Origin of the sequence: Kordia sp. SMS9 (assembly GCF_003352465.1) — a bacterium.
In the GTDB taxonomy this organism is placed as follows: domain Bacteria; phylum Bacteroidota; class Bacteroidia; order Flavobacteriales; family Flavobacteriaceae; genus Kordia.
Window position 1 is genome coordinate 596030 of sequence record NZ_CP031153.1, and the last position, 115343, is coordinate 711372.

Here is a 115343-nt window from a genome sequence, read left to right on the forward strand (position 1 = left end):
AACATTTACAGGCGACATTCCTAAGTTTTTCGCCATTTCTTCTCCTGAAAATCCTTCGATAAACTGAAAGATCAGCGCTTTTTCAATTTTATTTAATTGCTGCACAGCTTTGTAAAAAATTGCCAGTTGTTCTTCCTTTTCATCCGAATATTCTTCATGCGCCAATTGCACATGTTCAGGCATTTTATAAGTATCTGGCTTGCGCTTTTCTTTCTTAAAAAATACAATTGCTGTATTCAATGCTACGCGATACATCCAGCTTGAAAATTGACTATTTCCATTGAACGATTTGAGCGATTTCCACAGTTGCAAAATAATTTCTTGTACCAAGTCTTCACGATCGTTCGCATCTTCAAAATACATGCGAGAGACCTTGTGCAAAATACCTTTGTGTGTGGTAATTTTAGTAAGAAATTCGTGTTCTGTGAGTTCCAATGGTTGATGCTTTAAAATACAGGTGTCACCGTAAATCCTTGTTTTTGAAGTAATGCAATTACGCCGTTTTCTCCTGGCAAATGTGCTGCGCCCACGGCAAATAAATTGGATTGTTTTTTCATAAGTTCTGGCATCAGTTTCGCCCAATTATTGTTGCGAACGGTCAACATCCAATATTCCGCATTTTTGTTAAAAAAACGTTCGTCTTTCATATCGTTATGGAGCTTGCCAATTTCTTCATTCTTGTACGATGTTACCATGTCTTGCATCATTGTTTTGTATTCAGAGAACAGTTTTACTTGCTGCCATAAAAAGTCTTTTGGATATGCTTTCGCAAAAAAATCCAATTGACCGTCCAAGGTTTCCAATCCGGCTACTTTTTTATTATTTGCTTTTGCAAGACTTGTCAATTCTACTTCATACATTTTTTTAATAGGACAATTATAACTTTGCTGAATCAACAGCGTATACACTGTCATTAAGGTATAACTATTCACCATTTGCAGTGACATGTTTAGTTCTTTTTTCAGTAAATTATCGAGAAATGTTTGCTGCTCTTTTGACAATTCTTCCGTTAATTTTCCGCCAGACATCATCTTTTTTTGAGCTGCCATTAATGCTTTTGTGTCCGACATGTCAACTTCTAACACTAAATTTTCTGTTTCTTTAAACGCATTGGTCACCTTTGCAGGAATGGCAAAATCATCTTTGCACAGAATATGAATCGTTCCCAGCAAATACGAAGGTTTTTCAAGGTCTTTGTGTTCAATTTTCCACAGAACAGAATTTTCAAGTTTTTGATCTTGTGCGTTGATTGTAAAACTGCTTACGATGAAGCAACAGAGTGCAATAATTTTTTTCATGATGTTGTTTTTTATACAAGAAATTTTTCAGCTGAATAGATTTTCTTTCAATTTATATCTATTTGCTCCGTAAGTAGCAACTTTGAAAATATGTTACAAAAAAAATATTTTTATTTTTAATTAACTGATTGCCTGCATTATAAAATATTTTAAAACACTCTTAATCAACTTGAAAATATACCAAGCTGATCTTTCATATCAAAAATCATATCAATAACACTAAAGTGATACGGAATAAACTGTTTCGATTGAATGAGCGTAACTATCTCGTCTTTATAAGCCCATTTTACATTTTGCACTTCAGTTTCTTGCAGTGTTAATTTTGTAAGATCTACCTCAGCTTTTAGAATATAATAATCGTCAAATCCTCTTTGAAAGTTGATGGTGAAATGAGGTCTGATAGTTGTAAAATCAAATGCATACCCTAATTCTTCAAACAATTCTCTTTCTGCGGCTTGTTGAGAAGTTTCACCAGCTTGCGCTGTTCCTCCAACGGTAATATCCCATAAATTTGGCCAGCCTTTTTTAAATGGTTGTCGCTGTTGAATGAGCAATTGATTGTTGGAATTGATAATTGCTACGTGAATCACCAAATGAAATTCATCAGCATTCAACGTATCGCCACGCGTAACAACTTTACCTTTTTTGATTCGATACTTGTCGTAAATATCCCATTCTTCCATGAAAATGACTGCTTTTTAATAAATATTGAAAAGTGATATTATTTCGCCGCAATGACGTCAATTTCAATTTTTGCACCAATAGCGAGTCCGCCAGCCGCAAAAGTTGTCCGTGCAGGTTTGTTTGGAAAGTATTGTACATACACACTATTAAAATCTTTAAAATCGTTGATGTCTGCTAGAATTACCGTGCATTTTACCACACGATCTAACGAAGAATTGTGTTGTGCTAAAACCGCTTTTATGTTTTCAATGGCTTGTTTGGTTTCCGCTTTAATTCCGCCTTCGACCAACATTCCTTTGGTATGATCTTTCCCTATTTGTCCAGCTAAGAAGAGTAAATTTTCCGTTTCTACTGCGGCGCTAAATGGTGTGTTTTGTCGTTGTGGCAAGTGTGATTTGTGGAATTTGACATCCGTTGTTTTGGTTTCGTTTGACGTTTGACAACTGGTGAAGCATAGTAAAAATACTACGCAAAGAGAAAAGATGGTTTTCATGGTGTTTGATTTTCAGACTTTGAGTGTCTCTTTCTTTGACTTTAAAGAATCTTTTTTAACTTGAATGTAATCATTAATCCCTTTAGATTCTAGATGAAGTTTTATTTGCTTTGCCAATTCATAAGCTAGATTAACTGGAACTGCATTTCCTATCATTTTATACCCAGCTGCTACTTTGTTATAAACAAATATGAAATCATCAGGAAAAGTTTGTATTCGAGCACATTCTCGAACACTTAAACGTCTATATAAATGCTCTTTACCAGGCACAAAAATCCTAATATTTTTTTCTATAAATTTCATTTTGGGTGCTTGAGGATGAATAGGAGCATGCCTTCCTCCTGCTTGAATAGTGAAAGATTGTTCATCCCAACTTCTTACTCTATTTCGAGACATAAATATCGTTGAAAAACTTCCAACCATATACTCATTATTAGGTACTAGGCAACTATTTCCATTTGTATAATTCTTTTCCTTGGCGGCTAAAACTGAATCTTTTAAATCACTAATTCTTTCTTTTAATGATATTTTTTGTGAAAATTTTTCAGGAAACTTAAAATTGATTTTTAAATCTTTTCTAAAACCTATAAAAAAAACTCTTTTTCTATCTTGAGGAACTCCATAGTCCGAAGCATTCAATAATTCAAATGATAAATCATATCCAACACCAGCACTTTTGAACATTTCTTTAATATTTTTTAAAGCATCATTATGCCTAGGAAGTAACATTCCTGACACATTTTCAGCTAAAAAAAATAAAGGTTGTTTATCTTCTAAGACTTCAATAAAATTAAAAAAAAGTTGTCCTCTTTTATCTTTAATTCCTCTCAATGCTCCTGCTTCACTCCAACTCTGACAAGGAGGTCCTCCAATAATTCCAATAGGATTATCTGGGATTTCAGAAACCGAAATATTACGCATACTTCTCCTATCTAAAAAAGTGTTTGGATGATTTTTCTCATACGTTTCCCATATCTCTTTGTCGTATTCATTTGCCCATGTCACATTGAATCCAGCTTTTTCAAAACCAAGGTCAAGTCCACCTGCACCTGCAAAAAAAGAAATTATATTCATTATTTAATATTATATTTTATTAGTATGGAATCCAACAATTTTGCTGTATTGTTAGGGTTTTTAATCTTAACCGATTTCATCTTTACTTGCTTTAAAGATTCTAAATTTTCTCGATCTATTTTTGAAAATGAATTAAACTTATCACGAGTCATTAACACCCTTAGTTTAAATGCAGCACCTTCATTGTCATTTATATATTGGAAAACCTTATTTGGATTAGCAATATGCCACATACCTCTTATTCTTAAATCAGTAATTCCCAAAGGATCAACTTTCTTAACTTTACCTAACTCTTTTGTTTCTGTAAATTCAACATCGCTAATTTCAGTTATACCTTCAGTTATTTTATTTTTTATTCTTTGATAAATAGATTTGTCCGCGGCATAACAATCTCCATATACCAACCATAACCAGTTTATCTTATCATCACTAGTATAACCTACTGCATAAATAATATCTTTTACTTTCCAATCTTCACAATCTCTACATGATTTTGTTATCATTGGACTATCTGAATATAATTTAGCTTTAGGGAAAGAACTATTCAATGCCAAAGTACTACCTGGACTCTGAATCTTTTTAACTTCGATAGCATCTCCATTCTTAATCATCAAATCTGGAGGATTATTCTGATTTCCTAAATATGAGAAGTGTTTTTCATACTCTGTGAGACTTTCTCCTTCACTACTATTAATTGTATTTGCAAATATATCTTTAATATAAGTTTCTAAAGCACCCCCAACGCTATTTGCTCTATTTCTTCCTTGATAATAAGATTTTATATCTATTACAGGGTTTTCTACCAAATTTTTTATTGCAATCAAAATATTTGTCATAGTAACAAAAATAAAAATTTCGAACTTACCTTTTTCAACCACTCCAATTAATTATAAACAAATATAAAACGTAAATGAAGATTCAGTATTCAAAAATAGAGATTCCTGCCTGCGCAGAAATGACAGAGTAAACAGGATGAGATTCCTGCCTACGCAGGAATAAAAAAGTAGCTAATTAAAAATACTGCCCAATTCCAAAGACGATTCCGCGACTTGCATTTTTAGTAATTCCGTAGCCGTAATCTATTCGGAAAATAGCGTTGAAGATGCGCTTGTGTATGAATCGTAAACCAACTCCAGGATAGATTCTAAAGTTTTGACTGTCTACGAAATCGCCAAAGTCTCCGCCTGGATTTCGCCACGTTCCTGCATCAATGAATCCGTTTCCTTGTAGAATAAACCAACCTTTTTCATACAGTGTATAACGATATTCAGAGTTTAATACAATACTTCCTGTTCCGCGATCAATGATGTTTCCAACACCTCGAATGTTTAAATTATTATCTACTGAAAATGGTGCAAATGGACTGTCATCATTGGAGGAAAGACCAAAACGAAAACGATTTGCCCAGTTTCCTTTTTCGCCAATGCGTTTAAAATATAAAAAGTCGCTCCAACCAATTAAGAAATTGTCTTGAAAATCATTTTCAGTGGTCACATATTGTAAATATAACGTGTTTTTGATGCCTTCTACATATTGATAATCATAATCTAAATCATCGTATTCATAGACAAATTTGAGCATTTGCTTGTCTAGCGAGAGACTTTGCGGAATGACAGTAGAAGTCAATCCATTTAAGTAACTGTATTCTTCTTTGAATATGTTGATTCCGAATTGCAATAAGTTTTTAAAGTTGATTTGATACAACGCCAATACTTCAAACGACGTGTTGCTGTATTTGTAATTTGCCGAACCGTTGTCAAAAAACAATGGCTCTTCACTCGTCCAGTTTTGGTGATTGATGGCGAGTCCGAAGTTTCGTGTAATTAAATTCGGCGCACGCAAATTGATTCCGTATGAGTCAAATCCGTTGTTCTGATAAAATCCGCCAAAAGCGATGTTTCTTCCCAAAAAATTATAATCATACAAACCTACTTTATAGGCAAATTGCTGATTGGTTGTTGTCCAAATATTGACATTGGGAATGAGCGTGAAGTTTTCTTCAATATTAAAATAGACATTATACAGATTGTCATGCGAATAGAAAATTTGATAGTACGCATGTGAAACTCCCGCCAATCGCTTCAAAAGAATAACATCTTTGTCCAACTGAAGTGAATCTAAAGTATCACCGTTTCGGACACTGACATAGTTTCTTAAAAACCCGACTTTGTTCTTTTTTTGTCCTTGAAATTTTACATCATACACAATCTTATCTTGTGCAATTCCGCTAAAGACCATCAAGAAAAACGTAATAAAAAGAAGTATTTTTTTCATAGCTATTCAGCTATAAATATACTCTGAATTACTGTATTTACCCAATTATCTTCGCTTACGTCCATTAATGTGAATTTATACGGATTGTCAACCGTTAATTCGAGCGGATTTTCCTCAGAAATATTTAAAACTACGTTGGATGTGTTGTAGTATTGAAATTGGTTTTCAAACGTGTACGTTCCGGAAAGTAAACCATCATCAACAGTAGAAACAATTTGAAAATAAATAGCATTATCGCCATTGGCATTGTGTTCCCACAAAAATTTTGGCATTTTAGACACTTCATGATCCACCGTCACTACATCTGTCCAAACAGTTGGTTTTGTTATATTTTTTGTACGAATCGGATTGGAGAGCTTCACTTCACCATCCAACTCAAATGCAATGATAATCCATTGTTCCTGTGCAAAAGGTCGTGTAAATTGATAGATGAATCCTTCAAAAAGTGCTGTTGATGGCAAATCTAACTTTCGATAGTTACTATAATCGTTTGCGTCAACATCTGCGGTATTGGTTTCAAAAAACTGCACATTCGTTGCGCCTTCTTCCAAATAATAAAAAATATTTACAATAGCTGTATTGGAAGTATCACTTGCCGCACAAGCAATGACCGCACCGTTTTCAATAGTTCTATTCGCAATGATATCTGATAGTTTCGCCGTATTTTCTATCCTAATAGCTTCAACTGTATCATCTGATTGACAGGAAAGTATCGTTGAAAATACCGTGAGATATAGAAGTATTTTTAGTTTGTTCATTCGTGTTTTTTATAATTTTCACGGACAATTGCCTCCGCAGGCTTGTTTTGTGGTGTAAATTGATTGTTTTCCAAGCCACCTACTTTTTCATCGTTTATAAACCATTTCCAGATAAATCCGCCCGCAAACCATTCTTCTTTCCAAAATTCATTGTACAACGCTTGCAACGCAATTTCCTGTGCTTTTAAATTGAGTACTTTTCCGCTTCTGCTAGAATCCCAAGGTTCTTTGCCAGTATATTCCATACTGCGATATCCGTATTCAGTGAAGAGTATTTTTCGCTGTAACTTTTCAGACAAGCTTACGATTTTCTGTTTGTGCGATTGCCAACCTTTTTGCAAATTTTCTAACGAAGGAATTTTTTCTTCACTTAACGGAAAATACGCGTCAATTCCTATAAAATCTAAGGCTTCCCAAAACGGTACCTTGTCAAACGAATCCCAATTTTCTGCATAGGTCAATTTTCCTTTGTATACTTTTTTCACTTTCGTGATGAGTTCCTTCCAAAAAGCCGGTCGCGCTGCTACAAACTTGTGCAATTCCGTGCCAATGCAGTACATTTCTGCTTTGAGCTCTTCTGCCAAACTTGCATATTCCAGAATAAAACTTTCATATGATTTTTCAAACGCTTTCCAATCTTCCTCAGATTCCATTTCAATAAAACCTGTAAATTCACCATTCCAAACCCAAATTTGCGGTTTGATCATGATTTTAATGTTGTTCTTTTGCAACAATTCCGAATATTGCTTTGCTCCTTTTCGCGTTTCGCCAAACCATTGTCGGTCTGTGTTATGAATGACATCCGTAGTATTCAATTTTCGCATAAAACCAAAAGGCATAATTGCCGCGTAATTTGCGTTTACACTAATTACAGGATCTACATGCGTTTGATTCGCAGGTTGTGATGCAGCGACAAAACTTACACCATTTATTTTTTTGGTTTGACTAGTACAAGAAAGTTGCAACAGGCCAAAAAATATGCAAAGGAGCCTACATTTCATAGTTGATTGTTTTAGACTCCTAAAATAAGTATATTCTTAAAAAAGTGCTCTTAAACCTATGCTAAAAGTTTGTCCTAGTCCTTGAAAATTACTTCCCCGAACAAACTTGTCAAAAGAAGCTTCTACGTTTAACACACTTGTCAATTGATATTTTGTTCCAATTCCTAACGAAGTAGAATTTTGCGAAAAATCGTTTCCTAAATCTATTAAAAATGCCTGTTTTGTATTTACATAAACAGTAGATTTTGGCGATGGAAAGTAGCTTAAAAATACAGCAAGTGGCATGAATAAACTGTTATTTGCAAAACGTTCGCCTACGTTAGAATCATTTGGATTAGCATCTTCTGCTTTTTCTCCAAAATTGAATCCGAAATCAGCTTGTGTAAATAACTGCCATTTGTCTTGTCCGAACGTTTTGTCATAGAAAAATTTGGTTTCCCAAAACACACTTCGTTTGTCTAAATACGGCGCATTGGCTTTGTCTGCAAAAATTGGTAAGTAGATAGAACTTGTAAATGAAAACGTTGATAAACTCTTAAACGGTTGCACACGAATTGACGGCGCAATGGTTGTAAATCCGCTTCTAGAAGTTGCGTTATCTCTAAAGTTAAATACATCTAACGCGCCAGCACCACCAAAGGTATTAGAACGCACTTGGAAAATAAAACCGATGTTGACACGGCGATTTTCACTAATTCCTGTGTAAATTTCTGTGGTATTTGTAAAAAAGGTTTCTCTCGGAATCGTGACTGAAGTACTTCCTGCGTCGGTTCTTTCCGTTTGTGTATAAATACTGTTGAAAAACTTAATATCCCATTGTCCTTTTTTCAATAATTTTGAAGGTGTAAACTCTTGAATATTCGTTAAATTATCAGTAGTATCCTCATCTTCATCTTGTGCAAATGAGAAGCTTACACATAATACTGCAAGCGCAGTGAGCCATAAATTTTTAGTGTTCATTTTTGATTTAATTTAGTATTGGTTCTTTTAATTTTTTTCTATATTAATGTTCACACTGAGCATCTCAAAGTATCAATGTGTTCACACTGAGCCTGTCGAAGTGTCTAGTTTTCCAAGTACTTCTCGATACAATTTTCTTGGGAAAATCACTCGAAGTGACGATTGAAAACAATTTATAATTCAACATTTAGCATTTAAAATTTTTCAACTATTTCGTTTTATTCAAATTCCAGTTGTAAGGATAATAGCTGATTTTAGATTTTTTGGCAATTTTTTCTTCTCTATATTGATTGATAAAGTCGATTTCAGTTCCGTTTTGGATAAAATCTTCTTTGTACCATTTCATAATTTCAGAAAGTTGTACACGCTTTTTCTTGGTATTTACTTTGATAAAATCATTACTATTTAAGGCAATTCGTGTTTGCTTGTCAAGCTGTTCGTCTAAAGTGTTTGGCAAATATGCTTCCGCGATGATTGGAGGACACCCCAAACCTGCGCACACCAACACAAAGTGAAAACGTGCATCAGCAAACTGTCCGCGTAACAACTTATGTTCTATATCGTTGAGTGTGATTTTTTTTCCGCCAACAGCATGTGTTGTTTTATCGAAAAATCCTTTAATATCCAACGGTGATTTTACAGGATACTTTTCAACAATTCCCTTAATAACCGATAAATTGTAGATATTAATCCAAAATGCTTGATACGCTGCTGCATCACTCTTATCAATCTTAATACTATTGGTCGCTGTTAAAATCTTTTCTAGTTGTGCTGGATTCTTTTGGATCGCTTTATAATTGACACGTCCATTCTTCACATGTGCTTCCAAAAAAGCATTGGTATCTTCAAAAAAGGTATCTATATTTTGTGCAAATCCGAACGTAGTAACACAGAAGACAATAAGTGTGATGATTTTAGATTTCATAGCAATTTTTAATAATTAATTTTTAGTTGTAATGCTGGGTAAGTCCACTAAAGGGTTCAGAACTTACAAACTTTCTGAAAAAAAATTCAAATCGCATCAAATTGACTTTCAAAGACAAAGCGAGTTGTAGTTTTTTAAAAATCCTTACAAAAAGGTTTTAATTTATAATAATTCTAAATTCCTTACCTTGGTTAAGTTCTTAACTTTAACAGCGACAGAACTCACGACATAAGTCAATTCCTAAGCACCAATAGGAATCAATATAACCAATTCACAATTTATGGAACACATTGTCATTATAGGGAACGGAATTTCTGGAGTTACGGCTGCCAGACATATCCGAAAAAACTCCGACAAACGCATTACTATTATTTCTGCGGAGACCGAATATTTCTTCTCGCGTACAGCGCTCATGTACATTTATATGGGACACATGAAGTTTGAACACACACAACCATACGAAAATTGGTTTTGGAAAAAGAATCGTATCGAACTGAAAAAAGGCTTCGTTAAAACCATAAAAGATACTTCAAAAGAATTGGTTTTTGCCAGTGGAGAAACGCTAAAATATGACAAACTCATCATCGCCACAGGTTCTAAACCCAACAAATTTGGTTGGCCTGGACAAGATTTGGATGGCGTTATGGGCATGTATCACAAACAAGATTTGGAAAATTTAGAGAAATTTGCACCCAATAATAAAGTGTGTAAACGCGCGGTCATTGTCGGCGGTGGACTCATCGGAATTGAATTGGCAGAAATGTTACAAAGTCGCGATATTCCTGTAACCTTCTTAGTGCGTGAAAAAAGTTTTTGGAATGGTGTGTTGCCTGCGGGCGAATCGGCAATGATAAACGAACATATAAAAGAACATCATATTGACTTACGCTTAGGCGTGAATTTACAAGAAATCAAAGCAGACGAACACGGAAAAGTAAAGTCGATCGTCATCCAAGAAACGGGCGAAGAAATTGAATGTTCTGTGGTTGGATTGACCGCAGGTGTTTCACCAAATGTAGATTTCTTAAAAGATTCTAACATTGAAATTGGTCGTGGCGTAAAGGTGAATCGCATGTTAAAAACCAACGTAAAAGATGTGTATGCCATTGGCGATTGTGCCGAACAGCATGAAGCCATTGGCAATCGCAGACCCATTGAAGCGGTTTGGTACACAGGTCGCATGATGGGCGAAACGGTTGCGCAAACTATTTGTGGAAATCCGAAAGAATATAATCCTGGACATTGGTTCAATTCTGCTAAGTTTTTAGACATTGAATACCAAACCTACGGATGGGTTTTTGGCGAACGCGGACGACCAGAATACGAACAACATTTTCATTGGAAACATCCAAAAGAACACCTTTGCATTACGATTGCATTTCATAAAGAAACCAATCTTTTCTTAGGAATCAATACGTTTGGCATTCGCATGCGCCATCATGCGTTTGACAAATGGTTAACAGAAAAACGTTCCGTAGAATATGTCTTAGAACATTTAGCCGACGCCAATTTTGATCCTGAATTTTACAAATTGCACGAAAAAGATATAGTAGCACAATTCAATCAAGAACACAACACCAATATTCAATTAAAGAAAAGAAGCTGGAAACGTATTTTTCAATTTTCTTAATCTGTCATAACCACTTACAGCAACAACATGAAAGCAATACAAAATATAGGATTGAGTCTTTTTTTAGCAGGACTTGCCATTTTCACCATACTTCCATTGATTGGTTCGTATAAAATCAGTTCTGAAAAACTGGATGAAATCGTAAGAAATAAAGGAATTAAAAGTGAACTTTTCATCGAAGATTTACAAGCTAATATGGTTGGTAAAGAATTTACAAATCCATTCACATTTTCTTCCACCATTATATCTGCCATTGAAAATGCGAATGAAAAACACAAAGCAAACAGCGAATGGGATAAAGTGATTTGGGATAAAAAACACAGTTTTTCATACAATATTGCCAAAGATGTTGGTTCAGGGCCTGTGCAGGAAAATAAAGGACTGTTTTGGTGGCTCACTTTTGGGTTGGGAATTATTGGTTCGCTACTATTTATCATTCCTGAATTGTATCGAAAACCAATTCCAGGCATTAAAAACAACGGAATTTGGCTAAATCCGTCCACCAATAGAGGTTGGATTGCTTGGTTTGCCTTTGTCTTCCTTGTCGGATTTTACATTCTCCTCTACTTCTATCCAGATTATATTGTGAATTGGACGTATATCGTTGATCCCATCAGTGAAAGTATTAGTGGAAATAGGGCGAGTCAGTGGTTTTTATACGGATTCATGTATTGTACGGTAATGACAGTGATGGCGATTCGGATGTACATCAAATACCGTCACAATAAATACCAAATGTTGCGTACGACTTCAGTATTATTCTTTCAAATTGTATTTGCGTTTTTAATTCCTGAAATCATGGTAAGTTTTGAAATGCCTTGGTACGACTTTAAAAATGCCTTTCCATTGGATTATGATTTTTTCTTTCAGTGGAATATAAAAGATTTGATTAATAGTGGTGGCATTGGCATTTTTATTCTCGTTTGGGGAATTTTACTGACCATCGTCGTCGTTCCTGTGATGGTCTACTTTTTTGGAAAACGCTGGTATTGTTCTTGGGTTTGCGGTTGCGGTGGATTGGCAGAAACGCTGGGTGATCCGTACCGACAATTATCTGACAAATCTTTACGATCGTGGAAGGTAGAACGCTGGTTGATTCATGGAGTTTTGGTATTTGCGGTAGTTATGACAGGAATGACCTTATATGCGTTCTTTACAGGAGCAGATACTGTGCTAGGAATCAAGACGCAAACCATTCAAGATATATATGGATTCTTGATCGGATCTATTTTTGCAGGCGTGATTGGAACTGGATTTTACCCAATTTTCGGAAACCGAGTTTGGTGTCGTTTTGGATGTCCGTTAGCAGCGTATTTGGGAATTGTACAACGTTTCAAATCGAAATTTAGAATTACCACTAACGGCGGACAATGTATTTCATGTGGAAATTGCTCCACCTATTGCGAACAAGGAATTGACGTGCGAGCGTATGCGCAAAAAGGACAAAACATTGTACGTTCATCCTGTGTCGGTTGCGGAATTTGTAGTGCGGTGTGTCCAAGAGGCGTTTTAAAACTAGAAAACGGTACAGACGATGGCGACACACGTCACAAAGTTCCAGAAGTCATCTTAGGAAACGACATGGATTTGTTTGAAATGTTGGAAGAAAATAAGTAGTGAGTTATTAGTATTGAGTATTGAGATTGTATCAAAGAAAATTTTGAGTTTTACATTTTATTTCAATTTTATGTTGAATGTTAAATTTTTCTTAGATAAAAACCTATGATTTGCTAGCAAATCATAGGTCAGAGATAATGTTCTATTGCGGTTCTGAAGTATCGCAAGCATTACAAATATATATCCAACTGGAAGGACATGCTTCACTTTCAGGACAACTTAGGGCAGTTTCACAATGATTGCTACAATGACGCGTACAATCATGGGAACAAGCCATCGGTGTAGTATAATCGGCTGAGCTTCCACCATTAATGGCGTTACCATGCAATTGTGAAATTGACTTTTTATTAAGTTTTAACGATTTAAAATTTTTCTTTTTCATGATTTAATTTTTTAAAGAATTAATAACAATGTAAAGAAAGAATATATTTACAAAATATCCTAAAGGGAAAATTCCCCTTTAACATTTAGACAGTAAAGAATCTTTCATTAAACAAAACATTCGTTAGGTTTTACTGTAAGTTTAAACGATTCATAAAGACCATTAAACTAATCCAAAGTAAAGCGACCAAAAACCCAAGACCTAAACCAAAAAAATGAAAAACTTTCTCATCACCCTTTGCCTCAGTATTACCTTCTGCGGAAGCGCACAAAAAAAGTATCAAAAAGATTATTATGATAACGGACAACTAAAAGCGGAAGGTTGGGTAAAAGATGATGTAAAAATTAAATACTGGAAGTTTTACCATCCAAATGGTGCGTTGCAAAAACAAGGGCGTTACAAGAATGGAAAACCCACAAAATATTGGTACTTTTATCGCGAAAATGGCACAAAAAAAAGTGAAGGTCATTATGTAAAAGGTCTAAAAAGTAAATGGTGGCTTTTTTATGATGAAAACGAAAAAGTGAATCATAAATGCCAATTGAAAAACAATGAGAAAAATGGGTATTGTTTGTTGTATGCAAATGAAGAATTGATTAGCGCTGAGAAATACAAAAACGGACAAAGAATTGGAAAATGGACCGATTTAGAAAGTTTTAAAAAAGAAAATAGTGTTTGGGATTTGCAGTAAATTGGTTGCTTGTTGTTAGTTACTAGTTGCTTGTTTTATCTACTTTTGAATATCGGTTTGAAACGTAAACTTATAAACTCTTAAACCTTTAAACTAAGAATTATAAATGCTAAATGTTGAATGTTGAATGTTGAATGTTGAATATATTTCAAAACGTAATTCAGAAACGCATTCAACATTTACAATTTAAAAAATAACATAAAAGCCAAAGGCTAAAAGCAAGAGAGATTCCCGCCTGCGCAGGAATGAAAAATACAAGTAAGATATATGAACATAACAGTCATCATTCCTGCATATAATGAAGAAGATTCTATTGCGAATGTTATTCAGGAAATCCCCGAAATTGTTACAGAAGTTATTGTGGTAAGCAATAATTCTACCGATCATACGGAAGCAAATGCGGCGGCGGCGGGCGCAACAGTTTTGAAAGAACCCAAAAAAGGCTACGGATACGCATGTTTGAAAGGTATGGAATATATTGCCAATCAAGAAAAAAAGCCTGAGATTCTTGTATTTTTAGACGGCGATTATTCGGATTATCCTGAAGAATTGACTAAAATTGTGGCGCCAATTGTAGAGCAAGATATTGATTTTGTGGTGGGTGCGCGTGTAAAATCGCTTCGTGAACAAGGTTCTATGACACCGCAACAAGTATTTGGAAATTGGTTGGCTACGTTTTTGATGAAACTATTTTTTAGAGCGAAATTTACCGATTTAGGTCCTTTTAGAGCTATTAAATATGATCAGTTGCTACAATTGAATATGGAAGACAAAACCTATGGTTGGACCGTGGAAATGCAGCTCAAAGCGTTGAAGCAAAAACTCTCATACGTAGAAGTTCCTGTAAAATATAAAAAGAGAATTGGTGTCTCAAAAGTTTCAGGAACCGTAAAAGGTACTATATTTGCTGGCATAAAAATTTTAGGTTGGATTTTTAAATATAGTTTTAAATAGATGGTATTTGATGCAGAATTTTTCAAACTAGCACTGTCGTTTGTCGTTATGGCAATCTACGCAATTGCGCTAATTTTGATTTTATTGTACAGCTTGGCTCAGTTAAACTTATTGATCAATTATTTGCGATCAAAAAAGGAAGACGACAACGCGCCACGCTTCGATTTGAACAATCCTGATGAAGTTCCGTATGTAACGATTCAGCTTCCTGTGTACAACGAGTTGTATGTGATGGAGCGTTTGCTTGATAATATTGCACTGATTGACTATCCGAAAGACAAACTTGAAATTCAGGTACTAGACGATTCTACAGACGAATCTGTCATTTCTACCGCAGAAAAAATCAAGGAAATACAACAACTCGGAATCGACATTTCACATATTCGCCGTGAAAATCGTTCTGGTTTTAAAGCTGGTGCATTGAAAGAAGGTTTGGTAGATGCCAAAGGAGAATTTATCGCAATTTTTGATGCAGATTTCCTTCCTAAGAAAGACTGGCTGAAACAAACAATTCCGTTCTTTAAAGATGAAAAAATTGGCGTGGTACAAACACGTTGGGGACATTTGAACCGCGATTATTCTCTTTTAACAAAGATTCAAGCATTCGCGCTCGACGCACATTTTACGTTGGAACAAGTAGGAAGAAACTCCAAAGGACATTTTATCAATTTCAACGGAACTGCCGGAATTTGGCGAAAAACCTGCATTATTGATGCTGGAAATTGGGAAGGCGATACCTTGACGGAAGATTTAGATTTGAGTTACCGCGCACAATTGAAAAACTGGAAATTCAAATATTTGGAAGATGTAGAAACACCTGCCGAATTGCCTGTGGTGATTAGTGCCGCACGTTCGCAACAATTCCGCTGGAATAAAGGTGGCGCAGAGAATTTTCAAAAAATGGTGAAGCGTGTTATTCGATCTAAAAATATATCGTTCAAAACCAAAGTTCACGGTATTTTACATTTACTAAATAGCACGATGTTTTTAAACGTATTGATCGTTGGCGTACTCAGTATTCCGATGTTGTACATTAAAAATACCTACGGCCATTTGGAAATTTATTTTACCATTTCTAGCTTTTTCATCATCAGCACGATTATCTTTTTTATCTGCTTTTGGTTTCCATTTAAGCGTGTACAAGGTGGCGGATTTTTAAAATTTATCGAATACATTCAGATGTTTTTCACCTTCTTTTCCGTGGCGATGGGATTCTCGGTACACAATTCTGTAGCTGTGATGGAAGGACACATGGGAAAACGAAGTGAATTTGTGCGCACGCCAAAATTCAATATTAAAAGCTTGAAAGATTCGTGGAAAAACAACAAATACATTCGCAAAAAAATATCTGCAAATACGATTATTGAAGCCCTGTTGATGATTTATTTCTTGTTTGGAATGTACAGCGCATATCCGTTAAATGATTTTGGATTGTTTCCGTTTCACTTGATGTTATTTTTAGGATTTGCCTTTGTCTTTTTTAACTCCATTCGTTCCAAAGTGTGATCGCTTCCGCAGCGAAATATCGTAGTTTTTCGGTTGTTTTCGTGCTGCTTAGCACGTTTGTGTATTACTACATTGGTTATCCGTTAGTACGAACGGACGTTGCTTTATTAATTTCATTGTACGGAATTGCTTTTGCTTGTTTTTTTGGATTGATTCGACTCGAAAAGACACATTTTTTTACCCTTGCGGGAATTGCCATTGCTTTCCGATTGGTATTCGCAGGAAGCATTCCGAATTTATCACAAGATTTTTACCGCTTTATTTGGGACGGAAGAATGTTGGTGGAAGGTTGGAATCCGTATTTATATGTGCCCAACGATTTGATGGCTTCTGGAACGGCACCAATTGCAGAAGCGCAAGAATTATGGCAAGGAATGGGCGATTTGAGTGCTTCGCATTATACCAATTACCCACCCATAAATCAGTTGTGTTTTGCCATTGCAGGATTGTTTGCTGGGAAAAGTATCTTGGGTTCGGTCATTATACTTCGAATTTTAATCATTCTTGCAGATATTGGAACACTCTATTTTGGAAAAAAACTCTTAACACGTTTGGGTTTGCCGGTGCATCATATTTGGTTGTACATCCTGAATCCGTTTATCATTATGGAATTGACTGGAAATCTACATTTTGAAGGTGTCATGATTTTCTTTTTGGTGTGGAGTTTGTATTTGTTGCACAAAGGTTCGTGGAAACTAGCAGCCGTTGTTTTGGCGTTTTCGGTTTCTGTAAAGTTGATTCCGCTAATTTTTCTCCCACTATTTTTTCAATGGTTTACCAAACACAAAGCTTCACAAATTTCTAAACAAACAGTTCCTATTATTTGGAAAGGCATGTTGAAACTCTTGGCATTTTACGGAATTGTATTGGTGACAATTTTAGTGTTATTTTTACCATTTTTATCAGAAGCATTCTTTGAAAATTATCAAAAAACAGTGAGTTTATGGTTTCAAAACTTTGAATTCAATGCAAGTTTGTACTATATCGCCCGTTGGATTGGTTATGAAACTGTCGGCTGGAATTTGATCAGAGAAATCGGTAGTATCACGCCCATCGTTGTATTGATTTTTGTAGCAGGAATAAGTTTGTACCGAGATAATTCAAGCTTTCAAAAAACCATCACGGCGTGTTTGTTTGGGCTTTCTTTTTACTTTTTTTCTACAACAACTATGCATCCTTGGTATTTGGCTACTTTACTGATTTTAAGCATTTTTACGCACTATAGATTCACCTTGGTTTGGTCGTTTATGATTATTTTCAGTTATACTGCTTATCAAAATGAAAGGTATGCTGAACATCTAGGTTTTGTAGCGTTCGAATACGTTGTTGTGTATGCGTTTTTAGTGTATGAATTGTTCCTTCGCAAAGAGAAAAAAGAAAAAAATCTAACAGTAGCCCAAACAAACTAAGAGAATATTCTTCCAAAAAGAGGGCAATCTTTCCTCTTTTTTCAGTATTTTTATGATTATAACCAATTTATTTACTAATTATGAAATCATTACGTCTGTTACCAATCGCCTTTTTATTTTTAATGAGTTATTCCACAATTGCTCAAGTAAGTGGCTCTCCGAGAGAGTTTGAAACAACTACAGAAATGTACAATCAAATTCGAAAAATTATAAACACAAGAGAAATTGCTGCGTATGAAATTGATTGGGAGAATGTAAAAGGAAGTCCGTATTTGCATGAAGAATACAAGTTGGCAAAATTTTATGTTGCGAACAAATCGTATGGAAATATTATGATGCGTTTTAATACGTACACGGATGAAGTAGAATTGATGCCAGAAGAAATAGATGGAGAAATTGGTGCTTTGATGAAAATTGACGGTTCTAGAGTTGCCTTTGGCAATAAAATGCTGAAATTACTTTCGTATACAGATGAAGATGGCAATGCTGATAAAGGGTATTTTTTAGTGTTAAATTCGGCTGACAACCTCAATTTGTTGTTAAAAAAGAAATGTATCTTTTCTCCGAATGAAAAAGCGTTGACTGCTAATCAAGCAGATAGAAAAGCAAAATTCACACAATACGATTATTATTATATTTTGAAAGATGGAACTCCAATTGCGGTAACTCCAAAAAAGAAATCTATCACAAGTATCTTTCCTGATAAGAAAAATGAAATTAAGGAGTATATAAAATCTGAAAAGCTTAAACTTAAAAAGCAAGAAGATTTTGCAAAGCTCGTGGATTATATTGCGAGTATATCCAATATGTAATCAAATTTAAGGTTTTACTCCACTTAAATCAATCCTAAATCTTTGGCATTGGCGATTAAGTGAATGGCGTTATTTGCTTTGAAATAAATTTTCAACTTACTCAATCGCTTTTCAATGGAACTCAGACTGTTGGGTGAAATGCTACGGCTTTTTAAATCTTTGGCAATTTCATCTTGACTCAATCCTTTGGACAATAATTTGAGCAATCCGATGTCGTAATCGTCGATTTCCATATCATTTTTGGGACTCAATGCACCACCAATTTTTTGAGATAAATACTGCTCTCCGTCAAACACTTTTTTGATGGCATTAGTGAGTTCTTGCAGGCTTTTTCGTCCTTTGCACACATAGGCATCAATGCCGTATTCAGAGACCAAACGGCGAACGCGTTGCAATTTGTCTTCCACAGAATACACAATGACTTTTAAATTGGGCTGATCGGTTTTTAACTTGGCAATCAAGTCTTCGCCAGAGCTCAATTTCTGTTTTCGGTGATCTTTTACGAAAGACAAATCGGTAATCAACAATTCATACGGTTTTTCATCTTTTCGTGCTTTTTTGGCTTTCAAATCTGCATCATCACAATATTGTGCATGATCTATTTTTCCAATTTCTAACTTGGAAAGTACTGTGAGGACACCTGTGTTGATGTCGTCCATATCTTCGGCAATTAAAACTTTAGTAAACATAGGCTATCTATCATACTGGAACATTAATACTAAACTTACAACCTTTGTGAAGTTCTGTATCAAAAGTAAGTTTTCCTTTAATTGCGCGAATACGGTTTTCCGCATTTAACAATCCATTTTTAGAAATTTTCCCTGTAAAGCCTTTCCCATTATCAATATATTGAATGAACAATTGCTTATTTTTTCTTTCGATAGAAACCACTACCAGACCAGCATTGCTGTGCTTTTTCATATTTGTAAGCAACTCTTGCAATACACGATATACGGTAATTTTGATATGTGACGAAATTCCTTTCCAGATTTCGATATCATACCGTTTCAATAGTACATTTACTTCATCTGATTGAAAACTTCGGAACAAATTACTCAACTCGTCTGCAAATCCTTTGTTGGTATCAATGCTTTGAATTTGCTTCGAAATATCGCGTGCTTGATTGTAAATTGTATCTAACTTGTCCAAAACTGTTTCCTTTTCAGGGTTTGTCGTTTCGAGTTGCGTCATGAGTTCATACAAATCATTCGCCAATTCGTCGTGTACTTTCGAGGAAATTCGTGCTTCTGTAACGTGCACTGTTTTTACTTTTTCTATTTTGTGGCGGCGTTTGATGCGGAAGTAAATGATGAAGGTGAGGACAACTAGAATCATTAGAACTAGTAGTGTAATGAATAATTGTAGTGTTCGTTTTGCTTCTTTTTCATCAGAAATTAATTGCTTACGCTCAGCTATATTCTTCTCTCTTTCCGCTTCATCAAAGTCAAATCTTGCATTTGCAAATTGCGTTTGTAGTAAGTCTTCCTCTTGTTCAATTTCTTTTTCTAATTCAATATACTTGTTTATATTGTCACTTGTAGCATCTATTTTTATCAATTGTTGATAAGCTTCATAAAAGGATTTCTTATTGTTTAATTTGTTAGCTTGTTGTAGAACTTGATCTGTGTAAAATAATGCTTTTTTTCTATTTAAGTTGGAGTATATTTCTGCTAATTTCATGTACACACTTATCAATCCAGAAGTATCTTCACTTTTTTTGTAAAATTCCAATGCATTTTTAAGAAGTGAATCAGATTTTTGATTAAAACCATCTCTTAAAAATAATGTATGTGCTAAATTGCTAATTATTGTGACCTCATTTTTCTTTGATGATTTTTCAGAATATCTATTTAATAAATTTTTAAAAATTGTTATTGCAGCTGTGTAATCTTCATTTTCCTTAAATACATTAGCTTTTGCATTATAAAGTATAATTCGCATGTCCTCACTGATTTTTTTACCTGATATTGAATCTTCTGCCAAAGCTATAGCCTCGTTAATTCGCTTATCGGCAGTAATTAAATCTCCTTGTTCTTTTGCAGCCACTGCAATATTATAATATAAACTGCTTATTGTACTATAGTGTTTCGTATTTTGAACATAGTCTAATCCTTCTAAAGCAGATATTTGACTCGCACCAAAGCTTCCAGTTTTTTTCTCCAATGTAGAAATTTCCAAAAGCATTTGAGCGACTTTTGAATGTTTGTTAATTTTTTGATATAAGTTTTTAGCGTCTATGTAATTTTCATAAGACAATTTATAACGCTTTAATTCTTTTAAGGAAAATGCCTTTCTACTCAAAGCCCAAGCTATATACAAAGTGTCTTTTTGTGTAGTTGCTACCTCATATAACTTATCTGCATAAAGCAATGCAGTATCATATTCTTCTTGATTTTTATACGCACTTTGAATACGTAGAAGCGATTTCTTAATATATCTTTTATTGGATTCTTTTTTTGCCGCATTTAACTCCTGATGTCCATAAAATATGGCACTATCATATTCCGCTATACTATTTTTTGCACGTACAATAGAATCCAGTCTTTTTATAGTTGGACTTAAGGTTATTTTTTTTTCAATCTTTTCAGTTTTACATGAAAAAATAGTTGCTAAAAATATCAAACAAAAAAAGAAGGATGACGTTGGTAGTAGTTTCATCCTTCTAAAATAGTAAAAATACGATTACATTAAAAAGTTAATTCCCAATTGTTGTGCTGTCATCATCATCATCGTCGTCATTTGTTGGCATTTCAGGATCTTCACCTTCCGTGGCTTGTTGTTCAAATTGCACTTCTTCTTCGGCAATTGAGTTGGGCGTACAAGAAAATATTGCGCAATTGAGGAAAACCGTAAGTATTATTAAGCTGAATTTTTTCATTTTGTTAGAGTTTAAAAATTGGACATAGGTGTTGCCGTCCGAGGAGTACTCAGCGTAGTCAATGTTCAGCAACACGGTGAAATAGAAATGGCGCCGATTTCTTGTGTTTATGGGAAGTGAAGAGACAATTACAAACAGTTTAGCTACTTCCAGGAGCCGCCCCAATGCTTCTTATCTCAAGAATAAACCGAGCTATGTGCAGGAGATCAAATTGCTTTACTCTCGGTTTTTAGAAATATTTCTGTAACAAAGAAACTGAGGTTTTGAATGAAAAAATGGAAAGTTTCGGGAAGAGTTTTGGAAAGATTACAGAAACTATTTTCCCGCTTTTGAGTACAATTTTTAAACTCTTTTACAATGAAAGATGAAACCTAAAACTAGAAATCATGCATAGAGAGTTAGTATTGAGTGCTTTTAAAAAAGCAAGAGAAGAAGTAAAAGAAGCCACGGGAGTTACAATGTCTACAACAGGACTTTCAAAGAAAATTTCGGATTGTTTAATGGAAGCATATCACTTCCAATATCATGAAAAAAGCCTTCGAAACAAGTATAATTTGGCGAAGAAGGAACAAAGTGTTGAACTAAAAAGCTCCGTAGCAAATTATTTGTGCCGCTATTTGGGCTATGAAAATTATGCCGCGTTTATTGTTGAAAAAGACAAAGAAGCAAATCCGATTGAAACCGCAGAAGCAGAATTGATTGAAACAGGAAAGATTCAAAGAGAACCGTCTATGGGAGAAAAGTTGAAGATTATTATTCAGAAGAATAAAGTGACGTTGATTTTTTCTTCATTGCTGTTTTTAATGTATTTCGGATTGTACACGCTACAGGAACAACGTAGTGTAATTGCCGTAAAGGAAACCTCAGCAAAAATTGATTTTCAGGTAGAAAAAGATAATTCTGTCTGGGATACGCAATTTTCAGTGTAGAATTTTTAACAAATAGATATTCTCAAAAACAAAAAAACCTCCCAAAAATGAGAGGTTCCTTAAAATATGAAGCATGTTTTTTATAAATGCTTTAGATTGATGACTTCTTGAGCGGTTAATTCGCGCCAATGACTTCTTGGTAAGTCTTTCTTGGTCAATCCTGCAAAAACCACACGATCTAAACGTGCTACCGTGTACGATAAATGCTCAAAAATAGCTTTGACCAAACCGTTGCTTCCTGTGCTGACTTTGATACCTACTTCGCGCTTGGAAGCACCTTGAATCCACGAAATTTCATCTACTTGATGTACATCACCTCGAATGTTAATTCCGTCTTTGATTTTGTTGAAATCTGCCTGACTTAGGTTTCTATCCAATTCTACATGATAGATTTTACGCACTTTTTGATGTGGATCGGTTAATTTTCTTGCCAATTCCCCGTCGTTTGTAAATAGTAATAAACCCGTAGTTTGTCGCTCCAAACGTCCCACAGGAACAATTCGCGCTGTCGTTGCAGTTGCGACTAAATCCATCACCGTTCTGCGATTTTTTTCGTCTTTGGTAGTCACCAAAAATCCTTTCGGTTTGTTCAATAAAATATAGGTAGCCTTTTCAGGATTGATCACGCGTCCATCAAAACGAACTTCGTCTGTCAATTGTACTTTGTATCCCATTTCAGTGACCACTTTACCGTTTACAGTGACACTTCCGATAGAAATGTGCATATCAGCTTCTCGTCGTGAACAAATGCCTGAATTGGAAATATACTTATTCAAGCGCATCTCATTCGGATTGCTTGAAGATTTTGGTTTGGGTGCTGCTTTCTTCTTATAATTTGAATTTGGCTTCCTTCTATCCAACGATTTTTTTTCGTCAAACGATTTTTTACCATCCGAAGATTTCTTTTTTTCAAAAGACTTTTTTCCTCTTGGACGCTTATTATCTGCTTTGACTTTACTTTTACCGTGTCGCTCTTTTGCCATTACGTTATGCTCTAAAATTTTTGCAAAGATACTTTTAAATTGTTGATAAACGAATCTGGAATGAATTATTCGTTTTTTATGTTTGAAAAAGATAACTCATTCAAAATCAAAACATACATCAGTCATTTAGTTTGATGGTACTTTGACGTTCTCTATTCACGGTTAATTGTGTGACGTCTGGGCGCGAATAATGTCCAACCGCATCAAAGTTTTGACGTTCTTCCAATACGCGATTAAAATCAAGTGTAGCGATGATTAAACCTTCTTTGTGCAATACAGGCGGAATTAACCATTCGCCATCAGGACTTGCAATACACGATCCGCCATTTGCCAATTCGTCAGGAACATTTTTTAAGATTTCTTCTACATTCGGAATATTGTTTGGAATATCAACTTTTCGCATCAAACTAGATACAGAAATCACATACGAGCGCGATTCACGTGCAATAAAACGCGTAATGTCTTTGGTGTTTTCTTCACTTCCTGGCCACACTGCAATGTGAACATTTTCGCCCATTCCATACAAAGCTGCTCTTGGCAACGGCATCCAATTTTCCCAACAATTGAGTCCACCAACCATAAAATCTTTTAATGGATGTACTTTCAATCCGTTTCCATCTCCGCTCGCCCACGTTAAACGTTCTTCATACGTTGGCATGAGTTTTCTGTGCATGGACGCTATGTTTCCGTCTTGATTTATGTAGGCTAACGAACAGTAAATGCTATGTCCGCCACGATCTGAAGCACGTTCCATCAACCCTAAATAAATAGCGATGTTATGTGTTTTTGCCAACTTGCAAATTTCGTCCAAATCGCCTTTTTCTACTTGAATGGAATTTTGAACATAATGTCGGTGAATTTCTTTTTGCAAGGTCGAATTGAAAGTGGCGCCATTCGTATTGGCAACCCAAAACGGATAACCAGGCAATAACGCTTCGCCAAAAACGATGAGTTCACAATCTTGCTTGCTGGCTTCAAGAATTTGCTGTTGTATTTTTGCTATCGTTTTAGATTTGTCCAACCAAACTGGTGCTATTTGTGCTAAAGCCACTTTTAATTCGTGTGAAGATGACATAGATTTATTTTTTTATGATTTGAGATCTTTCAAAATATCTGTCGATGAAACATTGAAAACCTTATAAATTATGAATGAATCTTTGATGTTTCCAATTACAAAACGCGTGTAATTTTATCCAAAATTGCTTCAATATTTAACAATGGAATGCTAAAAACACCAGAAACGATAATGAATTTTAGAATGTTGTGTAATAACAAATATTGTGGTTTTGTGTTGGATTTGTAGAGAATGATGACGGAGAAAATTAACAATACAATACTTCCGTAGAAATAATAACGCATATAGCCTGTATCGTATTGAGAAAGCAACAAAACTGTTACAGAAACCGCAATCATCGTAGCAAATGTGATCAATCCTTTGGAAACTTTTTCGCCGTACATCACAGGAATGGTTTTGTAATTTTGTACCAAATCACCTTTGATATTTTCTAAATCTTTGATGAATTCACGAATGAGAATTAGTAAAAAGAGAAAGGTTGCGTGTACAAAAATGACGCTGTACAAATTCCCATAATAGATAAATACAGCAAAAAACGGCGTGATTGCTAAGAATGCAGAAGTGAGGTTTCCCAAAAATGGAATTTTTTTCATCTTATGTGAATAAAACCAAATTCCGAAAATATAGGCTGAAAAGAAGATAAACGCTCGAAACGATACCAAACTTGCAATTCCCGCAGAGATAAAGTTGAGAATGAAATATACGGTAATTTTTGTGCGCTGACTTACCAAACGATCCAACATGGATTTTCGTGGTCGATTGATCAAATCTTTTTCTGCATCGTAGAAGTTGTTGATAATATATCCGCCTGCAATGGCAACAGCAGAAGCTATAATTAATGCATGTAAATTCCAATCGAGAATGATCTCCATGAAACTTTCCTTAGGTGCTAAAATAAATTTGGCTGCTAGATATTGCGCAATTACGATAATAAGAATGTTATAGCCTCTTACCACCGAAAATAAGCTGAAAAGTTTGTAGTAAAATAGCTTGCGCTTTCTAGATAACATGAGTGACCAAACTTTAGAAGTTGTATACTACTTCCAATTTGTAGTCTTTGAGCGTTTCTTTTGTTTTTTGAATATTTTGAGTAAATCCAAGAATGTATCCGCCGCCGCCAGATCCACAAAGTTTCAAGTAGTAATCGTTGGTTTCAATTCCTTGTTTCCAAAGCGAATGAAATTGTTGAGGAATCATAGGTTTGAAGTTATTAAATACAACTTTTGATAAGGATTTTAGGTTTCCAAATAAGGATTTTATATCGCCTTTTAAGAAATCTTCCACACAAGAATCCGTGTGTTTTATAAATTGATCTTTTAGCATATTACGGAAACCTTCTTGCTTCATATTTTCCATAAAAATATTCACCATTGGTGCCGTTTCTCCCATAATTCCACTGTCTAATAAAAATACCGCTCCTTGTCCTACTTCGTTCTGCGACGGAATTCCCGTAGGCTCAATATTGTCTTTCGAATTGATTAAAATTGGAATGCTCAAATAACTATTTAACGGATCTAAACCAGAACTTTTTCCGTGAAAGAATGATTCCATCGCGCCGAAAATCTCTTTTAATTTTAAAAGCTTATCTCTTGTTAAGTTTTCTAAAACCGTAATTTTATCATACGCGTATTTATCGTAAATAGAAGCGACCAATGCTCCAGAACTTCCCACACCATAGCCTTGTGGAATGGAAGAATCAAAATACATTCCTTGTTCTAAGTCACTTTTTAAAGTAGCAATATCAAACGTGACTAAGTCAGCATGCAAAGCTTCTAAGTGATTCGCAAAACCTTTCAAACTTTCGTTCGATTCTTTGGCTTCGTCAGATGAATTGTCGTCAATTTTCAACGCTCCTTTGTAAAAGTTATATGGAATAGAGAGTCCTTTAGAATCTTTGATGATTCCGTATTCTCCGAAAAGTAATATTTTTGAATAGAAAAGTGGTCCTTTCATTATTATTTCAATTTGCGGCTATTGTTACTGTAAAATTACAACTTTTTTGCTCCAAAACCTATTTGATCACAAATGTGATGTTCATTTTGGCAAAATTTTAGTAGTTCTTTTTGGATAAATGGATATACGGTATCTTTTTCATTTTCAGGATATAATACATGAACATTTGCTCCAGCATCTAAAGTAAAACACACATGTGTTCCTGAAGTTTCACGAAATTTCCAAATTCGGTTGATGATTTCCAACGTATTAGGCTTCATTAAAATGAAATATGGCGAAGACGTCATCATCATGGCATGAAGCGTTAATGCTTCACTTTCTACAATGGCAATGAATTCTTTGAGATCGCCATCAGCCAAAACAGATTGTATTTTGGTTAAATTTTCATGTGCTTGCACAAAACGTTGTTGCGCAAACGGATGATTGTACATTAAATCGTGTCCCACAGTACTGCTCACCTGCTTTTCTCCTTTGTCTACCAATAAAATTGTGTCGTGATATTTTTTGAAAACTTCATGAACGCCGTAGGGATATTTGATGCCAAATAAATCTGAACTTCCGATGGTGTTTGCATGTTGTCCCCAAACAATTATATCGCCTTCAATACTTCTGCTGGCACTTCCTGAACCCAAACGCGCTAAAAATGACGCTTTTCGGTTGAAATCTTCCTGAGATATTTTTGGATTGAGTTCTTTTTCCAAACTCATCAAACACAACGCCAACGCACTCATTCCAGATGCAGAAGACGCAATTCCACTACTGTGCGGAAAGGAATTTGAGGTTTCTATTGTAAAATGATAGTCTTTTAAAAACGGCAAATATTGTTCAACACGTTTTAAAAATGTATTGATTTTTGGTTTGAAGTCGTCCTTTTGTGTTCCTTCAAAAAATAGGTCAAAAGAAAAATCATTTTGTGGCTGATCGTGCTTTTTATAAGACAATTTTGTGGTGGTTGCACAAGCTTCTAACGTAAAACTGATAGACGGATTTTGCGGAATTTGGTCTTCCTTTTTCCCCCAATATTTGATCAGTGCAATGTTACTTGGCGATTTCCAAGTGACGTTTCCCGATGCAACATTTTTTGTATAGTCGTTGGGCAGAAATGCAGCTACTTTCATAGACGATTTTAAAATTTATGCAAAGATACGACTTTTTAATGTGTCAATTTGAAAATGTAACAATGTGCTAATTGCTTTCAAAAGATACGTTAGACTAGCATCTCAATACTCAATTCTCAATACTATTAGCTATAATATAACTTCCCGTCCAAGCATTTTGAAAGTTAAATCCGCCAGTAATGGCATCAATATTGAGAATTTCACCAGCAAAGTAGAGATTTTTGTGTTTTTTACTTTCGAAGGTTTTAAAGTTGACTTCTTTGAGATCAATTCCGCCTGCCGTGACAAATTCTTCTTTGAAGGTACTTTTGCCTTTTACATTGAAAATAGCTTCTGTGAGTTGACTTGCCAATTGTTCCGTTTGCTGCTTATTCAAATCTGCCCAACGCGTTTGATCTTTGATTCCTGCCGCTTCCACAATTCGTTGCCATAAACGTTTTGGCAAGTGAAACGGATTGTTTTTTTGAACCATTTTTTTCGCCAATTCTATTTTGAAATCTTTGATACTTACCAAGCAATCTTCTTTATCAATATCATCTAACCAATTGACTTCTATTTGAAAATTGTAGTGTTTGTCTGCCAAAATCCGTGCGCCCCAAGCGGAAAGTTTTAAAATTCCTGGTCCGCTCATTCCCCAATGTGTAATGAGCAACGGTCCATTGGATTCGAGTTTTGCACCAACAACTTTTACATTGGCTGGCGTGGCAATTCCGAGTAAATCTTTGATGCGTGCATCTTTGATATTGAATGTAAACAACGATGGAACCGCAGGAACAATGGTATGTCCAAGCGTTTCTAACAGTTTCCACATTTTTGGATTGCTTCCTGTGGTAAATACTACTTTTTTAGCTTCTAAAGTTCCTTGACTGGTTTCTACGTGCCAAACACCATTTCCTTTTGAAATATTTCGTACGGCATGATTCACTCTAAAATCTACTTGGTATTTTTCTGCTTCACTCAGAAAGCAATCAATGATTGTTTGTGATGAATCTGTGACAGGGAAAATTCGACCATCATCTTCAATTTTCAATGCTACGCCGCGTTCTTCAAACCAACCCATCGTATCGCCACAACAAAACTGATGAAATGGTCCTAACAATTCTTTTTCGCCTCTTGGATAGTATTGTACGAGTTCTTTCGGATCAAAACATGCGTGTGTTACATTGCAACGTCCGCCACCAGAAATGCGAACTTTTGTCAAGAATTCTTTGCCTCTTTCCAAAATCACCACAGACAATAAAGGATGTTTTTTTGCAATATTAATTGCTGTAAAAAATCCTGCTGCGCCGCCACCAATGATGAGAATGTCTATGTGTTTAGTCAATTTGTTGTTTTTTGTTGTCTGTTAGTTTATTTACTAAATATTAGTTTAAAAAGGTAAACTCTTAAACTTCATTTTGGTAAAGAACTACTTTTTAATTTAAAATCCAACATGTAGCATTTAAAAAATTAAGAAGTCATAAACTATTCATAATTGATCTGGAAAATTTTATGTTTTATATCGAAAACTTTATTTTTGATTAAATCCCAATTTTATGCGACTTACTTTTTTGAGAAACCTCATCATTTTCATCTTTTTCACCAATTGTTCAGTGAATTACGGGCAGTTGCAGTATGCTGGAAAAATTTCAAAAGATCTTGAAGAAGTTTCGGGTATGGAAGCCATTCCGAATTCGGATAGTTTTTGGATGATTAATGATAGCGGAAACGATCCGAAAGTGTTTGAAGTTAATAACAAAGGAAAGATATACAAAACCTTATATATTCAAGGAAAAAATAGCGATTGGGAAGATTTGACGAAAGATACAGAGGGGAATTTGTATGTAGGCGATTTCGGGAATAATGCAAACGATCGGAAACATCAGAAGATTTATAAATTGTCGGCAAGCGATTTGGCGTCTAAGAAAAGTATTGATCCTGTAAAGATTGAGTTTTCATTTCCTGATCAGAAAAAATTTCCACCCAAAAAGAAAGATCGGCATTTTGACGTAGAATCTTTTTTTCATCACAACGGTAATTTGTATTTGTTCACGAAGAGTCGTACAAAATCTGACTACGGACGCACCAATTTGTATAAAATTCCAGCAACAAAAGGCAAGCACAAAGCAGAATTCATCAGTACATTTACCACCTGTGATGATCTTGATTGCTGGGTAACTTCTGCAGCCATGAGTCCGAATGGAAAAAAAGTAGTGTTGTTATCTCACGATGCCGTTTGGCAATTTACCGATTTTAAAGGTGACGATTTTTTAGGTGGAACGGTCAAAAAATACGAGTTAGGTCATTCTTCACAAAAAGAAAGTATTTGTTTTACAGATAATAAGACCGTGTATATTTCGGATGAAGAATCGCATGGAAGTGGGCGAAATTTATACGTATTTCTACTCGATTAACTGCACTTTTTTTGTCACAGTTTTATTTTTTGGTAACTTGATTTTAATTAAAAATTAACCAACTAAAACTACTGCCATGTCTGACTATATCAAAGGAATTGACATTTCACATGATCAAGGAAATCTCATCGATTCCATCAACACCAATAATACAGATTTATCGTTTGTATTTTGCAAAGCTTCTGGAGGAATTACGATTCAAGATCAAGATTTTGCACACAATTGGGAAATGATTCCACAACAAGGATTTATTAGAGGCGCGTATCATTTTTATTATACAAACGATGCACCACAATCACAAGCCGACAACTTTTTTAATGTGGTTGGAAATGATTTCCCTTCAGATGCATTGCCACCTGTGGTCGATTTTGAAAATGGAAGTATTAAAACGACCGATCATGCACAAATTATCACCGATTTGCTTGATTTTTTAGAGCTGTTAGAACAGAAATACCAACGTACGCCTATTATTTACACCAATAAAAGCACAGGCGACAGCTATTTGAATGATGCTCGATTTGCAAAATATCCACTTTGGGTTTCGAATCCTACGACAGCTTCTGCTCCAAAAATGCCAAGTACATGGGCAGATTGGACGTTTTGGCAATATAGTTTTGATGGAAATATAAATGGAATTCCTGTGGATGAAGATTATTTTAATGGAAGTTTAAACGATTTGAAACAATTTATTAGACAAAGCGCAATTTCAAGTTAAGCATCTTTATTTTCCGTAGCTTTGCACTTTGAATAGGAAATAAAATGAGCGAAGTACAACTAACGAGAATCAACAAGTTTTTAAGTGAAGCTGGCTACTGTTCGCGCAGAGCTGCTGATAAATTGATTGAACAACGACGCGTAACGATTAACGGGAAAGTTCCAGAAATGGGAACGAAAATTGCTCCTGGCGACGAAGTTCGAGTGGATGGCGAGTTGATTTCAAATCCGAAAGAAAAACCTGTGTATTTGGCATTTAACAAACCGATTGGAATTGTGTGTACAACCGATACACGCGTGGAAAAGGATAATATTATTGACTACATTAATTACCCGACGCGAATTTTTCCAATTGGTCGTTTGGACAAACCAAGTGAAGGTTTGATTTTCTTGACAAGCGATGGCGATATTGTGAACAAAATTCTACGCGCACGTAACAATCACGAGAAAGAATATGAAGTGACCGTAAATCATCCGATTACGGCTGATTTTATTCAGAAAATGGGCGATGGAATTCCTATTTTAGGAACATTAACGCGACAATGTAAAGTAGAACAATTGACCAAGTATAGCTTCAGAATTATTTTGACACAGGGTTTGAATCGTCAAATTCGTAGAATGTGTGAGTACTTGGATTATAGAGTGGTGAAGTTGAAACGAACACGAATTATGCATATTGAATTGGATGTTCCTGTGGGACAATGGCGTGATTTGACCGAAGAAGAATTGCAAGGAATTTACGACTCAACGAATCATTCTTCTAAAACACATCTTGATAAGACATAAATTTTATTTCTCTAAATTAAAACCCTAATACATCTTTAAATTTATACGATTGTCGGCGTGAAATTTCTATTTCTTGTTTGGAATTTTTCATGGTGACTTTTAGTTTTCCATTGAACCACGGCGTGACTTTATCCACATGAGTTAGATTGATGATTTGCTGTCGATTGGCTCTGAAAAAGGTTTCTTCAGGCAATTTGGCTTCTATTTGATTGAGCGATTTGTAGATTAATGGTTTTTTATCTTCAAAATACACACGTGTATAGTTTCCGACGATTTCGAACACTGCAATTTCTGAAATGCGAATGAGCCAACAATCTTCGCCATCTTTGATGAAGATTTGTCGATGCAAGTCAAACGGCTTGTCTTCGGTGGCTTCTTTTTCAATGGTGGCAATTACTTTTTCAATTGTTTTGGAAAATCGGTTTTGATTGATGGGTTTTAGTAAGTAATCGAATGCATTGTATTCAAAGGATTTTATGGCATATTCGTCATATGCTGTGGTGAAGATTGTCAACGGAACATTGTCCAACATTTCCAACAATTCAAAACCATTTTTTTCTGGCATATTGATATCCAAGAATAAAACTTGCGGTTGTTTTTGATTGATGAGTTCGTACGCTTTGTCTACATTTTCAGCTTCTCCAAGCAACTCAATGTGTGGATGTTTTTTTAAGAGTTCCTTGAGTTCATTCCGCGCTAAGCGAGAGTCTTCTACTATGATTGCTGTGATGTTTTCCATATTAACTTACAGGTATTTTAATAACAGCTTGCACTTCATTATTCACTTCTTTTAAGGTAAAGTTAGCTTTTTCTCCGTATAATAATTCCAAACGTTTTGAAATATTGTCCACACCTATTTGGGTTGAATCGCTCTCAGTTTTTAGTGTTCCTGTATTGTTGACTTGTAAGATGATTTCTTTTGTATTGTGCGTGATGATGAGTTTTATTTTTCCTCCATTTTTTTGTGTTGCAATTCCGTGTTTGATCGCGTTTTCGACCAACATTTGTAAAATCATTGGTGGAATTTTTACTTGTAATAATGATGCATCAATGTCATGTTCGTAGTGTAAACGATCTTCTAATTGTATTTTGGAAAGCGCAATATAATTCTCTACTGTTTCTAATTCTTGGGAAATTTGAATGGCATCTACTTTGTTCATATTGAGTGAATACCGCAGCATTTCTGATAATCGTGTGAGCATTTCTCTCGATTTGTCTACATCTTCCAGCATCAATCCGCGAATGTTATTGAGGCTGTTGAACATAAAGTGCGGATTGAGTTGTCCTTTGAGTGTATTTAATTGCGATTCTTTCAACGATGCTTCTAATTGTAAGCGATCTATTTTGTTTCGGCGCATGCGCACTATAGATTTTATCGCTACGTAGGCTAATACCCAAAAGAATACATAAATACTCACATTTACAGAGGTTACAAAAACAATTTTTGCAGAAACGCCCAAAGGTTTTCCATGGATAGAGGCAAATATCAAGTTGCTACAACTTATAAGAATTACGACAAATAGAAATGTAACTAAAACATATATACCAAAAACTTTTACGTAGTTTTTACCAGTTTGGTTTTCTACAAAATTGATCCGTTTTAGATATAAACGTATCCACGAGGTGAGTCCGACTCCAAGAATTACAAAGACAACACCTTCAAATAAAAAGTAGACATGCTTAATTCCCCCGTCAGCACCCAAAATGAGTTGTGCTCCAATGTTGATACTGATGAGCATTCCCCAACCTAAAAATTGTAGGATCCAAAAGATGTATGAGTTCGCCTTTTTTGAAGTTGCCATGTGTGTTGAAAATGTTATCTAACGTATAAAAATGCACTTTCTCAGGGTTAGAAAAAGTGCATTTGTTTTGATTGATGATTTAGAATCTTGCGTTGATCCACTCTGAAACAAAGTGTAACGCAACAGGCGCAAATGTTTCTTCAATATCTGCATATTCACTTAATGCGCCTGTTTCTGAGGTTTGAAATAGGTGGTTTAGGTTCTTAAATTCTTTAATAGTTACGTCTTTATTGTGTTGCAATCCTTTTTTAATTGCGTCTAAATTTAATTTTGGCAATACTTGAAAGTCCTTTTCTCCGTTTATTGCCAATACTGGACAGTTTACTTTTACTAATGATACTTGCGGATCGTAGCCTAAAAATGTACGCATCCATGGGGCAGTAAATACTTCTACTTGTTTTTTGATGGTAGCATCGGTTAATTCTGCTTTTCCTTTTTCGGAAGTGATTTTTGTTTTTAAATCTTCCAATATCGCTATCATTTCCTTTTTGGATGCTTCGCCTTGATAATTTGCACTTATTTTATAAATTTTTGCAGAAGCTTCTTGCGAAGCAGCAATATCATTTGCAGGATAGCCTTCCAATTCGGCAGCTCGTTTTCCTTGTGTTAGCAATACTTTTTGTCCGTCTACGCCTGGACCTGCGAGTAATACACAGAATGCTACATTTTTATTTCTTGCGGCAACAATTGGTGCGATTAATCCGCCTTCACTGTGACCAATTAAGCCAATTTTAGTTACGTTTACAACATCTTTTCGTGTTTGTAAATATGCCATGGCTGCTTCTACATCTGAAGCAAAATCAAACGAAGTAGCTGATGAAAAATCACCTTCAGATTTTGCTGTTCCACGATCGTCATAACGCAATACCGCAATTCCTTGTCGTGTTAAATGATCTGCCAATACTAAAAATGGTTTGTGTCCTAACAATTCTTCATCGCGATTTTGTGGTCCTGAACCTGTAATTAAGATGGCTACTGATGGATTTTTCACGTTTGCAGGAATGGTTAAGGTTCCTGAAAATTTGATGTCTCCTGCACTTTCGTTGATAAAAGTTACCTCTTCAACAGCATACGGATAAGGTTTTTTAGGTTCTTGTGGTTTTATTTTTTTTGGTTCTTTTTTTCCTTTTTTTAATTCTAATGGAAATGTTTGTCCATTTTGGTTGAAAGTCCCCTTGAACGCTCCATCTTCATACGTTGCATTGTATTCCATACCAATTTGAGCGTAGGTAATGGTTAGTTTGTTTTCTGCGAATGTGGTTTTGTCTGTAGGCATGTCATAAGCGTTTTGCTTTGGACTGTCTAAGGTTGTGGTATATCCATCATCTGTTTGAGAAATGTTAAACACAATTGGAAGTTCCATTCCTTGAATGCTTAACGCTCCTTTCCAAGTTCCTGAAACATCTTGCGCCGAAGCAACAAGCGTTCCAAGCAAGAAAGCAAGTTTGAATACGAGTTTGATAAATGATTGCATGTCTGTCGTTTTTTGATTACGATGTAAAAGTATGCAACTTTGTGGCTTCTACCATTAAAATTATGATAAACGGAAAATAGAATGTGGTGAACGGTTTTGTTGGGTTTTGGATAAATTGTTTTTTTTGATGGTAACATCAAACTATAAACTCCTACTCTTTTCAACTCCTAAACTTCACACGTCATTCTGCTTCGCTGGTTCGTTTTTGGATTTCTTCTAAGATGCCATTTGCCTGTTTTTTGAAGGTTTTCAGTTCTGGCAAAAATATTTTGTAAGCTAGAAAATAGGTTGTAGCGATTCTGTTTTTGTAATCAGGATCCTTTAAGGCGTATTCAATGAAATCTTTGTTGGGTTTCATGGAAATTATGTCTGACCACCATTCGTAGTTTTTCTTAAAATGCGAATAATTTTCTTTGATATCTTCCGCACGCATGTCATCATCAATTTTTATTTCGCGCAAGCGTTCTATATAAAATTCTATAATTTGTGTGGGTAAACTGTCTTGAAACTTGTCTGTATTGAACGCTGTTAGTTGACTGTATCCACGCTTGTTAAAAGTGATTTCTGGAAATCCGATCATGATATAAGTGTATTGCGGATTGTATACATAATCTAACGCTTTTACAGAATCTTTGAGTATGTTATTGAATAATGGCTGAACATTATCATAAAAGCCTTGTATTTTATCAATTTCCTTGATATCATTTTCCAAATCATCATGAATGATGTTGTATATGTTTAAGAGTTTTGTTTTTTCTTTGTGACTTTCATTCCAATTGTTCAACGAAACCGCTATTAGGATTCCAATCACTACTAAAATGATTTCACCCATAGCATACGCGATATAATTTCCAAATTTTTTCTTTTTCAAAAGCTTGCTTCTTTGATTTCTAAATAATTTCATATAGTATATTCATTAAAACCCAAAACCAATACCAAATGCAAAACGCATTCCGTCATCAGAGTTGAATAATGAAATATTAGCAGAAAGCATATCGGCTGCATTTGCCCAAATTCCGCCTCCGAGCGACGTATTCCATGTATTAGAAGAATCGCCACTAATCCAAACTCTACCATAGTCAAATCCGCCAAAAACACCAATATTTAGCGGTAATAATCCTGTTTTTATTTTGCGAAGATTTAGACGAAGATCCGTAGTTTGTAGAAAAGCACGTTTTCCTGTAAAACGCTCGTGTCTGTATCCGCGTAAACCTTGTCTGGCACCAATACTAGCTCCTTGATAAAATTCAAATCCGTCTCCAAAATTTAAGTGTCCACGAAGTTTTGTGGCTAAGACTAGTTGTCCACTAGCAACTAATTTGTGGTCAATAGCAAATTCTGGAATTACATATCCAAATCCTTTCGAAGTGCTTACATTGTTTTTATATCCTGTTTCCAAGCTCACTTCCATACCCACCGTTGGAAATGCTTCATTGTCTACATTTTTGAAATGGTATTTTACATCCACTCCATAAAAATCTTGCTTGTCAAACACACTCGAATTTGCTGGAAACGCTTGTTCTAAAAAGCGTCCTGCGGTACGTTCCACTTCATTGCTTTCATAGAAAACTCCCGCAGAGAAACTTCCGCCCAATTGTCCACGCCACACCAATGCTGGCGCAACCTTGATGGTTCTTATTTTTACTCGGTTAAAATCTAAATCGACATCTATTCCATCATCTTCATCGGCTTCAAAGTTGGGTGTTTCATTTCCAAAACCAAAGAAGTTAACTGCGTAGTTTGGACTGTTGAACTGTGTATTTACTTGCAGGTTTAAACCTCCAATAACATTGGCAAATTCAGCTGTATAGCGCAAATCAAATCCATTCGTAGCAAAGTAATATGCTGCGGATATGGTATGTTGTGACGTAAACGGATTGCGCTCAAATCCATAGTTTGTATAGGTGTTGGTTGCTCCTATTTGTATACCATCATCTGGGTTGAAACCAATGGTTGGAATTAACTGATTGGTATTATTTTTTAGTTTTTTGTAATCGTATACATTCGTTTCATAATCGTCGGTAAGTCGTTTGCTTCCTTTATGGGTCACAAATTCACTTTCTTTTGATTTGTAATCGTATATTTTTACTTTTTTACCGTTTTCAATGTTATATATATCTTTATTTTGTCCGCCAATCAAACGAACTCTGGTAATGCATTTTCCATCACCGAATACATGAAAACGATCATCATCGTCCAAACCATAGATCCAAATTTCTTTGGTTTCTGAGTTTGTGTAGGTGCGTTCGTGAAATATATCTGCTTTTTTTCCTTTTTTGATGCGATACGCTGTTACTTTTGTTTTTCCATTTGGCAAACGTTCAATTTCAAACCAATCATCTTTGTTGGTTCCTTTAATGACTGCAAATTTGTTGACCAATGTATAATATCTGTCTGATATTTTTTGAAGATTTGCACGTCTTGCTTTTAACTTTTGTTTGATTTCTTCCACGCGTTCGTCACGTACTTCTTTTGGAAATTCTAAAAAGGCTTTTTCAATCACTTCGTCAGTCAATCCTTCCTGAATGCGTTGCACTTGTGCATCCCAAACCGCTTTGTCAGATTGTTGAATGAGTTCCATATCGAGCGGATAAGGTTCTACATTCACACCTTTTACATCCACTAAATCATCATCATATTTGCGAAGCAATCGAGCCGTCGGAATGAGTTTTACAGCAGTTCCTAATAGAAAACCATCAGACATGATAGAAAACGCTTGATCGCGATCACGAGGCATCGGACGATAGACTTTTTTACCGTTTTCTTTAAATTCTATCCAACGCCATTGGTCTTGATGTCGGTCCCAATCGCCAATCAACATGTCAAATAAGCGTGCGCGAATGTATGATGCTTCATCAATGAAAATGTCTTCATCTTTGTGGATTTCGTTCATTAGATCGTCGGTACTGATCAATTCATCTTGATATCCAAAACTTGCTTTGGCGCTGTGTCCTTCAGACGTGTGTTCTTCAATCATGTATAATTCGCCTCCAAATTCATCATTGTATTGCCCGAGCGCGTTTTGCTTCGGTACATAATACAATACAGGATTCGTATGATAGACATCAACGGCATCTGCCAATGTTCCGATCGCAAAAGGTGCATACGGATGTGCGCCTGTGAAGACATCAAGGATTAAGTTTTCAGTACTTGTGTCGTCAAATTGTCCTTTGATGTATTGATCTTTGAATAACACTGCTTGTAAGTATTGCAAGGCTTGTTTACGCAACGCACGCATTACGTATTGCGCGCCATTTTTAGCTTCTAACCGCAAGGATTTGGATTGATTTCCTCCTCCTTTCCGCACAGGTTTCAATCCGCCAAAAAGAGTATCTAAATTTACCGTTGGCGCCATTACTTTTGTGCTGAATTGTTTTCGATAGCGATCGCCCCAAAGAAAGGTGCCAAATCCTGATTTTTGTGTTTCTTCTTCTGTATAGATTGACGCCGACATTTCTTTTGGAAAAGTTGACGGATATGTCATTTTGGTATATTTGATACTTGATGGCACAACTTCCGTTTCAAAAACGACACTGTTGTCTTCTGCCGAGTAGAAACGTACGTGCGAAGAGCCATCTTTAAAGACATCTAAACGCGCAAAACCATACACTCCATAGGAAAATTGTCCGCCACCAACATTTCGTGTTCCTGATTTTTTAGCACCTGAACCACTTATAATTTGACGTAAATTGTCTTCTAAAATATACTGCAAACTGTGTTCGTGTCCCGAAACAAAGATGACTTTTTCATTTTCTTGTGATAGTGTAATGATGCGTTTTCTAAGTTCGTTGTAACGTTTGTTAAATATATCTACATTGGCAACTCCGCTAGTTGTTCGCAAAAGGTTTTTTATGGATCCAATGACTGGAACTGGCGACATGTGACTTTTAAATGTGTATTGTCCGCCATGTGAACCATTGGTGTACATTGGATGATGCAAAGCTACAATCGTTGTTTTTCCACGAGCTTTTTTGATCAAACTACTGTATTCTTCTAAGAATTTTACACGTGTTTTAATTTCGCAATCGTCATTCATCGTTGGATGATTGTCCCAATTGGTAATATACCATTGCGTGTCCACCAAAATTAATTCAATGTCTTTGCTGATGTGAATTTTATCGATTGGGCAACCGTCTTCTGGCAGAAAGGTATTTTTCCCAAGAATGTCTTCTATGTATTTTTCTTGTCGTTTTACTCCTTTTAAACCATCACTATACCAATCGTGATTCCCTGGAATAAAGATCGTTTCACCTTTAAAATCTTTAACAATACTTGTTTGCGCGTTTAGTTGATGTGCTGCAAAAGCTCGGTCTTCACTTGACTTTTTAGGCAATCCTGCTGGATAAATATTGTCACCCAAAAAGATCGCTGTACTGTTTTTAGACGCTTTTTTTAATTCTTTTTCCAGCAGTTGCAAAGCAATTGATTTTTCGCCTAAAGGAGAGTTTCCTGCATCACCTATAAGATAAAAAGAGTGTTTTATTTTTTTATTTGTTGGATATGGATTCACACTTTTTTCTCCTGCGTACTGTGGTTTGAACGTTGCGCAGGCACTAAAACATAGGAAAAGGACTATAATTCCTACGGATTGTAACGATTTTATCATTGGTTGTAGTTTTATCACTTTAAATATAATCATTCATTTTCGAAATGTTAATATACAAGTATGTAGTTTTCTAAAAAGTGAGTGACTTTGGATTTAGGCATCTTTCAAGGTTTTAAGATTTTTTGGTGTAAATTTTATTCAAGCAAAGCTTTTAACCAAAAATCTTATCGTACAATGTTTAACAAAATCGTATGAAAGGTTCTTTAAAATATATGACTAAATGGTACGTTTTATTCATGTTTATAAAACATTAGTTAAAGTTTAGTATTTTTACTCAAATTAAAGAAACCTTTATGGAAACCCTTATTGCCGAAGTTGAAAAGTATGTTGTTCACTTTCTGAATAAAAAAGTAGATAAGTCGTATGTGTACCACAATGTTACGCATACAAAGTCTGTGGTAGATGGTACCAAAGAACTTATTGAAGGACTTGAGATTGAAGAAAAGCAAGCAAATCAGCTTATCATTGCTGCTTGGTTTCACGACACAGGTTATTCGCAAGGCGTTGAAAATCACGAAGAGGAAAGTGTGCAAATTGCTACTGAATTTTTACAGAAACACGCTATTTCAGAAGAAGATTTGAAAGCGATCAATACGCTTATTCTGGCAACAAAAATGGGCAGAAAACCTACAAATTTACTCGAACAAATAATTTGTGATGCCGATTGTAGTCACATAGGAAGCAAGAATTTTCAAGATTTATCCGAGTTGCTTCGCAAAGAAATTGAGCTCACACAAAACAAATCCATTTCGGAAGCTGAATGGTTGGACGAGAATATAAATTTTGTATCAGAAAAGCATACATTTCACACAACATACGCATCAAAGAATTGGCAAAAACGCAAAGGGAAAAATCTAGCAAAGCTGTTACAATCCAAAAATAAGGTGACGAGAGATATCACCAAATTAAAACAAAAGAAAGCCGAATTAAAGTTTAAAAAGGACAAAATTGAATTGCCTGAACGCGGAATTGAAACGATGTTTCGTGTTGCGCTTCGAAACCACATCACATTAAGTGACATTGCTGACACTAAAGCAAATATACTTTTATCGGTAAATGCCATTATTATTTCTATGGTGCTTTCTAATTTGGTATCTAAGCTTGATAATCCTTCCAATGATTATATGATTATCCCAACCATTATTTTTACCGTATTCACCGTAGTTTCGATGGTGCTTTCTATTTTAGCGACGCGACCAAATGTGACAAAAGGAAAATTCAACAAAGAAGATGTTGCCAATAGAAAAGTGAATTTGCTGTTTTTCGGAAATTTTCATCAAATGAAGTTGGACGAATTTGAGTGGGCAATGGGCGAAATGATGCAAGATCGCGATTATTTATACGGTTCACTCACGAAAGATTTATACTTTTTAGGACTCGTTTTAAACAGAAAATACAACTTATTACGAACAACGTACACCGTATTTATGATCGGAATCGTCATCAGTGTATTGTCGTTTGTGGTTGCTTTTTACACACGCGATCCCGAAGCTGGCAGAAGAACTTTAGAAGCTGCTACAACGTTGTTATAAAAATTTAAACGCACATAGCGCCATCTAACAGTAAAGCGATCTAAAAACTTATTTGAATTCTTCCATTAATTGATCAATGGTTAAGGATGATTTTTCGTTAAAGTCATCTTGATATATCACTTCTACACGCAATGCGCGCAAACCTGAAACACTTTGCAAGTCTTCCAATTCGAGATTTTCTAATTTCCCAAAATAGTTTTTCGACTGCATGTATTTGATATATTTTATGTACTCGCGAGCATCTTTGTCTTGTGAGTATACGATGGCAATTTTTCCAGGAACGGTTAAACGTTCTGTTGTACCTTTTATATTGGCTTTGTCAATACGTTTTTTAATGATTTCATAACGAATGTTGTACGCGCCATCTACATCAAATTGCTTTTCGTCCATACGGAATTGAATCGCGAGTGGATTGCTGTGTACTAAAATCAAGGAAGCCACTTGCAAGTCATGAATCATATCTTTTCGTGCGTTGTACGCCACTTGTTCCATTTCATACATGTTCTGCAATTGCCATAAACGCAAATTATAAAGGTATAATTTATGGAATACTTTGTCTTTCACTAACGACTGTCCAATGTACATATTGTACTCTACTCCATCCGTTTTGTAACGCTCAAAATAGTGTGGAAACATGGCTTGTGCTTCTTCCTGTTTTTTGTCGATATAGTTTGCCAATTTCGTATTTAAAATGGTCACACTATGTTCATATTCTTTTCGCTTTTCGTACACCACTTTCAGATTAGAGTCTAAACGATTCATATACGTATCTACCAATTTCGCTACATCGACATCAATCTCTTTTAAGTGTCTAAAAACAGGATAAATATCTTTCTTTAAAAACTCTAAAATCCCAAGTTCATCACCCGCTTTTAGTCCTTCTTGTGTGTGGTCTAAATATTCGCTAATTCTAAACGCCAATTCGTCATAAATCGGAAGATTTGCCTTATCCATCGCACCTTTGAGCACATTGATAGCCAGCTCTAATTGCGTCGTTAAATCTTCTTTTATGGCTTTGTTTCTTGCGGTAGAAGAACCTTTAATGTCACTTTGTCCAAATAACGGATGTACGTTCTCAAAAACAATATTTTGAACTACAGGATTTTCTACATTTTCTACCAATTCTGATTGAAATTTTTCTGCGGCTTCATAAAAACGCCATTTTACAGCAGGATGAATAGACGTATAATGTTCTTGAATGGTGGCTTCTAGTACATTTTGAAATGATTCTGATTCACGATTTACAGCTGCTTCAAATACTGGAATGATGTCTCGAAGCTTCTGCTGATTTACAGAGTTTAATTCGTACGATCTTGGCGATGCAATTTCTAAAACTGCCAAATCTCCTGCTTGTTTTGCTCTGATAGGAATCAAAATAATACTCTGAATTCCTTTGGCTTTTAGTTTTTTATAAAACATGTTATGACCCGATTCTTCACCGTATCTTTCTACATCAGAGATGGCAATGGTTTCATTGTCGCGAAATACTCTCTCTGCAATTCCACCACAAAAAAATGTATCACATGCTATTTCTTGATCTCTTTGAAAAATTAAGCTGTCACACTTTTTAATACGTTTGATGCTTTTTCCATCTTTTGTAGAGCTTACATATACTGAGAAGCCTAATTCTAAATCTTTGATATTGAAAAATTCGCGTAAATTTTGGCGAAGATCTTCTATCAAACTATCATCACTTCTCAATAAATTGGAACGAATAGAAGAAAGTGTTTCATCAAACGTTACATCAAATAGATTCATGATCCCAAATCCTTTGAAAATGTAACTTTCGAGTGGAAATTTTTCTTTCCAAACCTCAATATTGTCGTAATTATCTAATAGTAATTTTACATCATCGTCTGTAATTTTTGGTGCATTTTCTGTTGGTATCACTTGACAAAAATCGCCGTTAAAAGCAACTCTGTAGTGTTTCATGACACCTAAATTTTTATCTGGAATGTCAAAATAGAACGGACGTTTTAGGTCGATCGAATAGCCATAACAAATATTTAAAATTAGCACACAGGCATGCAAATACAACTCTTCTTCTGGTAAATTCCGTGCTGTAAAATCGTAATCATCACCTGCGTTTTTCAGAATATTTTTGAGTCGATTTGAATATTTAAACGACTGAAATGAAAATGGAATCGTAGCCACTTTGATTTCGTTATCCGTTAAAATTTCTGGAAATAATCCGTCTAAAATTAAATCGATTTGATCTCTATATTGTTCTATTTGTGATAAATCGCTAATCCCTTCTTTTAGTGCTGGATAATTATTTAAATACTCAACAATTTCTACGGCAGATTTATTGTAGGGATGATTTACATCTTCTACATATTTATCATAGAAAGAGATCACTTGATCAAAACTGACTAAGAGTTGTAAGGGTAAATTTATATCGTGGTGTGTATGTGTTGTGTCCATAAGCTAGCTTATTTGATATACAAAGATACGAAATCCTTGATTATGTTAGTGTTAAAGCAATTTTATTGCTCTTGAAGTATCTTGTTTTTTGAATTAAACAATACAATATTAGACGTAATTTTTGGTAAAATGTTACATGATTTGGGCAGGTTTTTTTTGACTTTTTTGATTGGTTTAGATTGTAAGACTTTGTAGGTTTTTGTTTGTCTGCGTCACACTGAACTTTTATGTTGAATGAAATTGAAGTGTGATTTAGTGTCTTAGTATTTAATGTCACAATTTGTCAATTTGAATATATATCTTTTTCTAAGAAACGTCCTTTCGAGAAGGAAAGCATTATTTGGGAACGTATTGTGTGCAAAAAGATATGGTAGAATTGGAAGCTTCTGCGTATGTGCATCATTTGTTGGATGTTGTTCAGAGGATTGTTTTGGAGGAGCAATTTTCTAAATAAAATAATTTTCCTACTTTTAAGGAAAGGTTAAGTGTAAATAGAATGGAACTAGATGAATTAAATCGACAGAAGTTAGTTGAGGAATTAAAATCTATTAAAACAACAAGGTTGACAAACATAGTCAAAAGTATTTCCGTTTTAATTGGAAGTATTATTTTGTTTATTGTCATAACAAGACCTGAATATCTTTTGAATAAAAAAGTATCTCAAGAAGATATAAGTAGAGAAAGAGCTAAATTGATTCTAAATCTCATAAATGAAAATAAAAGTTCTGAGAACATGCTTTTGGGACTTTCTATTATAGAAAAAGCCTATCCAATTGAAAATAGTCAATGGATAAATAGCATTAGAGAAATTCTTCTTATTAGGTATCAAAAAAATATGAATGTTAGTCAAATAAATTCTATAGATTCGAATCAACAAAAAGCACTTTATCAAGCCAAACTAAATTTAAATAAGCTTTTGAGCATCAAAGAAGAATTTGAGATAACAAAACTAGCTCAAGACCATTTAGGATATAAAATTAAAATAGATGATTCTTTGATTGCAACTACCTTTTTTAGTCAATACAATACACTAAAAAATAAAGTTGATGCAGATATTTTGGCTACTAAAACTGAAATATGGGATTTACAAGTCAATCCACTTATAAATGAAAACAAATATAAACTTTATCAATAAGAAAATTTAACTCTCCGGCGCCAATTCCACTTCCAAACCTTCCAGTTCTAGCGTCATTTGAATTTGGCAACCCAAACGGCTGTTGTCTTCTACGTAAAACGCTTCTGCAAGCATCATGTCTTCATCCACGCTCATTTCTGGCAATTCATGATCAGAATGTACATAACATTGACAGGAAGCACACATTGCCATGCCGCCGCAAATTCCAATGGTTCCTTCGGGAGCGAGTTCGTATGAACGTACCACTTCCATTAAGTTCATTGCCATATCGGTTGGCGCTACGATTTCGTGTGTAACGCCTTCTCGATCTTTTATTTTTATGTTGATGTCTGCTGACATTGTGATGTACTATTTACGATTGTTGATTGTTGATTTTCATCTCGACTGCGCTCGATGTGACACATTCGAACTGACATATTTATTTTGATACGTCTTTACGAGGAGTTTGCGACGAAGTAATCTGTTACTATAGAAGCAGATTGCCACGATTTTCATCTCGACTGCGCTCAATGTGAAAATCTCGCAATGACGTTATAAAACCCAAACTTAGGTAATTGAATGAAATTCTGAAAGAATTTTGTATTGAAATTAATTTATCGCTTTTACCACCGCTTTTGGTGCTTCTTTACGTGTGCCGTCAAAACCATCAATTCCACTTACGGTGGTGTATTTCATGACATATTTTTTGTTTGGAAAGATACGTTGATACGCACTTTGACACATTAAGGTTGCTTCGTGGAATCCGCACAGAATCAACTTTAATTTCCCTGGATAGGTATTTACATCACCAATGGCATAAATTCCTGGAATATTCGTTTGATAGTCCAACGTATTGTCTACTTTGATGGCGTTTTTCTCAATTTCCAATCCCCAATCGGCAATGGGTCCGAGTTTTGGTGCCAATCCAAATAGTGGAATAAAATGATCTGTGTCAATCGTAACAGGTGCTTCTCCTTTTTTGGTCACCTCAACACCTGACACGTGCTTTTCTCCATGAATTGCCGTAATTTCCGCAGGCGTAATTAGGTTGATTTTCCCGAGATTTTTGAGTTCTTGTACTTTTTCAACGGAATCTAAAGCACCACGGAATTCGTTTCTTCTGTGGACCAACGTTACTTCTGAAGCAACATCTGCTAAAAAGATACTCCAATCCAACGCAGAATCGCCTCCACCAGCAATGACAACTTTTTTGTCGCGATAGAGTTCTGGATCACGAATGATGTATTCGACACCTTTGTCTTCGTATTGCGCTAAGTCTTTTAGCGGTGGTTTTCGTGGTTCAAAACTTCCCAATCCGCCAGCAATGGCAACAATAGGTGCGTGGTGTTTTGTTCCTTTATTTGTAGTGACGACAAACGTTTCATCGTCTAGTTTTTCAATCGTTTCTGCGCGTTCTCCTAGTGTAAATGTAGGTTCAAACGGCTCAATTTGCTTCATTAAATTATCTACCAAATCGCCCGCCAATACTTCTGGATATCCAGGAATATCATAGATGGGTTTTTTAGGGTAAATTTCCGAGCATTGTCCGCCTGGCTGTGGCAACGCGTCGATTAAATGACATTTTAGTTTTAATAATCCTGCTTCAAATACAGCAAAAAGTCCCGTAGGACCTGCTCCAATAATAAGTATATCGGTCTTAATCATTTTCTTTCTCTATAATTCTAATGTAAAAATAATATGTCTGTAAGTGTCATTGTATGACTTTTATCAGTTAGTCTTCTACACTGATTACTTTTTCAATTTGTGGTACGTGTTTTTTGATGGTCATTTCTACACCAGACTTTAAGGTCATTTGGTTGACGCTACAACCAACACATGCGCCTTCTAGTTGAACTTTGACCAAGGTGTCATTTTCAATGTCTACGAGTTTGATATCGCCACCGTCACTTTGTAAAAAAGGACGAATTTCCTCCAGTGCCTTTTCTACGTTGTTTCTTATTTCTTCGGTTGTCATGTATATCTTGTTTACGAGATTATTTTTTGATGGCTGAACATCCTGCCATTGTTGTAATTTTTATAACTTCTGTAGCAGGTAAACTTTCATTACGGTTTACCACTTCTTGCACTACATTTTGCGTCAATTTTTCAAAAGCTGCTTCAATTAATGTAGCGGTTTGCATTGCTGCAGGTCTTCCTACGTCTCCAGCTTCACGAATGCTTTGCACCAATGGAATTTCTCCTAAAAATGGCACGTCGATATCTGTTGCTAGGTTTTTAGCACCTTCTTTTCCGAAGATGTAATATTTATTGTTTGGCAACTCTTCAGGAGTAAAGTACGCCATATTTTCTATAATTCCCAATACAGGAACGTTTATGCTGTCTTGCTGAAACATTGCTACCCCTTTTTTAGCATCTGCCAATGCCACATTTTGCGGTGTACTCACCACAACGGCTCCTGTGATTGGTAAGGATTGCATGATGCTTAAATGAATGTCTCCAGTTCCTGGAGGTAAGTCTAATAGTAAGAAATCCAATTCGCCCCAAGCGGCATCAAAAATCATTTGGTTTAGAGCTTTGCTTGCCATGGGTCCACGCCAAACGACGGCTTGATTTGGCTTTGTGAAGAATCCGATAGAAAGAATTTTAACACCGTAACTTTCTACAGGTTTCATTTTAGAAGCGCCATCTATACGAACCGCCAACGGTTTTTCGCCTTCTACATCAAACATAATTGGCATGGATGGTCCGTAAATATCCGCGTCTAGTACGCCAACTTTAAAGCCCATTCCCGCTAAGGTTACCGCTAAATTTGCCGTTACGGTAGATTTTCCAACGCCTCCTTTTCCAGAAGCAACGGCAATGATATTTTTGATATTTGGTATTTGCTTTCCTTTGATTTGCGGTTTTTCAGGTCGCTCAACTTTAATGTTTACTTTGACTTTCGCGTCTGCGTATACTTTATCTCGCAAAACCGATGTAATGTCTGCTTCTACTTTTTTCTTAGCTTGTAATGCAGGATTTGCGATGACGATATCAATTACGATTTCATCTGCAAACGTCATGATGTTTCGCACGGCACCACTAGCAATCATATTGGCACCTTCACCTGGAACGGTAATGGTACTTAATGCTGCTTGTATTTCTTTCTTTTCTATTTTCACAATATTGTTTTTAGTTTGAATTGTTCAACGTACCTAAGCGTTTTCGCAAAAACACTAATATAAATTGATTCTAAATTGCAAAGATACAGCGAAATGTTTAGAAAGTGAAGTTGTTGTATTGAAATGATTGATGGTATAATTTAGTCTTCTTATAAGATCTTTTTGAGATAAAGCGATGATATACTATGCAAAAAATAAAATTCTTCTATTGGAGGCAATCTCTTTTTGTCAGTCAAAACGTGTTCGTTTTTTTAGTGAGTTTTTTGAAAATTACTCTGCTTTTATAAAAACCGACTATCTACATTAGGGTTGTGCTAGAAATTTTAGTTTTTTTGAAACTGAGTAATAAATACACTAACATTTTAAAGAAGCAAGAGCTAAAAAAAGGAACTCGTGTGAATTAAGTTAGTTTTAAATAAAATTTTAAGATATTTTTACTTTCAAATATATAGCCGAAAATCAATACACTTATGAAAAAAACCTACCTTATCCTACTTTGTACATTTTGTATGCACAGCATTCAAGCACAAATTGTAAATATTGGTGATCCAAGTCTAAAAGCTGAATTAATTGCCGATGGTGTAGACACAAACAATGATGGCGAAATTCAAGTGAGTGAAGCGCTTGCGGTTACCAATTTGAACATCATAAACAATCAAGCAGAAACTTTTCAAGGCATTGAAGAATTTACAAACCTTATAGAGTTACGTATTGGATCTGGAACGAGTATTTATAATACCGATAGCGAAAATTTAGACGTAAGAGCATTGACACAATTAGAAGAATTGTATTTGAATTCTTTTGGTGGATATATTAATCTTTCTGACTTACATTCTTTGAGAATTGTTGATACAAATTTGAGCTTTGGAAATCCTGGTAAATTCAATTTAACTGGATTGGTTAATTTAGAAAAGTTTGCGCATAGCGTTTTCAATTTAAGTAATCATAATTTTTATTTGAATCATTTGAGCAATTTGAAAGAGTTGCAATTGGACGGTCATGGATTGACACATTTGGATGTAGGAAACTTAATTAATTTACAAATGCTGAGTTGTGCCGATAATGAAATTTCGGAGATAGATTTATCTAATTTAATCAATCTTACAAAACTTTTTTGTATTCAAAATCAGTTGACTTCATTAGATCTTAGCCGTAACAATATTACAGAAACTTTACTCTTTGCAGACAATCCATTAGTTTCATTAAATATTAAAGACGGAATTATTAATGATCTCGATCAAAGTTATACCTTTAACAACACAAATATTCAATCTATTTGTTGTGATGCTAACGAACTTTCTAATGTTCAATTAGCTGTTACAAATGCTGGACATTCAGGAGTTACTTATGACACAAATTGTACGCCAACAACAGGAACTCCGTATTATACCATTCAAGGAAAAAATATTTTTGATTCAACTGTAGATGGTTGTGATATCAGTGATGGTTTTTTACCAACGGTTGCATATACAGTTTCAAACGGTACAAACGAAGTGACAATTTACACTGACAAGTTAGGAAATTATGAATTTATAGGAAAAGCAGGAAACTATACCATTACACCTAGCGTTCCTGATTCTAATTATTATACATTTTCTCCTGCAAGTATTACAGTAAACCTTCCGGCAGATGGCACTACGGTAAATCAAGACTTTTGTGTAACGCCAAACGGCGCGCCCATTGTAACATCGCTTCCGTTACGATTAAAAAACGATATTTTGGCACAAACCAACGTAGATACAAATGGTGATGGAGAAATACAAATTACAGAAGCTGAAAGCGTAACGACGTTAACGGTAGTAAGTCCTGTGATAAAAGGATTAGACGATTTTGTAAACCTTGAAACTTTAAATTGTAATTCTTCCATTTTAGGCGATCAATACAATACTGTGCGCGTGCTGTATTTGGATGTGCGTCCGTTGATTAACTTAAAAAAATTGACGGTTAGAGGAAATCGAATTGCAACCTTAGATCTGAGTCAAAATGTAAATTTAGAGAACTTGGACTGTAGAGGAAATTTACTAAATTCTTTATTACTTACTCATAATTCTAATTTAAAATATTTGCGTTGCGGAAATCTTCTGGGAAGTCCAGATGTTCCTTACGGTGTGTATTCTCCTGTAAATAATAATACGTTTAAAACGCTCGATCTAAGCAATAATCCAATTCTAGAACTTGTAGATTGTTCGTATGCCACAATGGATGGAATTATCTTTGGAAATAATACAAATTTACAAAGTATATATGCCATTAATAATGGGCTCACTTCATTAGATATTTCACAACTTCCTAATTTAAGAATTCTGTATTGTTACACCGATGATAGTACCAACAATTATATTCCAGATAGTGAACCGAATCAAATTACAGCACTTGATACTTCTCAAAATACAAACCTACTAACGCTATATTGTTATAAAAACTCAATCACATCTTTAGACATAGCCTTAAACACCAATTTACAATCGTTAAATTGTAGCTATAATTCCTTGACTTCCATTGACATTTCGCAAAATCCCAACTTATTTTACTTTAATTGCGGCAACAATCCATTGACAAACTTTGATGTTTCTCAAAATACAGGATTAAAAACATTAGGTTGTGCAAACATTGGACTCACCACCTTAGATTTGAGTCCATTTCCAGAATTATACAGTGTAAATTGTCGTGAAAATACCTTAACAACACTCGATATTTCTCAAAATCCTGCGCTAACCTATTTGAATTGTGAGAATAATCAAATTACACAATTGTTTGTGAAAAATGGAAATACTTTTACTACGACCGTCACAGACGATTATTATTATACGTATCACTTTAAATATGCTGGAAATCCAATCCAATATATCTGTGCAGATGATTTTGAAATTGAAGAAATTTTAAATTACATGCCGTCCAATTTAAGCATTGCTGTGAATACTTATTGTTCTTTTACACCAGGCGGAAGTTATAATACTGTGCAAGGAACAGTCCGTTTTGATGCTAACGGAAATGGTTGCGACGTCAATGATGATCCGTATCAATATTTGAATCTAACAATTTCAAACAGTAGCAATGAAACCGGAACTTTGGCTTCTCAAAATGATGGTTCGTATGCGTTTCATGTTTCTGATGATGATGTATATACAGTAACGCCTATTTTGGAAAACCCAACGTATTTTACAGTTTCTCCAGCCAGTGTTACCGTAAATTTCCCAACAGATGCAAGTCCATTTACACAAGATTTCTGCATCACACCAAATGGCACGCACAATGATGTTGATGTAACGTTGATTCCTTTAAATCAGGCCAGACCTGGATTTGACAGTAATTACAAATTAGTTTATAAAAACAAAGGAAACACCACTTTATCTGGAACGATCAATTTGACTTTTGAAGATGATTTTATAGAGCTGGTTTCGGCAAATCCGATGGTAGACACGCAAGCTGTAAATTCGTTGCAATGGAATTATTCGAATCTAGTACCATTTGAATCGCGTGAAATTCTATTTACGATGAATTTAAACACGCCAACCGATGCTTCTTTTCCACTAAACGGGGACGATATCCTAGATTTTGAAGCTACGATTACACCTGTTATTGATGATGAAACGATGAACGACAACACTTTCACGCTTTCGCAAACTGTAGTCAATTCTTTTGATCCGAATGATAAAAACTGCTTGCAAGGAACTGAAGTGACTACCGAACTTGTTGGAAAGTATGTCGATTATATGATTCGTTTTGAAAACACAGGAACAGCCAATGCCATAAATGTGGTTGTAAAAGACGAGATTAATACTGCGATGTTTGATCCGAGTTCGCTAATTGTGACAAACACAAGTCACGCAGTTGCCACTAGATTTACCAATGCAAATACGGTAGAGTTCATCTTTGAAAACATCAATCTTCCGTTTGATGATGCTTCGAATGATGGATATGTGACTTTTAAGATTAAAACCTTGCCGACTTTAATGATTGATGATACTTTTGAAAACGAAGCTGAAATTTATTTTGATTACAATTTCCCTATTCAAACCAACAATAGCATTACGTTGATTAAAGATGTGTTGAGCGAACGTACGATTACTATCGAAAGTTTTGAAATGTATCCAAATCCTGTGAAAGATGTGGTCATCATTAGCACAAGAGAAGTTATTGAAACGATTCGCATCTATGATATTTCAGGGAAATTCATTCAAGAAGCATCATTTACTGGAACACAAAACAGCATTGAAATTACAACTTCAAAATTAGCACAAGGAACGTATTTTGTGAAAATTAAAACGGTTTCTGGTGCGGTTTCCGTGAAGAAAATGGTGAAAGGGTAATTTGTAGCGCTCCGCTAATAGTCACGCTGCGCTTTGATATTTTGGTAGTTGAGTTTTTTCAACTGTTTCGACTCAGCTAGATATGACGTGAGGAAATTCTGCGGAAGCGAAAAAAAATTAATTCATCAAAAAAACATTGATACATTAATACATTTACACATTAGTACATTGGCAAACTGGTACATCATAAAAGCTCCTTAGAAGGATCCCAAAAGTATTTGTCGAGATTTTGAATTTGATTGTCTATAACTTCTACGCCTTCGCTTTCGAGCAATTGTTGCATTAAATTCGTGCCTTGAAAATGATGTTTTCCCGTGAGCAAACCTTTTCTGTTCACAACTCTGTGCGCGGCAATATCTTCGTATTTTCCTGCGCCATTCATTGCCCAACCGACCATACGTGCACTTCGCGCAGCTCCTAAATATTTGGCAATAGCTCCGTAACTTGTCACTCTTCCATACGGAATCAACCGAGCGACTTCGTAGACACGTTCAAAGAAATTTTCGTTTTCTGGTTTCATGAAATAGCAGGTTTGTAAAATATACGTACCAAGGTTATAATGACAAGGACCAACATTAATATGCTTAAAATATGATCGGAATTTTTAGAAAAATAACCCGATTTTGACTGCGATTTGTTAAAATAAAACACATACATGTACAACATAGCAAAGGTTCCAAATCCTGTTCCTAATACAAAAGTGATGATATCTGGAATCGTAAACTGCATTAAGTCCGAAGCTCTCCACAATGCGTTCAATCCGATGAAATACGGAATTGGTAATACGTTGAGCATTGCTAAAAAAGTTCCTTTGAAAAAACTTCCTTTTTTACTCACTTTTACCATGCGAATGCGTTTTTCTTTGGTTGTTTTTTTCCGTGCGATGACAAAAAAGTAAATCGCCAACAAACCAAAAATAATAACTGCCGCTTTTTCCAAAGCTTCAATAACTTCTTGATTGTGATATAAATATTTAGAAATAGTAACTGCAATAATCGCCTGAAACAACACGACAATAGAAGCACCAATCGCGAAGATAATTCCGTTCAATTTCCCTTTTTGAGTACTAATTTTTGCCGCCGTAATATTGATTAAACCTGGAGGAACGACACCCAAGAGTGCCGCTGAAAAGGTAATAAAAAAGAGAATAATGAGATCGGTCATTACTTAATTTTGAAGTGAATATAAGTAATTGCTTTGTTTACTTCCAAATATTGCGACTCGTAAAATGTTTGTATCTCGGTAACTTCTGCTGGACTTCCTTCGTTTTTGTACACATCATGATTGGCATATAATACTTCGTGTCCCGCGCCATGCAACAATCCTAAAGTATACCCATGCATAAATTCGCTGTCGGTTTTTAAATGTACGGTTCCTTCTGCATTCAGTACTTTTTTATAGCGTGCCAAAAATGCTTCGTTGGTCATTCGGTGTTTGGTACGTTTGTATTTTATTTGCGGATCTGGGAATGTAATCCAAATTTCAGAAACTTCATTTTCAGCAAATAAACCTTCTATCAATTCTATTTGTGTTCTGATGAACGCTACATTGTTCATACTTTCTTCAATGGCAGTCTTGGCTCCACGCCAAAAACGCGCGCCTTTAATATCGATTCCGATAAAGTTTTTGTTTGGAAACTTTCTTGCCAATGCCACACTATATTCTCCTTTTCCGCAACCTAATTCGAGCACAATTGGCGCATCATTTTTAAAGAAATCACGATTCCACGTTCCTTTGTATGGAAAATTTCCGCTGACAATTTCTTCGCGTGTTGGTTGTAGTACATTCGCAAATGTGTCGTTTTCTCTGAAGCGTTTGAGTTTGTTTTTACTTCCCACAATAAATTCTTAATATTTTGACAAAACTAAGGAAATCTTGCAGACCTTTTTATATTCTTATCTTTGATTTTATGAAGAATTCGAAAACTGTGTTAGTTGCTCCCTTAAATTGGGGTTTGGGACATGCCACTCGCTGCATTCCGATTATCCGCGGATTATTAGCTGAAAATTTTACACCTGTGATTGCTTCTGATGGCATTGCGCTTCACTTGTTGCAAAAGGAGTTTCCCGAGTTAGAGACCATTACCTTGCCCGATTATCAGATTGAATACGCCAAGAAAGGAAAGAATTTTAAACTGAAAATGCTGAAAGATTCGCCTAAAATGCTCAAAGCCATTTCTAAAGAAAAGAAAATTGTGAAGAAGCTCGTGAAGCAACGTGATTTTTGCGGAATTATCTCAGATAATCGATTGGGTGTGTACAGCAAAAAAGTGCCTTCCGTGTTTATTACGCATCAATTGAATGTATTGAGTGGCGCTACAACTTGGTTGAGCAGTAAAATTCATCAGTTTATTATTAAAAAATTTGACGAATGTTGGGTGCCTGATGTTGAAGGAAAACCAAATCTCTCGGGAAAATTGGGCCATTTAAAGAAACATTCGCTTCCGCTGAAATATATTGGACCGTTGAGCCGATTACAGTTTGAAGAAGTACCAAAAATATACGATTTGATGGTCATTTTATCTGGTCCTGAGCCACAACGTACGCTATTGGAAGAGAAGTTGTTTGAAGAAGTGAAACATTTTGACGGAAAAGTGTTGTTCGTTCGTGGAAAAGTGGAAACCAAACAAGAGCATTTTCAGTTTTTGAATTGTGACGTGTATAATTTTATGCAAAGCGATGCACTCGAAAAAGCATTTAACGAAAGTGCTTTGGTATTGTCACGATCAGGATATACAACCGTAATGGATTTGGCAAAGTTGCACAAAAAAGCCTTTTTCATTCCTACGTCTGGACAGTTTGAACAAGAATATTTAGCCAAGCGTTTGCAAAAACAACAACTGGTGCCAACCGCAACACAAGATGATTTTTCGATACAAGATCTTTCCCGCGTAAGCGATTTTAAAGGATTGAATCAAATTGATTATGAGGAAGATTATAAAGCGTTATTCCACCTTTTCCAGCGTGAATGAAAACTCAGAACCGACGCCGTATTCACTTTCTACGTATATTTTTTCGTTGTGCGCTTCAATAATGTGTTTTACGATGGACAATCCTAAACCAGAGCCACCTTCTTTACGAGTTCGACTTTGATCGACACGATAGAAACGTTCAAACAAACGCGGAATGTTATCTTTTTCAATTCCTTCACCATTGTCGGTTACACGCACAATCACTTTGTTTCGAATGAGGTTTTCAACACTAATTTCTGTGGTTCCTTTTTCACGACCGTATTTAATAGAGTTTACAATTAAATTTGTCAATACTTGTTGAATGCGTTCTTTATCGGCAGCAACTAAAATCGGTTTGGTATAATTCATATCAAACGCCAGCGATATTTTCTTTTTGGCAGCTTTCATCTCTAGTAAATCAAACACATTTTGCACCAATTCTATAATGTCAAATTTTTCAACATCCAAATTCAAATCGCCTGCTTCCAAACGCGTAATCATATCCAAATCTTTCACAATATAGATGAGTCGCTCGACACCTTTTTCAGCACGATTTAAGTATTTTTTACGAATATTTTTGTCTTCCATCGCACCATCTAACAAAGTCAAAATATAGCCTTGTACGGTAAACAGTGGCGTTTTTAGTTCGTGAGAAACATTTCCAACAAATTCTTTTCGGTAGTTTTCTCGAATTTTTAGCGTTTCAATTTCCAGTTTCTTATTCGTGGCAAACTTTTCAATTTCTTTCGTTAAGGTTGCCATGTCTGTTGTGATGGGATAGTTTTGAAAGTCGCTCACATCCAACAGCGTTACATCATCATATATTTTCTTAACACGTTTGTATATAAAGCGTTCTACACGAAACTGAATGATAAAAAAGCAAAAAGCAAAACCTGCTATAAAAAACAGTGTGGGCACTAAGATGAAATTTTCAATCTCAAAAAATAATAGCAAAGCCACCAATATAGACGTTGTAAATAATGTAATGTACAACGAGGAGCGAAAAGCAAAACGATATGATTTTCTAAGTTTTCTAGTCATGTTTATTGTACGTACTTGTACCCTACACCTTTGACGGTTTTAAAATGATTTTCGCCAATTTTTTCACGTAATTTACGAATGTGAACATCGATCGTACGTCCGCCAACAATGACTTCATTTCCCCAAACTTTATCCAAAATTTCTTCTCTTTTGAATACTTTTCCTGGGCGAGAAGCTAATAGCGATAATAATTCAAATTCTTTTCGTGGCAAGATGATTTCCACACCTTCTTTTTCAATTTTGTATTCTTCTCTGTTGATGATAATATCTCCAACCGTTACAATCAATGCATTTTCTTCGTCATCTTTTAAGCGACGCAACAACGCTTTTACTTTACTTACCAACACTTTTGGTTTGATGGGTTTTGTAATGTAATCATCTGCGCCCGCATCAAAACCTGCCACTTGCGAGTAATCTTCACCGCGAGCCGTTAAAAAAGTAATGATGGTGTTTGCCAAACTGCTTTCTTTTCTGATATTTTCACACGCTTCAATTCCGTCCATTTCTGGCATCATCACATCCATAATAATCAAATGTGGTTTTATTTTTTTTGCTTTTGCAATGGCTTCCACTCCATTATTTGCCGTTGTGAGATTGTATCCAGCTGACGATAAATTATAGCCTACAATTTCTAAAATATCTGGCTCATCATCTACAAGTAAGATTTTAATATCCTTTTTTTTCATGCGAGTGCTGTTTAGTTTAAGTAGTTGGTTTTGTATTATTTAAATCAAATTTTACAATTCATACAATTCAGCAAAAGTACATATAAAATTAATTATGGAAAGCTGTTAACATTGATTTAATATGATAACATTAAGCTAACACACATATTACAAAGTTTTAACCTGCAAGTAACACCACTTTTACACGTTGCGCATTTCTTTGCGCTGTGAAATTAAAATACTAGATGAGACAAAACATTACACTTACAATTCTCCTATTCTTTACGTTTGTAATAGGATTTGCACAAAACGGTTCTATCGTTGGTAAAGTGCAAGATAAAGAAGTTAATAATGATCCGCTACCTTTTGCTAATGTAACGATAAAAGGGACTTCTAAGGGAACTACCTCTGATTTTGACGGTTTATATGAGTTAAAAGATGTAGCACCTGGAACCTACACATTGATATTTAGTTTTGTGGGTTACAAGACACAAGAAGTTGAAAATGTAGTTGTAAATCCAGGAAAAATAACCAATGTAGATGTAATTTTAGCAGTAAATGCTGCTGCGTTGGACGCGATTGTTATTACGGCAACTACACGAAAAATATCAGAAGCTGCTACTTTGTTAGAGCAGAAGAAATCGAAAGATATCAAACAAATTATTGGTGCAGAAGAATTGGCACGTAAAGGTGTTGGTGATGCTGCGGGCGCGGTAACGAAAATTTCTGGGGTTTCTAAACAAGAAGGATCGAGCAATGTTTATGTGCGTGGATTGGGCGATCGGTATTTGAATACTACACTTAACGGATTGCCATTACCATCAAACGATATTGAAAAGAAAAATATTGAGTTAGGCTTATTTGCAACAGACGTTATTGAAAACGTTTCTATCAGTAAGGCATATTCTGGAAAACAATACGGAGATTTTGCCGCAGGGAATGTAAACATCAACTCGAAAGATTACAAAGGAAAAGGATATGTTGAAGCATTTGTAGGATCGAGCATCAACACCAATGCGATTGGAGAAAACTTTGTAGTGAGTGAAGGCTCTGGTTTCTTTGGAGATTATGCACGTCACAATCAAAATCCGTTTGCCGTTATTTTATCACATGGTGTGGATCCAGAAGCTGTAGAAACTCCCATTAATATAAACTTCGGAATTTCAGGAGGAAAGTCTTGGGATTTTGAAAATGGTGCGCGTTTGAGTGCTTTCGGAACGGTTTCTTTTGAAAACGGATACGAATACAGACGCGGTGAAGCAACTGACTTTACAACAGTAGAGAAAAAGTCGTTTCAAGATGCAGAAGAGTTCGAATACAGTACAACAACGACTGCGATGGGAACTTTAAACTTTAAAATTAACGACGATAACAAATTAAAGTTCAATTCATTATTTATCAACAGTTCTACAAATGAAGTTGGATATTTTGGTATTGATGGAAAAGGTAGAAACAGAGATGCTATTTTAAATACGGATGAAGGTTTTTATCAAATGAACGCTCAGTTTGATCAAAATCAAGTGTTTGTAAATCAATTAATTGGTAATCACAAAAAGAACAAAATAGAAGTTGACTGGGCTGTAGGATACAACTTGGTATTTGCAAAACAACCAGATCGTAAGCGTATTAGTATTGAAAACTATCAATTTGCATTAGATGCTGATCCAACGACCAATCCTACATTTTTTAGCAACGTAGATTATGACAACCAACGTTATTTTCAAGATATTGACGATACCGAATTTAACGGACGTATCAACTTAGCGTATGATGTAAATGAAAACTTCAAATTAAATTTTGGGTACAACGGAAGAAGCAAAGAGCGTAATTTTGAAAACATTCGTTACGGATATGACATTGTTGATTCTAACTTCCAAATTACTGATGTAGATAACTTGAATAGCATTTTCAATATTGGAAACTTTAATGCTGACGGAGGCGCAATCTATGATATTAGAGTGATCAATGCTATTCCAGACTTAGGAAATACAAACAGACCTGGACTTGCTGAAAACACATACACAGGAAACTTAGATTTATTTGCCGGATATGTAGATGCAGAAATTAAATCAGAAAAATGGTTGATTGTGCCAGGCGTGCGTTTTGAATCATTTGATCAAAGTATTGCATACGACGTAATTAACTTAGGAAACAATGGAAACTCTAGCAGAAGCGCGTATGAAAACTTCATTTTGCCAAGTATAAATGTAAAATATGCATTATCAGAAGAGCAAAACATCCGTTTCTCTGCAAGTAGAACAGTTTCCTTACCTGAATTTAAAGAAACGGCTCCTTTTGTATACATTGATGTAACCAACAGAATTGGTGGTAACCCTGACTTATTAGGTGCTACTGATCCAAATTTTGTGAATGTAAGTGACAAATCGTACTCCAACGTACTCAACTTTGACTTAAAATACGAATGGTTTTTTGGTAAAGGAGAAATCTTTTCAGCATCGGCATTTGCAAAACAAATTTCAGATCCGGTAAACCGAGTAGTGGCGTTTGATGCTACAGGAACACAGCGTTACTTTAGAACAGGAGAAACGGCAGAAGTATATGGTGTTGAATTTGAGTTTAGAAAAAACATACTGCAAAATGAAGATGAAGAAACATTACTTTCCGCTGGAATCAATACAACTTTGATGCACACGCAGCAAGACTTGTACGATGAAATTTCGGGTACATACAGCGTGAGTTTTAGAGAAAATGAAGAACAACTACAAGGAGCTTCTCCATTCATCATCAACGCAGATGTAAGCTACTCTCCAACTTTTGGAAGTTACAAACCAACAGGAAACTTAGTGTTCTCTTACTTCTCAGATAGGATTGATGCGTTAGGTTCTGGACAATTAGGAAACATCGTAGAAAAATCAGTACCAACGTTAGATTTCATTCTAAAAAATAAAATTACAGACGACTTTGAAATCAACTTTAGCGTACGAAACATATTAAACCCAGATATCAAATTTGTGCGTGAAACAAGTGCTGGAGATGTGTTAGTAACATCTGCAAACGGAAAAGGAGTTTCTGGCTACGACAGAGGAAGAAATATTGGATTTCAATTAAAATATAAATTCTAAACCAACAACACAACTAAAAAAAAATTAACAAAATGAAAAATTACTTTGCATTAGGATTAGCACTTGTAAGCTTATTAAGCATTACTTCTTGTGCGTCAGACGACACCGCTGACATTAATATTGTAAATAACGGAGGAACTTCGAATCCTACAAATCCTGGAACGATCTTTTTATCAGGAACATTTACAGAAGATTTAGACTTAGACGCAAACAATACCTATAAAATCAACGGATCGTTGATCATGGCTACTGGAACAACATTGCGTATTCCAGCTGGTATGACCATAGAAGCTTTAGCGGCAGGATCTGACGTGTATATTGCTATTTCGCAAGGAGCTACCATAGAAGCTATTGGAACTGCAAGTGAGCCAATTGTTTTTACTTCGGATGCGTCTGCGCCAACTGCTGGTGACTGGGGCGGATTAATTATTTTAGGGAGCGCACCTATCAACTCAGTATCAGGAACTGCAACAGCAACTTCTGAAATTGCTAGTTTACCTTACGGTGGAACTGACACTGCTGATAACTCTGGAACATTACGTTATGTACGTGTACAATACTCTGGTGGATCTGCTGATGGGCAATCAGAAAACAACGGAATTTCTTTCTACGGCGTTGGAAACGGAACAACTGTTGAATATGTTCAAGTATATGAAGGAAAAGATGATGGAATAGAATTTTTTGGCGGAACTGTAAATGTTGACTTTGCAGCGGTAATTGGCGCACAGGATGATTCTATCGACTGGACAGAAGGATACACAGGAACCATCACAAACGCGTATGTAAAACACGGAACAGATCACGATAAAGGAATTGAAGCAGATGGTTTCAACACAGATATCGGAAATAATTCTGATCCAATATACTTCTCTGCGCCAACAGTAAACAATCTTACGATCATCGGATTAGGTTCTGCAATAAGCACAGAAGCGGTTCGTTTAAGAGCTGGAACAAGAGTAACATTCAATAACGTTGTATTAGAAGGATACGCTGAAGGATTTGATTTAGATGGAGATATGATGGACAGACCAACAGGAGAAGGTGTTGTGAATGGAGAAACAAGTGTAACAGACATTACATTTACGGATATCATTTTAAAAGTGAAAAACGATACTGAATTTACGTTTACAGAAGCTGATTTAATTTCAGGTGACGGAAACGGAACAGGAACTGACTTTGCTTCTTGGGGAGCAGGTTGGACTGTAGGAAACTAATTCCAAACAACATATTGTACAAAAAGCGTCTTCTAACACGGAAGACGCTTTTTTGCTTTATAAAAGCAATACTTTTCTCAACTACGAATATCGCAATACAATAACGCTTTTGTTATCAAATGGTTAAAACAACACACAAATATGTTCGTCTGGTTTTTCAATTCAGGTTCTTTTGTATATTTGTACCATAAATTTATGAATGGTTAAAATATATCGTATGAACAAAAATTACTTTTTATTAATTGCATTATTGATTTCTTCGTTGTCTTTCGGACAAGTATTAGAAGAAAATTTCGATTATGGAATGACAGGTGGAGATTTAACTGCCGTAAGTGGAGGCGCATGGGTGCAACACTCAGGTTCTACTGGACCGGTACAGTATGTAGCAACGCCAAGTTTAACAATGGCTGGATATCCTTCATCTGGAATTGGTGGACATGTAGCCTTTTCAGGAACTTCTCAGGATGTAAATAGAGCCTTTACTGGAATTAGTACTGGAACTGTATACGGAAGTGCTTTGGTAAATGTAGTATCTGCAGGTAGCGGAAACTACTTTATGCACTTTAATACAAGTGGATTTAGAGCAAGAATTGGTGCAAGAGATGATGGAAATGGTGGTGTTGAATTTGGTATTGGAACAAGCAGTTCTACTTTAGCATATACAACAACACCTTACAGCTTAAACACAACATACTTATTAGTTTTTTCTTATGAAATTGCCACAGGAGTTTCTAACTTATATGTATTATCTGCGGTAACGCCAACAGAACCTGCAATGCCAGACGCTACTAGTACAGGAACTACAGGTACTGCCATTACATCAATTGCGTTCCGTCAATCTAGTAACATTCCTTCTGTTTTAGTAGATGGTGTTCGTGTCGCTGAAAACTGGACTGAAATTATGAGTAATTCTTCGGTACCTTCATTAAGCATCGTTACACCTGCTGATGGAACTACTTTTGATCCTGGAACAAACAGCGTAGATGTTACATTCACGACTCAAAATGTAAACTTAGCAATGCCAGGAAGTTTTGTAAATGTGACTGTAAACACAGATCCTACAGATACAGATGTTGCTAGTCCATACGCTATTCCAACTATGGATGGTGGAATGTATGATGTAACTGTAGAGTTATATGACAACAATGTGATTGTAGATACAAAAATGGTATCTTTCTCTGTAGCTAGTATTACACAAGTAAACAGCATTACTGAATTACGTGCTGGAACTATTGGAGAATTCTATGAATTAAATGCGGAAGCTATTATTTCATACATCGTTACAGAAAATACAAGAAACCAAAAATACATCCAAGATGGTGGTGCTGGAATCTTAATTGATGACGTTGCCGGAACGTTAAGTGTTGCTGTAAATATCGGAGATGGACTTATCGGACTACAAGGACAATTATCACAATTTTCTGGAGTACTTCAATTTGTGCCAAGTGCTAATTTACCTGGCGCATCTTCAAACGGAAACACCCTTAATCCACTTTTTGTAACTGCAAACGAATTGGCTACAAATGGAGAAGCATACGAAAGCAGATTGATCAGATTATTAAATGTTGAATTCGCTGATACAGGAATGTTTGCAGACAATACCAACTATACTGTTACGACATCTGGCGGAACTGATACTACAGTTTGTAGAGTTTCTTTTGGTGATGAAAACTTAATCGGAACTATGATTCCTACCGTACCAGTTGATGTTATCGGTTTGGGTGGTGAATTCAACGGAACATACCAAATATTGCCAAGATTCACTACTGATATTGACACAACGTTAAGCAACGAAGAGTTTGGAACAACTACTTTTAGCATGTATCCAAACCCTGCAAACGGAGCTACAGTAACGATTACTTCCCCTTCAAACAATACAAAAGATGTACAAGTATACAGCATCTTAGGAAAGCAAGTAATCAATACTACCATTACAAATACATTAAACGTTGCTGATTTACAATCAGGAATTTATGTAGTAAAAATTACAGAAAACGGTAAATCGGCTACTAAGAAATTAGTGATCAGATAAGTTTACCAAATACATAATATACTATATCAAAAAGCATCTTGAATTTTCAAGGTGCTTTTTTTGTGAAACTCAACATTGAAAAGTCCAAAGAACACATTCAATGTTGTTAGTTGAACTAATCCCGCTGTAGCGCGGAATCTAATACTATTTTCTAAAAGCTTTCAAAAACTCCATTCAATATTACCATTTCAACTACACATTTACAGACTCATCTAAAATAGGAAACATGCAATGGTATATTTCTTTATATTGCGTATTGTATGAAACTATGGAACAAAATAAATCAATATGTTAGCAAACAAGACCTTGTTTTATTTCTAAGTTTCTATGTCTTCTCCACTATTATGTATTACACCGCAAGCTGGATTTCTTGGGGTGGATTTAAAAAAGGACATCCATCGTATTTCGATGTAGAAGAATTTTTTGCTTCTGGAGGAGCGCAATTCTTAATTAGCTTTTTCGTCACCATTCCTATTTGGTATATCACGTCTGTTGTATTAAGAAAGTACAAGCTCAGAGTACAATTGCTGTCACATATATTATTTTTACCATTATACATTGCCATTTGCTATTATTCATTACTTGGAGTCACAAAAATTTTTGGCTGGGCAATGTATTGGGGCGGCTATAAAGTCATTTGGACACTTTACTCGTTCATGCTTTTTTACTTTGTGCAGTTTGGTTTTATACATGCGTATGGATATTTTAAACGTTTCAAAAAAGAAGAAAAGGAAAAGGCAATCCTTCGAGAAACTACGTTAAAAAGCGAAATTACTGCCTTAAAATCACAATTAAATCCACATTTCCTGCACAACTTATTCAACTCTATCAATGCAACTATCCCAAAAGAAAATGAACGTACGCGAGAATTAATCATACAATTGTCTGATCTTTTTAGATATCAGAATTATGCATCGCAAAATGAATTTGTGACCATTAAAGAAGAAATTGACTTCATTCAAAGTTACTTGGAACTCATGCAGATTCGACTCAAAGAGCGTTTGAATTTTGCTTTTAAAGTAGAAAAAGAAGTCTATCATCACAAAATCGTTCCAATGCTGTTGCAACCTTTGGTAGAAAATGCAGTCAATCATGGAATTGCCACTAAAATTACACCTTCAACCTTACGCATTACAATTGAAAAACAAAATGATCGCTTACACATTTCCATAGAAGATACAGGCATTGGTATTATAAATAAAGAAAGTGTGTTCTTAACAGGTTTAGGATTGTCAAACACCAAAATGCGGCTTGATAAAATTTACAATTCCGAACTAAAAATAGAAGACAACGTACCAACAGGAACTAAAATCTCATTTACGATTTGAAAACAATCCTAATTATAGATGATGAAGAAGATGCAAGAGATTTGTTACGGCAATACATCTCCGCATACAAAGAGCTTCAAATTATCGGAGAAGCTTCCAACGGATTGGAAGCTGTAAAAATGATCAATGCATTAAAACCAGATACTATTTTCCTCGACATCCAAATGCCAGGTCTCAACGGATTTGAAGTATTAACGCAATTAGAAGAAATTCCTGAAGTCATATTTTCTACTGCGTACGATCAATATGCCATCAAAGCATTTGAAGTTCATGCTGTGGATTATCTATTAAAACCGTATGGCAAAAAACGCTTTGAAAATGCACTCAGCAGAATCCTTCAAAATCAAGAAAATGTCATTCCGTTAGCTGAAGAGTTGCTTCAAAAAGAGACTTCCTTTCCTTCAAAAGTTATTCTTCACAAAGGCACAAGAAAGTTAATGGTCAATGTGAAAGATGTATACTTTGCAGAAGCTTTTGGCGATTATACGAAAGTATTTACCAAACATGAAGAATTTCTAGCAACCAAAGGAATCTCACAACTGCATGATATTTTTAATCCAACCATGTTTATACGACTGCACCGTTCGCATTTTGTCAATATGAATACGATTGTAGAATTAAAAAAAATAGACAGATATCACTACGTGTATTTAAGTAACGGAAAAAGTTTAAGAGTAAGTGATACGTATTTGCCAGCCATAAAGAAAATTGTGTTATAACGATTTCATCGTGCTATTTTCAAGCCTATCGACAATATCATGGTCAACTCCTTTTTGTTGAATAAATTTAAAGTATAAAAACATAGTCGAATGAAAATCATATGCAAAATCACGCTTGTTTTAATAATGAGTGTATGCTTTACTGCTACAAGTCTCGCTCAAATTAAAACGCCGCTAAAAGTCTCTAAAGAAGCTGACATTGACCTAAAAACCTACACAGGCATCATCTCAGAACAATATGCCAATGGAAGTCCGTCACTTTGGAAAACCGTTATCAATGGAAAAACAAATGGACTCTGGTTAGAATGGTATCCAAACGGTACGTTAAGATACAGAGCCTACTGGAAAAACAGCTTAGGAAACGGACGATGGGAATATTTTTACCCGAACGGACAATTGCGTTCTGAAAGTTTTTACATCAACGACATTGCACAGGGAATTTACAGAAGTTATTATAAAAATGGGCAACTCAAAATGGACGCCACGTATCTAAATGGTAAAAAAGATGGTGTAGAATTCACCTATGATGTGAATGGTATAGTACTTTCGCGAAAGCTTTACAAACAAGGAATACAACAGATTGATGAACCTACTATATTTCAAGAAGGACTGATCTCTAAAGAAAATAGTAACGAATGGGGAATTAACTTTATGCCAGATGGAAAAACGGCATACTTCACCAGAAAAGATACTGCTGGCAAAAAACGAATTTACACACTTACCAACACTGAAAGTGGCTGGAGCGAACCAACAATTGCCACTTTCTCAACACATGAAGATGAAACGCCATTTATAAACAGTGATGGAAGCAAACTGTACTTTGCGTCCTTCAGACCGTTACCAGACGGAAGTACGACTGAAAAAATAGACATGAATATTTGGTATGTAGATAGAATCAATAACAAATGGTCTGCGCCAAAACCTATATCTTCTATGATCAATACATCTAAGAAAAAAGGTGCTATTTGGACAGCAAACTATGAAGCAGGTCCAATAACGGATGCGAATGGCAATCTCTACTACTGGACAAAAGGTAGTGAAAGCAAGGCGACAAATTTGTATTATTCAGAAAGAAAAACGAATGGAAAATATAGCAAACCGCAAGAAATCATTCCGCCATCGAGCACTACAAATTATGACACCGCTCCGCAGCTTTCGCCAGATGGGAACATCCTTTTCTTTTCGTCAGACGATAGATATGATGGTTATGGAGGTGCTGACATTTACTATTCAGTAAAAAAAGAAGGAAAATGGTCTGCACCGAAAAATTTAGGTCCAATAGTGAATTCATCACAATCAGAAGGTTTTCCAAGTTTCTCACCCGATGGAAAATTTTTCTACTTTAGTAGCAATCGCGGAGACGCAAAAGACGAGAATGGAGAACGAATTTGGAATCTCTATTACATGGAAACAAAATATTTAATGATTGAAAAATAACGAAATGAAAAAAATAATAATTCTCCTATATCTAGCTAGTTTTCTAAGTTGTGCACAAAATGAAAAAACGGAATTACCGCCAGCATCAGAAATGGTTTCTATGAATGATGCGACTGTAAAATACGGAACTCAATATGGACAACAATACTTTGCCAAAGGAAGCACAAAACCGTATACAGGTTGGTTGTGCGCGCGGTATGATAACGGCGAACTAGAATCGGCACAGCAATTCAAAAACGGCTATGGCAATGGTATTTGGATCAATTTTGATCCTGACGGACGCAAAGAATCACAAGGAGCTTATCGCAACAATAAAACCGAAGGTCACGCACAACTATTTTACGAAGATGGCAGTGTAAAAGCGGAAGGCAAATACATCCATCTAAAACGAAAAGTTGGCTGGTGGAAGTTTTACGACCGAAAAGGAAATGTAGTAAGTAAACGCTATTTTACTCGGTAAACAATCACTTCATTTTTAGTTTAAAAAAAACTTTGTCTCGAACAAAGCGGGGAAACGCATGCCAAATTCTAACGCTATGAACATTTCAAAAATCATACTAACCATCTTCATGATGCTTTTATTTCAAAGCGTTTGGAGTCAGGATAAACGTAAAAAATACAACGCTTCCAGAACAAATGAAGCGCCAAAAATAGATGGAAAGCCTTTTGAAAATGTATGGAATAAAGCCGTTTCAGGAAGTGATTTTATCATGCTGCAACCGGACAATGGTGCACAAGAAAAAAAAGCACAAAAAAGTATTGTAAAAATTTTATACGACGACAATTCTATCTATGTTGCTGCCTATTTATATGATGATAACATAAAAAAAATAGACAAGCAATTTTCGCAACGTGACCAAGTCAATGTACAAACAGACGTATTTTCTTTTTGGATCAACACCTATAACAATCAAATAGATCAAACACGCTTTTACGTTACTGCCGCAGGTGCTATTGCAGACTCAAAAGCAACCAATGGTTCGGAAGATTTTAGTTACAATGTTATTTTCGATGGAAAATCGAGTATAGATGAAAATGGTTGGTATGTAGAAATGAAAATTCCGTATCAAGCATTGCGATTTCCGAAGTCTAAAGTCCAAAATTGGAGCTTCAATGCATTGAGGCGAATTAATTCTCAGAATCAATCGTTCACGTTTAATTTCGTCGATATTACACAAGGAAATGAAGCACAATATGATGCACAATTATTAGGCATCACAAACATAAATCCTCCTTTTAGATTGAGTCTTTTTCCATATACCAGTATTCAAAGTGTTCAATTTGAAGGTAAATCTGAAACAGAATTCAATGCAGGATTAGATTTAAAATACGGTATCAGTGATGCATTTACACTAGACGCAACGCTCATTCCCGATTTTGGACAAGTCGCTTTTGACGAAGTCATCTTAAATTTAGGTCCGTTTGAACAAGCGTTTCAAGAACAACGACCTTTCTTCACGGAAGGTACAGAACTATTTTCCAAAGGCAATTTATTTTTTTCAAGAAGAATAGGACAAACACCAACACGATTTGGTGAAGTGCAAAGTGAAACCTTAGAAAACGAAATTATAGTTGAAAATCCACAACAAGCACAACTGCTCAATGCCGTAAAAGTAACGGGAAGAACCAAAAATAAACTAGGGATCGCTTTTCTAAATGCAGTTACAAAAAAAGCAACGGCAATCCTAAAAGATACGATCACTAATAGTCAAAGAGAATTCGTCACAGAACCATTAACAAACTATAATCTCATTGTTTTAGACAAGCAATTTGGCGCAAATTCATCAGTGTATTTTTCTACTGCAAGTACATTTCGTGGAGGAAGTTTTACAGATGCCAATGTAAGTGCCATCGGTGTGGAGCATTTTGACAAGAAAAACATCTACAGATATAAAGCAGATTTCAAAATGAGCAATCGCTTTCGTGAAAGTGATACTGATCAAGGCTATAATTTTGAAGGCAGATGGGATCGAGTGCAAGGCAAATGGCGGTATGGTTTTTTGCATAGAAATGTTGGTAAAAATTACAACCCAAACGACTTAGGATTGCAATTTAGAAACAACTTAAACGGCACATATCTTTTCGGATCTTACAATCAATTTAAGCCGAAAGGAATATTAAACAACTTCAGAGTCAATTACGAAATTGGTCACGAACGCACTAATTCGCCTGGACTTCACAATGCTACATCATTGTATATCAGTGCTGCTTTTCAAACTAAAAATCTATTAAATTTTGGTGCGTACACTATTGCATCTACGAGAACGTTAGATTTGTTTGAATCGCGGATTCCTCTACAAGCTGTTCGGTATGCGCCAAGAATTGTATATGGCGGTTATTTTACTACGGATACCCGAAAAAGAATTTCGATCAACGCTGGAGTCAACACCGATCAAAGATTCAACGATCCCGAAAACAGATTTGACTTTTTTATAGAACCCTCATTCAGAATCACAGATAAATTTTTCATAAGCTACAACTGGTTTTGGCAAAAGCGCAATCAGCGGTTAAGTTTTGTCGCGATTGATAATGGAGAATCAATTTTGAGTAGAAGAAATACCCAAACGATTGAAAACTCCATTCAAGGTGTGTATAATTTTGATACGACTAAATCTATCAATCTACGGTTGCGGAATTTTTGGAGTGCTGCAAAGTTTTCAGACGATTACAAGGTTTTACTTTCAGATGGAAACACACAACGATATACTGAAAACAATACGTTCAATCCTAACGCAGATTTTAACATTTGGAACATGGATGTGAGCTTTGTATGGCAATTTGCACCCGCAAGCAATCTCATTCTATTATATCGCAACAGTCTCTCTAATTTTCAAAGCAACGGCGATATCAATTTTACAGACAGTTTAAATCAATTATTTCAAGAATCTATACAACAAACGTTTTCGGTGAGACTCACCTATTTTCTGGACGTTAACAAGATTCTGCCTAAATAAATGAAGTCAAAACTATACGTTGCGTGTAAATTATCCACCTCCAAAAGAAGCAAAAACACAAACAGCATCTTCTCCTAATTTTACCTACTTTTGCAATACAATTTGCACACAATGGATTCCAATATAATTTTCAATATACATGACGAAGCTTCTTTTGAAACGGTAGCGTTTCAAACGTTTCAGCATCAATTTGAAAATAATAATGTCTACCGATCTTTTTGCGATTTACTCTACATTCACCCAAGTGATATTACAAAAATAGAAGACATTCCGTTTTTGCCCATTCAATTCTTTAAATCACACGAAATTGTTTCCAATCGCCAACCGATTCAAGAAACATTTACCAGTTCTGGAACCACAGGAAGCACGCCGAGCAAACATCACGTGACGGATATTTCTATTTACGAAGAAAGCTATCAAAAAGGCTTTGAATATTTCTATGGAAACATTGAAGATTGTATCGTTTTAGCGCTTTTACCGAACTATTTAGAACGAAAAGGCTCATCGTTAGTGTATATGGTAAACGACCTCATCAAACGTAGTAAACAGGCTGAAAGCGGTTTTTATTTGCATGATTTAAAAGCGCTTACAGAAAAACTCATTCAACTAGATAACACTGGTAAAAAAGTATTGCTCATCGGCGTTTCTTTTGCTTTATTGGATTTGATTGAAACGACACAGTTTCAATTAAAAAATACGATCATCATGGAAACAGGTGGCATGAAAGGTCGCAGAAAGGAACTAATTCGCACAGAATTGCATCAACAACTTTGTGAAGGTTTTGGTGTTGCGGAAATTCACTCGGAATATGGCATGACCGAATTACTTTCGCAAGGCTATTCCAAAGGAAATGGCATTTTTAAAACACCGCCGTGGATGAAAATCCTAACGCGCGATCCTGAAGATGCACTCACCATACAAACCAACGGAAAATCTGGCGGAATCAACGTTATTGATTTGGCAAATATCAACTCCTGTGCGTTCATTGCCACACAAGATTTAGGCAAAGTACATGCAGACAATACGTTTGAAATCATTGGTCGTTTTGATCATTCAGACATCCGAGGTTGTAATTTAATGGTATTTTAACACCATCAATCTGAAAGGCAAAACCAATCCAAAAGCCTATTTAACTATCAACAAAAAATTCTTCTTCTTTCCACGTTGAATGGTCACAAACTTATCATTAATCAAATCGTCTGTCGTGATTTTATAATCTTCTTTCACTTTCGTTTTATTCACCGCCACAGAATTTTCTTTTAACGCTCTACGCGCATCTCCGTTAGAGTTTAAAAAGTTGGTTTTTGCAGCTAACGCCGCAATCATATCCAACCCTGCTTCAATATCCACACGATCAATTTCTGCTTGCGGTACACCTTCAAAAACATCCAATAAAGTTTGTTCATCCAATTGCTTTAAATCTTCCGAAGTCGATTTTCCAAAGAGAATTTGTGTCGCTTTCAACGCTTTTTCCAACGCTTCTGCTCCGTGCACCAAAGTAGTTACTTCTGCTGCCAAACGTTTTTGCAATACACGTGTATGCGGTGCTTCTTGGTGTTCTGCAATCAAAGATTTCACGGTTTCTTCCTCCAAAAAGGTAAAGATTTTAATATACTTTTCTGCATCTGCATCCGAAGCGTTCAACCAAAATTGGTAAAAGCGGTATACCGACGTTTTATCAGCATCTAACCAGATATTTCCACCAGCCGTTTTTCCAAACTTAGAACCGTCCGCTTTTGTAATTAACGGACAGGTCATTGCGTATGCTTTTGCAGCTTCATCGTTCATTCTGCGCACCAATTCGGTTCCTGTTGTAATATTTCCCCATTGATCCGATCCGCCCATTTGCAACAAACAATTGTGTTCTTTATGTAAATGGTAAAAATCGTATCCTTGAATCAATTGGTAGGTAAACTCCGTAAACGACATACCAGCACCTTCACTGGAAACACGTTTCTTTACCGAATCTTTCGCCATCATGTAGTTGACTGTAATTCGTTTTCCAACATCACGCGCAAAGTCGATAAAAGAAAAATTCTTCATCCAATCGTAATTGTTTACTAAAATTGGCGCGTTTTCTTCGTTCGAATTAAAATCTAAAAAGCGAGACAATACACGTTTAATTCCCGCTACATTGTGATTCAAAATATCTTCTGTTAGCAAATTACGTTCGTCCGACTTTCCTGATGGATCACCAATCATTCCTGTAGCACCACCAACCAAAGCAATTGGCTTGTGTCCCGCTTTATACAAATGCATCAACAAGATAATAGGCACCAAACTTCCAATATGTAACGAATCGGCTGTAGGATCAAATCCCACATACGCAGTCGTCATTTCTTTGTTCAGTTGTTCTTCGGTTCCTGGCATGATATCGTGTATCATTCCTCTCCAACGTAATTCTGCTACTAAATTGCTATTCATCTGTATATTCTTTTTAAAGCTTCGCAAAGATATAAAAGTGAAAAGAAAAAAGTTTATTTTAGTAGCATGATATTAGTCACAGGAGGAACTGGATTGGTTGGTGCGCATTTATTAGCACATTTAGCACAGACAGAAACGCGTATTAAAGCCATTTATAGAACATTGGAAAAGCTAGAAGCTGTAAAAACGGTTTTTGGGTATTATTTTGAAGATGTTCCTTATTTTTTTGATAAGATTGAATGGCATAAAGCCGATGTGACGGATGTGCCTTCGCTAGAAGAAGTATTTCCCAACATTACGCACGTATATCATGTAGCCGCACTCGTTTCTTTTGATCCGAAATTGTTTGAAGATTTGCGCAAAATAAATATTGAAGGCACAGCAAACATGGTGAATTTGTCCATTGCGTACAGTGTGAAAAAATTCTGCTTTGTCAGTTCCATTGCAGCAATTGGCGAAACGGAACACCCAGAAATTCCGATTACGGAAGATACACATTGGAATCCCGAAGCAGACAATAATGTGTATGCGATTTCGAAATACGGTTCTGAAATGGAAGTTTGGCGCGGTTCGCAAGAAGGGTTGGACATTGTCATTGTAAATCCTGCCATTATTTTAGGTGCTGGATTTTGGCGCGGCGGCGGAAGTGGCTCGTTGTTTCGTAAAATTGACAAAGGCTTAAAATATTACTCCAACGGAATTTTAAGTTATGTAGATGTGGTCGATGTCGTTTCTGTAATGATTCAACTGATGGAAAGCGATATAAAAAACGAACGTTTTATTTTAGTTGCTGAAAACTGGACGGTTGAAAAATTTACAAAAACTACGGCAAAAGCATTGAACGTACAACCACCAACAAAAGCAGCGAGTTCCTTTTTATTAGGAATTGCTTGGCGATTGGATTGGTGGCAACAATTCTTCACAGGAAAACACCGAAAATTAACGCGATTGATGGCAAAATCCATTCAGTCACAAATGGTGTACGACAGTAGCAAAGTTACAAAGCAATTGAATTTTACCTTTACACCCATGCAGGAAACGATTGATCGTGTGAGTAAACGTTATAAAAATCGGTAGTAATATTATATTTATTTGATGATTAAAAGGTAAACATGACTAACCATCACTATTTTCCTTTTGTACATTTTGAGGCTTCTTTTTTTGTGGTTTCCCTTTGTTGCTAAGCGTCGTATCTATCTTTTTCATGCGTGCTTGCTTCTTGGCTTCTGAGATAGAATCTCTACGTTTTTGCTCAATTTCTAGCTGTTCTCCTACTTCTTTTCGCTCTTTGGTGAGTCGCGCTTGTACAATTCCGTATATCTCACTGTATATTTCCGGATTTGCCGCATAATAGTTATTACTACTTTTAAATTGCAAACTATCCGTTTTGTGCTTTTCGTACAAATACATGTCCAAATGCATAAAACCATCATCGAGTTTCGATTTGTTCACACCTTTGATAGAATTGACCAAAGTAATGTCGTATAAAATCGCCGCCATCGTCTCTTTTGACAATAAATCATCTGGCTTTGGAATGGCTTCGTTTTTACAAGAAGCTATCGTAAGTACAAGTATTAATAAACAAGCTATATATTTTTTCATCTGTTGAATTCTAATTGTTTTACATGACGTTTTTCTGAAAACGTTCCTTCATGATAGGCTAAATTGCCATTTAAAAATGTATGTGTCACGGTAGAATCTAAGGTTGTGCCTTCAAATGGCGACCAACCGCATTTGTACAATACATTGTCTCTAGAAACAGTGTATGATTTTTCCAAATCCACCACGACTAAATCTGCATAAAAACCTTCTTTTATAAAACCTCTGTCTTTTACTTGAAACAAACGCGCGGGATTGTGACACATTTTTTGGACAATTTTTTCCAACGAAATTTTTCCTTGTTTGTGTGCTTGAATCATCGCGTTTAACGCATGTTGCACCAACGGTCCACCAGAAGGTGCACTTGTGTATGGATTGTTTTTTTCTTCCAATGTATGTGGCGCATGATCAGTAGCAATGACATCAATTCTATCGTCCAATAACGCTTCCCACAATTGCTCTCTGTCATTCGCTGTTTTTACCGCAGGATTCCACTTGATGTGTGTTCCTTTTTCTTTGTAATTTTCATCTGAAAACCACAAATGGTGAATACACACTTCCGCCGTGATTTTCTTTTCTTCTAACGGAATGGAATTGTCAAACAAATGGGTTTCTTTTCCTGTAGACAGATGAAAAACATGTAAGCGAGCGCCCGTTTTCTTCGCTAAAGCAATCGCTCTGGAAGACGATAAATAACACGCTTCTTCACTGCGAATGATCGGGTGAAATTCGATTGGAATATCATCTCCGTATTTCTCTTTGTATTCGGCCAAATTCTTTCGGATCGTTCCTTCATCTTCACAATGCACCGAAATCACCATATCTGTACTTGAAAATATTTTTTCTAAAACGGCTTCATCATCCACCAGCATATTTCCTGTAGAAGACCCTAAAAATAGTTTCAATCCCGCCACTTGCGTGGTGTCCACTTTCATGATTTCTTCTAAATTATCATTCGTTCCACCAAACATAAACGAATAATTGGCAAAAGAAGTTTCTTTCGCAATGTCCAATTTTTCTTGAAGCTTCTCAATCGTCGTTGTTTGCGGATTCGTATTTGGCATTTCTACAAAAGACGTAATTCCGCCCGCGATGGCAGCACGCGATTCTGTAGCAATATTCGCTTTATGTGTCAATCCAGGTTCTCTAAAATGCACTTGATCATCAATGACGCCAGGAAATACGTATTTTCCAGCAATATCAATCACTTCGGCACTTTCGTCAGAAAGATTCGTTCCGATGTTTGCGATGCGTTCGCCTTCGATTAAAATATCGGCCGTTTTCACTTCGACTTCACTTACTATTTGTGCGTTTTTGAGTAATATTTTATGCATGAGGTTTGGTTTTGGTAAACATACTTCTAATTTTCATTTTGATAATTCCGAACACAGCTTCCGAAAATATGGAACTGTCCATTTTAGATTTCCCTTTGGTTCTATCCGTAAAAATAACGGAAACTTCTTTGATTTTGAAACCGAGTTTCCACGCTTTGAATTTTAATTCAATCTGAAACGCGTATCCCACAAAGCGAATCGTTTCCAAACCAATCGTTTCCAAAACTTTTCTGCGGTAACAAATAAATCCTGCTGTGGTATCATGAATGGGAATTCCTGTGATGAACCGCACATATTTTGACGCAAAATACGACATCAACACCCGATTCATTGGCCAATTGACCACATTCACACCTTTTACATACCGCGAACCGATTGCGACATCAAAACCATCCTCTTGGCAAGCGGCTAACAATCGAACTAAATCTTCAGGATTGTGTGAAAAATCAGCATCCATCTCAAAAATATATTCATAATCGCGCGCCAACACCCAACGAAAACCGTGAATATAGGCAGTTCCTAAGCCTGTTTTGGCTTCTCGTACTTCTAAAAACAGTCGTTCAGGGTATTTTTCCTGTAATTCAATGACTTTTTGGTGGGTTCCGTCAGGGGAATTATCGTCCACAACTAACACATGAAACGCCTTTTCTTGCGCAAAAACTGCGTCAATGATGGCTTCAATATTTTCAATTTCGTTATACGTTGGTATGACTACAATTGCGTCGGACATTTTCTAAAATTACGGCAAACAAAAGTACACAAATTATGGGTTTTGCAGCGAGTGATGGTATTTTGTGCTAAATTTTTATGTATTATTTAACATACTTTCTACTTTTACCAAATGATTACTACTATTGAACGCAGCATCATTTCTAAAGATTGGCTCACCTTGTTGTTTGTAACGACATTTTGTTTGCTAGTGGTAACGCGTTTGGTGTTTCAAAAGAAGTTTACGCTCTTTTTAGGATTTCTGTTTTCGAATAAATACCAAAGCCAAGCCATTGCCAAACAGGAAAGTATCATCAACGGATTTACCTCACTCCTTTTTTGTGTGCAAGTCATTTCGTTTTCCATTTTTGGATACATTGCGGTTACTTTTTTTCGTCCGTATTTGGCAAATGCGCCGTTTTTGTTTGTAAAAATCAGTTCGTTCATGGTATTTTTTATTGTGATCCGATATATTTTGGAAAAAATTATGGCGGTTATTTTAGATATTGAACTGTATATAAATGCCTATAATTTTCATAAAATCAACGCGCGAAATCTTTTTGGTTTGCTCTTGATTCCCATCAACTTAGTACTTGTTTACTATGATTATCAGCATAATATTGTATTTTTCTCAGTAATTTGTGTCTTTGTATCCTATAATCTTATCGTATTATTTCTTCTACTAAAGAATTATCAAAAATTGATTATCAACAAGTTGTTTTATTTTATTTTGTATCTTTGCGCACTTGAAATTGCCCCTTATTTAGTTATCTATAAATTATTAATTGAATAACGCGACAAATAAAATACAGGTTTATGAAAGTAAAAACCATTTTAGTTTCTCAACCGGAACCAAAAATTGAGAACTCACCTTACTCGAGGCTTATTGATAAGCAAAAAGTGAAAATTGATTTTAGGCCGTTCATACACGTTGAAGGTGTAAGTGCAAGAGATGTACGTCATCAAAAGATAGATTTGACAAAGTTTACAGCTATCATTTTAACAAGTAGAAATGCTGTAGATCATTTTTTTAGAGTAGCTGAAGAAATGCGCTTCAAAGTGCCTGACACCATGAAATATTTCTGCCAGTCAGAAGCAGTAGCTTACTATTTACAGAAATATGTAGTGTACAGAAAGCGTAAAATTTATGTTGGAAAACGCACGTTTAAAGAATTGTCTCCACTAGTTAAAAAGTATAAGGACGAATCATTTTTATTACCATCATCGGATGCGTTAAAACCCACAGTTCCAGAAATTTTGAATTCGTTGAATATTACTTGGGAACGCGGAATTTTTTACAAAACCGTAGTAAGCGACTTGTCTGACTTGCGTGATGTGTATTATGACATTTTAGTGTTCTTTAGTCCATCTGGAATCAAGTCTTTATTGGCAAACTTCCCTGATTTTGAACAAAATGACACACGCATTGCTGTTTTTGGAAATACAACCGTAAAAGCAACGACAGAAGCAGGATTGAGAGTTGATATTAAAGCACCAACGCCAGAAACTCCATCCATGACGATGGCATTGGCAAAATACATTGACGAAGTGAATAAGAAATAATTACTTTACTATACAATATTAAAAAAGCGTATATCCATTACAGATATACGCTTTTTTGTTTTTGGGTTGGTTGTGATATTATATATAAGTCTGTTAGTCTATTGGACCACCAGCCATAATCTCTTCGTTTGCGTATGCTGAAAACTGTGCAAAGTTTTCTTTGAATGAGCTTGATAATTCTGCCGCTTTTTTATTGTATGCTTCGGCATCTCCCCAAGTATCAATCGGGTTTAATACTTCATTAGGCACATTTGGACAATCTTTTGGAATTGCCAATCCGAATACTGGATGTGTTTGATAATCTACATCATTTAACTTTCCTTCCAACGCTGCACTAATCATAGCACGTGTGTATTTCAACTTCATACGACTTCCAGTTCCGTAAGGTCCACCAGTCCATCCGGTGTTGATCAACCATACATTTACACCAGCTTCCTGCATTTTCTCACTCAGCATTTCTGCATACCTGGTTGGATGTAATGGCATAAATGGCGCTCCAAAACACGCAGAAAAACTTGGTACAGGTTCGTCAATTCCAGCTTCGGTTCCTGCTACTTTCGCAGTATACCCTGAAATGAAATGATACGCTGCTTGTCCTGGTGTTAATTTTGAAATTGGAGGCAACACACCAAATGCATCTGCCGTTAAGAAAAATATATTTTTAGGATTTTTTCCAATAGATGGAATTTGAATATTGTCAATATGATAAATTGGATAGCTTACACGCGTATTTTGTGTGATGGAAGTATCTTCAAAATCTACATTTTTATGTTCGTCGAGTACAACATTTTCAAGAATCGCACCTTTTTTAATCGCGCGATAAATTTCAGGTTCGCTTTCTTCCGTCAAATCAATGGCTTTCGCATAACAACCGCCTTCAAAGTTGAACACTGTATTTTCATTGGTCCAACCATGTTCATCATCTCCAATTAACCTGCGATCTGGATCTGCGGACAAGGTCGTTTTCCCTGTTCCTGACAATCCGAAGAAAATAGCGGTATCTTCCTCTTTTCCAACATTCGCACTACAGTGCATTGGCAACGTGTTTTTAAATACAGGCAAAATAAAGTTTAAGGCAGAAAAAATTCCTTTTTTAATTTCTCCTGTATATCCTGTTCCACCTACAAGTGCAATTTTCTTAGTAAAGTTCAAAATAGCAAAGTTGTGTTGGCGCGTTCCGTCTATTGCAGGATCTGCCATAAACTCTGGTGCATTCACAACAAGCCAATCTTCTTTAAAACCATCTAATTCTTCTTCCGTTGGACGTAAAAACATGTTATACACAAACATATTGCTCCAAGGATATTCGTTGATTACACGAATGTTCAATTTATAATTTTCGTCGGCACACGCATACGCATCGCGGACAAAAACTTCTTTTTCTGATAAGTATGCAACGACTTTGTCATACAATTTATCAAAAGCTTCAGGTTCAAAAGGAATGTTGATGTCACCCCACCAAATTTCATCTTCGGTAATACTATCTTTCACAATAAAACGATCCATCGGGGATCTTCCTGTAAACTCTCCTGTGTTTACAGCAATCGCTCCAAAAGAAGTTTCTACTCCTTGTCCTTTTTGTATCGTTTCTTCGTGAAGTTGGTCCGAGGAAAGTTGGTAATGTGCTTTCGCATCCATGATTCCATATTGGTTTAACGAAATCGTTTTCGTTGAGAAGGTGTTATTCGTCATAACTTTTAACTCTAGTTGTGTTTTTGTAAAGGACAAAAGTATAAATATTTTTACAGAGTCTTTGTTTTTTTAACTGATTTTCTCTGTTTTAAGCTTGAAAAAATTCAAGAGAAGTGCTATCCAACCTATAATCAAGAGTGTTCCTCCAATTGGTGTAATAAACCCTATACTGCTGATATCCAAACCTGTAACATCTTTTGTTGCTAATAAATAAATAGAACCTGAAAATAAAATAATTCCCCACAACACAAAAACATAGATGAGTCGTTGCATTTTTGGAGAAATCAGCGTGGACATTCCTGTAAAAAGTAATAAAAACACGTGATACATTTGGTAACGCACACCTGTTTCAAAAGAAGCAAGTTGATCGGCACTCAATACTTTTTTGAGCGCATGTGCCCCAAAAGCTCCTAAAATAACCGCTAACAATCCCAAAATAGTTCCTGTAATCAATATTTTTTTTCTCATAATTCGTGAAGTTATTTTTATAAATGTAACATTTTGCTACATTCGTGTTATATTTGTCTTTTTACAAAATTACGCAACAAAACTCACTATGCGAAACATTTTAATTATTGGTGCAGGAAAATCTGCTTCGTACCTTATTAAATATTTTTTAGATAAAAGTCACACAGAAAACTTACATATTACCGTTGGAGATATCAATCTTGAAAATGCTCAAAAATTAGTTGGAAATCATGAAAATGCGTCTGCTATTTTGTTGGATGTATTTCATGAAGAAAGTCGCCAAGCTGCCATCAAAGAAGCCGCTATTGTGATTTCAATGTTGCCAGCGCGCTTTCATATTGAAGTAGCGAAAGATTGTGTGCAATTTGGGAAAAATATGGTGACGGCTTCCTACATCAGTAAGGAAATGCAAGCACTAGATGAAGCTGTAAAAGAAAAAGGCTTGGTATTTATGAACGAAATTGGTGTCGATCCTGGCATTGATCACATGAGTGCCATGGAAGTTATTGATCGCATTCGTGATCACGGCGGAAAAATGATTTTGTTTGAATCGTTTACAGGTGGATTGGTCGCACCTGAGAGTGATACCAATTTGTGGAACTATAAATTTACATGGAATCCTAGAAACGTGGTGTTAGCTGGACAAGGTGGCACGGCAAAATTTATTCAAGAAGGAAGCTATAAATATATTCCATATAATAGACTCTTCCGTAGAACGGAATTTTTAACTGTAGAAGGCTACGGAAAGTTTGAAGCGTATGCCAACCGCGATTCGCTAAAGTACAGAAGTGTATATGGTTTGGATGATATTTTGACTTTGTATCGCGGAACCATCCGAAGAGTTGGATACTCAAGAGCTTGGCAAATGTTTGTCATGTTAGGCATGACGGACGATAGTTATGTCATGGAAAACTCCGCAGAAATGAGCTATCGTGATTTTGTGAATTCTTTCTTGCCGTACAGTCCCACCGATTCTGTAGAGTTGAAAATGCGTCACAATTTAAAGATTGATCAAGATGATACGCTCTGGGAAAAGTTATTGGAGTTAGATATTTTCAATCCGCACAAAAAAGTAGGCTTGGAAAATGCGACGCCTGCACAAATTCTACAAAAAATATTGATGGATAGCTGGACGCTTAAACCAGAAGATAAAGATATGATTGTGATGTATCACAAGTTTGGGTATGAAAAAGATGGTGAAAAGCATCAAATTGATTCCAAAATGGTGATTTTAGGAGAAGATCAAACATACACAGCGATGGCAAAAACTGTTGGATTGCCCGTTGCAATTGCTGCTTTGAAAATTTTAAACAAAGAAATTACCACACCAGGTGTACAATTACCTATTACAAAAGAAGTATATACGCCTATTTTGGAAGAATTATCTACGTACGGAATTGCTTTTAGAGAAGAGAAAGTTCCGTATTTTGGCTATAATGATGAGTATGTGTAGGGATTTTTGATTGTTGATGTTACAAAACCACATGTCAAATCGCATGAAATTTTGAAAAGATTTAGTATCGCGATCTTCTTGGAAGTAAATCTGCTTCAAAGTACTTCTCGATACTATTTTTCTCCATTATATTTCGAAAAATCACTCGAAGAGACGCTTTAGATTCACGTTTTCTGATTTACAATTTTTCATTTTCTTCACTCTAAAAATATCAATTTTATCAAAAAAATGTACTTTTGACTTTCACCTGACAAATTACACCGTATGAAAGTGATTAATGAACAAATAGAAATTGACGGAATTGACAAAAAAATTCTGCGTGCGTTGATGAAAGACGCACGAACACCCATTTTAAGTATTGCGCGTAGCATTGGAATTTCTGGTGCTGCTGTACATCAACGACTTCGAAAACTGGAAGATGCAAAGTTGATTGTTGGCTCCAAATTCGTCATCAATCCGAAAGTATTGGGCTATAAAACGATGGCATTTATTGGTGTATTTTTGGACAAAGCCATGCGAAATCCAGATGCCGTAAAAGCGTTGGATCAAATTCCAGAAGTCATGGAAAGTCACTACACCACAGGCGATTGGTCATTATTGATTAAGATTTTATGTAAAGATAACGAACACTTGATGCACATTTTAAATCATAAAATACAAACGATTAAAGGTGTTTCACGAACCGAAACGTTTATTTCCTTAAATCAGCAAATTGATCGACAAATTAAGGTGTAGTTTTCTACTACATTTGAGTATTTTTAATTAACGTGACATGAAATTGAATCAATTTCCGCTTGACGCCTAAAAAAACCGAGTGCAACATACATTCGGTCTTTTATAAATTATAGTTTTTATATTTTATTTTCTATTCAAATACCGTGCAAAATACAGAAAGGTTGCTAACGAACCCAACGCGGCAACGACATAGGTTCTTGCTGCCCATTTGAGCGCATCTTGCGAACCAGCAAATTCTTCTTGCGTCACCATATTTTTATCTCGCAACCAACGCAACGCACGGTTACTAGCATCATATTCTACCGGAAGTGTGATGAAACTAAATAACGTTCCTGTGGCAAACATGATCAATCCGATGATGAGCAATGTTCTTCCTGTACTTGTGCCGCCCGCTGCTTGCTGACTCGCCATTAAGGCAATTCCTCCATAAATAACCCATTGCGAAAATTTGGAAGCAATACTTACCAAAGGGACTAATTGTGAGCGCATTTTTAACCATTTGTATGCTTTTGCATGTTGCACGGCATGTCCAACTTCGTGTGCCGCCACCGCTGCCGCTGCGGCATTTCGTTGACTGTAGACGCCTTCACTTAAATTTACGGTCTTTTTTTGCGGATTGTAATGATCTGTCAACATTCCTTTTACATGTATTACTTCTACATCTCTAATGCCGTGATCTGCCAACATTTTTTCTGCAATTTCAGCGCCGCTCATTCCGTTGCGTAAATGCAGTTTTGAGTAATGCGAAAATTTGCTTTTCAGTTTATTACTCACAAACATACTTACCAACATAATTGCACCCGCGAGGAGCATATAACCACTTGAAAACATATTTTTAAATTTTATTTGTTGAACAAAACAACAGTATTTTTTACTACTTCAAAAGGTACTTATTCTACTTTAGAACTAGAAATTATAATGGCTATTTGTTCATCTTTACGATAAAAAATACAAAAACCTCGCCAAATGAGCGAGGTTTTAGTTTGTATGAAGTTTTGTCAGTTATTGTTGTTAGTCGCGCTCTACTTTGCGCAACGCCGCTTTTTGTAATACCACAGCATTGTAACTTGTAACCGATAATTTTTCGCCACCTGTTTTTCTTGGATCAGCTTTTTCTGTTACGATGATGGTAAAGAAAACGCGTCCGTCATTTCTAAATTCAACACTGCTATTTAAAATTCGATTATTGACTTCAAAGGTACTGAACAACGTTTGTCTCATATAATTTGCTCTTAAAATAACACCATTATTTTCATCCAAATCGTACAATCCTTTTTCGGGATCTACAACAATGAGTGTATACTTGCGTTCATCTTTTTTCTTTGCAACAATGTATGATAAGGTGTACGAATATTTTTTTGGATCTTCCGTTGGTTTGAGCGTTAATTCCATCGGAACATTTTGCAATACGCCAGAAGCGTCTGCAATGTTCAAATTTCCTGCGTAGGTGCCTGTATATTCTTTTGGGAACGCGTATTGTGTGGGAAACTCTTTGTCTTCCGAGTTTTTACCAGCACGTTCTTTTACTTGTTTTTTCTGTGCAACGACCGTTGTTGCCATGCAGATGAATACGATTAAAAAGACAAGTTTTTTCATGTATTGTAATTTTTTATTTTATGGTATGAAAGTACATTTTTTTTAGTTAACTACTATTTTCATACCAAAGTTTTAGCAAATCTATCCTACGATATTAATAATTTTCCCGGGAACTACAATTACTTTTTTCGGAGTTCTTCCGTTTAGTTGTGCTTGTGTGCGTTCGTCTTCCAAGATTATTTTCTCGATTTCTTCTTTCGATAAATCTAATGATAATTCCTTTTTAAAGCGCATTTTTCCATTGAAAGATACTGGATATTCTTTGGAACTTTCCACCAAATGTTTTTCTTCAAACACAGGAAATGGCACTTTTGAAATAGAACCTTCATGTCCTAAACGTGACCATAATTCTTCCGCAATATGCGGTGCGTATGGCGACACTAGAATCGTTAATGGTGCTAGAATTTCCCTGCTGTTACATTTTTGCGCTGTGAGTTCATTGACACAAATCATAAACGTACTTACCGACGTATTGAACGAGAAGTTTTCAATGTCTTCTTCTACCTTTTTGATGGTTTTGTGCAATGTTTTTAAATTGTCTTTCGTTGGCACGGCGTCTGTAACTCTTGAAACACCTTCTTCGCCAACATACAATTTCCATAGTTTCTTTAAGAATCCGAAAACTCCCGAAATTCCTGCGGTATTCCATGGTTTTGCTTGTTCTAGCGGACCGAGAAACATTTCAAACAAACGCAAACTATCGGCGCCGTAGGCTTCGCAAATTTCATCTGGATTGACCACATTGTATTTCGATTTGGACATTTTTTCTATTTCAATATTAAGCTTACACTTGAGTTGTTCTATACTCTCTTCAACTTCTTGATTAATATTTTCATTTTCTAGAATAAAACTTAAACCTTCAATAGTCCCTAATTGTAAATTATTAAACTTTGCATATTTCTTTCTCAAACTACCTATATCTTCAATAGATATAAAAAACTTTTTCCCTTTCTGTTTTACAAATTCTAAAGGTATAGTATCTATCATAGATTCATTAAAGTCATAATGATTTGCAACTTCTATAGGAAACAACAACCAATCTCTATACAATATTTTACCATCATCTTGAAGAACTATATCAGCACGCCCAATTACATTTCCTAATTTATCTTCTCTCAATTTTGCTGAATTAGGGTCATATTTTTCATCTAAATATTTTGGTAATAACAACCCTTTAGGACTTTCTCCCAAAATCATTCCTTGATTGATGAGCTTTTTGAACGGTTCATCAACATTGACAAAACCTCTGTCTTTTAAGAATTTAGTCCAAAAACGTGCGTATAATAAATGTCCGGTTGCATGTTCGCTTCCGCCAATGTATAAATCTACATTTTCCCAATAGTCTAAAGCTTCTTTGCTTGCAAAGTTTTCATCACGCAACGCTTTTTCCATGTAACGGAAGAAATACCAAGAACTTCCTGCCCAACCTGGCATGGTGTTGAGTTCTAGTGGGTAGATTCCGTTGTTCCCAGCCTTCTCGACTGCGCTCGAAGTGACAAGATCGTTACTTACAATTTTATTATTTTTTGTATCCCAAGCCCAAACCTCAGCGTTTCCTAATGGTGGTTCGCCTGTTTCGGTGGGCAAGTATTTTTCTACTTCTGGCAATGTGATTGGTAAGTGTTGTACATCAATCATTTGCGGCATTCCGTTGACATAGTATACTGGAAATGGTTCGCCCCAATAGCGCTGACGCGAGAAAACCGCATCACGCAAACGATAGTTTATTTTTCCTTTCCCGATACCGCGTTTTTCCATTTCATAAATCACGGTTTTCATGGCTTTTTTGTATGATAAACCGTTTAGGAAATCAGAGTTTGCAATTTTTACACCTTCTTTTGCGCCATACGCTTCTTCGGAAATGTCTACATTTTCAAAGATGTTCGGAATGTCCAATCCGAAGTGTTTTGCAAAGTCGTAATCACGTTGATCGCCACACGGAACTGCCATGACGGCGCCTGTTCCGTAGCTTGCCAATACGTAATCGCCAATCCAGATTTGTATTTTTTCTCCCGTAAACGGATGCAACGCGTGCGCGCCTGTAAATACGCCAGAAATGGTTTTGACATCTGCCATGCGTTCGCGTTCGCTACGTTTGGACGTTTTTTCTATGTAATTTTCAACCGCTTCTTTTTGATCGGCAGTCGTTATTTTTGCTACGAATTCGTGTTCTGGTGCGAGCGTCATAAAACTTACACCATATATTGTATCTGGTCGTGTTGTGAAGACGTCAATGTTTGCATCATGTCCGTCTACTTTGAACGTCACCATCGCACCTTGCGAGCGACCAATCCAATTGGTTTGTGAGTCTTTTAGCGGTTGTGGCCAGTCGATGGTGTTCAAACCGTCTAGTAAACGTTGTGCATACGCAGAGATTCGCATGCTCCATTGCGTCATTTTTTTACGTACGACAGGATGACCGCCACGTTCGGAAACTCCGTTCACGATTTCGTCATTTGCTAAGACAGTTCCCAAAGCTGGACACCAGTTTACTTCCGTTTCCGCCAAATAGGTAAGTCTGTATTTTAGCAGTATTTGTTCTTTCGTTTTAGCATCGTACTTTGTCCATTCTGCGGAAGCGAACACTGCAATATCATCATCACATATTGCTTTTACATTGGCGTTTCCGTCTGCTTCAAATTTTGCGATTAGCGTATCAATATGTTCTGCCTTGTCCGTTTCTACATTGTACCAAGAGTTGAACAATTCGATAAAAATCCACTGCGTCCATTTGTAATACGCAGGATCGGATGTGCGAACTTCTCTGCTCCAATCGAACGAGAACCCAATTTTGTCCAATTGCTCACGATAGCGCTTGATGTTCGTTTTTGTCGTAATTGCAGGATGTTGTCCTGTTTGAATGGCGTATTGTTCGGCAGGCAATCCGAAGCTATCATATCCTTGCGGATGTAAGACGTTGAATCCTTGATGACGCTTGTAACGCGCGTAGATGTCAGAAGCGATATAACCTAGTGGATGACCGACGTGTAAGCCCGCGCCTGACGGATATGGAAACATGTCGAGCACGTAATATTTGGGTTTGTCAGAGTTGTTTTCGGCATGAAAAGTTCCGTTTTCTGCCCAATATTTTTGCCACTTGGCTTCAATTTCGTTGAAATTGTACTTCATCTTGATCGCTTTTAAAGAAGCGCAAATTTAGTGGTTTTTTTGTTTTTTATTGTTTGTTCATCTGTTGATTTGTCAATTTGTTTGTGGTTTTGGCTGTTGGCTTGTATGAATTCAGATCAACAAATTGTCAAATTGACAAAATCAACATCAAAACACCTGTCCTTTTAAGTTCATTTATAGGTTTGTGTACGATTTGATTTATTTCAACGTTTTTAGTTATGCTAGTATTTTGTTAACTTTTAAATTTTTAATTTAGCATTTTACATTTTTAATTTTTTACTTTACCCAAATAATGCACTGTTTATGAGTTCTTCTTTTGAAAAGTATCAAAAAAAACGATTGATTTCTTCTTATTTTTCTGTGGTATTGAGTACGACACTTGTGCTTTTTTTGCTTGGAATTTTGGGATTGCTGGTTTTGAATACCAAAAAAGTAGCGGACTTTTATAAGGAGAAAGTTCCGATGACGATTTTTTTTAAGGACAATGCAAAAGACGTAGAGATTAAGCAATTACAGAAAACGTTGGCATTGGCAGCGTATACCAAATCCGCCAATTTTGTTTCGAAAGAAGAAGCTGCTGTACAATTGACGGAAGATATTGGAGAAGATTTTGTAGCGTATTTGGGAGAGAATCCTTTGTATAATTCGTTGGATGTGTATTTGAATTCTCAGTTTGTGTCTGTGGAAGAGTTGGAAACGATTGTGAAAGAACTGAAAGCGAAAAATTTTGTGAATAGCGTGGAATACAATAAATCATTAGTTTCTAAATTGAATGCGAATATTAAGCGTATTGGACTCGGAATTTTGATTGCGTGTATCTTTTTTGCGTTTGTTGCTGCGCTGTTGATTAATAGTTCTATTCGGCTTTCGGTATATGCAAAGCGTTTTACGATTAAAACCATGCAAATGGTGGGCGCAACGAAAGGTTTTATTCGCAAGCCTTTTATTTGGAAGAGTGTAAAAATGGGCATTATTGCTGCAGTTTTAGCGTTAATTGGCATGGCTGTCGTGTTGTATTATGCAAACGAATCGCTTCCGCAGTTGAAATTGATTAAGGATAAAGTGTTGATCGGTTCTGTGTTTGCTGGAATTTTAGTAATTGGCGTATTGATTACGTTGGTGAGTAGTTTCTTTGCTACACAACGTTTCTTGAATTTGCGCACCGATCAATTGTATTATTAATTTTCGCTATGATTTTGACAATTCGGAGTCCGAAAAAGTCGAAATAGCTTGAATTTCACATAAAAACAAAGCCACTATATAAAAGCAGCTTTGTTTCTTCGTAGTATAGTTGATACACTTAGTTGGTGATATTGATGAAAGGATCCCAAAGAAAGTACCCTTGACTGTTTCCGTCTTCATCTATAATTTGAAATGTAATTACGTATTGTACACTTCCTTCTCCTGTAACCATTCCTGCGTAACAGTAATCTTCGTAATCTACAGCCGTTGGTGGCACAGTTGCGCTTCCTACATATAATTTGATGCTTAAGTCTAACGATAATGGATTGATGAGATTGTCTCCAGAACCTGCTTGCCAGTTTGTTAAGATGATGTTGCTAGAAGTTCCTCCGCCAGGACATGTAGCCATCCATCTTACGGTGTCACCTACTTTTGCCGCGACTGTAAGTTCTGATTTTGCCTGATTGTTCACTACAAATTCTTTTGCCGTAATCATATAAATATATGCATCTGATGTTCCGTTGGCGCCTAAATTATATGGGTTACTTGAGGTTCCATCACCTGATAAGGTTTTGTTTGCAACTGCTTCTAATACAGAAACCGCATCTACGACCGTTAAAATATCTATTGTACTTGACATGATTTTAATTTTTTTTGGTTCATTTCCTACTCATTGGCTTTTCAGATTCCGCCTTGTTTTTTATGTGATACAACTTCACAATCGAAACTAAATGAAATAGGCTAGCGTTTATTTCTGAGGTAAAACTAGAAAGGAAAAGAGCGTGAAATGAAAAAAGAACCACTGAGCAAGATTTCTTTTCCATGAAGCAAGGAAAAAGTGGTATGATGATTTTTTTAAAATAGAAGGCAACAGTCGTTTTTAGATTTATTTGCTGTAGCGTTGTTGTATTTTGAAGAAGGTATTATTTTAACGTGTGCAAATTTTTAATGATGGTTTTGTATTTTTCACTTAAAGGCACGTGATGATTGCTTGATAACATGATAAGATTGTCTGCTGGTATAATTTCTTCAATTTTTTTTGAATTGACGATGAAGTTTCTATGTGTTTTTGTGAAGATACTTGGACTTAAAAGTTTCGAAATTTTCGTCAACGAAATCATGATGACAAACTTTTCTTTTTCGGTTATGATGTTACAGTATTTTTCTTCTACTTCAATATATACAATATCTGAAAGTCCTACTTTTTTGAGTGATTTTCCTTTTTTGATAAATAGATGATCGTCTGTAATCACTGTATTTTCTTTTTTACTGAGGAATACATTTTGTTGCGCATAAAATTTTTCAACAGCCATTTCAATCGCATATAAAATTTCCAATTCATTGAAAGGTTTCATTAAATAGCTGAATGGCTGTGTAAGCTTTGCTCGCTGAAATATTTGACGATCGGTAGAGCTGGTTAGAAATACAAAAGGTTTTGCGGCATTTGGTACGGTGTTGATGGTTTCTGCAAAGGCAATACCATCTGGAACGCCCTCTAAAAATATATCAATAATAGCAATATCAATTTTTACATCACCATAAAATAAAGTCAATGCTTCTTTAAATGTTGTTGCTATTCCAACTACATGATACCCGTTTTCTTGAAGTACTTTTGTAAGTCTTGTACTTTGTGCTGGTGTATCTTCGACTATAAGTATATTAATCTGATCCATCAGGTAGGTTTTTACGTAAAGATACAATCATTTTTGTACCTTTTCCTAATTCGCTTTCAATCGTAAATTTCCCTTTGTTTTTTTGAATCATTGATTTGCACAATTGCATGCCCAATCCGGTGCCAATAATGTGTTTGTTTTCCTTTTTGGCAAGTGTTACCGAATCTTTAAGTAGTTGTAAGCGAGTTGTTTCACTCATTCCTAAACCTGTATCTTCAATGATTAAATCGCAATAGGTTTCTGAGTTGTTTTGAGTGTATATCGTAATTGTATCGTTCGGATTTGAAAATTTAATGGCATTGTCTAGTAAGTTTCTGAGTATGATTTTTAACGATTCCTGGTCGGCAACAATCATCGTATCTTTCGAAACTTTATTTTCAAATTGAATCTTTTTATCCAACAACAACGGTTTGTAGTTGTACGCGGTTTGTTCTACAATAAAAAACAAATGCATGTTTTCCATTTCAAAGTACGATTGTTCTGTTTGCAACAATGCCCAATGCAGTAAATTGTCGAGCAAATTGTACGCACCGTTCACAATAGCACTGTTTGTATGCAACAAATCGTCCAACGCATCTAAATTTTGAGCTTCTAGGTTTTCCGATAATTCTGTATTGCTTGTTTTTAAAGCGTGTACGGATGAGCGCAAATCGTGACTTACCACAGAAAAAAGTTTGTCTTTCATGGCGTTCAATTCATCTAAATCTTCTTTTTGTGCCACAATGATTTTATTCGTTTTTACTTTTTCCTTAAAGAAATATACAACTGCCGCTAAAATTAGAAAAAGAATTACCGCCAAATAGATAAATCCGTTGCGCTCAGCTTGTTTCAGTTTATTTTCAATCGCCAATGCGTTTACTTCTTCTTGTTTTTTGTTGACTGCTAGTTCTTTTTCAAGCTTTGCAATTGCCCAATTTCGATCGCGATCGTTTAAAATGTCTTTATATTTAACCACTTCATTTGTATATGCTAATGCTTTTTGAAAGTTTTTTCGATTCGTTTCTACCACCGCCATATTGTTCGCAGTTTCAAGCTTTTTAGTATCGTCGTCTATTTTTTGCGCCAGTGCGTAGGCTTTTTCATAATACGGAATGGCTTCATCATCTAAATATTGATCGTAATAAAATCCTGCAATATTTCCGTACGTTCCAATAAGTTCTAAGGTATCTTTATTTTTTTCATGTACTGAAATACTTCGCTGAAAATAGGTGTTGGCGATGTTATATTGTTTCAGATGTAAATAACACGAACCTATATTTTCTTCAATATTAGTTTTTTTCAATCCTTTTAAATCATTCGTTTCTATAGAATCAATTACTTTATAATATTGAATTGCTTTTCGAAATTTCTCCTGTCCAAATGCAATTCCACCCAACATAATTTTCACATTATTATAAAAAGTAAAGTCTTTTGAAACTTTGAATAATTCTTCTTTAGCTTCACTCAATATATCTTTATTCCGAAAGCTGATTCCTCTAAAAAAGTGACAATAATTTTTAAGTTCCTCCGTGTTTTTATCAACAATCAATTGTTTGGCAGTGTATACTAATGTTGAATCCCATTGGTGCGTTATAAAGAATTTTTTCGCCTTGTGAAAGTCAGGAATATCTTTGAATTTTTCTGTAGCGCTTTCCACTGTTTTTTCAAAAAGACTCAATTCTTTTTCTTGAGAAAACAATAATGAAAAACTCGTAACAAAAAAGAAAAATATAATAAGTAAGCACGTAACTTTCATTAGGAAATCTTTCCATCAATGTAGCTAAAATTTTAAACATAAAAAAAGTAGTGCTTATATAAACACTACTTCTCACTATTAGAAACTTGGATAATTCCTAGTATTACATTTCTCTTTTTATTGTTGTTGTTGTTCCTCTAGAGGTTTCCGGATCTAGGTTTGTTAAAAAAAATGTTACTTCCATTTCTTCCATAGCCACATCAAGATTAAAAAGTTTTACATTATATACATGCGGCTTGTATAGTGACTCTTTTTTTACATCAAAATCATACGAAATACTTACAACTCGTGTTTCTTTTAGCTTGCCACTAGCTGTTCCATCAGCTATTATTGCCTCCATACAATAGGAGATAGACGAAGCTGGAAATCCTGCTTCCAAATACAAGCCAACAGGAATATCCACTTCCGTTGCATCTTTAGAAACCTGTATTGTTACAGGGGTTATTGGCGCTGGTATTAGATGTTCGGAAAAGCTTCCTAATGCTACCAATTCAATTGGAATTATCTTCTCTGTTATCGTATCGAAGTTATTTTCTATCATTACATTCATAATTATATGGTTTAAAGGTTAATACAAATTTTTTCATTAAAGAATTACTATCTATTTATAAACTAGTAATTCTTTAACAAAGAGACACTAAAAAAAGATGTGATGGTAAAAAAACACCATAAAGCAAGGAAACATTTCCATAAAGCAGGAAAAAAAAGGCATATCATTTTTAAAAAAAAGCAGCCATAAAGAAAAAATGGAATTCGTAAACATTAACAGACTTTAACCCTTCATTATAAAATAATTAGGAGAATACTGAGTTATCTTTATAGCAACAAATTCAAACCCAAAGTTTATGATGAAAATATTTACGTGATTGAATTTAAGACATTTTAATTTTTAAAAATTATAAATCATGAGAAGATTCACATTTATATTTTTAGGCATAGCATTCGTTGTATTTTTAGCATATTCGTTCAAACCAGTAACTACGGTCAATTCGGACGAATGTGTACAGATATCTGGTAAAATAGTATCTATCAAAAAAAGTGCTGAAAACGACATACAAATCCGATTGGAAAATGATAGTCATTACTACTATATCAATCGTGGCTTAGAGAAAGGCATAAATTTAGCGCAATTAAGTTCAAAAGTTTTAAATAAAACTGTTACTTTGCATTGTCCGAACCGTTGGACCATTGTCAATCCTGATGGCATTGTTCCACATATTTCTAAATTAGAAAAAGGTACAACCGTTGTATACAGCGAGTTTTAAAGTCTTTTTGTTTGAGAAATACAGCGCGGTTGGCATTTGTAAATTGAAGCGTACATGAAAAACAAAAAGTCGAAAAGCAACCGCAAAAAAGCAAAAAATACTCCGCAAAAACAACCGCAGGAAGTCGTTTCTGCACCAAAAAATGATGCGGTAAAAGCAGCGAACAATCAGCCAAAAGAAAAAAGTACTTCACAACCACAAACAGGCTTTGTTTTCGGAAAGAAAAACTACAAGTTTATGTTTATCGGATTGGCAGTTATCGCCTTAGGATTTATCTTAATGGCAGGTGGCGGCAGCGATGACCCAAATGTATTTAATGAAGAAATTTTTAGTATGCGACGAATTCATATTGCGCCCATGGTTGTTATCTTAGGATTTGCAATAGAAGTGTACGCGATTTTGTTAAATCCGAATTTAGATTCCTAATTCATGGATACAATCAATGCAATTATTCTTGGCATTATCCAAGGATTAACCGAGTTTTTACCTGTTTCTTCCAGCGGACATATTGAATTGGGCAAAGCCATTTTAGGCGCTGATATTAAAGAAGACATGCTGTTTACCGTCGTATTACACGTGGCAACTGCATTGAGTACGATTGTTGTTTTTAGAAAAGATATTTTGGAATTACTCAAAGGTATTTTTCAATTCAAATGGAATGAAGAATCCAAGTTTGCCGTAAAAGTCATCATTTCTATGATTCCCGCAGCAATTGTAGGTGTCTATTTTGAAGACCAACTGGAAACCTTATTTGAAGGAAATCTTCTATTAGTTGGCTCCATGCTAATCATTACAGCCATTCTTTTATACTTTGCTGACAAGGCCAAAAACACCAACAAAAAAGTAAGTTATTCCAATGCGATTGTCATTGGTATTTCACAAGCCATTGCCATATTGCCTGGCGTTTCGCGTTCGGGCGCTACCATTTCTACGTCTGTATTGCTTGGAAATGACAAAACCAAAGCGGCACGATTTTCCTTTTTAATGGTGGTACCGTTAATTTTTGGAAAAATTGGAAAAGATATTTTTAGTGGCGAGCTTTCGCTAGATAATTCTCAGATACTACCACTTTCACTCGGATTTGTTGCCGCGTTTATTGCGGGACTTTTTGCGTGTACGTGGATGATTAATTTGGTAAAGAAAAGCAAACTTACGTACTTCTCTATTTACTGTTTAGTGGTCGGATTGATCGCCATTGGGTACGTTGGATACCAAACTTACTTTTAAAATGAAAACGCTCGAAGCATACCAAGCCGGACAAACCTTATTGATTGACAAACCATTGAATTGGTCGTCATTTCAAGCGGTCAACAAAGTGAAATTAGCCTTAAAATCTGCGTATAAGATCAAAAAGTTAAAAGTAGGACATGCAGGTACTTTAGATCCGTTAGCAACAGGCTTGTTGGTTATTTGTGTTGGAAAAGACACGAAGAAAATTGCTAATTATCAAGGGCAAGCCAAAGAATATACAGGAACAATTACCGTTGGCGGAACTACACCATCGTACGATTTAGAAAGCGACATCAACGAAACCTTTTCAACGGAACATATTACGCATGAATTGATTCATGAAGCGACACAACAATTTTTAGGCGAAATTGATCAAAAACCACCAATATTTTCCGCATTAAAAAAAGATGGAAAACGCTTGTATGAATTGGCACGTGCTGGCGAAGAAGTAGACATTCCAACACGTAAAATTACGATTAACGAATTTGAAATTACACGTATTGCTTTGCCTGAAATTGATTTTCGAGTTGTTTGCAGCAAAGGAACCTACATTCGTTCGTTGGCGCATGATTTCGGAAAATCCTTGAATTCTGGTGCACATTTATCTGCCTTGCGTCGTACAAAAATTGGAGACTTTGATGTAAAGGATGCGATTTCTCCAGATGTTTTTGGAGACAGTTTGCGAGTTGGTAAGTAGTACTGAGTAGTGAGCTATTAGTATTGAGATGCGCCTTTCGGATTTGCTCAGCGTAATTTAAAACAGAAAAGATCAAAGCATACAAAACGCTTCAATCTTTTAATCATTCAATCAAACTACACCAACTGCAACAAATCTTCAATCGTGTTTTGACCTTTGTCTTTGTTATACCAAACTTGCAACTCTTTTTTGAATTCTGGTGTTAACTTTCCGTGTGCTGCTTTGTAATCATTTACCAATTTTGTGGCTTTTGTCGGTCGTGGTCCCCAATCACCTAACACATTTCCAGAAGTATTATCAATTGCAATTAACTTCGGAATGGACTTTCCACCATTGGTTAAAAATTCATTCATCAAGGCTTCGTTTTCATCGCGCAACACAACTTTTAAAGTAATATTGTCGTTCAATTCAGCGACTTTATGAATCACAGGCATGGTTTGCGCTGCATCTCCGCACCAACTTTCAGTTAATACCAACCAAGTCACATCGCCATTATACGCTTTAATTTTCGCGATCGCTTCTTCTGATAATTTGGTAGTCTTATCCAAACGTTTCATGCGTTTATCATTCAACATGGAATAGTTGGACAACGCTTCGGTTTGCAATTCTCCTGTAGATTTCCCTTCTGCGACTAAATTTTCTACTAAGGTTCTATATTCGTTATATGAAGTTGCTTTTGCCAAGCTTTCAGCAATAATACCTTTTATATGTGTGTCTGTTGCAATCATAATCAATGTTTTTACACGTGTTCAGTCGCAGTTTTTTATAAAACTTACGGCATGCTTTTTTGTGGTTTATTTTTAGCGTTGTAAATTTACGAAACGATTTATGCTCTTTGCGTAACGTTTGTTACAAATTGTAATTTAAAACTCAAAAAATGATACTAACCGATAAAAAACGTTGTACTTGGTGTGGAAATGATCCGTTGTATGTTGCGTATCACGATGAAGAATGGGGCGTTCCTGTATATGACGACGAACGATTGTTTGAGTTTTTAATTTTAGAAACGTTTCAAGCTGGTTTGAGTTGGATTACCATTCTGCGGAAGCGTGAAAATTTCCGAAAAGCTTTTGACAATTTCGATTATAAAAAGATTGCGAAATACAATGAAAAAAAGTTCCAAAGTTTGTTGGAAGATGCAGGAATCATTCGAAATAAATTAAAAATAAAAGCCACTATTACCAACGCACAAGCCTTTATGAAAGTGCAAGAAGAATATGGAAGTTTTGCTACGTATATTTGGCAATTTACAGATGGTAAACCGATTCAGAATGCCTTCAAAACCATGAAAGAAGTGCCCGCTACTACGGAACTTTCAGACAAGTTGAGCAAAGATTTAAAGAAAAAAGGCTTTAAGTTTATTGGTTCTACAACCATTTATGCGCACATGCAAGCTACAGGAATGGTGAACGATCATACAACCGATTGTTTTCGGTATGATGAATTAAAAAATTTGTGATGAAATATTACGTTGTACTCTTATTTTTGACGTTTTCGTTGTGTGGCAACGCACAGCAATCGTATAAATATGAAAAGGAAGCACGCATTGAAAAAAAAGCTTTTCCTAAAAATGCCTTGGCTCTTTTAGAAAAAACTTTGCCTGAGAAAGTGAAAAAAGTAAAGTTTTACAAAGAAAGTGACAGCGTAAAAGTCAGTTACGAAACCAAATTAAAATTCAAAAAGCGAAAATATAGTATTGAATTTAGCGAAGAAGGCGTGTTGGAAGATGTGGAAGTGACGATTAAGAAAAAGCACATTCCACCAAAAACGTTGGAAAAATTTGAACAGTATTTAAACAATAACTATCGCAGTTTTCGCTTCAAAAAGATTCAACGTCAATACAATAATTCGACTGAGATTGATGCGGAAAGTGTTGTAGAAAACGCATTTTCAAACGATTTAAATAGTGCATTTTTATATGAAATTGTTGCCGAAGTAAAGACAGCAAAAAAACGTTATTTTATTGAAATTACCTTTACTAAAGATGGCGATGTTACCTTGGCAAGAACTATTATCCAAAGCTCGTATGATCACATCTTATATTAGAAATTGTATAGCTTTCGCGATTTTTCTCAGCTCGTTTTCTGTACGTTCTCAAAACGATTTAGTTGCTTTTTTTGAACCTTCATTTGCGGTAAATCATAAAGTGAACGACAGCTACAAGGTGAATTTCGCTACGGTTGCTAGAAATTATATGTATCGCGATGAGGAAGCGGAATTTACGATGCGACATTTACAATTAGTGCATTTTTCTACATTCAGTTTCAATTCGAATCATAGTGTGAGTGGCGGAATTATGTATCGTTTCCGAGAAAATTTTGAAGATCGCAGCAACGAATTGCGCTTTACACAACAATACAATTATGCACACCGCCCAAATATTTTACGTTTCGGTCATCGCTTGCGAACCGAACAACGCATTACCACAAACAATACGGTACATCGTTTCCGCTACCGATTCACCATTGATTTTCCGCTTTTGGGAGAAAAACTCGATATTGGCGAACCGTATTTTGTTGCGAATGTAGAATCGTTGTTAAGTGTTGTAAAAGCAAATGCGCCACAAATTGATCAACGTTTTACCTCACAAATTGGTTGGCAATGGTCAACATCCTTAAAGTTTCAAACAGGTTTGGAATATCGTTTTGAAAATTACAATCAAAGCACACAGGAAATTTTGTTTGTACTTACTTCTGTAATTTTGAAGCTTTAGTGGAGCATTCGGCTACTTGTAACCTTTTGTAATTTCGAGCTACTCATATTGTATGAAAAAAATTTTATCTTCCATTATTTGAACAATTACTACCTATATATTAATATATGTATATGGAATTTTCATAATTAATATTCTCGTACACTTACAACTTAAAAAATACATAAATCTTGAAGTTGATTCTATACTAAATATCGCTGTCACTGTAAGTGTAATTTTAGCTGCTTTCACCATCGAATTTATAATCAACCGTGTAAAAGAATTTATACTAGGAATTACTCGCGACACTACAGAGTTATAATATGGAACTACAAATACGACAAAAACACCTCACGCGGTACTTCATACGCGCCCAAACTTGCTAGATGATTGGTATGCATTTGGCAATCTATAATTTGACAGCCTTCCGCTTTGAGCTTTCTTACCAAGTGAATAAAACCATATTTACTCGCGTTGCTTTCACGTGCAAACATACTTTCTCCACAAAATATATGTCCCAAATTGACACCGTATGCACCACCGACTAATTTTTCGCCGCGCCAAACTTCTACAGAAGTGATATAGCCCATTTTAAACAATTCAATATACGCCTCTTCCATTTCGTTGGTAATCCATGTATCTTCTTGTCCTGGACGATACATGAGCGCACAAGCACGAATTACTTGTTCAAAAGCGGTGTTGTACGTTACAGAAAATGTTTCTTTTCGCAATAGTTGTTTCATGCTTTTAGACACGCGTAAGTCTTCTGGAAATAACACCATTCGCGGATCGGGTGACCACCAAATAATAGGTTCATCTTCACTATACCAAGGGAAAATTCCATTGCGATACGCCAGTAATAAACGTTCAGGCTTCAAATCGCCACCAATCGCCAAAATACCTTCGGGTGATGTTTCTGAAACTGGCGGAAAACCTATTTTATCTGTTAAAAAATACATCAATTTGTTATTTTCTGGGCTTTTATATAAGAAAATGAAAGGTAATACTTTGATTTTTAGTATTTTTTCGCCAATTTTGTAACTAGTCTTGACGCATCTAAACATTTATTTTTCATCATTGCTTTTTGAATTAGTGTTGAAAGACTAAAGCCTAAAACCACAATATTAAGTCCCGTTTCTGCGGGACTTTTTTTATAGCAGTAATAATCCTAACACATATACTGCAATTCCTACCGCCATTAAAATAATAGTATACGGTAATATTTCTTTCGCTTTTAAGCGTGTAATTCCCAATAAAGGCAATGCCCAAAACGGTTGTAACATGTTGGTAATTTGATCACCGTACGACAACGCCATGACTGCTTTTGGCAACGGAACACCCAATTCGATGGCAGATTGAATAACGATTGGTCCTTGCACTGCCCATTGTCCGCCACCACTTGGCACAAACACATTGACCAAACCTGCGCTGAAAAACGTGTAGATTGGCAAGGTTGTTTCGTTGGCAACAGCTACAAAACTATCCGAAATCATTCCGACCATTCCTGAACTTTTCATAATGCCCATAATGCCAAAATACAACGGAAATTGAATTAAAATTCCCGAAGTTCCTTTAATAGCTTCTTCTACAGCATTGAGAAAACTTTTAAAATTTCCATGCAGGACAATTGCCAAGCCTAGCATGAAAAAATTGAGCATGTTCGGTGAAATTTTTATATTGGAAAGTGAACTTAAATTTTTTGCATATTGTATAAAAAACACAACCAAAAGCAACACACCAAACGAAATGGCAACCATGGAAGAATGGTCTAACTTTTCAGCGCCTTCAATTGTTTCTTTATTTTTTCTGTCGAATTGATACGTTGGCAAATTCAATTTTGAAGGCGATGCTTTTTTCGCAAGTACACTTAATACAAATGGAATCAACACGAGTAAAATTCCAAATAAAAGTAAATTCCACCAACTAAAAATTGTGCTGCTCGACGTGATCACTTCTGGAACTTGTCCATACTGATCTACGGTTAACACTCCATTCATCATCTCCAGCAAATGTCCTTGTTCTGCAACTTTTGAAGGTGCTGAACCACTGATACCACCATGCCAAACCATCAAACCAACATACCCTGCCGCGCCTACCAACGGATAATTGATGGGAATGTTCTGTTCTTGCGCGCGTTCGCCAACTTTTCTTGCTAAGATCGCACCGAAAATCAAACCCAATCCCCAATTGAAAAATGCCACAATCATCGTCGTAACGCTAACCAAAACAACTGCATTTGTGGTATTTGTGACCGATTTTGTGAGCAATACAATCAGTGAATTCATCGGTTTACTCAATACCAATACATGTCCTAATACGAGAATCAGCATCATTTGATAGGCAAACACCAACAAGCCAGAATTCCAAATTCCGTCTTCCCAAAACGATAGCACTTGCACAAAATGAGCTACGGTAGAAGCTTCTGTTGGACGTGTAAAAAACGTTGCCAACACAATCGTCAACAACGTTAACAATACCGCAATGGTAAATGGAGAAGGCAAGTAACGCTGAAATATGGTTTCAATAGTTTTGGTAATGCGCATGGTTGATTTTTGCGTGAATTTACGAAAATGTTTGTTTTTCTTTCGATTCGTTGATTCGTTAATTTGTGGATTTGTTAATGATTTATTCGAATTCAAGTTCAGATTCAAGTTCAACTTCACACCTTTTCGCTCTTTAAATAAATTTTAAAAAACATTAAATCATTTTTTCTGTTGATTTTGACTTGTATTATTGTTAGTTTTAAACAATGACTTTTAATAAGCAATCTAAAAAGAAAACGTATGCTAAAGAAAATTTACGATTTTAAAAATTTTAAAGGCGATTTCACGGGCGGACTCGTCGCTGGTGTAGTCGCTTTACCATTAGCACTAGCGTTCGGAGTACAGTCGGGAATGGGCGCCACTGCTGGTTTATATGGTGCCATAGCTGTTGGTATTTTCGCTGCGCTTTTCGGTGGAACAGAAACTCAAGCTAGTGGTCCAACAGGTCCGATGACCGTAGTTTCGGCAGCATTAGTTGCGGTTGCTATTCAAATGAACGGAAGTCTTGATGGCGGAATGAGCATTATTTTAGCAACGTTTCTTTTAGGCGGATTGTTTCAAGTAATTTTTGGGTTTTTAAACATTGCGAGTTACGTAAAATACTTTCCCTATCCTGTCATCTCTGGATTTATGAGCGGCGTTGGATTGATTATTGTCATTTTACAAATATTTCCCTTTGCGGGAATGGGTGCTTCAAAATCTACCATCGCGGTGCTTCAAAATTTTCCAAGTTTGTTTACCGATGCCAATTTGTATGCGCTGATGTTAGGTGCAATTACGATTGTGGTGTATTTTGTTTTTCCTAAAATTACAAAAGCGATTCCGAGTGCGTTAGTTGCGTTGATTGTAGCAACACTGATTGCGTATTTTATGAAATTAGATGTGCCTTTGATTGGTGAAATTCCTTCGGGATTGCCTTCTTTTCAATTAGGAAATATTTTGACAATTGATGCAAGCGCGTATGCTACTATTTTAGAATACGCCGTGGTGTTAGCCGTTTTAGGAAGTATTGATTCGTTATTGACTTCCGTGATTGCGGATAACATGACCAAAACCAAACATAATAGCAATCGCGAATTGATTGGGCAAGGAATTGGAAATATGATTGCGGCTGCCATTGGGGGAATTCCGGGTGCAGGAGCAACCAAAGGAACTGTGGTAAATATCAACGCTGGTGGAAAAACGAGAGTTTCTGGTGTATTACACGGACTGTTTTTATTAGCAGTTTTACTCGGATTGGGACAATTAGCGGCACACATTCCGTTGTGTGTATTGGCTGGTTTGTTAATTCCGATCGGATTTAAGATTGTCGATTTTAAAGGGTTAAAACATTTATTAAAAGTTCCCAGAGCGGATGCTGTCGTACTTATTTTAGTATTGTTGATTACCACGTTTGGAAGCTTAATTCAAGCGGTAGGCATCGGAATTGCCTTGGCGTGTTTGTTATTTATGAAGAAATCAGGTGATATTAGTGAAAAAGGCTTGGAGGTTGGAAACGTAAACGACATTGATGGAGAAAAACCTTGGCAAGATGAAATCGAATTTTATGATGCATATAAAGATAAAGTGATCATTAAGCACTTGTACGGACCGTTATTTTTTGGGTTTACGTCGTATTTTAAAGATCAAATTAATTTGTTGCCAGAAGACATAAAAGCAGTAATTTTTAGAATGGACAGAGTGCCGTATATGGATCAATCTGGTTTGTATACGTTAGAAGATATCATTTTTGATTTACGTGCTAAAAACATTGAAGTCATCCTTATTGGGCTGCAAGAACAACCGCGTGATATGCTCACAGACGTAGATATCATTCCTGATTTGGTTCCAGAAGCAGACTTGTTTGCTACCATTGATGAAAGTTTTGGGTATTTGAAGCGGAAGTTGAAGGGAACAGAAAAAGCGAGTTAGAATTTAGAGATAATACAATAAAAAAAGCCTGTAATCATAAAATTACAGGCTTTTGGGGTTTAGGAAATGTAATCATCTCTATATTAACTAATATTCAGTAGAGTCACTATAACGAAATTAATTTGTTAGCAATCACATATTTAAAAATTATTAATTAGATTTCGATTTTGATTAAATTTATATATGTAGTAGGTAAAAATAATCTTACCTTTATTGTAATTCTTAAAATTCTAATTTTATAGAAATTTAAAAAACTTGTTAATTGATGTAATATGTCACTTGAAAAACTTCTTGATAAACGAATATTTGGAAATGAAGCAGGCGGGGATGAGTCTCCAGATATGCTAAAAGAATATTTTATTTTTAAAGATGAATTTGAAGACTTTTTTGATTCCCAAAATAAATTTATGTGTGTAAGATCTAAGAAAGGAATGGGAAAGTCGACGCTTTTACAAATGAGCCGTTATAAAAGTGAAACTCAAGATAATGTTTTTACCTCTATATTTATTGAAGGGCATGAACTCGAAACTAATGGTGATTTTTCTAATTTGAATCCTAATAAATATATAAGTATTTGGCAACAGCGAATATGTTCACATATAAATAATGAAATCTCTAATAATATAGGTTTTACTTTTGATCAAGACGAGAAAGACATTATGACGAATTCTGAAATTCAAGGATTTAAAAAAAGAAATTTTTTTGAATCCTTACTAAAAAGATTTGAATTTAAGGTAAAAGGCAATAGTATATCTTTAAATGACCAAATTAATGCAAATAATAAATCTTTATTAGAGAGAATTTCTAAAAAGAAATCTAGATTGATATGGGTATTCATAGATGATATAGATGCCACATTTTTAAATCAAAGTAAAGACAAATTAATAGTTTCTACGTTTTATTCTGCTTGTAGATATTTGGTAAGAGACATAGAAGGACTTGTATTAAGAGTCTCCTCAAGGACTAATGTTTGGACTATCATTAAACATTTTGATGAAGCCTTGGATAAATGTGAGCAATATATGATAGATATTCTTTGGGAGAAGAATGATTTTAAGTTACTAATAAGAAATAAAATTTATGCTTACATTAAAATTAATTATCCCCATAAAATAAAAAATATTGGGAAACACGATGATGAAGTTTTAAAATTTGTTTTTAAACATCCTTTTATGCTAAATATTAAGGATATCAGAAAGGTTCAAGAATTAGGAGGAAGTGATAAACTACTTAAAAAACTAAATAGCATGCATGGAAGAATGTATCATTCTTTTTCTGTTTTGAAAAGAACTTTAGAAGAAAGACTCACAGAAAGTGAATTAAAGATTTACGGAGATATTGCACTTAGAAATTTCCATAATAAACCTGTAGTATTAATTCGTGGAAAATATGGGTTTCTTGAAAATAATTTATTTGAATTTAGTAATAGAAGGCCTCGATGGGCTGTCCAATTATGCTATCTATCAGCAAAGAATGCAAAAAAAAGACAAGTTCTAAAAATTGCATCTATAGATATAGATCAAGCTCTTCCTGAGTTTAGTAAAATTAGGTTGGCTGATCTCTATAAAGAACATAATCATCAGTTTGACAAACTTCAAAATCTAATAGAAAGTTTTAATTATGTAAATTCTAAATTTTACACCCATAGTTTGGCAGATTACTTGAAAAAAAACTTTGTCAGTAAACATGGAATGCCTAAAATAGATGGAATAGAAGCTGAAAGGCTAATTGATATAATTGAATTTTTATATCGCATCGATTTCATCCAAAAAGTTGAATTTCAAAATGATGATAACAATACTAATAGATACATCTATTTCGAAAAAAGTCCAAATGAAGTTTCAAAAATACAATATCAAGAAAATAATAGCTTCTGCTGGTCAATAAATAAGACTTACCACCATGCCTTGAATGTAAAAAAGAATAGTAAGATTCAATAAAATAATAATGTAATATAACATTTATTATAATTAAAAGCAAACTAGAGAGAATAGTTTGCTTTTATGTACTAGTCTAATCTGATAAGCTCAAAACTACAACCCCTTAAGCCGTAATCAAGTGTACTTTTAAAATACAATTACGGATTAAAAAGGCAAATCGTCATGATCTTCCTCTTTCAAGTCGTTTACTGGCTCAAACGCGTCTGCTGGTGGCACTGGCGGCATTCCTGCTGGCGGTTGTTGCTGTAAGTTTTCAATTCGCCATCCCTGAATGGAGTTGAAATATTTGGTTTCTCCTTGTGGATTTACCCATTCGCGTCCACGTAAGTTGATGCTAATTTTTACAGCTTGTCCTACTTGAAAATTATTCAATAAGTCTGTTTTATCTTGTACAAATTCCACCATAATGTGTTGTGGATATTGCTCTTCTGTTGTTACCACAATTTCACGCTTTCTAAATCCGTTGTTTCCGAATGTTTGCGTTTCTCCGATCATTTTTACTTTTCCCTGTACTTCCATGTTATTTATTTTACTAATAAGATTTTCCAAGCAGTTTCGACATCTCCTTTTTCAAGGAATTCCTTTGCTGCTTTATGATTTGTTTCTATGTTTTCTGAAATTTCGATTTCAGTATGTTGTGTAAATTCTTGTATTTCTTCCCCAGTTGGTAATTTTTCTACATTTCCTAAAATTCCCAGATCATTTCCTGTCAACACCTTGCTATTTCTGATTTCGGCAGGAATTTGGTCTACACCAATTCCCAAGGTTGCAATGGGTTTTGGAATTTCAAAAAATCCGTCACGCGCTCTGCTGTAAAAGCTTCCTCCTGCTCTGGCAACCAAATCAATTTTGTAATGATCAATCGTGCCGCGATCGTTCAAAACCTCATCATGAATGTGTATTTTTACCACTTCACAAATGATTAGGTTTCCTGCACCGCCTTCATTTCCAAGATGAATTACTTCTTTGACTTTACATTCAAATTGGGCTGGCGATTCTGCCACACGAAACGGTTTTACTTTTTCCGAAGGCAACATCGTCAATCCGGCTTTTTCAAACTCATTCACGCCTGCTGCATATTCCGTACTGCTCAACGACATTTGTTGTACAATTGCGTGATTGACCACATTGATCACCACTTCTTTTGTTGCCAATACATTTTCAAGCGTATGCTTTATGGTATTATTACGAACTCTTCGCGCAGGCGAAAAAATCATAATGGGCGGATTCGAACTAAAGACATTAAAAAAGCTATACGGAGACAAATTTGGATTTCCTTCCGCATCCATCGTGCTTGCAAAGGCAATCGGTCTTGGCGCGACAGCACCCAACAAATACCCATGCAATTTGGCGGTTGGAATTTCTTTTGGGTCTAATGATAGCATTTTCAAGTTTTAGAGCCACAAAATTACTATAAAAAAGCGGAGCATACAATAATAGTTATCAACGCAAAACCTATGTTTTTAACAACTTTATTTTGGATACTGCGCTGTTCTATTGTGTTGATCTTCAAAAGTCCCATACGATCACAATAAAACTGCTTCTTTTCGTTTATATTAGTGGTTTCAAAGTATAATTGATGATTTTAAAGAATAGACCTGTTTTAATTCGTTGGATATTGATTCTCGCTTCGTTTGCGATTGTATCTGGAATTTTATGGAATACGTATATTTTCTTTCAAGAATTTAAAGAAGATGAACGTGCTAAAATGGAGATTTGGGTTAGAGCCTTTAAATCAATCAATGCAGGAGAAGATTTACTTTTGGCGGGAGATATCATTGCTACAGAGAATTCTAATCCAAGAATTATTAAAATAGACAAAGGAGGTTTTGAAACATTAAATATTGATGAAGAAAAGGCTAATGACTCTATTTATATACAAAGAAAAATAGTTCAATTTGGAAAAGAAAATAACCCGATAACTGTTAGATATTTTGACGAAAGTTTAAAAAAAGAGGTCAAAATTGGAACACTCTATTACGGAAATTCTGAAACGTTAAATAAACTCAAATATTATCCGCTGGCACTGTTATTAATTATCTTTTTATTTGGTGCGGTTGCGTATTTCTTTTTTAGTGCGTCCAAAGCTTCTGAACAGAATAAATTGTGGGCAGGAATGGCAAAAGAAACTGCCCATCAAATTGGAACGCCACTTTCCTCTTTAGTCGGTTGGGCAGAAATTTTGAAGACCGAAAATATAGATCCGGAGTATGTTAAAGAGATTGAAAAAGATATTGATCGCTTGCAAACGATTACAGAACGTTTCTCCAAAATTGGCTCGATTCCAAAGTTAGAACGCTTAGATATTGTGCAAGAAACGAAGGATTCCTACGATTATTTGCTTTCGCGAACGTCCAAATTGGTGCATTTTAGCTTTGATGCGCCCAAAACACCTTTGTATAGCGAGATTAATCCGCAATTGTATAGCTGGACAATTGAGAACATGGTAAAAAATGCCATTGATGCTATGAAAGGAAAAGGCGATTTGAAACTAGAAATTACCTCTGCAGATAGTTTTGTAAAAATACTGATTACAGATAACGGAAAAGGCATTCCGAAACGAAATTTTAAAAAAGTGTTTCAACCTGGATTTACAAGCAAAAAACGCGGTTGGGGATTGGGTTTATCGCTCGCTAAACGTATTGTTGAGAATTATCACAACGGAAAAGTGAAAGTATTAAAGTCAGAACTTGGCAAAGGCACTACGATGCAGATTTTGTTGAAAATGGTAGTTTAGACACGCTTAACATCGACAAGCTCAGCACAAGCGCTTTAGGTGTTAGACTTGTTGGATACGTCTTTGCGAGAAGCATAGCAACGTGGCAATCTGTTTCTTTAGTAATAGCATTTTTTGTGGATTTGTTTTTTTGCTGTTTTCGAATACAATCAATAGAATCCTCAAATTCACTTTGAAACTTCTCAATACTCACTTCTCAATACTAACTAAAGTTCCGCACGAATTTTAGCTGCCACTTCTTCAAACGCTTCTGGGGTAAGTTTCTCTTTGTTTGCAAAATCCATACTTTCCATATTGTGCAATGGAATTAAGTGTACATGTGTATGCGGCACTTCCAACCCAATGACAGAAATACCAACGCGCAAGCAAGGAATGGCTTTTTCAATGGCGATTCCTACTTTTCTAGAAAATTGCATCAGTCCCATATAGGTTTCTTCAGAGAGATCAAAAATTTTATCCACTTCTACTTTTGGCACACACAACGTATGTCCGACAGCATTGGGATTAATGTCTAAAAACGCATAATAGTGTTCATCTTCTGCGATTTTGTAGGATGGAATTTCTCCATGGATGATTTTGGTAAAGATTGATGCCATAACTGAAATTTGTATGTTGGTAAGATAAAAAAGTTCTGTCTATTAAATGAACTCGTTAACACTTTTTTAATTTGTTGACAATACAAACGATTTCTATATACAAAATCCTTTCTTAACAGGTAAAAAAGGACGTTGTATTGTTTATTTTGAAGAATATTAGTTTCGTGTAATTTCTAACACTTCAAACTTCATAATTCCGTTTGGCACTTGCACATCCGCAATTTCTCCTACTGATTTTCCTAACAAACCTTTTCCAATTGGAGACGTTACGGAGATTTTCCCAGCAGCCAAATCTGCTTCACTTTCCGCCACCAATGTATAGGTCATTTCCATGCCATTGACGGTATTTTTGATTCGAACCGTAGAAAGCACCAATACTTTTGAAGTATCTAATTGACTTTCATCAATGACTCTCGCTGTCGATAAAACCGTTTCCATTTTGGAAATCCGCATTTCTAACAATCCTTGCGCTTCTTTGGCAGCGTCGTATTCTGCATTTTCACTCAAATCGCCCTTATCTCTCGCATCAGCAATTGCTTGAGAAGCTTTGGGTCTTTCTACATTTTTTAAATGCTCTAAGTCTTCTCTTAATTTTTTTAGTCCTTCTGCTGTATAATAAGATACTTTACTCATAATTTCTTCGTTTTCTATATGTTCATAGATATTGCTTTGCTTCATACAATGAGACAAACATGTATTATATAACGCAAAAAAAATCCCATTGGAACACGGGATTTGTAATACAAATATAATAAAATATTTAAAGTCCTTGTCTATGTTTCGTTTTTAAAAAAATGATTTACGTAAATTGCAGAACTTATTAAATTTTAAATAGATGAAACGATTTTTGATGATTTGTGGTGCCGTGGTATGCTTACTTTCGTGCAGTTCTGATGATGGTGTTGTAAATAATAATCCTTTTATTCCGAATGCTTTGGTGCAGTTTCAGATCAATCTGAACTTACCACAATTTGACAATTTGCGCTTTGCAGGAGGTTCTACTTATATTTCAAATGGCGGTGGCGTTCGCGGCTTTTTTGTGTTTAATTTGTCTGGAGATCAATTCTTTGCTTGGGAAGCGAGTTGTCCAAATCATGTGCCAAATAATTGCTCTACCATGGATATTCAAGGAGTTTTGGCAACGTGTTCTTGTGAAGATTACGAATATAGTTTGGCCAATGGTCAATTATTGAATCCTGTGGAAGGTATGGACAGTTATCCAATGGTTAATTACCGTGCTACAAAATCTAACGATGTGGTCACAATTTCTAATAATTAGGGTGTTTGGTTACAAAAAAAGCGACTCTTTCGAATCGCTCTTTATAAAGTAATATAGATTTTTACTTTAGAATCGTAAGGTCATTCCAACCAAGAAGTTTCTAGTCGCTTGCGGGTAAAATCCTGCGCCTTCAACAGTTGTTACGGTTCCTGGAGTTGTAAAATCGTCATCAAATGTGAAGAAGTATCCGTTCGACACATATTCTACGTTAAAGATATTATTGATCAATCCTGTAAAGATAATTGACTCACAAAAAGCATTCATTTTTATTTCGTATACGAAGTTTAAGTCATTCGTAAAATAACTGTCTAAGCGTGAAACTTCCGAGTCAATATTCTCCATAAATTGCTCGCCTACATATTTAGACAATAACGACACTTGAAAATTATGAAGTGGCGTATACGTGATACTGTTTCCTGCAATAAAATCTGGCGAAAATGAAATATTTGTATTTCCTAAGTTGACCAAACTTCCATCTTGTGAAGCAATAAAATCTATGTTTTTGTTGGTACTAATTGCCATGTTTGGACGTACCGAAAGTTTATCACTTACTTGAAAAGCAGCATCAATTTCCAATCCTAAACGGTAACTTTTTCCACTGTTCGTACGCAATGGTGCACCAACATCATCCAAAGCGCCTGTAAGCACCAATTGATCGTTGTATAACATGTAATATGCATTGGTGTTGATGGTGAATTTTTCACCGTTCCAACGCCAACCCAATTCAAAATCGTCCAATTGTTCAGGTTTTACTTCGCTGTTGTTTTCAAAATCGTTTCTGTTGGGTTCTCTGTTTGCTCTTGCATACGAGAAATATAAGCTATTATTGTCGTTAAGTCTGTAATTAATCCCAGCTTTCGGATTGAAAAATGTATAATTTTCATCAATATTAAAAGGAGCTTGATCTGACGTTAATCCAGAAGTTTTATAGGTTACGTTTCGCAATTGTACATCGCCAAACAAACTTACTTTATCGTTCACACGAATGGTGGCTTTTGTAAAGAAACTCAAATCGTTTTTCTTTCCGTTTCCTTCGTAATACCGATCTCTTATTTCGCTATTGCTTGCAAAACGCGCCCAGATGACTTCTCCAAAATGATCTCCATCATACATTCCTAAGAACGCACCAAAATCCATGTCTAAATTGTTCTTTTTATAGTTTGCATTCGCGTTGATTACGTAAAAATCATTGTCTAACCAGCGTCTGCGAATTAAGTCAGTTTCATTAACTACAGCACCATCAACTGTAATTTCTTCAAAACCATATTCATCAAAAGGTTCGTCTTCTTTGTATTGTTCAAAATAGCCTCTTCCTTGTGTATAATTTAATCCTAAATTGGTTGTCCAGTGTTCTGAAATTTTCTCATTCCAATGAAATTGATAATGATCTTGGCGATAGTTATCTACTTCATTATCGTAAAAACGCACGTTTCCGTTTTCGTCTGTAAACTGTCCCGAAGGATTGAAGGTTCTATTGGTTTCAAGGGTTTGTCTATCAATTCCATTCCAAGCTTGATACGTAATTTCATGTCCACCAAACGCCAAAGCTTTAATCAACGTGGTTTCCGTTACATACGAACCTTGTAAAAAGTACGCGCTTAAGTCCGAAGAGGCACGATCAATATAACCGTCCGATTTAATTTTTGACAAACGTCCTGCCAATTCGAAATTCTTACCTAATTTTCCTGTGCTGAATTTCACCGTATGCTTTCTCGTATTAAAGCTTCCGAAAGAGTTTGAGATTTCTCCATTGGCTTCTTCCGAAACTGCATCGGTTAGCAAACTTAAACTTGCACCAAAAGCGCCAGAACCGTTAGTTGATGTTCCAACTCCACGTTGCAACTGAATGCTTTGGGTAGAAGACGCTAAATCGGGCATGTTTACCCAAAACGTTCCTTGACTTTCTGCATCGTTGTATGGAATTCCGTTAATCGTCACATTGACACGTGTAGCATCGCTACCACGCACACGGATTCCTGTATAGCCAACACCAGCTCCTGCATCCGAAGTCGTTACAACAGATGGCATAAAGTTCATTAAAACTGGAATGTCTTGTCCCAAATTGCGTTCTTCAATTTCTTCTTTTTCTAGGTTGGAATAGGTAATTGGTGAATCGGCATTGACACGAACCGCCGAAATTAACACAGCATCCAACACTTCTTGCGAGCTCGACAGTGTAAAATTGAGCACGGTGTCTTCTGCAACAGAAACTTTTTTCGTCACCGATTTCATTCCCACAAAAGAACAGACAACTTCCAAATCTCCTTTTGGAACACGCAAAGCATATTTTCCATCAGAATCTGTAGTGGAACCAAAAGAAGCTCCTTTTAGTGATAAGGTAGCACCGAGTAACGGTGCTCCTTTTGTATCAGAAACGGTTCCTGATAAGGTAACATTTTGCGCTTGCATATTGACTGACAGCACAAAAAGGCATAAAAAAGCGAATAAATTCTTCATATTCGTAATACGTTTTGTTACGAATAAAAGGGGTAATTATTCTTGATTAAATTAATACATGATTTTGATAGACTATGACTATCGGCATACCAAACTGCACTAAACAATTTAGTTTGTCCCTTGGCAGCATTACCTGCCCAGGTTCATTGGGTATAATCTCAGCGTTTTGAATGTGATTCAAATTGCACCCCTTTGAGATGCTGCAAAAATAATTTAGTTTTTTGAATTTCGAACTATTTTTTTCGATTATTTAGCACGCTGATTTTATGAATTTGAAGCACCAAAACAAGGTGTCAGTGTTTTTTACGACTACAAAATGAGCACATTTAATTTCAAAACAAAAAAACGTTTACACCATAAAAAAACAAAAATTTCAAAAAAGACTTTGCCTAAAGGCTAGAAAAATTTATTTGAAAAACTTTGGTGCCAAGAATGATTGTAGGGTATTATTCTTGGTGTTTTTTATGTAAGAAATTTGCTTTTTTAACAAAGAAACAGCCTTCAAATTAGTAACTTTAAGTTCTAACCAAAAAACTTAATGATCATGAAAAAACAAAATTTTCAGAAGAAGTTAGCCTTGAAGGCAACCAAAATTTCAAAATTAACCGCTATTTATGGTGGAAATGTAAATGTAAATGAGCCGATACGCTTTACAAGGAATCCGTGTATTATTTCGGATGTTGATACGTGTAAAACGGTGACGGAACCCATCAAATTGACAGAAGCACTTTATTGCACACATACGATAGGAAATGGACAAAATCCGGATGGAACTCCATGTACGGTTTGATTGTTGATTTAAAAAAATAGTCAAGCAAAACTTGTTTGAAAAACTTTTACACCAAGAAGGATTGTAGAGAATTGTTCTTGGTGTTTTTTTGGATTACATCGAAAGTCAAAGATAGATTCCTGCCTTCGCAGAAATACAAAATCCTACTTTATTTGATGCGTAGGTTTTAGCAAGTCGTTGATGGTTTTTACAGGATTGAACGTTACTAACGGAACTTCCACAAAGATTGTATTCCAAAACGCCATGCCGCCATTCCAAAGTCCTGGCAATTCCAACGCTTTTATTTTTTTACCACTTTTCGATTTGGACGCGATAAAGTATGATTTGCGATCTACGAATTTTGTGAGATCGTATTTGTTGCCTTGATAATCTTTGACACCACAAACAATATCCACAGGATTAAAATGTGTCGCCAATTTTTGAATCCCTTGATGATACTCGTTCTTTCTGTCAATTTGTGCCGATTCTACAATTTGAAGCGATACCGAACCATTTTCGTGTTTTACCCAAAACGGTCCTCCGCCAGGTTCGCCTTCATTTTTTACCATGCCACACACACGAATGGGGCGATTCAGTTTATCAATAAGGTATTCTACTTGATATTTTTGCGAGTATTTTTCAAATTCCTCGCTGATTTGAATATTTAGTTTTGTGTACAGGAAGTTTAAAATGGTATGAAGTTCTTCGGTAGAAACGCCATTGTGCAACATTTTCATAAATTCAAATGCTTTTTGTTGTAGTGCGATCAGTTTTCCTGCTAAGATTTTTTTGTAACGCGATATTTCTTCCGAATAGGTATTTACCACAACATTGTCAATGTTTTTGATGAAGATTAAATCAGCATCAATTGCATTCAAATTTTCAATCAACGCGCCATGTCCGCCAGGGCGAAATACCAAGTTTCCTGCCGCATCTAAAATCAGTCTATTTTTTTGATCTACCGCCACAGTGTCCGTTTCTTCTAGCTGATAGGAATAGGATATTTCAAAATTGCATCCTGTTTTTTCTTTGATTTGCGGAAGAATCTGCTCTTCGGTTGCTTTAAATTTATCGTAATGTTGTTTGGAAATGGTAAAGTGTAATTTGGCTTTTCCATCGTTACACGCATAACTTGCTGCTTCAAATAAGTGTTCTTGAAATGGCGTAGATAGATGACTTTTGTATTTGTGAAAAGGCAATAATCCTTTTGGGTAGTTTCCGTAGTTTAAGCCAGTTTCTGCTAGTAATGTATGTACAAAATCACGATTGAACTCGTCTGGTTTTTTGATGCGATCTAGCTCCGTTTTATGCATCACTTTTAATACCTCTTTGTAGAAAGGAAACTTTTCCAAGCCGATGAAGAACAATCGAATTTCTGGTTCTTTTTCTTTGTTGATATATGAATTGATCGACTCTTTTTGCGGATTGTAGTTTTCGAGAAATTTATATAAAAACTTAAACATCCGTGTTGCAGCTCCAGAAGCAGGTGTAAATTTTACGATTTCTAAAAAATTGCGTTCTTTTTGATAGCTATTAATACACCTATCTTCTTCGTGTTCCGTAAGTTTTAAAATTCCTCTTTCTCTACTTGCATGTTCGGTAATATCCGCATACGGAATCTTTTTTTCAAACTTGTGCAACTGTTCTTCCACTTGCGGTAGTGTCAGTCCTTTTGCTTCAATTTGTTCGATATGTTTGTTTGAAAATCTCAATGGTTTTCTAGCAATTTGTCTATTGTTTTCACGGCTTTTTGAAAACGAGTTTCGAGGTCACCTTTCAACAACAGGTAGGGTTGGTTATAGATTTGTAAGGTTCGCTGAAACTCCAAAAAGGCTGCTTCTCTTGTTTGAGGCAAATCTCTGATTCCGTCAGCTTCCCAAGGTGTATCAATATAAGTTAAAAAATAGAAAGTTGCCGTACTTTTTTCCACATATTTTTCTAAGGTTTTGCTTTTAAACTCAGGATAATAGATTCGTGCATACGTCAACGTTTCTAAAATATCTGTATCGCAAATTAGCAACAAATGTTCCGAAGCTTGACATTCCAAACGCAATTGTCCTTTGGCAATGGGAATGACATCATTTGATGTTAGTTTTTCGCCTTTTTGCTGTTTTTCTACCGCGTATATTCGCGCATATTCGGGTACATACGCAGCGTTGTAATGCGTTGCTAATTGTTGGGCAAGTGTTGTTTTTCCTGTAGATTCAGGACCAAAAATTACGATTTTGATTCGACTTCCACTTTGGTATTTAGTATTTTTCTCCATGCGATGTATCCAAAGATGGCTAAAATTAAGAAAATTGTGAATTGTATTGCCGTAAATCCAAGTCCTTTTACAAAATATAAAGGTATGGAGATGATGTTTCCAAAAATCCAAAACATCCAATTTTCGATTTTTTTATTCGCCATGAGCCACATTCCTGAAAAGAAAACGCCTGTGGTAAAGATATCTAAATAGGGTGTAATTGTTCTAATTTCTTCAATAGATCCAAAACTAGAGAAGAATAGGTCGATGGTTTCTGGCACATTTAAATGTACATCTATTTTCTCCACTTGAACGTATACAACGTATGTAAACGCTGCGGTAAATAGGAAAATGGCAAGCGTGATGAGTTTCTGCAAAAAATTAGTCCGCGATATTTCCAATTTGACATCTTCCCGAACGCGCGTCCACATGTACCAACCGTACACACTCATAATTGAGTAATACACATTGATAATCATATCGCCGTACAATATGAACTTATAGCAGATATAAATGTAAATAATGGTGCTGATAATTCCTGTAGGATATACCCAAATTTTTTCTTGCTTGGCAAACCAAACGCTGGCAATTCCGAAACCTGCGGCAAGGATTTCCAATAACACATCAAACCAATATGCGCCTTGGTACGGTTCTAGTAAAAAATCAAAAAACTGGCTCATAGTTGCTTCGGTCTGATTTTACAATTTTCATTGTTAATAGAATGTTTTCTTCGTTTTCAAAGGCTGTTTTCACTTCGGTAGTCAATAGTTTCATAATTCCGTCATACTCACCATAAATTTGCGTACTTAGTGGATTTTCCAACACGGTATATTCAGAAGCTCGCAATTTTTTGATAAAGTTGATAATCGGTGTTTCAAAATCATCTTGTAATGGTGTGAGTGTGAGTTCTACTGAGATGTTCATTTTTTCTTTTGTTGATTCGTTTATTCGTTAATTTGTTTTTTGGCACTGAGCCTGTCGAAGTGCTTTTTGTTTATTCGTTTATTCGTTTATTCGAAAATACTTTTTTATTTAAAATTTAGCATTTTACATTGATAGTTTCATAGTACTTCTCGATACAATTTTCTGCATTTCGACAAGCTCAATGACAGAAAATCACTCGAAGTGACGTTTATGATTCTCTTTTTTAGATTTTTCTCTGATTGTAATTTAAAATTCAACATTTCGACTTCGCTCAATGTAATACATTTAGCATTCGGTTATTCAAAAATTGTTATTTAGCTTGAAACGTTTCAATACTCAATACTAATATCGCATTACTAACTTTTCAATTCTACTAAAAAGTCTTCATTTTCTTCAAAAGCCGTTCCGATGACAACCAAATCTGCGCCCGCTTCATATATTTCGTTTAGTTGTTTTTTGGAGCGAATGCCGCCGCCAACAATTAATGGAATTTGCAATTTGCTTGATACTTCTTGTATAATTTCAGCAGCTACCATTTTTTTTGCGCCACTTCCCGCTTCTAAATAAATGAGTTGTTTCCCTGAAAATTGTCCTGCCAAGGCTGTGTGCAAAATAGCTTCAACATTGTGTTGTGAGATTGGCAAGGTTTCACTCACACGCTGTACAGCAGTTTTTATGCCTCCATCTATGAGAATGTATCCTGTTGGAATGATTTCTAAGTTGGTGTGCATTAATTTTTCTACCGATTGCACTTGTTGTTCAATTAAATATTTCGGATTTCGTCCAGAAAGTAACGACAAAAATAAAATTCCGTCTGCGGCTTCTGTGATTTGCTCGTGACTTCCAGGAAAAATCAACACAGGCAATGTTGTATGTTGTTTGATGGTTTTTACGACCATTTCCATCTTTTTTTCTGCATCGGTGCTTCCGCCTACAAATACATGTGTAATGATGGATTGCTGTACTTTTTTGAAAAATTCAGGAATATGATCGACGCCCATTTTGTCAGGATCAATCAAAACCGCCAATAGTTTTTGATTGTCTTTTTTCGCTTGAATGATATGTGCGTACATCGTTTGCATCATGATCTATGAACGATTTTCTTCTAATGCAAACACACAGGTAAATCCTTCAAATTCTAAAAAATCGAGTGCGTACCGTGCGGTTTCGTTTCCGTAGTATACATTTCCTTTGGTGTGAGAAACATCCATAGAAAAATCATCAATATCAATATGTTTTAAAAAGCTCAATCCTTTTTCAGAATATACTTTATAGATAGATTCTTTTCCGCCCCAAACAATTGTCAATTTGCGCACTAATGCTTCATGATTGGCTAAGGTTCGGTATTCGTACAATGGTGTAAATTTATGTGCAATGCGAACAATTTTGTCACGTTGCATTTCAATGTCAATTCCCACAGGAATGCTTTTACTTACGATGATTGCTGAAAATTGAAACGAATGCGTGATGGAAATATGCTTTCCGTCTTTTAGATGTGGTTTGCCTTTGTCGTCGTAAAATAAATCAAAATCGGTATAGCCAAATTGTGCCAATAAGTGACGAACGCTTAAAAAGCCGCGTTGGTGAATTTCGGAGCGCATTCCGTCCAATCGTTGCTGACAGTGATTTGTGAGTTGCATATCACGATTTAATTCTTCAAAAG

At 35.6% G+C, this 115343-nt stretch carries 104 protein-coding genes and 1 pseudogene (2 of these 105 running past the window's edge); 42 read left to right on the forward strand and 63 right to left on the reverse strand.

Features of this window, described 5'->3' with window-relative positions; translation table 11 throughout:
• The 11 genes from KORDIASMS9_RS02730 to KORDIASMS9_RS02780 form a co-directional block, all read right to left on the reverse strand.
• A protein-coding gene (locus KORDIASMS9_RS02730) for an RNA polymerase sigma factor (protein WP_114901363.1) crosses the window boundary here: on the reverse strand, positions 1–435 show its 5' portion. Its footprint begins 69 nt before the window's first position; 435 of the gene's 504 nt are visible here — the first part of the coding sequence; its start codon is at positions 433–435; its stop codon lies off the left edge, out of view.
• A gap of 11 nt (positions 436–446) precedes the next feature.
• Positions 447–1298, reverse strand: coding sequence for a TraB/GumN family protein (locus KORDIASMS9_RS02735; protein WP_114901364.1), 852 nt, complete (start codon positions 1296–1298; stop codon positions 447–449).
• Between the two features lie 164 nt (positions 1299–1462).
• Positions 1463–1981, reverse strand: a complete 519-nt coding sequence (locus tag KORDIASMS9_RS02740) for an NUDIX domain-containing protein (RefSeq protein ID WP_114901365.1) — start codon at positions 1979–1981, stop codon at positions 1463–1465.
• A gap of 38 nt (positions 1982–2019) precedes the next feature.
• The gene (locus tag KORDIASMS9_RS02745; RefSeq protein WP_114901366.1) at positions 2020–2475 is read right to left on the reverse strand and encodes a RidA family protein; all 456 of its coding nucleotides are present in this window, start codon (positions 2473–2475) and stop codon (positions 2020–2022) included.
• A 12-nt stretch (positions 2476–2487) separates the two neighbouring features.
• A complete protein-coding gene (locus tag KORDIASMS9_RS02750) occupies positions 2488–3549 on the reverse strand; it encodes a DNA cytosine methyltransferase (protein ID WP_114901367.1) in 1062 nt (353 codons plus the stop codon).
• Positions 3549–4427, reverse strand: a complete 879-nt coding sequence (locus KORDIASMS9_RS02755) for an NgoPII family restriction endonuclease (RefSeq protein ID WP_205318028.1) — start codon at positions 4425–4427, stop codon at positions 3549–3551. Before KORDIASMS9_RS02755 ends, KORDIASMS9_RS02750 begins: the two co-directional genes overlap by 1 nt.
• Before the next feature lie 133 nt (positions 4428–4560).
• Positions 4561–5823: an outer membrane protein assembly factor gene (locus KORDIASMS9_RS02760; RefSeq protein WP_114901368.1), complete on the reverse strand. Its 1263-nt coding sequence runs from the start codon at positions 5821–5823 to the stop codon at positions 4561–4563.
• A 2-nt stretch (positions 5824–5825) separates the two neighbouring features.
• Positions 5826–6581 (reverse strand): hypothetical protein, encoded by a 756-nt coding sequence (locus KORDIASMS9_RS02765; RefSeq protein WP_114901369.1) that lies wholly within the window; start codon positions 6579–6581, stop codon positions 5826–5828.
• On the reverse strand, positions 6578–7582 hold the full coding sequence (locus KORDIASMS9_RS02770; RefSeq protein ID WP_114901370.1) for a glycoside hydrolase: 1005 nt from the start codon (positions 7580–7582) through the stop codon (positions 6578–6580). Before KORDIASMS9_RS02770 ends, KORDIASMS9_RS02765 begins: the two co-directional genes overlap by 4 nt.
• A gap of 36 nt (positions 7583–7618) precedes the next feature.
• Positions 7619–8542: a hypothetical protein gene (locus KORDIASMS9_RS02775; RefSeq protein WP_114901371.1), complete on the reverse strand. Its 924-nt coding sequence runs from the start codon at positions 8540–8542 to the stop codon at positions 7619–7621.
• A 208-nt stretch (positions 8543–8750) separates the two neighbouring features.
• Positions 8751–9467, reverse strand: a complete 717-nt coding sequence (locus tag KORDIASMS9_RS02780; RefSeq protein ID WP_114901372.1) for a DUF547 domain-containing protein — start codon at positions 9465–9467, stop codon at positions 8751–8753.
• Positions 9468–9747: 280 nt separating this feature from the next.
• Between KORDIASMS9_RS02780 and KORDIASMS9_RS02785 the strand changes: the two genes are divergently transcribed.
• A complete protein-coding gene (locus KORDIASMS9_RS02785; protein ID WP_114901373.1) occupies positions 9748–11097 on the forward strand; it encodes an NAD(P)/FAD-dependent oxidoreductase in 1350 nt (449 codons plus the stop codon).
• A gap of 27 nt (positions 11098–11124) precedes the next feature.
• Positions 11125–12714, forward strand: coding sequence for a 4Fe-4S binding protein (locus tag KORDIASMS9_RS02790; protein WP_114901374.1), 1590 nt, complete (start codon positions 11125–11127; stop codon positions 12712–12714).
• A 142-nt stretch (positions 12715–12856) separates the two neighbouring features.
• Here KORDIASMS9_RS02790 and KORDIASMS9_RS23050 read toward each other — a convergent pair whose 3' ends face one another.
• Positions 12857–13096 carry a hypothetical protein gene (locus KORDIASMS9_RS23050; protein WP_162819734.1) on the reverse strand — a complete coding sequence of 80 codons (240 nt, stop codon included), beginning with the start codon at positions 13094–13096 and terminating at the stop codon, positions 12857–12859.
• A 214-nt stretch (positions 13097–13310) separates the two neighbouring features.
• Between KORDIASMS9_RS23050 and KORDIASMS9_RS02795 the strand changes: the two genes are divergently transcribed.
• From KORDIASMS9_RS02795 to KORDIASMS9_RS02815, 5 genes are all read left to right on the forward strand, one after another.
• Positions 13311–13787, forward strand: a complete 477-nt coding sequence (locus tag KORDIASMS9_RS02795) for a toxin-antitoxin system YwqK family antitoxin (RefSeq protein ID WP_114901375.1) — start codon at positions 13311–13313, stop codon at positions 13785–13787.
• Positions 13788–14054: 267 nt separating this feature from the next.
• Positions 14055–14741, forward strand: a complete 687-nt coding sequence (locus tag KORDIASMS9_RS02800) for a glycosyltransferase family 2 protein (protein ID WP_114901376.1) — start codon at positions 14055–14057, stop codon at positions 14739–14741.
• Positions 14742–16247 (forward strand): cellulose synthase family protein, encoded by a 1506-nt coding sequence (locus KORDIASMS9_RS02805; protein ID WP_114901377.1) that lies wholly within the window; start codon positions 14742–14744, stop codon positions 16245–16247.
• A 59-nt stretch (positions 16248–16306) separates the two neighbouring features.
• Positions 16307–17656 (forward strand): glycosyltransferase 87 family protein, encoded by a 1350-nt coding sequence (locus KORDIASMS9_RS02810; protein ID WP_240321114.1) that lies wholly within the window; start codon positions 16307–16309, stop codon positions 17654–17656.
• A gap of 80 nt (positions 17657–17736) precedes the next feature.
• A complete protein-coding gene (locus KORDIASMS9_RS02815) occupies positions 17737–18468 on the forward strand; it encodes a hypothetical protein (RefSeq protein ID WP_162819735.1) in 732 nt (243 codons plus the stop codon).
• A gap of 23 nt (positions 18469–18491) precedes the next feature.
• Here KORDIASMS9_RS02815 and KORDIASMS9_RS02820 read toward each other — a convergent pair whose 3' ends face one another.
• The 3 genes from KORDIASMS9_RS02820 to KORDIASMS9_RS02830 are packed head-to-tail and all read right to left on the reverse strand — an operon-like array spanning position 18492 to position 21346.
• Positions 18492–19157 carry a response regulator transcription factor gene (locus tag KORDIASMS9_RS02820; RefSeq protein ID WP_114901380.1) on the reverse strand — a complete coding sequence of 222 codons (666 nt, stop codon included), beginning with the start codon at positions 19155–19157 and terminating at the stop codon, positions 18492–18494.
• Between the two features lie 10 nt (positions 19158–19167).
• Positions 19168–21126 carry an ATP-binding protein gene (locus KORDIASMS9_RS02825; protein WP_114901381.1) on the reverse strand — a complete coding sequence of 653 codons (1959 nt, stop codon included), beginning with the start codon at positions 21124–21126 and terminating at the stop codon, positions 19168–19170.
• Positions 21127–21163: 37 nt separating this feature from the next.
• Positions 21164–21346, reverse strand: coding sequence for a hypothetical protein (locus KORDIASMS9_RS02830; RefSeq protein WP_114901382.1), 183 nt, complete (start codon positions 21344–21346; stop codon positions 21164–21166).
• A gap of 386 nt (positions 21347–21732) precedes the next feature.
• Here KORDIASMS9_RS02830 and KORDIASMS9_RS02835 point away from each other — a divergent pair, with 386 nt between their 5' ends.
• On the forward strand, positions 21733–22275 hold the full coding sequence (locus KORDIASMS9_RS02835) for a hypothetical protein (protein WP_114901383.1): 543 nt from the start codon (positions 21733–21735) through the stop codon (positions 22273–22275).
• Between the two features lie 80 nt (positions 22276–22355).
• Here KORDIASMS9_RS02835 and KORDIASMS9_RS02840 read toward each other — a convergent pair whose 3' ends face one another.
• The 6 genes from KORDIASMS9_RS02840 to KORDIASMS9_RS02865 all read right to left on the reverse strand — a co-directional run bounded on the left by KORDIASMS9_RS02840 (position 22356) and on the right by KORDIASMS9_RS02865 (position 28728).
• Positions 22356–23258: a pseudouridine synthase gene (locus KORDIASMS9_RS02840; protein ID WP_114901384.1), complete on the reverse strand. Its 903-nt coding sequence runs from the start codon at positions 23256–23258 to the stop codon at positions 22356–22358.
• Between the two features lie 118 nt (positions 23259–23376).
• Positions 23377–24333: a carbon-nitrogen hydrolase family protein gene (locus KORDIASMS9_RS02845; RefSeq protein WP_114901385.1), complete on the reverse strand. Its 957-nt coding sequence runs from the start codon at positions 24331–24333 to the stop codon at positions 23377–23379.
• A gap of 95 nt (positions 24334–24428) precedes the next feature.
• Positions 24429–25343: a geranylgeranylglycerol-phosphate geranylgeranyltransferase gene (locus tag KORDIASMS9_RS02850; RefSeq protein ID WP_114901386.1), complete on the reverse strand. Its 915-nt coding sequence runs from the start codon at positions 25341–25343 to the stop codon at positions 24429–24431.
• 13 nt (positions 25344–25356) lie between these two features.
• Positions 25357–26286 (reverse strand): mevalonate kinase, encoded by a 930-nt coding sequence (locus KORDIASMS9_RS02855; protein WP_114901387.1) that lies wholly within the window; start codon positions 26284–26286, stop codon positions 25357–25359.
• 35 nt (positions 26287–26321) lie between these two features.
• A complete protein-coding gene (locus tag KORDIASMS9_RS02860; RefSeq protein ID WP_114901388.1) occupies positions 26322–27404 on the reverse strand; it encodes a diphosphomevalonate/mevalonate 3,5-bisphosphate decarboxylase family protein in 1083 nt (360 codons plus the stop codon).
• A 109-nt stretch (positions 27405–27513) separates the two neighbouring features.
• Positions 27514–28728, reverse strand: a complete 1215-nt coding sequence (locus KORDIASMS9_RS02865; protein WP_114901389.1) for an NAD(P)/FAD-dependent oxidoreductase — start codon at positions 28726–28728, stop codon at positions 27514–27516.
• Positions 28729–28939: 211 nt separating this feature from the next.
• On the opposite strand from KORDIASMS9_RS02865, the gene KORDIASMS9_RS02870 reads away from it, so the two are divergent.
• From KORDIASMS9_RS02870 to rluF, 3 genes are all read left to right on the forward strand, one after another.
• Entirely contained in the window at positions 28940–29797 is an 858-nt protein-coding gene (locus KORDIASMS9_RS02870; protein ID WP_240321115.1) for a hypothetical protein, read from the forward strand.
• Between the two features lie 76 nt (positions 29798–29873).
• Positions 29874–30512, forward strand: coding sequence for a GH25 family lysozyme (locus KORDIASMS9_RS02875; protein WP_114901390.1), 639 nt, complete (start codon positions 29874–29876; stop codon positions 30510–30512).
• A gap of 44 nt (positions 30513–30556) precedes the next feature.
• Positions 30557–31297, forward strand: a complete 741-nt coding sequence (gene rluF / locus KORDIASMS9_RS02880) for a 23S rRNA pseudouridine(2604) synthase RluF (RefSeq protein ID WP_114901391.1) — start codon at positions 30557–30559, stop codon at positions 31295–31297.
• Between the two features lie 16 nt (positions 31298–31313).
• Here the strand turns inward: rluF and KORDIASMS9_RS02885 are convergent, their stop codons facing one another.
• The 5 genes from KORDIASMS9_RS02885 to KORDIASMS9_RS02905 all read right to left on the reverse strand — a co-directional run bounded on the left by KORDIASMS9_RS02885 (position 31314) and on the right by KORDIASMS9_RS02905 (position 39179).
• Positions 31314–32036 (reverse strand): LytTR family DNA-binding domain-containing protein, encoded by a 723-nt coding sequence (locus tag KORDIASMS9_RS02885; RefSeq protein ID WP_114901392.1) that lies wholly within the window; start codon positions 32034–32036, stop codon positions 31314–31316.
• Position 32037: 1 nt separating this feature from the next.
• On the reverse strand, positions 32038–33099 hold the full coding sequence (locus KORDIASMS9_RS02890; RefSeq protein WP_114901393.1) for a sensor histidine kinase: 1062 nt from the start codon (positions 33097–33099) through the stop codon (positions 32038–32040).
• A 79-nt stretch (positions 33100–33178) separates the two neighbouring features.
• Positions 33179–34573 carry a S9 family peptidase gene (locus KORDIASMS9_RS02895; protein ID WP_114901394.1) on the reverse strand — a complete coding sequence of 465 codons (1395 nt, stop codon included), beginning with the start codon at positions 34571–34573 and terminating at the stop codon, positions 33179–33181.
• A 181-nt stretch (positions 34574–34754) separates the two neighbouring features.
• Positions 34755–35444, reverse strand: coding sequence for a DUF6090 family protein (locus tag KORDIASMS9_RS02900; RefSeq protein WP_162819736.1), 690 nt, complete (start codon positions 35442–35444; stop codon positions 34755–34757).
• Positions 35445–35489: 45 nt separating this feature from the next.
• Complete coding sequence (locus KORDIASMS9_RS02905) at positions 35490–39179, reverse strand: metallophosphoesterase (RefSeq protein WP_114905125.1); 3690 nt, start codon at positions 39177–39179, stop codon at positions 35490–35492.
• 293 nt (positions 39180–39472) lie between these two features.
• On the opposite strand from KORDIASMS9_RS02905, the gene KORDIASMS9_RS02910 reads away from it, so the two are divergent.
• A complete protein-coding gene (locus KORDIASMS9_RS02910; protein WP_114901396.1) occupies positions 39473–40711 on the forward strand; it encodes a Pycsar system effector family protein in 1239 nt (412 codons plus the stop codon).
• 48 nt (positions 40712–40759) lie between these two features.
• Here the strand turns inward: KORDIASMS9_RS02910 and KORDIASMS9_RS02915 are convergent, their stop codons facing one another.
• A complete protein-coding gene (locus tag KORDIASMS9_RS02915) occupies positions 40760–43135 on the reverse strand; it encodes a GAF domain-containing protein (protein ID WP_114901397.1) in 2376 nt (791 codons plus the stop codon).
• Between the two features lie 496 nt (positions 43136–43631).
• On the opposite strand from KORDIASMS9_RS02915, the gene KORDIASMS9_RS02920 reads away from it, so the two are divergent.
• Positions 43632–44270, forward strand: coding sequence for a hypothetical protein (locus KORDIASMS9_RS02920; RefSeq protein WP_114901398.1), 639 nt, complete (start codon positions 43632–43634; stop codon positions 44268–44270).
• Between the two features lie 6 nt (positions 44271–44276).
• Here KORDIASMS9_RS02920 and KORDIASMS9_RS02925 read toward each other — a convergent pair whose 3' ends face one another.
• The 4 genes from KORDIASMS9_RS02925 to KORDIASMS9_RS02940 form a co-directional block, all read right to left on the reverse strand.
• Positions 44277–44609 (reverse strand): 2Fe-2S iron-sulfur cluster-binding protein, encoded by a 333-nt coding sequence (locus KORDIASMS9_RS02925; protein ID WP_114901399.1) that lies wholly within the window; start codon positions 44607–44609, stop codon positions 44277–44279.
• A gap of 249 nt (positions 44610–44858) precedes the next feature.
• Entirely contained in the window at positions 44859–45914 is a 1056-nt protein-coding gene (locus tag KORDIASMS9_RS02930) for an NAD(P)/FAD-dependent oxidoreductase (RefSeq protein WP_114901400.1), read from the reverse strand.
• Between the two features lie 67 nt (positions 45915–45981).
• Positions 45982–46224 (reverse strand): NifU family protein, encoded by a 243-nt coding sequence (locus KORDIASMS9_RS02935; protein WP_114901401.1) that lies wholly within the window; start codon positions 46222–46224, stop codon positions 45982–45984.
• A 19-nt stretch (positions 46225–46243) separates the two neighbouring features.
• Positions 46244–47371 (reverse strand): Mrp/NBP35 family ATP-binding protein, encoded by a 1128-nt coding sequence (locus tag KORDIASMS9_RS02940; RefSeq protein WP_114901402.1) that lies wholly within the window; start codon positions 47369–47371, stop codon positions 46244–46246.
• Between the two features lie 470 nt (positions 47372–47841).
• Here KORDIASMS9_RS02940 and KORDIASMS9_RS02945 point away from each other — a divergent pair, with 470 nt between their 5' ends.
• Positions 47842–51681 carry a T9SS type A sorting domain-containing protein gene (locus tag KORDIASMS9_RS02945; RefSeq protein ID WP_114901403.1) on the forward strand — a complete coding sequence of 1280 codons (3840 nt, stop codon included), beginning with the start codon at positions 47842–47844 and terminating at the stop codon, positions 51679–51681.
• Positions 51682–51865: 184 nt separating this feature from the next.
• Here KORDIASMS9_RS02945 and KORDIASMS9_RS02950 read toward each other — a convergent pair whose 3' ends face one another.
• The 3 genes from KORDIASMS9_RS02950 to trmB are packed head-to-tail and all read right to left on the reverse strand — an operon-like array spanning position 51866 to position 53519.
• Positions 51866–52201 carry an MGMT family protein gene (locus KORDIASMS9_RS02950; RefSeq protein ID WP_114901404.1) on the reverse strand — a complete coding sequence of 112 codons (336 nt, stop codon included), beginning with the start codon at positions 52199–52201 and terminating at the stop codon, positions 51866–51868.
• On the reverse strand, positions 52198–52845 hold the full coding sequence (locus tag KORDIASMS9_RS02955; RefSeq protein ID WP_114901405.1) for a lysine transporter LysE: 648 nt from the start codon (positions 52843–52845) through the stop codon (positions 52198–52200). Before KORDIASMS9_RS02955 ends, KORDIASMS9_RS02950 begins: the two co-directional genes overlap by 4 nt.
• The gene (gene trmB / locus KORDIASMS9_RS02960; RefSeq protein WP_114901406.1) at positions 52845–53519 is read right to left on the reverse strand and encodes a tRNA (guanosine(46)-N7)-methyltransferase TrmB; all 675 of its coding nucleotides are present in this window, start codon (positions 53517–53519) and stop codon (positions 52845–52847) included. Before trmB ends, KORDIASMS9_RS02955 begins: the two co-directional genes overlap by 1 nt.
• Positions 53520–53590: 71 nt before the next feature.
• On the opposite strand from trmB, the gene KORDIASMS9_RS02965 reads away from it, so the two are divergent.
• Positions 53591–54652: a glycosyltransferase gene (locus KORDIASMS9_RS02965; protein ID WP_114901407.1), complete on the forward strand. Its 1062-nt coding sequence runs from the start codon at positions 53591–53593 to the stop codon at positions 54650–54652.
• Here KORDIASMS9_RS02965 and KORDIASMS9_RS02970 read toward each other — a convergent pair.
• Both KORDIASMS9_RS02970 and KORDIASMS9_RS02975 read right to left on the reverse strand, forming a co-directional pair.
• Positions 54626–55672, reverse strand: a complete 1047-nt coding sequence (locus KORDIASMS9_RS02970) for a cell wall metabolism sensor histidine kinase WalK (RefSeq protein WP_114901408.1) — start codon at positions 55670–55672, stop codon at positions 54626–54628. The genes KORDIASMS9_RS02965 and KORDIASMS9_RS02970 overlap by 27 nt on opposite strands.
• A gap of 2 nt (positions 55673–55674) precedes the next feature.
• Entirely contained in the window at positions 55675–56358 is a 684-nt protein-coding gene (locus KORDIASMS9_RS02975; protein WP_114901409.1) for a response regulator transcription factor, read from the reverse strand.
• 224 nt (positions 56359–56582) lie between these two features.
• Here KORDIASMS9_RS02975 and KORDIASMS9_RS02980 point away from each other — a divergent pair, with 224 nt between their 5' ends.
• From KORDIASMS9_RS02980 to KORDIASMS9_RS03020, 9 genes are all read left to right on the forward strand, one after another.
• A complete protein-coding gene (locus tag KORDIASMS9_RS02980; protein ID WP_114901410.1) occupies positions 56583–59420 on the forward strand; it encodes a TonB-dependent receptor in 2838 nt (945 codons plus the stop codon).
• A gap of 32 nt (positions 59421–59452) precedes the next feature.
• Positions 59453–60634, forward strand: coding sequence for a multidrug transporter (locus KORDIASMS9_RS02985; protein WP_114901411.1), 1182 nt, complete (start codon positions 59453–59455; stop codon positions 60632–60634).
• Between the two features lie 217 nt (positions 60635–60851).
• Positions 60852–62666, forward strand: coding sequence for a T9SS type A sorting domain-containing protein (locus tag KORDIASMS9_RS02990; RefSeq protein ID WP_162819737.1), 1815 nt, complete (start codon positions 60852–60854; stop codon positions 62664–62666).
• Positions 62667–62926: 260 nt separating this feature from the next.
• Positions 62927–63994, forward strand: coding sequence for a sensor histidine kinase (locus KORDIASMS9_RS02995; protein WP_114901413.1), 1068 nt, complete (start codon positions 62927–62929; stop codon positions 63992–63994).
• Positions 63991–64713, forward strand: coding sequence for a LytTR family DNA-binding domain-containing protein (locus KORDIASMS9_RS03000; RefSeq protein WP_114901414.1), 723 nt, complete (start codon positions 63991–63993; stop codon positions 64711–64713). The genes KORDIASMS9_RS02995 and KORDIASMS9_RS03000 overlap by 4 nt, the downstream gene beginning before the upstream one ends.
• Before the next feature lie 90 nt (positions 64714–64803).
• The gene (locus KORDIASMS9_RS03005; RefSeq protein ID WP_114901415.1) at positions 64804–66150 is read left to right on the forward strand and encodes a PD40 domain-containing protein; all 1347 of its coding nucleotides are present in this window, start codon (positions 64804–64806) and stop codon (positions 66148–66150) included.
• 4 nt (positions 66151–66154) lie between these two features.
• Positions 66155–66610 carry a toxin-antitoxin system YwqK family antitoxin gene (locus tag KORDIASMS9_RS03010; RefSeq protein ID WP_162819738.1) on the forward strand — a complete coding sequence of 152 codons (456 nt, stop codon included), beginning with the start codon at positions 66155–66157 and terminating at the stop codon, positions 66608–66610.
• Positions 66611–66686: 76 nt separating this feature from the next.
• Entirely contained in the window at positions 66687–69104 is a 2418-nt protein-coding gene (locus KORDIASMS9_RS03015; RefSeq protein ID WP_240321116.1) for a DUF5916 domain-containing protein, read from the forward strand.
• A gap of 111 nt (positions 69105–69215) precedes the next feature.
• Complete coding sequence (locus KORDIASMS9_RS03020; RefSeq protein ID WP_114901418.1) at positions 69216–70193, forward strand: acyl transferase; 978 nt, start codon at positions 69216–69218, stop codon at positions 70191–70193.
• 36 nt (positions 70194–70229) lie between these two features.
• On the opposite strand, the gene tyrS is transcribed toward KORDIASMS9_RS03020, so the two are convergent.
• A complete protein-coding gene (gene tyrS / locus KORDIASMS9_RS03025) occupies positions 70230–71528 on the reverse strand; it encodes a tyrosine--tRNA ligase (protein ID WP_114901419.1) in 1299 nt (432 codons plus the stop codon).
• Between the two features lie 66 nt (positions 71529–71594).
• On the opposite strand from tyrS, the gene KORDIASMS9_RS03030 reads away from it, so the two are divergent.
• A complete protein-coding gene (locus KORDIASMS9_RS03030; RefSeq protein ID WP_114901420.1) occupies positions 71595–72605 on the forward strand; it encodes an NAD-dependent epimerase/dehydratase family protein in 1011 nt (336 codons plus the stop codon).
• 39 nt (positions 72606–72644) lie between these two features.
• Here the strand turns inward: KORDIASMS9_RS03030 and KORDIASMS9_RS03035 are convergent, their stop codons facing one another.
• From KORDIASMS9_RS03035 to KORDIASMS9_RS03045, 3 genes are read right to left on the reverse strand one after another with little or no spacing between them, the layout of a single operon-like run.
• The gene (locus tag KORDIASMS9_RS03035) at positions 72645–73130 is read right to left on the reverse strand and encodes a DUF4296 domain-containing protein (RefSeq protein WP_114901421.1); all 486 of its coding nucleotides are present in this window, start codon (positions 73128–73130) and stop codon (positions 72645–72647) included.
• Positions 73127–74461 (reverse strand): dihydroorotase, encoded by a 1335-nt coding sequence (locus tag KORDIASMS9_RS03040; RefSeq protein WP_114901422.1) that lies wholly within the window; start codon positions 74459–74461, stop codon positions 73127–73129. Before KORDIASMS9_RS03040 ends, KORDIASMS9_RS03035 begins: the two co-directional genes overlap by 4 nt.
• Positions 74454–75191, reverse strand: coding sequence for a polyprenol monophosphomannose synthase (locus KORDIASMS9_RS03045; protein WP_114901423.1), 738 nt, complete (start codon positions 75189–75191; stop codon positions 74454–74456). The genes KORDIASMS9_RS03040 and KORDIASMS9_RS03045 overlap by 8 nt, the downstream gene beginning before the upstream one ends.
• Positions 75192–75302: 111 nt before the next feature.
• On the opposite strand from KORDIASMS9_RS03045, the gene KORDIASMS9_RS03050 reads away from it, so the two are divergent.
• Positions 75303–75962, forward strand: coding sequence for a DUF4271 domain-containing protein (locus tag KORDIASMS9_RS03050; protein ID WP_114901424.1), 660 nt, complete (start codon positions 75303–75305; stop codon positions 75960–75962).
• A gap of 23 nt (positions 75963–75985) precedes the next feature.
• On the forward strand, positions 75986–76732 hold the full coding sequence (locus KORDIASMS9_RS03055) for a uroporphyrinogen-III synthase (RefSeq protein WP_114901425.1): 747 nt from the start codon (positions 75986–75988) through the stop codon (positions 76730–76732).
• Positions 76733–76825: 93 nt separating this feature from the next.
• On the opposite strand, the gene pckA is transcribed toward KORDIASMS9_RS03055, so the two are convergent.
• Positions 76826–78424: a phosphoenolpyruvate carboxykinase (ATP) gene (gene pckA / locus KORDIASMS9_RS03060; RefSeq protein WP_114901426.1), complete on the reverse strand. Its 1599-nt coding sequence runs from the start codon at positions 78422–78424 to the stop codon at positions 76826–76828.
• A 69-nt stretch (positions 78425–78493) separates the two neighbouring features.
• On the reverse strand, positions 78494–78892 hold the full coding sequence (locus KORDIASMS9_RS03065) for a DUF423 domain-containing protein (RefSeq protein ID WP_114901427.1): 399 nt from the start codon (positions 78890–78892) through the stop codon (positions 78494–78496).
• A gap of 88 nt (positions 78893–78980) precedes the next feature.
• Between KORDIASMS9_RS03065 and KORDIASMS9_RS03070 the strand changes: the two genes are divergently transcribed.
• A complete protein-coding gene (locus tag KORDIASMS9_RS03070; protein WP_114901428.1) occupies positions 78981–80345 on the forward strand; it encodes a saccharopine dehydrogenase family protein in 1365 nt (454 codons plus the stop codon).
• Positions 80346–80609: 264 nt separating this feature from the next.
• The gene (locus KORDIASMS9_RS03075) at positions 80610–81080 is read left to right on the forward strand and encodes an Lrp/AsnC ligand binding domain-containing protein (protein WP_114901429.1); all 471 of its coding nucleotides are present in this window, start codon (positions 80610–80612) and stop codon (positions 81078–81080) included.
• Positions 81081–81203: 123 nt separating this feature from the next.
• On the opposite strand, the gene KORDIASMS9_RS03080 is transcribed toward KORDIASMS9_RS03075, so the two are convergent.
• The 3 genes from KORDIASMS9_RS03080 to KORDIASMS9_RS03090 form a co-directional block, all read right to left on the reverse strand.
• Positions 81204–81911 (reverse strand): zinc metallopeptidase, encoded by a 708-nt coding sequence (locus tag KORDIASMS9_RS03080; RefSeq protein WP_114901430.1) that lies wholly within the window; start codon positions 81909–81911, stop codon positions 81204–81206.
• 180 nt (positions 81912–82091) lie between these two features.
• Positions 82092–82676, reverse strand: a complete 585-nt coding sequence (locus KORDIASMS9_RS03085) for a hypothetical protein (RefSeq protein ID WP_162819739.1) — start codon at positions 82674–82676, stop codon at positions 82092–82094.
• An 81-nt stretch (positions 82677–82757) separates the two neighbouring features.
• On the reverse strand, positions 82758–85805 hold the full coding sequence (locus KORDIASMS9_RS03090; RefSeq protein WP_114901432.1) for a leucine--tRNA ligase: 3048 nt from the start codon (positions 85803–85805) through the stop codon (positions 82758–82760).
• A gap of 303 nt (positions 85806–86108) precedes the next feature.
• On the opposite strand from KORDIASMS9_RS03090, the gene KORDIASMS9_RS03095 reads away from it, so the two are divergent.
• A complete protein-coding gene (locus KORDIASMS9_RS03095) occupies positions 86109–86987 on the forward strand; it encodes an ABC transporter permease (RefSeq protein WP_114901433.1) in 879 nt (292 codons plus the stop codon).
• 118 nt (positions 86988–87105) lie between these two features.
• Here KORDIASMS9_RS03095 and KORDIASMS9_RS03100 read toward each other — a convergent pair whose 3' ends face one another.
• The 4 genes from KORDIASMS9_RS03100 to KORDIASMS9_RS03115 form a co-directional block, all read right to left on the reverse strand.
• The gene (locus KORDIASMS9_RS03100) at positions 87106–87627 is read right to left on the reverse strand and encodes an AidA/PixA family protein (RefSeq protein ID WP_114901434.1); all 522 of its coding nucleotides are present in this window, start codon (positions 87625–87627) and stop codon (positions 87106–87108) included.
• Positions 87628–87910: 283 nt separating this feature from the next.
• Positions 87911–88660: a LytTR family DNA-binding domain-containing protein gene (locus KORDIASMS9_RS03105; protein WP_114901435.1), complete on the reverse strand. Its 750-nt coding sequence runs from the start codon at positions 88658–88660 to the stop codon at positions 87911–87913.
• Positions 88647–90296 (reverse strand): ATP-binding protein, encoded by a 1650-nt coding sequence (locus tag KORDIASMS9_RS03110; RefSeq protein WP_240321117.1) that lies wholly within the window; start codon positions 90294–90296, stop codon positions 88647–88649. The genes KORDIASMS9_RS03105 and KORDIASMS9_RS03110 overlap by 14 nt, the downstream gene beginning before the upstream one ends.
• A gap of 202 nt (positions 90297–90498) precedes the next feature.
• The gene (locus tag KORDIASMS9_RS03115; protein ID WP_114901437.1) at positions 90499–90945 is read right to left on the reverse strand and encodes a hypothetical protein; all 447 of its coding nucleotides are present in this window, start codon (positions 90943–90945) and stop codon (positions 90499–90501) included.
• Positions 90946–91300: 355 nt separating this feature from the next.
• On the opposite strand from KORDIASMS9_RS03115, the gene KORDIASMS9_RS03120 reads away from it, so the two are divergent.
• From KORDIASMS9_RS03120 to truB, 4 genes and pseudogenes are all read left to right on the forward strand, one after another.
• Positions 91301–91660 carry a hypothetical protein gene (locus KORDIASMS9_RS03120; RefSeq protein ID WP_114901438.1) on the forward strand — a complete coding sequence of 120 codons (360 nt, stop codon included), beginning with the start codon at positions 91301–91303 and terminating at the stop codon, positions 91658–91660.
• Between the two features lie 207 nt (positions 91661–91867).
• A pseudogene (locus KORDIASMS9_RS23795) lies at positions 91868–92086 on the forward strand (DUF3098 domain-containing protein); the annotation flags it as partial.
• 3 nt (positions 92087–92089) lie between these two features.
• Positions 92090–92887 carry an undecaprenyl-diphosphate phosphatase gene (locus tag KORDIASMS9_RS03130; RefSeq protein WP_114901440.1) on the forward strand — a complete coding sequence of 266 codons (798 nt, stop codon included), beginning with the start codon at positions 92090–92092 and terminating at the stop codon, positions 92885–92887.
• Position 92888: 1 nt separating this feature from the next.
• Positions 92889–93587 carry a tRNA pseudouridine(55) synthase TruB gene (gene truB / locus KORDIASMS9_RS03135; RefSeq protein WP_114901441.1) on the forward strand — a complete coding sequence of 233 codons (699 nt, stop codon included), beginning with the start codon at positions 92889–92891 and terminating at the stop codon, positions 93585–93587.
• A gap of 116 nt (positions 93588–93703) precedes the next feature.
• Here the strand turns inward: truB and KORDIASMS9_RS03140 are convergent, their stop codons facing one another.
• On the reverse strand, positions 93704–94315 hold the full coding sequence (locus KORDIASMS9_RS03140) for a thioredoxin family protein (RefSeq protein ID WP_114901442.1): 612 nt from the start codon (positions 94313–94315) through the stop codon (positions 93704–93706).
• 149 nt (positions 94316–94464) lie between these two features.
• Between KORDIASMS9_RS03140 and KORDIASMS9_RS03145 the strand changes: the two genes are divergently transcribed.
• Genes KORDIASMS9_RS03145 through KORDIASMS9_RS03155 form a run of 3 tightly spaced genes read left to right on the forward strand, consistent with a single transcriptional unit; the run spans position 94465 to position 96300 of the window.
• Positions 94465–95046 (forward strand): DNA-3-methyladenine glycosylase I, encoded by a 582-nt coding sequence (locus KORDIASMS9_RS03145; protein ID WP_114901443.1) that lies wholly within the window; start codon positions 94465–94467, stop codon positions 95044–95046.
• On the forward strand, positions 95046–95633 hold the full coding sequence (locus KORDIASMS9_RS03150; RefSeq protein ID WP_114901444.1) for a hypothetical protein: 588 nt from the start codon (positions 95046–95048) through the stop codon (positions 95631–95633). The genes KORDIASMS9_RS03145 and KORDIASMS9_RS03150 overlap by 1 nt, the downstream gene beginning before the upstream one ends.
• Entirely contained in the window at positions 95614–96300 is a 687-nt protein-coding gene (locus KORDIASMS9_RS03155) for a DUF2490 domain-containing protein (RefSeq protein ID WP_114901445.1), read from the forward strand. Before KORDIASMS9_RS03150 ends, KORDIASMS9_RS03155 begins: the two co-directional genes overlap by 20 nt.
• Before the next feature lie 308 nt (positions 96301–96608).
• Here the strand turns inward: KORDIASMS9_RS03155 and aat are convergent, their stop codons facing one another.
• Together aat and KORDIASMS9_RS03165 are read right to left on the reverse strand one after the other, a co-directional pair.
• A complete protein-coding gene (gene aat, locus KORDIASMS9_RS03160) occupies positions 96609–97238 on the reverse strand; it encodes a leucyl/phenylalanyl-tRNA--protein transferase (RefSeq protein WP_114905126.1) in 630 nt (209 codons plus the stop codon).
• 192 nt (positions 97239–97430) lie between these two features.
• Positions 97431–98822 carry a short-chain fatty acid transporter gene (locus KORDIASMS9_RS03165; RefSeq protein WP_114905127.1) on the reverse strand — a complete coding sequence of 464 codons (1392 nt, stop codon included), beginning with the start codon at positions 98820–98822 and terminating at the stop codon, positions 97431–97433.
• 240 nt (positions 98823–99062) lie between these two features.
• Here KORDIASMS9_RS03165 and KORDIASMS9_RS03170 point away from each other — a divergent pair, with 240 nt between their 5' ends.
• Together KORDIASMS9_RS03170 and KORDIASMS9_RS03175 are read left to right on the forward strand one after the other, a co-directional pair.
• Positions 99063–100733, forward strand: a complete 1671-nt coding sequence (locus tag KORDIASMS9_RS03170; RefSeq protein ID WP_114901446.1) for a SulP family inorganic anion transporter — start codon at positions 99063–99065, stop codon at positions 100731–100733.
• A gap of 272 nt (positions 100734–101005) precedes the next feature.
• Positions 101006–102673, forward strand: a complete 1668-nt coding sequence (locus tag KORDIASMS9_RS03175) for a P-loop ATPase, Sll1717 family (protein WP_114901447.1) — start codon at positions 101006–101008, stop codon at positions 102671–102673.
• Positions 102674–102817: 144 nt separating this feature from the next.
• Here KORDIASMS9_RS03175 and KORDIASMS9_RS03180 read toward each other — a convergent pair whose 3' ends face one another.
• Positions 102818–103192, reverse strand: a complete 375-nt coding sequence (locus KORDIASMS9_RS03180) for a DUF3127 domain-containing protein (protein WP_114905128.1) — start codon at positions 103190–103192, stop codon at positions 102818–102820.
• Positions 103193–103197: 5 nt separating this feature from the next.
• The gene (locus KORDIASMS9_RS03185; protein ID WP_114901448.1) at positions 103198–104058 is read right to left on the reverse strand and encodes a flavin reductase family protein; all 861 of its coding nucleotides are present in this window, start codon (positions 104056–104058) and stop codon (positions 103198–103200) included.
• A 194-nt stretch (positions 104059–104252) separates the two neighbouring features.
• On the opposite strand from KORDIASMS9_RS03185, the gene KORDIASMS9_RS03190 reads away from it, so the two are divergent.
• On the forward strand, positions 104253–105410 hold the full coding sequence (locus KORDIASMS9_RS03190; RefSeq protein ID WP_114901449.1) for a PAS domain-containing sensor histidine kinase: 1158 nt from the start codon (positions 104253–104255) through the stop codon (positions 105408–105410).
• 206 nt (positions 105411–105616) lie between these two features.
• Here the strand turns inward: KORDIASMS9_RS03190 and KORDIASMS9_RS03195 are convergent, their stop codons facing one another.
• Both KORDIASMS9_RS03195 and greA read right to left on the reverse strand, forming a co-directional pair.
• Positions 105617–106006 carry an HIT family protein gene (locus KORDIASMS9_RS03195; protein WP_114901450.1) on the reverse strand — a complete coding sequence of 130 codons (390 nt, stop codon included), beginning with the start codon at positions 106004–106006 and terminating at the stop codon, positions 105617–105619.
• Between the two features lie 156 nt (positions 106007–106162).
• Positions 106163–106639: a transcription elongation factor GreA gene (greA, locus tag KORDIASMS9_RS03200; protein ID WP_114905129.1), complete on the reverse strand. Its 477-nt coding sequence runs from the start codon at positions 106637–106639 to the stop codon at positions 106163–106165.
• A gap of 202 nt (positions 106640–106841) precedes the next feature.
• On the opposite strand from greA, the gene KORDIASMS9_RS03205 reads away from it, so the two are divergent.
• On the forward strand, positions 106842–107285 hold the full coding sequence (locus KORDIASMS9_RS03205) for a hypothetical protein (protein WP_114901451.1): 444 nt from the start codon (positions 106842–106844) through the stop codon (positions 107283–107285).
• A gap of 66 nt (positions 107286–107351) precedes the next feature.
• Here KORDIASMS9_RS03205 and KORDIASMS9_RS03210 read toward each other — a convergent pair whose 3' ends face one another.
• Positions 107352–109742, reverse strand: coding sequence for a TonB-dependent receptor (locus KORDIASMS9_RS03210; RefSeq protein ID WP_114901452.1), 2391 nt, complete (start codon positions 109740–109742; stop codon positions 107352–107354).
• Between the two features lie 544 nt (positions 109743–110286).
• Between KORDIASMS9_RS03210 and KORDIASMS9_RS03215 the strand changes: the two genes are divergently transcribed.
• The gene (locus tag KORDIASMS9_RS03215; protein ID WP_162819740.1) at positions 110287–110532 is read left to right on the forward strand and encodes a hypothetical protein; all 246 of its coding nucleotides are present in this window, start codon (positions 110287–110289) and stop codon (positions 110530–110532) included.
• Between the two features lie 143 nt (positions 110533–110675).
• On the opposite strand, the gene KORDIASMS9_RS03220 is transcribed toward KORDIASMS9_RS03215, so the two are convergent.
• The 6 genes from KORDIASMS9_RS03220 to KORDIASMS9_RS03245 all read right to left on the reverse strand — a co-directional run.
• Entirely contained in the window at positions 110676–112223 is a 1548-nt protein-coding gene (locus KORDIASMS9_RS03220) for a DUF4301 family protein (RefSeq protein ID WP_114901454.1), read from the reverse strand.
• Positions 112220–112777: an AAA family ATPase gene (locus KORDIASMS9_RS03225; RefSeq protein WP_114901455.1), complete on the reverse strand. Its 558-nt coding sequence runs from the start codon at positions 112775–112777 to the stop codon at positions 112220–112222. Before KORDIASMS9_RS03225 ends, KORDIASMS9_RS03220 begins: the two co-directional genes overlap by 4 nt.
• Positions 112729–113436: a nicotinamide riboside transporter PnuC gene (gene pnuC, locus KORDIASMS9_RS03230; RefSeq protein WP_114901456.1), complete on the reverse strand. Its 708-nt coding sequence runs from the start codon at positions 113434–113436 to the stop codon at positions 112729–112731. The genes KORDIASMS9_RS03225 and pnuC overlap by 49 nt, the downstream gene beginning before the upstream one ends.
• Positions 113420–113680 (reverse strand): hypothetical protein, encoded by a 261-nt coding sequence (locus tag KORDIASMS9_RS03235; protein ID WP_114901457.1) that lies wholly within the window; start codon positions 113678–113680, stop codon positions 113420–113422. Before KORDIASMS9_RS03235 ends, pnuC begins: the two co-directional genes overlap by 17 nt.
• Positions 113681–114036: 356 nt before the next feature.
• Positions 114037–114762 carry a geranylgeranylglyceryl/heptaprenylglyceryl phosphate synthase gene (locus KORDIASMS9_RS03240; protein WP_371412768.1) on the reverse strand — a complete coding sequence of 242 codons (726 nt, stop codon included), beginning with the start codon at positions 114760–114762 and terminating at the stop codon, positions 114037–114039.
• A 6-nt stretch (positions 114763–114768) separates the two neighbouring features.
• Positions 114769–115343 carry the 3' portion of a 4'-phosphopantetheinyl transferase superfamily protein gene (locus KORDIASMS9_RS03245; RefSeq protein WP_114901459.1) on the reverse strand. It continues 67 nt past the right edge of the window, so only the last 575 of its 642 coding nucleotides appear in the window; its start codon lies beyond the right edge, outside the window — the gene reads right to left on this strand; it ends in the stop codon at positions 114769–114771.

What these genes read in the sequence shown, in the direction of transcription:
- KORDIASMS9_RS03090 (WP_114901432.1), bottom strand. Translation starts at nt 85,805, where the DNA reads ATGAAGTACAATTTCAACGAAATTGAAGCCAAGTGGCAAAAATATTGG.
- greA (WP_114905129.1), bottom strand. Translation starts at nt 106,639, where the DNA reads ATGAGTAAAGTATCTTATTATACAGCAGAAGGACTAAAAAAATTAAGA.
- KORDIASMS9_RS03015 (WP_240321116.1), top strand. Translation starts at nt 66,687, where the DNA reads ATGAACATTTCAAAAATCATACTAACCATCTTCATGATGCTTTTATTT.
- KORDIASMS9_RS03010 (WP_162819738.1), top strand. Translation starts at nt 66,155, where the DNA reads ATGAAAAAAATAATAATTCTCCTATATCTAGCTAGTTTTCTAAGTTGT.
- KORDIASMS9_RS03225 (WP_114901455.1), bottom strand. Translation starts at nt 112,777, where the DNA reads ATGGAGAAAAATACTAAATACCAAAGTGGAAGTCGAATCAAAATCGTA.
- KORDIASMS9_RS02830 (WP_114901382.1), bottom strand. Translation starts at nt 21,346, where the DNA reads ATGAAAAAATTCAGCTTAATAATACTTACGGTTTTCCTCAATTGCGCA.
- KORDIASMS9_RS02840 (WP_114901384.1), bottom strand. Translation starts at nt 23,258, where the DNA reads ATGGCAAAAGAGCGACACGGTAAAAGTAAAGTCAAAGCAGATAATAAG.
- KORDIASMS9_RS02785 (WP_114901373.1), top strand. Translation starts at nt 9,748, where the DNA reads ATGGAACACATTGTCATTATAGGGAACGGAATTTCTGGAGTTACGGCT.
- KORDIASMS9_RS02875 (WP_114901390.1), top strand. Translation starts at nt 29,874, where the DNA reads ATGTCTGACTATATCAAAGGAATTGACATTTCACATGATCAAGGAAAT.
- KORDIASMS9_RS02775 (WP_114901371.1), bottom strand. Translation starts at nt 8,542, where the DNA reads ATGAACACTAAAAATTTATGGCTCACTGCGCTTGCAGTATTATGTGTA.
- KORDIASMS9_RS03140 (WP_114901442.1), bottom strand. Translation starts at nt 94,315, where the DNA reads ATGATTGCAACAGACACACATATAAAAGGTATTATTGCTGAAAGCTTG.
- KORDIASMS9_RS02995 (WP_114901413.1), top strand. Translation starts at nt 62,927, where the DNA reads ATGAAACTATGGAACAAAATAAATCAATATGTTAGCAAACAAGACCTT.
- KORDIASMS9_RS03055 (WP_114901425.1), top strand. Translation starts at nt 75,986, where the DNA reads ATGAAAGTAAAAACCATTTTAGTTTCTCAACCGGAACCAAAAATTGAG.
- KORDIASMS9_RS03115 (WP_114901437.1), bottom strand. Translation starts at nt 90,945, where the DNA reads ATGAATGTAATGATAGAAAATAACTTCGATACGATAACAGAGAAGATA.
- KORDIASMS9_RS03105 (WP_114901435.1), bottom strand. Translation starts at nt 88,660, where the DNA reads ATGGATCAGATTAATATACTTATAGTCGAAGATACACCAGCACAAAGT.
- KORDIASMS9_RS02750 (WP_114901367.1), bottom strand. Translation starts at nt 3,549, where the DNA reads ATGAATATAATTTCTTTTTTTGCAGGTGCAGGTGGACTTGACCTTGGT.
- KORDIASMS9_RS02760 (WP_114901368.1), bottom strand. Translation starts at nt 5,823, where the DNA reads ATGAAAAAAATACTTCTTTTTATTACGTTTTTCTTGATGGTCTTTAGC.
- KORDIASMS9_RS03065 (WP_114901427.1), bottom strand. Translation starts at nt 78,892, where the DNA reads ATGAGAAAAAAAATATTGATTACAGGAACTATTTTGGGATTGTTAGCG.
- KORDIASMS9_RS03170 (WP_114901446.1), top strand. Translation starts at nt 99,063, where the DNA reads ATGCTAAAGAAAATTTACGATTTTAAAAATTTTAAAGGCGATTTCACG.
- KORDIASMS9_RS03145 (WP_114901443.1), top strand. Translation starts at nt 94,465, where the DNA reads ATGATACTAACCGATAAAAAACGTTGTACTTGGTGTGGAAATGATCCG.
- KORDIASMS9_RS03100 (WP_114901434.1), bottom strand. Translation starts at nt 87,627, where the DNA reads ATGTCAAGTACAATAGATATTTTAACGGTCGTAGATGCGGTTTCTGTA.
- KORDIASMS9_RS03155 (WP_114901445.1), top strand. Translation starts at nt 95,614, where the DNA reads ATGATCACATCTTATATTAGAAATTGTATAGCTTTCGCGATTTTTCTC.
- KORDIASMS9_RS02735 (WP_114901364.1), bottom strand. Translation starts at nt 1,298, where the DNA reads ATGAAAAAAATTATTGCACTCTGTTGCTTCATCGTAAGCAGTTTTACA.
- KORDIASMS9_RS03215 (WP_162819740.1), top strand. Translation starts at nt 110,287, where the DNA reads ATGAAAAAACAAAATTTTCAGAAGAAGTTAGCCTTGAAGGCAACCAAA.
- pckA (WP_114901426.1), bottom strand. Translation starts at nt 78,424, where the DNA reads ATGACGAATAACACCTTCTCAACGAAAACGATTTCGTTAAACCAATAT.
- KORDIASMS9_RS02905 (WP_114905125.1), bottom strand. Translation starts at nt 39,179, where the DNA reads ATGATAAAATCGTTACAATCCGTAGGAATTATAGTCCTTTTCCTATGT.
- KORDIASMS9_RS03130 (WP_114901440.1), top strand. Translation starts at nt 92,090, where the DNA reads ATGGATACAATCAATGCAATTATTCTTGGCATTATCCAAGGATTAACC.
- truB (WP_114901441.1), top strand. Translation starts at nt 92,889, where the DNA reads ATGAAAACGCTCGAAGCATACCAAGCCGGACAAACCTTATTGATTGAC.
- KORDIASMS9_RS03205 (WP_114901451.1), top strand. Translation starts at nt 106,842, where the DNA reads ATGAAACGATTTTTGATGATTTGTGGTGCCGTGGTATGCTTACTTTCG.
- KORDIASMS9_RS02930 (WP_114901400.1), bottom strand. Translation starts at nt 45,914, where the DNA reads ATGATTAAGACCGATATACTTATTATTGGAGCAGGTCCTACGGGACTT.
- KORDIASMS9_RS02855 (WP_114901387.1), bottom strand. Translation starts at nt 26,286, where the DNA reads ATGAAAGGACCACTTTTCTATTCAAAAATATTACTTTTCGGAGAATAC.
- KORDIASMS9_RS02935 (WP_114901401.1), bottom strand. Translation starts at nt 46,224, where the DNA reads ATGACAACCGAAGAAATAAGAAACAACGTAGAAAAGGCACTGGAGGAA.
- KORDIASMS9_RS03180 (WP_114905128.1), bottom strand. Translation starts at nt 103,192, where the DNA reads ATGGAAGTACAGGGAAAAGTAAAAATGATCGGAGAAACGCAAACATTC.
- aat (WP_114905126.1), bottom strand. Translation starts at nt 97,238, where the DNA reads ATGTATTTTTTAACAGATAAAATAGGTTTTCCGCCAGTTTCAGAAACA.
- KORDIASMS9_RS03075 (WP_114901429.1), top strand. Translation starts at nt 80,610, where the DNA reads ATGAAAGTGATTAATGAACAAATAGAAATTGACGGAATTGACAAAAAA.
- KORDIASMS9_RS03195 (WP_114901450.1), bottom strand. Translation starts at nt 106,006, where the DNA reads ATGGCATCAATCTTTACCAAAATCATCCATGGAGAAATTCCATCCTAC.
- KORDIASMS9_RS03165 (WP_114905127.1), bottom strand. Translation starts at nt 98,822, where the DNA reads ATGCGCATTACCAAAACTATTGAAACCATATTTCAGCGTTACTTGCCT.
- KORDIASMS9_RS03005 (WP_114901415.1), top strand. Translation starts at nt 64,804, where the DNA reads ATGAAAATCATATGCAAAATCACGCTTGTTTTAATAATGAGTGTATGC.
- KORDIASMS9_RS02965 (WP_114901407.1), top strand. Translation starts at nt 53,591, where the DNA reads ATGAAGAATTCGAAAACTGTGTTAGTTGCTCCCTTAAATTGGGGTTTG.
- KORDIASMS9_RS02770 (WP_114901370.1), bottom strand. Translation starts at nt 7,582, where the DNA reads ATGAAATGTAGGCTCCTTTGCATATTTTTTGGCCTGTTGCAACTTTCT.
- KORDIASMS9_RS02890 (WP_114901393.1), bottom strand. Translation starts at nt 33,099, where the DNA reads ATGGCAACTTCAAAAAAGGCGAACTCATACATCTTTTGGATCCTACAA.
- KORDIASMS9_RS02800 (WP_114901376.1), top strand. Translation starts at nt 14,055, where the DNA reads ATGAACATAACAGTCATCATTCCTGCATATAATGAAGAAGATTCTATT.
- KORDIASMS9_RS02920 (WP_114901398.1), top strand. Translation starts at nt 43,632, where the DNA reads ATGGAACTAGATGAATTAAATCGACAGAAGTTAGTTGAGGAATTAAAA.
- KORDIASMS9_RS03040 (WP_114901422.1), bottom strand. Translation starts at nt 74,461, where the DNA reads ATGCATAAAATATTACTCAAAAACGCACAAATAGTAAGTGAAGTCGAA.
- KORDIASMS9_RS03020 (WP_114901418.1), top strand. Translation starts at nt 69,216, where the DNA reads ATGGATTCCAATATAATTTTCAATATACATGACGAAGCTTCTTTTGAA.
- KORDIASMS9_RS02885 (WP_114901392.1), bottom strand. Translation starts at nt 32,036, where the DNA reads ATGGAAAACATCACAGCAATCATAGTAGAAGACTCTCGCTTAGCGCGG.
- KORDIASMS9_RS02950 (WP_114901404.1), bottom strand. Translation starts at nt 52,201, where the DNA reads ATGAAACCAGAAAACGAAAATTTCTTTGAACGTGTCTACGAAGTCGCT.
- KORDIASMS9_RS03030 (WP_114901420.1), top strand. Translation starts at nt 71,595, where the DNA reads ATGATATTAGTCACAGGAGGAACTGGATTGGTTGGTGCGCATTTATTA.
- KORDIASMS9_RS03150 (WP_114901444.1), top strand. Translation starts at nt 95,046, where the DNA reads ATGAAATATTACGTTGTACTCTTATTTTTGACGTTTTCGTTGTGTGGC.
- KORDIASMS9_RS02815 (WP_162819735.1), top strand. Translation starts at nt 17,737, where the DNA reads ATGAAATCATTACGTCTGTTACCAATCGCCTTTTTATTTTTAATGAGT.
- KORDIASMS9_RS02975 (WP_114901409.1), bottom strand. Translation starts at nt 56,358, where the DNA reads ATGAAAAAAAAGGATATTAAAATCTTACTTGTAGATGATGAGCCAGAT.
- pnuC (WP_114901456.1), bottom strand. Translation starts at nt 113,436, where the DNA reads ATGAGCCAGTTTTTTGATTTTTTACTAGAACCGTACCAAGGCGCATAT.
- KORDIASMS9_RS02915 (WP_114901397.1), bottom strand. Translation starts at nt 43,135, where the DNA reads ATGGACACAACACATACACACCACGATATAAATTTACCCTTACAACTC.
- tyrS (WP_114901419.1), bottom strand. Translation starts at nt 71,528, where the DNA reads ATGAATAGCAATTTAGTAGCAGAATTACGTTGGAGAGGAATGATACAC.
- rluF (WP_114901391.1), top strand. Translation starts at nt 30,557, where the DNA reads ATGAGCGAAGTACAACTAACGAGAATCAACAAGTTTTTAAGTGAAGCT.
- KORDIASMS9_RS03035 (WP_114901421.1), bottom strand. Translation starts at nt 73,130, where the DNA reads ATGAAAAAATATATAGCTTGTTTATTAATACTTGTACTTACGATAGCT.
- KORDIASMS9_RS02980 (WP_114901410.1), top strand. Translation starts at nt 56,583, where the DNA reads ATGAGACAAAACATTACACTTACAATTCTCCTATTCTTTACGTTTGTA.
- KORDIASMS9_RS03235 (WP_114901457.1), bottom strand. Translation starts at nt 113,680, where the DNA reads ATGAACATCTCAGTAGAACTCACACTCACACCATTACAAGATGATTTT.
- KORDIASMS9_RS03210 (WP_114901452.1), bottom strand. Translation starts at nt 109,742, where the DNA reads ATGAAGAATTTATTCGCTTTTTTATGCCTTTTTGTGCTGTCAGTCAAT.
- KORDIASMS9_RS02795 (WP_114901375.1), top strand. Translation starts at nt 13,311, where the DNA reads ATGAAAAACTTTCTCATCACCCTTTGCCTCAGTATTACCTTCTGCGGA.
- KORDIASMS9_RS03085 (WP_162819739.1), bottom strand. Translation starts at nt 82,676, where the DNA reads ATGAAAAAACTTGTCTTTTTAATCGTATTCATCTGCATGGCAACAACG.
- KORDIASMS9_RS02845 (WP_114901385.1), bottom strand. Translation starts at nt 24,333, where the DNA reads ATGTCATCTTCACACGAATTAAAAGTGGCTTTAGCACAAATAGCACCA.
- KORDIASMS9_RS02825 (WP_114901381.1), bottom strand. Translation starts at nt 21,126, where the DNA reads ATGAAACTACTACCAACGTCATCCTTCTTTTTTTGTTTGATATTTTTA.
- KORDIASMS9_RS02990 (WP_162819737.1), top strand. Translation starts at nt 60,852, where the DNA reads ATGAACAAAAATTACTTTTTATTAATTGCATTATTGATTTCTTCGTTG.
- KORDIASMS9_RS03080 (WP_114901430.1), bottom strand. Translation starts at nt 81,911, where the DNA reads ATGTTTTCAAGTGGTTATATGCTCCTCGCGGGTGCAATTATGTTGGTA.
- KORDIASMS9_RS03175 (WP_114901447.1), top strand. Translation starts at nt 101,006, where the DNA reads ATGTCACTTGAAAAACTTCTTGATAAACGAATATTTGGAAATGAAGCA.
- KORDIASMS9_RS02790 (WP_114901374.1), top strand. Translation starts at nt 11,125, where the DNA reads ATGAAAGCAATACAAAATATAGGATTGAGTCTTTTTTTAGCAGGACTT.
- KORDIASMS9_RS02870 (WP_240321115.1), top strand. Translation starts at nt 28,940, where the DNA reads ATGCGACTTACTTTTTTGAGAAACCTCATCATTTTCATCTTTTTCACC.
- KORDIASMS9_RS02985 (WP_114901411.1), top strand. Translation starts at nt 59,453, where the DNA reads ATGAAAAATTACTTTGCATTAGGATTAGCACTTGTAAGCTTATTAAGC.
- KORDIASMS9_RS02745 (WP_114901366.1), bottom strand. Translation starts at nt 2,475, where the DNA reads ATGAAAACCATCTTTTCTCTTTGCGTAGTATTTTTACTATGCTTCACC.
- KORDIASMS9_RS03095 (WP_114901433.1), top strand. Translation starts at nt 86,109, where the DNA reads ATGAGTTCTTCTTTTGAAAAGTATCAAAAAAAACGATTGATTTCTTCT.
- KORDIASMS9_RS03190 (WP_114901449.1), top strand. Translation starts at nt 104,253, where the DNA reads ATGATTTTAAAGAATAGACCTGTTTTAATTCGTTGGATATTGATTCTC.
- KORDIASMS9_RS03050 (WP_114901424.1), top strand. Translation starts at nt 75,303, where the DNA reads ATGATTACTACTATTGAACGCAGCATCATTTCTAAAGATTGGCTCACC.
- KORDIASMS9_RS03240 (WP_371412768.1), bottom strand. Translation starts at nt 114,762, where the DNA reads ATGCAAACGATGTACGCACATATCATTCAAGCGAAAAAAGACAATCAA.
- KORDIASMS9_RS03070 (WP_114901428.1), top strand. Translation starts at nt 78,981, where the DNA reads ATGCGAAACATTTTAATTATTGGTGCAGGAAAATCTGCTTCGTACCTT.
- KORDIASMS9_RS02740 (WP_114901365.1), bottom strand. Translation starts at nt 1,981, where the DNA reads ATGGAAGAATGGGATATTTACGACAAGTATCGAATCAAAAAAGGTAAA.
- KORDIASMS9_RS02955 (WP_114901405.1), bottom strand. Translation starts at nt 52,845, where the DNA reads ATGACCGATCTCATTATTCTCTTTTTTATTACCTTTTCAGCGGCACTC.
- KORDIASMS9_RS03045 (WP_114901423.1), bottom strand. Translation starts at nt 75,191, where the DNA reads ATGTCCGACGCAATTGTAGTCATACCAACGTATAACGAAATTGAAAAT.
- KORDIASMS9_RS02805 (WP_114901377.1), top strand. Translation starts at nt 14,742, where the DNA reads ATGGTATTTGATGCAGAATTTTTCAAACTAGCACTGTCGTTTGTCGTT.
- KORDIASMS9_RS02780 (WP_114901372.1), bottom strand. Translation starts at nt 9,467, where the DNA reads ATGAAATCTAAAATCATCACACTTATTGTCTTCTGTGTTACTACGTTC.
- KORDIASMS9_RS02820 (WP_114901380.1), bottom strand. Translation starts at nt 19,157, where the DNA reads ATGTTTACTAAAGTTTTAATTGCCGAAGATATGGACGACATCAACACA.
- KORDIASMS9_RS02850 (WP_114901386.1), bottom strand. Translation starts at nt 25,343, where the DNA reads ATGTTATCTAGAAAGCGCAAGCTATTTTACTACAAACTTTTCAGCTTA.
- KORDIASMS9_RS02895 (WP_114901394.1), bottom strand. Translation starts at nt 34,573, where the DNA reads ATGCAATCATTTATCAAACTCGTATTCAAACTTGCTTTCTTGCTTGGA.
- KORDIASMS9_RS02925 (WP_114901399.1), bottom strand. Translation starts at nt 44,609, where the DNA reads ATGTCAGCAGACATCAACATAAAAATAAAAGATCGAGAAGGCGTTACA.
- KORDIASMS9_RS02910 (WP_114901396.1), top strand. Translation starts at nt 39,473, where the DNA reads ATGGAAACCCTTATTGCCGAAGTTGAAAAGTATGTTGTTCACTTTCTG.
- KORDIASMS9_RS02945 (WP_114901403.1), top strand. Translation starts at nt 47,842, where the DNA reads ATGAAAAAAACCTACCTTATCCTACTTTGTACATTTTGTATGCACAGC.
- KORDIASMS9_RS03120 (WP_114901438.1), top strand. Translation starts at nt 91,301, where the DNA reads ATGAGAAGATTCACATTTATATTTTTAGGCATAGCATTCGTTGTATTT.
- KORDIASMS9_RS03185 (WP_114901448.1), bottom strand. Translation starts at nt 104,058, where the DNA reads ATGCTATCATTAGACCCAAAAGAAATTCCAACCGCCAAATTGCATGGG.
- KORDIASMS9_RS02765 (WP_114901369.1), bottom strand. Translation starts at nt 6,581, where the DNA reads ATGAACAAACTAAAAATACTTCTATATCTCACGGTATTTTCAACGATA.
- KORDIASMS9_RS02970 (WP_114901408.1), bottom strand. Translation starts at nt 55,672, where the DNA reads ATGACTAGAAAACTTAGAAAATCATATCGTTTTGCTTTTCGCTCCTCG.
- KORDIASMS9_RS02835 (WP_114901383.1), top strand. Translation starts at nt 21,733, where the DNA reads ATGCATAGAGAGTTAGTATTGAGTGCTTTTAAAAAAGCAAGAGAAGAA.
- KORDIASMS9_RS23050 (WP_162819734.1), bottom strand. Translation starts at nt 13,096, where the DNA reads ATGAAAAAGAAAAATTTTAAATCGTTAAAACTTAATAAAAAGTCAATT.
- KORDIASMS9_RS02860 (WP_114901388.1), bottom strand. Translation starts at nt 27,404, where the DNA reads ATGAAAGTAGCTGCATTTCTGCCCAACGACTATACAAAAAATGTTGCA.